Origin of the sequence: Streptomyces sp. Edi2, assembly GCF_040253635.1 — a bacterium.
GTDB lineage: Bacteria > Actinomycetota > Actinomycetes > Streptomycetales > Streptomycetaceae > Streptomyces.
On the sequence record NZ_JBEJGX010000003.1, the window covers coordinates 3,837,891 to 3,949,132 of the forward strand.

The window sequence follows — 111,242 nt, forward strand, 5'->3', positions numbered from 1 at the left end:
GGACTGCGAGAAGCCGGTCATCGCCGCCGTCAACGGCACCGCGGCCGGGCTCGGCGCCCATCTCGCGCTCGCCTGCGATCTGGTGCTGGCTGCCGAATCGGCGTCGTTCATCGAGGTGTTCGTACGCCGCGGCCTGGTCCCGGACGGCGGCGGCGCCTACCTCCTGCCCCGGCTGATCGGCCCGCAGCGCGCCAAGGAGCTGATGTTCTTCGGCGACGCCGTACCGGCCGCCGAGGCGGCCCGGCTGGGACTGGTCAACCGCGTGATCCCGGACAGCGAACTGGCGAAGACGGCCAAGGAGTGGGCCGAGCGGCTGGCGGCGGGCCCGACCCGGGCGCTGGCCCTGACCAAACAGCTGGTCAATGCCTCGCTCGACGCCGACCGGGCCACGGCCCTCGCCGCCGAGGCCACGGCCCAGGAGATCAATATGACGACGGCGGACGCACAGGAGGGGGTCACCTCCTTCGTACAGCGACGCACCCCGTCCTATCGGGGGCGGTGACGTCCTACAGGGGGCGGTGCCCCGGGCCGGACGCACCAGGACCCAAGCCCCCGAGCCCGACCCGCCGGCACCGAATCCCCGAGCCCGACCGCCGGGCCCGAACCCGAGCCGGACCCGCCAAGAGACCGGGCCCGACGCGCCAGGGCGGAATTCCCGAGCCCCCGCGCCAGGCCCCAAGCCCCGAGCCCGACGCGCCGGAAACACCCCCCTACCGCTGCCCCGCCTCACACTCCCGCACCTCACGGGTGTTCCGTGTCCGCACCCCCGGCAGCCACCCCCGCACCCCCTGCCCGCTGGTGACCAGATACCAGCGGGTGGAGGTGACGCCCGCTTCGTCGCGGACCATCCGGCCGTCGGTGACCACGCAGTGCGCGGCCAGGTCATCGCCGTGCCAGACCCGGCCGGCGGAGTTGCCGCGCGCGGCGTACTCGGCGCGCGGGTCCCTGGCCAGCCGCAAGGCGCACTCCAGGGAGCGGCCCGTACGGCAGGCCTGTTCGCTGTTGTAGACCGTGACCTTCACCGCCGGGGTCGGGCCGGCCGGCCGGAGCGTGACGGGCCCGGGACGCACCAGCCACCACACCCCCAGCGCCACCACGGCCACCGCCGCCGCCACCACGAGCGCGACCGCGTACGGCCGCCTCCGGGGCAGTGCGACCACGACGGGCGCCGGGGCGCCGGGGTCCCTGATGCGGTCCCACAGGCCGGGCGGTGTCTCGATCTGTTCGTCCGCGAGCCGGAGCCGTGCACGCAGCAGCGCCTCGGCGTCGTCCCCGGCGCCGCCGCCCCGGCCGCCGCCGAAGTCCCGGCCGCCGCCCGCCGATCCCGCACCGCCGTCGTACCGTGGTCCGACTCCCACCACGCCGCTCACCTCCCCGCCTGCCCGTGCTCCGAGGCAACGAGGTAGGCGCGCAGCCTGTCCAGCGCACGGGCGCGATGGCGGGCGGCGGTACCACGGTGCACCTTCATGATCTTCGCGGCCTGGTCGATGGTGTAGCCGTCGAGGTCGACGAGGATGACGATGCCGGCCTGCCGGTGCGACAGCTTCCCCAGCAGCCGCACCGCTTCGATCTCGGCCTGCCGCCGCTCCACCCCGCCGTCCCAGCCGCCGGGCACCCCGCCGGCCCCCGCACCCACACCACCGCCCACCCCGCCCGCACCGGATTCCTCGACCCCGTCCATCCCGTCGACCAGCACCTGGCGCCGGTCCTTGCGGTAGGCGTCCCGGGCGACGTTGAGTACGGCGGTGAAGGCGTAGGCGTACGGCTCCGGATGGGCGAGGAAGCGCTGTGGACGGGCGGCGAGTTTGAGATACGCCTCATGCACCACATCCTCCGCGGACTGTCTCGATCCGGCCAGCATCACCGCCCGTCGGTACAACCGGGGCAAGAGCCCGCAGAAGACCTCGTCGAAGGTGGGTGACGCGGCAGACGAAGCTGACGACTGTGTCGCATCGGCCATGTACCGGAACTCTCCCCCGTGTTCGGCTACGGACGCGGCCGAGGTGGACGCTACCCGTGCGAGCGACACGCAATCAGGATCCTGCTCCTCAATCTCCCGCGAATCCCCCGAGATCGCCCCCGAGCGCCCGGCAAACCACACGTGTGGGTGGCCGGCGCCCCCGTGACCGGTGTCCCGTGCGGCCGGCGCCCCGCGACCGACCCCGGACCGACGCCCCCGCAGCCCCGACACCCCGCGCCCGGCGTCCGACGCCCCGCGCCCCGCACACCTTCCCATCTGACGCCCCATCAGATTCAATGGAGACATGATGGGACACGCTGCAATGGCGGCCACGGCCGTGCGGTACCTGCGTTCCGTCGGCGCGCCCACCACGGCCGCCGCACCCGCCACCGCACCCGCCGGGCCACGCCCGCGCCCCGCCCTGCGGGCCGTACGCGACGACGAGCGTGCTCCGTTGGACCCGGCCGCATTCCGCTTCGTCCTGGGCCACTTCGCCAGCGGCGTCACGGTCGTCACCTCTCCCGGGGAGCCGGAACCGGCCGGTTTCGCCTGCCAGTCCTTCGCCTCGCTCTCCCTCGACCCGCCGCTGGTGGTGTTCATGGTGGCGCGTACGTCGACCACCTGGCCGCGGATCGCCCGTGCCGGGGTGTTCTGCGTCAACATCCTCGGCGCCGGACAGGGCGAGCTCTGCCGCGGGTTCGCGGTCAGCGGCGGCGACAAGTTCGCCGGGGTCCGCTACGGCGCCGCCCCCGCGACCGGCTCGCCCCGGCTGGCGGACGTTCCCGCCTGGATCGACTGCACGATCCAGGCCGTGCACACCGGCGGCGACCATCTGATCGTGGTCGGCCGGGTCGACGCCCTCGGCACGGATCCGGCCGCCGCCGAGGACGGCCCGCTCCTCTTCCACCGGGGCACCTTCGGGCAGCTCCGCGGGTGAGCGCGGGCGGCCCGATGGCGCACTGAAGCACCGGTGCGCGGCGGGTACGCGGGGTCCCCTGCTCCTCAACGGCTTGTGGAGATGCGACCGGCGGCGGCCCGTGCCCGAATGGTGCAGCCGGGGCGGACCACCGTCTGCCGGCAGTGAACACCGGCCCGACCGGGCCGGACGGTCACTACAGTCCGGCCTCATGACGACAATCACCACGCGTACGGTCGCCTACCCGGCCGACGCCCTCACGATGATCGGGCACCTCGCGCTCCCCACCGGTGCCGACCGCCGGCCCGCAGTCCTGATCGGGCCCGAGGGGACGGGGCTCAGCGACGTCGAGCGCCGCCGGGCCGATGCCCTGGCTGAGCTGGGATACGTGGCACTGGCCTTTGACCTCCACGGCGGGCGCTACTTCGGCGACCCCGAGGAGATGCTGGCCCATTGCATGCCGCTGCTCGCCGACCCCGGCCGGATGCGGGGCATCGGCCACGCGGCGCTCGACGTGCTGCGCGGCGAACCGCGGACCGACCCCGGCCGGATCGCCGCCATCGGCTATGGAACCGGGGGTGCCATAGCGCTGGAACTCGGGCGCGACGGCGTCGACCTGCGCGCGATCGGGACGGTCAACGCACTGACCACGGGCCGGCCTGGCGAGGCGGCACGCATACGCTGCCCGGTGTGGGCCGGGGTCGGGTCGGAGGACCCGATCATGCCGCCCGCACAGCGGGACGCGTTCACCGCCGAGATGCAGGCCGCCGGCGTCGACTGGCGCCTCGCGGTCTACGGCGGCGCCTTGCACGCCTTCCACCATCCACCGGTCGAGCATGCCGTGCGCCCCGGCGTCGGCTACCACCCACGGCACGCGCAGCGAGCCTGGCGCGACGTCGTCGACCTGCTCGCCGAGTGCCTGCCCGTGACGGAGTGATCCGGCCGGCTCCTGACGCTCATTCCTGCCCGCCCATGCCGTCCTCAGGGCCGGTCAGCGTCCCTCTCCGAAGGTCAGCACCGCCCGCGCCACCCGCCCGTGGTGGGCATCGTCCGCCGCCTTCGCGAAGTCCTCCACCGGATAGGTCTTCGTCACCAACTCGTCGAGCAGCAGCCGCCCTTCACGGTAGAGCCGGGCGTAGAGCGCGATGTCCCGCTGCGGGCGGGCCGACCCGTAGCGGCAGCCCAGGATCGACTTGTCCAGGTACATCGACGACACCCGGAACGAGGCCTCCGCGGTGGCCGGCGGCACCCCGAGCAGCACCGCCTGGCCGTGCCGGTCCAGCAGGTCGACGGCCTGCCGGATCAGCCGGGTGCTGCCCACGCACTCGAAGGCATGGTCGGCGCCGGTCGGCAGGATCTCCTTCACCGCCTTGACGCCGTCCGCCACCGCCGACGCGTCGATGAAGTGGGTCGCCCCGAACTGCCGCGCCACCGTCTCCTTCGCGGGGTTGGCGTCCACCGCCACGATCACCGACGCCCCGGCGATCCGCGCCCCCTGGAGCACGTTGAGGCCGATGCCGCCCGCTCCGATCACCACGACCGAGTCCCCGCGGTCCACCTTCGCCCGGTTGAGCACCGCCCCGACCCCGGTCAGCACCCCGCACCCGATCAGCGCGGCCGACGTCAGCGGAATGTCCTCGGCGATCTTCACCGCCTGCACCGCCTTGACGACCGTACGTTCCGCGAACGCCGAGTTCGACGCGAAGCTGAACAGCTCGGTGTCGCCCCGCCGGAACGGCTTCTGCGGCATCCCGATCGCCTTCCGGCACATCGTCGGCCGCCCCCGGTCGCACTCCGCGCACGCCCCGCAGTTGGCCAGCGTCGACAGCGCGACATGATCGCCGGGCTCCACATGGCCGACGCCCGCGCCCACGGCCTCGACCACCCCCGCCCCCTCGTGCCCCAGCACCACCGGCACCGGGAACGGAATGGTCCCGTCGACCACCGAAAGGTCGCTGTGGCACAACCCCGCGGCCCGGATACCGACCAGCACCTCGCCCGGGCCCGGGTCGCGCACCTCCAGATCGTCCACGACCCGGGGCTGTTCGCCGTCGAAGATGACGCCCCTCATATCCGCTCCACTCTGGGCAGGCCGAGCACCCGCTCGGCGATGATGTTGCGCTGGATCTCGTCCGAGCCGCCGTAGAGGGTGTCGGCCCGGGTGAACAGGAACAGCCGTTGCAGTGCGTCGAGTTCGTACGGCGCCTGCGCGGTCCAGTCGGCGGGGCCCAGCGCCGCGGCGGCCCCGCGCACCCGCATCGCCAGCTCCCCGAGCCGCTGGTGCCAGCCGCCCCACAGCAGCTTCGCCACACTCGGCGCACCGGCGTCCCCGGCCGCCCCCAGCGTGCGCAGCGCGTTCCACCGCATGACCTTCAACTCGGTCCACTGACAGACGAGTTGGTCACGCAGCACCGGGTCCCGCAGCGCACCGCAGCGGACCGCCTCCCCGACGACCTCGGCCAGCTCCGCCGCGAACCCGATCTGCTGGACGAGGGTGGACACCCCGCGCTCCCGCGCGAGCAGCCCCATGGCCACCCGCCAGCCCGCGCCCTCCCCGCCCACCACATGCGCGGCCACCGCACCGTCGAAGAACACCTCGTTGAACTCCGCCGTGCCCGACATCTGCCGGATCGGCCGCACCTCGATGAGCCCCGGCTGATCCATCGCCACCAGCAGGAACGAGAGCCCGCGATGGCGCCGCTCGGCCTGATCCGTCCGCGCCAGCACAAAGCACCAGTCGGCCTCCCCGGCCAGCGACGTCCAGATCTTCTGCCCGCTGACGCGATAGCCGGCACCGTCCCGGACCGCCACCGTCCGCAGCCCCGCCAGATCCGACCCCGCGTCCGGCTCGCTGTAGCCCTGGCACCACAGCTCCTCGCCCCGGGCGATGGCCGGCAGAAACCGCCGCCGCTGCGCCTCGTCCCCGTACGCGAGCAGCGTCGGCGCCAGCAGATTCTCCCCGATGTGCCCCACCCGCCCCGGCGCCCTGGCCCGCGCATACTCCTCGGCCCACACCACCTGCTGCGTCAGGCTCGCCGTGCGGTTCCCGTACACCCCCTCCCCACCGTCCCACCCGAGCCCGATCCACCCACCGGCCCCCAGCTCCCGCTCCCACGCCCGCCGCTCCTCGGCGCCCTCGTGCTCACTCCCCGGCCCCCCACGCCCCGCCAACGAGGCGTATCCACCCACAAGATGCCCCACAAGCCAGTCCCGAGCCTCCGCCCGAAACCCCTCGTCCCCACTCCCGAACCCAAAGTCCACAAAGCCCTCCCACGCCCGCCCCCACCCACGTTCACTCATCCACCACGGGAGGGGACGGGCCGGAGGGGCCGGTGTGTGGGACGTAAAGCGAAGCAGTCCCACACACCGGCCCCGCAGGCCCGTCACCGCACCCACAGCCCCGCGCAGCGGACCCGGCCCGCCGCCAGGCGCAACAAAGAGCAACCCCCACGGCGGGAAAGCCGAAAACGCGCGAACCCCCTACGCGTTGGGCCGCGCCTCCGCCCCCGCCGCCCTCGCCATCTCCGAAAGCTGCGCCAGCATCGGCATGGGGTCGGCCCCGACCGACCCCGGCAGCACCTCCGCCACCCGCTCCGGCGTCCACCCGCCCCCGTCGGCGTACACGGAGCGAAGCTCCCTCGGCTGGGCCCACACGGCGATCTTGGGCCCGGCAACCGTGTACACCTGCCCGGTGACCTCCCTGGCCCGGTCACTCAGCAGATAGACGACCAGCGCCGCCACATCCTCCGGCTCGCCGATCTCCGTGAGCTTCATCGGTACGTTCGCCGACATCCGCGTCCGCGCCACGGGCGCCACGGCGTTGGCCGTCACTCCGTACTTGTGCAGCCCCAGCGCGGCGCTCCGCACCAGCGAGATGATCCCGCCCTTCGCGGACGCGTAGTTGGCCTGGGACACCGAGCCCTGGTGGTTCCCGCTGGTGAAGCCCACCAGGGTGCCCGTACCTTGCCGGCGCATGACGGCCGACGCCGCCCGGAAGACCGTGAACGTCCCCTTGAGGTGGGTGGCGACCACCGGGTCCCACTCCTCCTCGGACATGTTGAAGAGCATCCGTTCCCGCAGGATCCCGGCCACGCACACCACACCGTCGATCCGGCCGTACTGCGCCAGCGCGGTGTCCACGATCCGCTGGCCGCCGGCCATGGTGGACACATCGTCGGCCACCGCGACGGCCAGGCCCCCGGCCGCCTCGATCTCCTTCACCACCGATTCGGCGACCTCGCTGCTGGGTCCGGCGCCGTCGACGGAGACCCCGTAGTCGTTGACGATCACCTTGGCGCCCTGATCCGCACAGGCGAGAGCCACCGCCCGCCCGATACCGCGGCCCGCCCCCGTTACGGCGATCACTTTGCCGGCCAAGAAGTTCCCCATGCCGTGACCCTTCCCGCAGTTTCTGACGGACCGTTAGATTTTTGAGCAGACACGGTACGAACACAAGACCCGGGGCGTACCGAACCCGGCCATCCCGAGGAGGGCCCATGCCCCTGCCGCAGGAGTTCCACGACATCGCCGAACGCGTGAACAACTGGGGGCGCTGGGGGGCGGACGACGAGATCGGCACCCTCAACCTGATCACCGACCAGGTCGTACGGGAGGCCGCAGGATGCATCCGCAGCGGCCGCCGCATCCCGCTCGCCCTCCCCCTCCGGCAGGACGGCGTACAGACCGGCGTGATCCCCGGCCGGGTCAACCCGCTGCACACCATGACCGCCATCAACCAGGAGATCTTCGGCCCCGGCACGGTCGCGACGACGGACGACGCAGTCACGATGGGCCTCCAGGCCGCCACCCACTGGGACGGCCTGGCCCATGTCTCCCACTCCGGGCGGCTCTACAACAACCGCCCCGCCGACTCGGTCACCGCCCACGACGGCGCCACCTGCCTCGGCGTGGAGAAGGCCACCCCGATCGTCTCCCGCGGGGTCCTCCTGGATGTGGCCCGCACCCACCCCACCGGGCAGCTGCCCGGCGGTTACGCCATCACGCCGGAAGACCTGGACGCCGCCGAGGAACGCGCCGGGACGGCGGTACGGGCCGGCGACATCGTCCTCGTACGGACCGGGCAGCTGCGGCACTACCTGGCCGGCGACCGGCAGGCCTACGCGTTCCCGTCACCCGGCCTGTCGCTGCGCACCCCGGAGTGGTTCCACGCACGCGATGTCGCGGCGGTCGCCAACGACACCCTGACCTTCGAGATCTTCCCGCCGGAGATCGAGAACCTGTGGATGCCGGTGCATGCGCTCGATCTCGTCGAGATGGGCATGCCGCAGGGCCAGAACTGGAATCTGGAGGAGCTGGCGACGGCCTGCGCGGAGGCGGGGCGCTGGACGTTCCTGCTGTCCGCGGTGGCCGAACCGTTCGTCGGAGGCTCCGGGGCGCCGGTCGCGCCCGTGGCGATCCTCTGACCGGGCCGGTGGCGATCCCCCGGCGGGGCCGCGGCAATCCTCGGTCCCCTGCCCGCGCCGGACCGCCGACTTTGACGGCCGGCGGCCCGACGGTGCCCGGCCGGCCAGGTGGCGATGCGCTCGTGCGCGCCCCGAGCACGGCACCGCGGAACGCCACCACCCCCGCTGCTGCCCACGGGGGCCCTGCCAGGCCGCGATCCGCACTCGCCAAGACCCGGGCCACATGACCGGCCCCCCACCACCTCGGCGTCCCCTCGCGGCGCATCGCTTCACCCAAGGGTGATCAACCGGCCACGCCACGTCAACGCCTGGTCCGGACTGATGCCGTGACCGCCCGGAGCGGATCAGGCCTGATGCGTCACGGCGCGCGGCGTCGCGCGAGAGGGTTCGTAAGCCCCCAGATCGGACCCTGACGCCAGCAGCAACGGCTGGCCGCGGTCCACCTCGCACCAGATCCGCTTGCCGCCGTCCTCCTGCTGCCACCCCCAGCGGTCGGCGAGGCCGTCGACCAGCTCCAGGCCGCGGCCGTTGGTGTCGTCACCGTCGGCGTGCCGCTGGCGTGGCGGGCGGGCGCTGGCGTCCGTCACTTCGACCCGGACCGTCCCGACCACGGCACCCGATCCGGAGAAACACATCCGCAGCTCGGCCGCCGCGCCGGTGTGCACCACGGCGTTGGTGACGAGCTCGGAGATCAAAAGGATCAGCGTCTCCGCAAGTGGTTCGTCGGCCCCTATTCCGGAACCCACGAGCCGCGACCTGGCCCATCGCCGGGCCCTCCCCACCTCCGCGGGGTCGGGCCGTACGTCCAACTGAACCTGAAGCACCTGCACCGCTCACACCATCCGAACCGGCGGAAACATCGCCTCGCGCCTCCACGGAGTCACGGTGCGTGACCCCGGTGGAGCACAGCATGGTTGACGTTGAGTCACCCCAACAAGCGCTTCGGGCATATTCCAGCGCAAGGGAGTATGCATCCTGCATACTGTGCGACGCACTTTGCGGGGAGTCGAACAAGGGGGGCGATCGGGCCCCGCCCAAGGGCGAGCGGCGCGCAGTCCGTACCCCGGAGCCGTCTTTCCGACGACACCGGGCCCGTTGCGCCACAGAACCACTCGCACCCCACGGAGGGTACCGGAGCGGAACGCCGACTCCCCCCTGTGACGAGTCACGCCTAGGACACAACCCGATATCGACCCTCCGTGACCATTTCCGTGCGGCGAGTCCGACATATCGCTTACAGGTTCCCGTGGCCTGACATCGCCGTCCCTCACGCACCGCCACTCACCCCCGTGCACCTCACGCACCACCAAGCACCACCACCACGGCCCTCGCACCGCCACCGTCAGTCGATCAAGCCCGCCGCCAGCAGTTCTTCCGCCTCGCGCGCCACTCCCCAGCGCTCGGCCCGCAGCCAGGCCCGCTTGAGATGCAGATGCACATCGGCTTCCCAGGTGAAGCCCATTCCGCCGTGGACCTGCAGACAGTCCCGTGCGTTACCCACCGCGGCTTCGTCGGCCAGCAGCTTCGCGGCCGCGACATCGAGGACACACTCCGTGACAGACGCCACATATACCGCACTTCGGGCGATTTCCGCCCGCACCAGCATCTGCGCGCACAGATGCTTGACCGCCTGGAACGAGCCGATGGGCACGCCGAACTGCTCGCGCTCGCGGGCGTGGCCCACCGCCATCTCGACCGTGCGGGCCGCACTTCCCAGTTGCTGGGCAGCGGTGAGCAGCGCGGCCTCGCGGCGGAGCCGGGGGGCGTCCAGGGCCAGGGGCGCGGCGCGCGGCAGGTCCATGACGCGGGCGAGCGGAGTGAGGGGATCGATGGAGGCAAACGGGGCGCAGACCACCCGGTCCTGCGCACTCCGGTAGGCGCCTCCCGTGCGCCCGTGTGCGCCCCTGAGTCCGCCCCCGGGCCCGGCTCCTCCGCGTCCCGCACCTTCCTCCACCAAGATCAACTCATCGCACTCCGCCGGGTGTTCCCACAGCACCGGATCCCGCTCCGCCTCGCACAGCCCGACGATCTTCTCGCCGGCCGCGACACCGTCCACCGCCCCGGCCAGCAGCTGGCACGCCACCAGCGGCCCCGGCAGCAGCGCCCGCCCGGCCTCCTCGAAGACCAGCACCGCCTCCGGCAGCCCGAGCCCCACTCCGCCGTCCGCCTCCGGCAGCCGCAGCGCAAAGAACCCGGCCGCGCCCAGCTCACGCCACAGCGCACGGTCCAGCGCCGGTTCTTCCACCGCGGCCCGCAGCCGCTCCCGGCCGAACCGTCCGGCCAGCAGCTCGCGGGTACCGTCCCGCAACGCCCGCTGGTCCGCGGTGAGTTGGAAGTCCACGCCCCGGTCACCGCCCCTTCGGCAGGCCGAGGATCCGCTCGGCGACGATGTTCCGCTGGATCTGCGAGGTACCGGCCGCGATGGTGTACGAGAGGGACGACAGCCGGTCCGCGATCCACTCGTGGTCCGCGTCCAGCGCACCGGCCCCCAGCACCTCCGCCGCCGTGTCGTACAGCTCCTGGCGGACGTGCGAATAGCGGAGCTTGAAGACCGAGCCGCCGGCTCCCGGCACACCACCGCCGTTCCCCCGCCGTCCGGCGCCCGGCGGGGCCCCCGTCGCCTCGCTGACATTCCACTGGATCAGCCGCCACAGCGCGGCGAGCTCCGCGTGCAGCCGGCCCAGCCTGCGGCGCAGCACGGCGTCGTCCCAGCGGCCGTTGGCGCGCGCGGCCCGGGCCAGCGCGCCGAGCACCCGGCGGCAGGCCACCACCTCGCCGACGAAGGCGGTGCCGCGCTCGAAGGACAGCGTCACCATCGTCACCCGCCAGCCGTCGTTCTCCGCGCCGACGCGATTGCCGACCGGCACCCGCACCTCGTCGAGGAACATCTCGGCGAACTCCGCCGAACCGGCCAGGGTGCGCAGCGGCCGGACCGTCACCCCCGGCGCGTCCATGGGCATCGCCAGCCAGCTGATGCCGCGGTGCCGGGGCGCGGCCGGGTCGGTGCGGACGAGGAGTTCGCACCAGTCGGCGACCTCGGCGTGCGAGGTCCAGATCTTGGAGCCGCTGACGACATAGCTGTCCCCGTCGCGTACGGCCCTGGTCCGCAGCGCGGCGAGGTCGGAGCCGGCGTCCGGTTCGCTGAAGCCCTGGCACCAGATCTCGTCGCCGCGCAGGATCGGCGGCAGCCAGCGGACGCGCTGAGCGGCGCTGCCCTCGACGGCGAGGGTCGGCCCGGCGTGCAGCAGCCCGACGAAGTTCGCGCCGACGTAGGGCGCCCCGGCGCGCTCGGTCTCCTCCAGGAAGATCAGGTGCTGGGTGGGGGTGGCACCCTGCCCGCCGGCGTCCCGCGGCCAGTGCAGGCCCGCATATCCGGCGTCGTACAGCATCCGCTGCCAGGCCGTGTCATACGCCCGCCGTCCCGGCCAGTCGGTCGCCGCGGGCTTCGCGGGGAGCCGCGGCAGCACCTCGCCGAGCCAGGCGCGCAGCCTGGCCCGGAAGTCTTCCTCTTCCGGTGTGTACGTGAGGTCCATGGGGGCTACCCGTGGAAGTGGAAGAGGCGGCAGAGGGGCCGCCGGACGGGCGGATCACCGCCGGCGAGAGCGCAGGAGGCGGCGGGCGGTCCGGGAACCGGCTCGCGCACCCCGCCCCGCAGCAGCTCCATCACGTTCCCCATCGTTGTCCCCTCACCGAGATCCTGATGGTTCGTCAGAAAAAGGCTAGCCCCGCCCTCACTGGACCGGCAAGGCGTCGACCTCCACTCCTCGCACCAAATCTGACGTGGCATCAGCTAAGACGAGGGAGAAGGGGCGTGACGGCCGACACCACGCCCCGCCACAGGAAGGGCGGATGACCGGCACCACGCCCTGGGGCCTGGCCGCCCGCCGCACCCCCGGCCGGCGCATGTCATGACCGCGCGAGGTGGCGGACGAGGATGACCAGGGCCTGACGCCGACTGTCCGGGGCGGCGTCGGTGCGGGCGGACAGGAGCATGTGGGTGAGCTGGGGCAGGGTGAACCAGGATGCCGCGAGGGCGATGACCGCGTGCACCAGCTGGCCCGCCTCGACGGCGCCGGTGAGCTTGCCGTCCTGCTGGGCGCGGGCGACTGCGGCGATCTTCTCTGCGTAGTGGTCCGTGCGCTCACCCTCGGCGGCGATCCGGCCGGAACACTGCAGGCCCTCCCAGGCCAGCAGGCGCACAAAATGCGGGTGTTGGCAGTGGTAGTCGAAGACCCGGCCCGCATAGTCGCCCAGGTCGCCGGCCTGGTCCGCGGTGAGGGGAACGGCCGCGGCGATCTTTTCCAGCTCTGACGCGAGGACCGCGGCGAACAGTTTCTCCTTATTGCCGAAGTACTGGTAGATCCGCTCCTTGTTGATGCCCGCCCGGGTGGCGATGCGGGCAATGCGGGCACCGTCGGCGCCGCACTCGGCGAACTCCTCGACGGCGGCATCCAGCAGGAGCTGTTTCGTGCGTGCGGTGTCCCAGGCCATACGGCAACCCTACCCCGATCCCCAACCAAATGGTTGGACTTCCGGGTGGGGGCGTGGCAGACTCCAACCGCCTGGTTGGAGATCAGGGATCCAACCACCTTGACCAGGAGTGATTCCATGGCCGCGAACACGCCCACCGCCCCGTCCGTCCACCGCCGTGCGCTGATCACCTGGCTGGCCGTCTACCCGACCATCACCGTCGCTCTGGGTCTGCTCGGCCCTGCCACCGCCCACCTGCCGCTGGCGCTGCGCACGCTGGTCCTCACCGCGATCGTCGTCCCCACCGCCGCCTACGCCCTCATCCCCGCACTGATGAAGGCGAACGCCGCCTTGTCCCGCCACCCCCGTTAGCACCCGTAACCCCGCCCCCTCTTCGGGTGCGCACGGCTCTTCGGGTGCGCACGGCTCTTCGGCGCCCGGCCGCCGTGGGCCCGGCCTCCGTGGGCCCGGCAATGCGGACACCCGCTGTCCTCCGCACCGCCTACGGTCACCCCATGAGTCACTCGCGACCCCGTATCGACACCGCCGCGCGCCGTGCCCGCCTCGGGCTGCGGCACCTGCTCGCGCCCGCGTACCGGGCGGACCGTACCGAGGAGGTGGCCGATGCGGTCGTGGGGCTGCATGCCACCGATCCGGCGACCGTGCATCTGGCGGCCTGCGCCCGGCTGGCCGCTCCGGACCCGGCGGATGTGGAGCGCGCGCTGTACGACGAGGGGTCGCTGGTCCGGCTGCTGTGCATGCGTCGCACGCTCTTCGCGGTCGGCGCCGCGCTCGCACCGGTCGTCGCCTCGTCCACCGCGCAGACGATCGCCGCCAGGGAGCGGGCGGGGATGGTCAAGTGGCTCATCGAGGGCGCCCCGGGGTGGGACGAACGGCGGCTGGCCGAGGTCGAGGCGAGGACGCTGGCCGCGCTGAGCGCACACGGCGAGGCGACCGCCGCCGAACTCGCCGCCGAGGTGCCCGACCTGCGCGACACCATCGTGAACTCCCCCGGAAAGCCGTACCAGGCCACGGTCGCCGTCTCCAGCCGGATCCTGCGGGTACTGGCCGCCGAGGGCCGTATCCGGCGCGGGCGGCCGCGCGGCGGCTGGACCAGCAGTTCCTACCGCTGGCGTCCGGGCACCGCGTTCGCCGAGCTGCCCGCGCCGTCGGCTCCCGAGGCGCGCGCCGCCCTCGCCGGACGCTGGCTCGCCTCGTACGGACCGGCGACCGTCGCCGATCTCAAGTGGTGGACGGGCTGGACGCTCACCGCCACCCGGCAGGCGCTGGCCGCCGCCGGCGCCGTGGAGGTGGATCTGGACGACGGCATCTCCGGCGTCGCGCTGCCCGGCGACCTCGCACCGGTCGCCGCACCCGACCCCTGGGCCGCCCTGCTGCCCGCCCTCGACCCCACCGCGATGGGCTGGAAGAACCGCGACTGGTACCTCGACCCGGCCCATGTGCCGCAGCTCTTCGACCGCAACGGGAACATCGGGCCGACGGTGTGGTGGAACGGCCGGATCATCGGCGGCTGGGCCCAGCGCGCGGACGGCGAGATCGTCTGGCGGCTGCTGACGGCGGGTGGGGGCGCCGCCCTGCCCGGGCGAAGCCGAGAACCCGGGGAAGGCAGCGAAGCCGCCGCGGCGGTGACGGCCGAGGCGGCCCGGATGGCGGCCTGGCTCGGAAACGTCCGGGTCACCCCGCGCATACGGACTCCGCTGGAGCGGGAGTTGAGCGCGTGACGGGAGTTGAGCGGGGGACGGCCCTGCCGCCGCCCGGCCGCCTCAGCCCACCCGGCCGCCTCAGCGCGGGCGGTAAGCGCTCGTCGCCTGCTCGTACAGCTCGTCCACCTCGTGCCGCCCACTGTCCGGGCCGATGACGAGGACGAGGTGGTAGCGGCCGTTGTGGATCATCGCGAGGTTACGCACATACACCTCGCGTCCGCTGCCGTCCCGCCAGGAGAAGGTGCCCTCGGCCATCGCCGTCTTCCCGACGTCGATCCGCTGCAGACCGGAGGCCGAGGCCCAGCCGGAGGAACGGTACGGCGCCAGCTCGGCTTCCTTGTTCTGCATATACGCCATCGGGTCGGTGCCGGAGTGCGCCGTCGTGTCGCGGCCGGGCACCACCACCAGCTCGTAGTCCCCGCCGACGTACCGCACCTGGCCCCGGTCGTTCGCCCCGCGCCGCTGCCAGCCCTTGCGGACCGCGACCTGGAAGCCCTCGGGGTCGGTACGCACCTCGAAGCCCTTGGCGACCCCCGCCGGGCTGGTGGCCCGCGGCGCGCCGGTGCCGGACGAACCGCCGTCGCCCTCGCCCCGGTCCTTGGACGGAGTGGGGGACGCGGGCGCCGCACCCGAGGTGCCCGCACGGTCCGCGCCTCCCCCGCCGGTCTTGGCGTCCTCGCCTGACTTGGGCAGGAACGCCATCGCATAGATGACCGCGCCGACGAGGAGAAGCAGGATCACGGTCAGCAGCAGCCGGCCGAGCGGGCGCGCCGAGCGCGCCCGTGGGCGCGCCCCGTCGCCCACCCCACCCTGGCCGACATGACCGACCTGGCCGACCTGGCCGACCTGGCCGACCTGGCCCAGCGTCTGCTGGTCGTACGGCTCCCCGTCCGCGGCCCCGCCGTATCCCCAGGGCTCAGCCGGCTCGGCACGCCGTTCCGCCCGGGCCTGCCTGGGCGGCCGGAGCGGCTTGGGCTGCTTCGGGGGACGGGGCGGACGGGGCGCGGCAGCGGGCGGGGCCGACTGCTCGGGGTCCGGCGCCGGTGGGACGGGCGGCGCGGCCGCGGCGGCCGGCGTACCCTCCGCCCCGGCGACGACCGATGCCGCCTGCGGCCGTGCCCGCCGGGACGCCCGGGTCTTCTTGTGGCGCCCCTTCCGGACGAGTTCACCGCGGCGCCGCACGATCGGCAGCCGCCGCGGATCGGCGCCCTGCGACGCCGGCATCGTCACCAGCCGGCTGCCGGCCTCCGGCTCCGGCGCCGTACGGATCAACGAGCGCAGCCAGCCGTTCAGCTCCTCGAAATCCGGGCGGTCGGCGGGGTCCTGACGCAGCAGGGACTCGACGACAGGACGCAGTGCCCCGCACTCCTCGGCGACCGCGGGTGGCTGCGAACAGACCAGCTGCGCCAGTTCGACGGCGCTGTCCTCCGGGAACGGCGGCTGCCCCTGCACGCTCCGGTAGAGGAGCGCACCGACCGCCCACAGGTCGGTGGCCGGGCCGACCGGCGGCGCCAACTGCCAGTTCTCGTGGACCGGTCCGGCCTGCTCCGGTGCCCAGCGCTCGGTGACCGGGCCGATGACGGTCAGCCGCGTCTGCCGGGCCCGCTCGGCGGCGAGCCCGGCGGTGGGCCGGCCGTATGCGGAGGTGGAAGTGGGAGAGGGGGTGGGAGTGGGAGAGGGAGTGGCGGCAGCACCGTCAGCCGCGGGCTTGGTCAGCGAGGTCGCGGCGGAGGCGGGCCGGTCGGCTCCGGACCTGTCGGAGGCAGCCCGGCCCGCCGCGGCCCCGTCGGAAGCGGGCCCGTCCCCTGTGTTCCCCTTGCCGGTCGGCCCGTCCGCCGCCGTCCCCTCGCCGGTCGGCTGGTCCGCCGCGGTCCCCTCGCCCTCCGACCGATCCGCCGCGGACGCACCGGAAGCGCTCCCGCCCACGCCGGACGCCTCGCCTCCGCACAGCGCCTCCTGCGCCGCGCCCATCGCCAGGCCGGTGAGGATGGCCCGGCCGTCTTCGCAGACCAGGACCGTGCGGGCGGTGATGTTGCGGTGGAGCCAGCCGTTCGTATGCAGTACCCGCAGCGCGGCGAGCAGGTCCGCGGCGATCTCCGCAGCGCGGTGCGGGGACAGCGGCCGGTCGGCGAGCAGCGCGGACAGCGGGCGGGCGGTGAGGAGTTCGGCGACGATCCAGAGGCTGCCGTCCTGCGCAAAGGCGTCGAAGACCTGCTCCAGCCGGGGGTGGTCGGCCAGCTGCGCGGCCGTGGTCGCGGCCTCCAGCGCGCGTCGTACGGCGGGATCGCGGGGACTGCGGTCGGCAACCCCGGCCGTACCCCCCGGCGTCCCCCGTACGGCCCCGAAGGCGCCGGACCTCGGCTCGCCGGGCCTCCGCTCGCCGGGTCCTGCCGTCGTCGCCCCGACGACCTCCGCCCCGACCACCTCCGCCCCGACCACCTCAGCTTCGACGACCTCCGGCAGCGGCACCTGACGGATCAGCACCTCCTGCCCGCTGAAGGTGTCGAACGCCCGGGTCTCGGTGAAGTCGTCGTCGCCGAGGGGCCGCAACGGCAGGCGGTAACGCTCGGCGAGCACCCTTCCCGCGTACTCGTCCACGACGCCTCCCCGCAGCGCGCACTGTGTCTACCGTCGCGCCGGAGCCGCCCGTCGGCGCTGGCGCCTCCGGTCACTTCCGGTCGTCATCCCGCGGATTGCGGATGCGTACGGTCTTCGCCGTCTCACGATACGTGCCCGCATCGGAGCTTGCGGCCCGCTCGGCGCAACGACGCGCAACCTCTCCGCGCGCAGCGTCTCCGTTTTCCGTCCGGCCCGTGCCAGGGTCCCCCGACCGGCTGCCGGCCCCCCGTCCCCCGGCTCAGAACCTTGAGCGCTCAGCCCGTCAGTCCTCAGACCTTCAGCACCCAGTGCCCTTCAGCACGTCAGTGCCCCTCAGCACTCAGTCCTTCAGCGCGAACGTCTTGAACGCAGTCTTGATCATCTGCTGGCACGGCTTGTCCGACCAGGCATCCGCCTTGCAGGTGATCATGATGGCGTAGCCGTGGTGGTCATCGGCCCGGAAGCCGCGGTCGAGGACCCGTACCTTCTCGCCGCTCTGCCGACGGGTGAACGACCAGTCGGCGACGGTCGGATAGTCCCGCCACTTCACCGACTTGATGGCGATGAGGTGGTACTCGTCGCTGGAGGAGCGCACGGCCGGCTCCAGGCTGCGCCAGGAGGCCGCCGCATCGGTGCCGGGCTCGGCGTTGTAGTCGATCTGGATGCGCGGGAAGCCACCCGAGGCGCTGTATATGGCGCCGGAGCCCTCCCCCGCGGTGTCGGTCTGGTGGAAGCCCTTGGGCATCGCCATACGGAAGTGGAACTTGTCGTTGGAGAGCTCGGTGAAGCCGCCCGGCACGGCCTTGCCGCCCTTGCCGCCGCTGTCGTCCTTGCCGCCGGTGTCCTCGGCCGGGGTGAGATTCGGCGGCTGTGCGTCGGCCGGATCCTGGTCCTTCGCCTGGCCCTTTGCCTGGTCCCCGCCCGCATCGGCCGCGTCCGTCGACGGCTTCGCCCGGCTCGCGGACGACGACGTGTCGGGCTTGCCGGACGCCTTGCCGCTGGTCTTCCCCGAGTCGTCACCCAGGGTGACGGCCAGCACCGTGCCCAGCACCGCCAGGACGACGACCACGGCCACGATGATCAGCGTGCGGCGCGGAACGACGTCGGTCACCGATGCGCGCGCCGGCGGACGGCTCCCGTCGCCGGATCTGGAGTCCGGACGGGCCGCCATCGCGGCGGCGGCGCTGCGGACGGACTGCAGGGCGCCGCGCACCTTCTCCTTGGCGGCCTCGGCGTCGAACCCGGGCCGGGTGCCCGCCGGACGGGCCGCGCCCGGACCGGCCGAACCCGCCGTACCGCCGGCATCCGCCGCGTCGGGACCGGTCGCCTTGCCGGCCGCCTCATCGGCCGTCGGCCCGGCCGCCTCGGACTGCGGACGCCCGGTCCGCGCCGACACGCCCGCCACGGCAGTCTCGCCGGCACCGGCACGCTTGCCGGCCTTGCTTCCGCCGGTCTTGCTTCCGCCGGCCGCGCTTCCACCGGCCTTGCTCTTGCCGGCCGCGGCAGCCGCGGACGTACCGGCACCCGCGGAGGTACGGGCATCCGCCTTGCCACCGCCGCCGGTGCTCGCGTTCCCGGCCGCCGGCTCCGCCACCGGCGCGGCGGCGGACTGCGTACCCCGCACCACCCGCGACTTCGGCGCGGCCTTCGACTTCGGCGTGTTCTTCGGCTTCGGCGCGGCCTTCGGCTTCGGCGCGGCCTTCGGCTCCGCCCGCTCCACGGGCACCGTCGGCAGCGCCATCGCCCGGGTCGCGTCCATCGGGGGCTCCGGCGTCTTCGCCTCGGGAGCGTGGATCACGTCCTCCAGCAGCACCCGCGCACCGGCGTCGTCCAGCCGGGCGGCCGGGTCCTTCACCAGCAGGCCGTAGATGACCTCTTCCAGTTCGCCGGCGCTCTTCGGCGGCTCGACCGGCTCGGTCATCACCGCGGTCAGCGTGGCGATCGCGGAACCCTTGTCGTACGGCGGAACGCCCTCGACACAGGCGTACAGCAGGCCGCCCAGCGACCACATGTCGGCGGGCGGGCCCGGCTTGTGGCCGCGGGCGCGCTCCGGGGAGATGTAGGAGGGGGCACCGACGAGCATGCCGGTCGAGGTCACGGAGGGGTCGCCCTCGACCTGGGCGATACCGAAGTCGGTCAGCACGACCCGGCCGTCATCGGAGATCAGGACGTTGGACGGCTTCACATCGCGGTGCAGGATGCCCTCGGCGTGCGCGGCGCGCAGCACATCGAGCACCACCAGCCCGACCTCGGCGGCGCGACGCGGGGTGAGCGGGCCGTCGTCGCGGACGACCTCGGCCAGCGAGCGGCCCTCGACCAGCTCCATCACGATCCACGGGCGGTCGTCCTCGTCGACCACGTCATAGACCGTCACCGCGCCGTTGTTCCGGATCCGGGCAATCGCCTTGGCCTCGCGCAGTGTGCGGGTGATCAGACGACGCTTCTCGTCCTCCTCGACCCCGCCCGGGAAGCGCAGCTCCTTGACCGCGACCGTGCGGCCCAGGACCTCGTCGCGCGCCCGCCACACGGTGCCCATGCCGCCCCGGCCGAGAACATCGGCGAGCCGGTACCGGCCGGCGAGCAGCCTGCCCCCTTTGCCGTCCATCTCGACCTCGTCGCCCACTGAATCCCCTCTGCAATCCAGCCGAGTTGGCAGCTTCGACGTCCCATCGATCACCAAACTGGCCCAACTCGGACAACCCACCCTGGCAGAGCCTTCATTCTCCCTCATCCGCGGCTATGCGGAAGGCCCGGGTCTATGCCGGACGACACCTCGTACCCGTCATGATGGCCCCGACGAACGGGAGTCCCGATGCCGAAGCGCTCGCCTCGCCCGGCCGCGACCGCCGCGTTTCCCTCCGCGCCGCCGGTCGCCGGCCGCCGCCGCGCGCTACTCCGTTCGGGTGCCCTCGCCGCCCTGACCGTACTCTCCCTGACGGCCTGCACCACTACGCCCCGCCCGGCCGGCCTCGCGCACGAGGCATCCACCCGGCCGCCCGCGACGACCCGGCATGCGCTGCACCGGCTGATCGACGACGGGGCCCCGGGCGCGGCCTCCCTCACCAGCCGCGCGGGGTACCCCGACGCGCGCTATGCCACGGACGGCGTGGCCGATCTGCGCAGCGGCCGCACGATGCGCCCGCGGGACCACTTCCGGGCCGGCAGCCTCACCAAAACCCTGGTCGCGACGGTCGTCCTGCAACTCGTCGCCGAGGGCCGGCTGTCCCTGCACGACAGCGCCGCCGCGCACCTCCCGCCCGGCGTGCCCGCCGCGGGAGACGGCAACCGCAGCTCACTACGCAGGGTGACGATCCGCCAGCTGCTGGACCACACGAGTGGATTGTTCAACTACACCCAGGACCCCGGGCTCTCGCAGCAGCTCTTCGGCAAGGGCTTCGGCGCCCACCGCTACGACAGCCACACCCCGGCCGAGCTGCTGCGGACCGCCCTCGGCCACCCGCCGACGGCCCCTCCGGGCACCCGCTACGCCTACTCCAACACCAACTACCTCGTGCTCGGCCTGGTCATCCAGGCGGTCACCAAAAACCCGTACGCCACGGAGATCCGCCGCCGCATCCTCGCCCCCGCCCACCTCGACCACACCTCCTTCCCCGGCACCGAACCGGTACTGCCCGAGCCGCACGGCCGTGCCTACTCCCGGGCCGGTGGCCGGCGGGTGGACGCCACCTCGCTGGACCCCAGCCGGGCGGGCGCGGCCGGCGAGATGGTCACCACCCTGGGCGATCTCAACCGCTTCTTCGCCGCGCTGCTCGGCGGCAGGCTCCTGGCGCCGCGCCAGATGGCCCAGATACGCAGCGAGAAGGGCACCGGCGGCGCATACGGCCTCGGCCTGTACGCGACCAGGCTGCCCTGCGGCGTCACGGTCTGGGGCCACAACGGCGACATCAACGGCTCCTACGTCCGGACCGCGGGCACCGCCGACGGCCGCCACATCGTCAGCTACCGCCTCAACACCGACACCCTGGCCCACCCGGCCCACGGCACCGCGGTACTGACCGCGGAGTTCTGCGCACCCCGGCACCCCTAGGGGTGCCCCACAGGCCTTAGGGGCCTTAGGGGCGGCCTTAAGGCCCCTAAGAGTCTCCACAGACCTCGGGCCTAAGGGAGAGCTCCGCAGACCTACAACGGCACGATGTCCGGAGCCCCCAGCCGCGCCGCATCCGCCGTCAGATCGTCCGGCTGCCGCTGGGATTCGCGCTCCGCCTCGACCCGCTTGCGGTAGTGCGTGATCTCCTTCTCGATCTGGTCGTCGTCCCAGCCCAGCGCGGGGGCGATCAGCTCGGCCACCTCGCGGGCGCTGCGCGTGCCCCGGTCGAAGGTCTCGATGGAGATGCGGGTGCGCCGGGTCAGTACGTCGTCGAGATGGCGGGCGCCCTCGTGCGTGCAGGCGTAGACCGCCTCGGCCCGCAGATAGTCGTCCGCGGCCGCCAGCGGTTCACCCAGCGAAGGATCGGCCACCACCAGCTCCAGCAGCTCCTCGGTCAGCGAGCCGTACCGGTTCAACAGATGCTCGATGCGCGCCACATGGAGTCCGGCGCGGGCCGCGATCCGGGCCCGCGCGTTCCACAGCGCCCGGTAGCCCTCGGCTCCGACCAGCGGAATGTCCTCGGTGACGCTCTCCGCGACCCGCTGGTCGAGGCCGTGCACCGCCTCGTCCACCGCGTCCTTCGCCATCACCCGGTACGTCGTGTACTTGCCGCCCGCGACCACCACCAGTCCCGGCACCGGATGGGCGACGGTGTGCTCCCGCGACAGCTTGCTGGTGGCATCCGACTCCCCGGCCAGCAGCGGACGCAAACCCGCGTACACCCCCTCCACGTCGTCCCTGGTCAGCGGAGTCGCCAGCACCGCATTCACATGCTCCAGCAGATAGTCGATATCCGCGCTGGAGGCCGCCGGGTGCGCCTTGTCCAGATTCCATTCCGTGTCGGTCGTCCCCACGATCCAGTGCCGCCCCCACGGGATGACGAACAGGACGCTCTTCTCCGTCCGCAGGATCAGCCCGGTCGTCGAATGGATCCGGTCCTTGGGGACGACCAGGTGGATCCCCTTCGACGCCCGGACATGGAACTGCCCGCGCTCCCCGATCAGCGCCTGGGTGTCATCCGTCCACACCCCGGTGGCATTGACGACCTGCTGGGCCCGGATCTCGTACTCGCCGCCGCCCTCGACGTCCTGCACCCGCGCGCCGACCACCCGCTCGCCCTCGCGCAGAAAGCCCACCACCCGCGCCCGGTTGGCGACCTGCGCGTCGTAGGCGGCCGCGGTCCGCACCATCGTCGCCACATAGCGGGCGTCGTCCATCTGCGCGTCGTAGTACTGCAGCGCGCCGACCAGCGCGTCCTTCTTCAGACAGGGCGCCACCTGCAGGGCCCGCTTGTGGGAGAGATGCCGGTGGTGGGGCAGTCCGCGGCCGTGGCCCGACGAGATGGACATCATGTCGTACAGCGCCACACCACTGCCCGCGTACCAGCGCTCCCAGCCCTTGTGCTGCAGCGGATACAGAAACGGCACCGGCTTGACCAGATGCGGCGCCAGCCGCTCCAGCAGCAGCCCCCGCTCCTTCAGCGCCTCCCGCACCAGCGCGAAGTCCAGCATTTCCAGATACCGCAGACCGCCGTGGATGAGCTTGCTCGACCGGCTGGAGGTGCCCGAGGCCCAGTCGCGCGACTCGACGAGTCCGGTGGACAGGCCGCGGGTCGCGGCGTCCAGAGCCGTCCCCGCGCCGACGACTCCGCCGCCGACCACCAGAACGTCCAGCTCCCGCTCCGCCATTCGAGCGAGCGCCTCGGCCCGCTGCGCCGGTCCCAGTATCGCTGTCTTCACCGCTGCCTCCCGCTGTGATCGGGGCCACACTCCCCCGTCCGTCGATTCTGTCCGCGCCGCGTCCCGGTATCCACCCTCCGCTCATGGCGACAACACCCCGCCGCCTTGATCCATCAATCCCTATTCTGGGTCAAATATCCGCTTAGTCTACTTATGCACAGTCGCCAGCCGCTTACGTCATGCGCCCACGTCATTCGCAGTCGCTCGGGAAGGACGGCCGCAGCATGCCCGCAGACCTCGCCGTCATCGGACTCGGTCACCTCGGCCTCCCCCTCGCCCAGGCCGCCACCACCGCCGGCATCAGCACCATCGGATACGACCCCGACCCGCACACCGCCGCCCTCTCCGGTGCCGACGGGCCGCTGTCCGCCACCGAACTCCGCCGCCTGCTCTCCGCCGGTTTCCGCACCACCACCGATCCCACCGCCTTGGGCCGGGTCCGTACCGCGGTCCTCTGCGCGCCCACTCCTCTCGGCGAGGACCGCGCGCTGGACCTCACCGCCCTCGCCGACGCCGCCCGTACCCTGGCCGCACAGCTGCGCCCGCACACCACGGTGATCCTCGAATCCACCGCCTACCCGGGCACCACGGAGGAATTCCTGCGCCCCCTCCTGGAGGAGGGCTCGGGCCTCACCGCCGGCCGCGACTTCCACCTCGCCTGCTCCCCCGGCCGCCACGACCCCGGCAACCGCACCCACCGGTACGCCAACACGCCCAAGGTCATCGGCGGCCTCACCCCCGCCTGCACGGAGGCCGCCGCCGCCTTCTACAGCCGCCTCACCGACAAGGTCGTCCGCGCCCGCGGCCCCCGCGAGGCCGAGACCGCCAAGCTCCTGGAAACCAACTACCGCCACATCAACATCGCCCTGATGAACGAGATGGCGGTCTTCTGCCACGACATCGGCGTCGACCTGTGGGACGTCATCCGCTGCGCGGAGACCAAGCCGTTCGGCTTCCAGGCCTTCCGCCCCGGCCCCGGAGTGGGCGGCCACGCCGCCCCCGTCGACCCCAACGGCCTCTCCCACAAGGGCCGTTCCCCGGGCCACCATCCGCTGCGCATGGTCGAACTCGCCCAGGAGGTGAACGGCCGGATGCCGCGCTACGTCATCCAGCGCTGCGCCACCCTCCTCAACGAACACGGCAAATCCGCCCGCGGCGCCCGCGTCCTGCTGCTCGGCGTCACCTACAAGCCGGACATCGCCGACCAGACCGGCGCACCGGCCCTCGAAATCGCCTCCCGCCTCACGGAACTCGGCGCGCACCTGACGTACCACGATCCGTACGTCCCCCAGTGGTCCGTACTGGGCCGGCCCGTGCCCAGGGCCGACTCCCTGTACGAAGCCGCAGCCGCCGCGGACCTGACGGTGCTGGTGCAGGCGCACCGCACGTATGACCTTCAGGGGCTGTCCGTGAAGGCGCAGTTGCTGCTGGATACTCGCGGGGCGACTCCGACGGGGGCCGCGCATCGTCTGTAGCCGCACGTTGCCGTCTGCGGGTCGCCTCCGGCGGTGGTGGGGTGGTGGTTGGGCGGGGGCCGCTTGTTGTTCGTGGTGGGTGCCGGTGGCGGGCCTCCGGGGCCTGTGTTGTGGACTGCTTCGCTTTACGTCCACAACACAGGCCCCTCCGGCCCACCACCTCCCGCCCGGGAACGCGACCCCCGCCCGGTGGGGGGAATCGTCAAAGACCAGTAGCTCGGCCCGCATCGTGGTGCGGGCCGAGCTACTGGTCTCTTGTCTTCTTCTGCTCCCCCACCGGGGTGGAGCCCCACAACGGACGGGAGGGGGCGGGGCCGGAGGGGTGGGTGTGTGGACGTAAAGCGAAGCAGTCCACACACCCACCCCGGAGGCCCCGTCACCGGCACCCACCACTCACCTCGGGGCCCCACCCCACACAACCAACCCCGCTCCCGCCGAAGGCGGGAAAGAACCACGGAAAGAAAAACGGCGGGTCACCCGGCAACGTGGGAAGTCACCGCCGAGGCGCGACCGTGACCTCCACCCGCTGGAATTCCTTCAGCTCCGAGTACCCGGTCGTCGCCATCGCCCTGCGCAACGCGCCGAAGAAGTTCATGGAGCCGTCGGGAACCGTGGACGGCCCCAACAGCACCTCCTCGGTGGTGCCGACCGCCCCGAGGTCCATCCGCTTGCCGCGCGGCACGTCCTCGTGGACCGCCTCCATGCCCCAGTGGTGGCCGCGGCCGGGCGCGTCCGTGGCGCGGGCCAGCGGGGAGCCCATCATCACGGCGTCGGCGCCGCAGGCAATCGCCTTGGGGAGGTCGCCGGACCAGCCCACACCGCCGTCGGCGATGACGTGGACGTAGCGGCCGCCGGACTCGTCCATGTAGTCACGGCGCGCGGCCGCGACATCGGCGACCGCGGTCGCCATCGGGACCTGGATGCCGAGGACGTTGCGCGTGGTGTGCGCGGCGCCGCCGCCGAAGCCGACCAGCACACCGGCCGCGCCGGTCCGCATCAGGTGCAGCGCGGCGGTGTACGTGGCGCAGCCGCCGACGATGACCGGGACGTCCAGCTCGTAGATGAACTGCTTGAGGTTCAGCGGCTCGGCCGCGGAGGAGACGTGCTCGGCGGAGACGGTGGTCCCGCGGATCACGAAGATGTCGACGCCGGCGTCCACGACAGCCTTGGAGAACTGTGCGGTGCGCTGCGGGGAGAGCGCGGCGGCGGTCACCACACCGGCGTCCCGCACCTCCTTGATGCGCTGGCCGATCAGCTCTTCCTTGATCGGCGCGGCGTAGATCTCCTGGAGCCGCTTGGTGGCGGTGGGGCCGTCCAGCTCCGCGATCTCGGCGAGCAGCGGCTCCGGGTCCTCGTACCGGGTCCAGAGGCCTTCCAGGTTGAGGACGCCCAGGCCGCCCAGCTCACCGATGCGGATCGCGGTCTGCGGGGAGACCACCGAGTCCATGGGAGCGGCCAGAAACGGCAGCTCGAAACGGTAGGCGTCGATCTGCCAGGCGATCGAGACCTCCTTCGGGTCGCGGGTGCGGCGACTGGGTACGACGGCGATGTCGTCGAATGCGTATGCCCGGCGGCCGCGCTTGCCGCGCCCGATCTCGATCTCAGTCACGTGTGTGGCCTTTCCCTCTACGTCTGCGGCTCCAGTATCCCCGACACACCGAAGCCCGCGGCCGGGGAGCGGCCGCGGGCTTCACGGTAGGGCCGTGCTAGCGACGTGTGTAGTGACGCGCCTCAGTAGTCATCCGGCCCCTCGATCCGGGGATCTCAGCGACGGGTGTAGTTCGGCGCCTCGGTGGTCATCTGGATGTCGTGCGGGTGGCTCTCCTTGAGGCCCGCGGAGGTGATGCGGACGAAGTGGCCCTTCTCCTTGAGCTCGGGGATGTCGGCGGAGCCGACGTAACCCATGGAGGCGCGCAGGCCGCCGACGAGCTGGTGGGCGACCGAGGAGAGCGGGCCGCGGTAGGGCACCTGGCCCTCGATGCCCTCGGGGACCAGCTTGTCCTCGGAGAGGACGTTGTCCTGGAAGTAGCGGTCCTTGGAGAAGGAGCGGGCCTGGCCGCGGGACTGCATCGCGCCGAGCGAGCCCATGCCGCGGTACGACTTGAACTGCTTGCCGTTGATGAAGACCATCTCGCCGGGCGACTCCTCGCAGCCGGCCAGCAGCGAGCCCAGCATGACGGTGTCCGCGCCGGCCGCGATGGCCTTGGCGATGTCGCCGGAGAACTGCAGGCCGCCGTCACCGATCAGCGGCACGCCGGCGGCGTTCGCGGCCTTCGCCGCTTCGTAGATCGCGGTGACCTGCGGCACGCCGACACCGGCGACGACGCGGGTGGTGCAGATGGAGCCGGGGCCGACGCCGACCTTGATGCCGTCCGCGCCCGCGTCGATCAGCGCCTGGGCGCCGTCACGGGTGGCGACGTTGCCGCCGACGACATCGACGTTGATGTTGGACTTGACCTTGGCGATCATGTCGAGGATGCCGCGGCTGTGGCCGTGCGCACTGTCGACGACGAGGAAGTCGGCACCGGCCTCGACCAGCGCCTGCGCCCGCTCGTACGCCTCGCCGCCGACGCCCACCGCCGCACCGACGACCAGCCGGCCCTCGGCGTCCTTGGCGGCGTTCGGGTACTTCTCGGCCTTGACGAAGTCCTTGACCGTGATCAGGCCCTTGAGCACGCCCGCGTCGTCGACCAGCGGCAGCTTCTCGATCTTGTGGCGGCGCAGCAGCTCGATGGCGTCCTCGCCGGAGATGCCGACCTTGCCGGTGACCAGCGGCATCGGCGTCATGACCTCGCGGACCTGACGGCTGCGGTCCATCTCGAAGGCCATGTCGCGGTTGGTCACGATGCCCAGCAGCTTGCCCGCGGCATCGGTGACCGGCACCCCGCTGATACGGAACTTGGCACACAGCGCGTCGGCGTCGGCGAGCGAGGCGTCCGGACGGACCGTGATCGGGTCGGTGACCATGCCGGACTCGGAGCGCTTGACCAGGTCGACCTGGTTGGCCTGGTCCTCGATGGACAGGTTGCGGTGCAGGACGCCCGCGCCACCCTGCCGGGCCATGGCGATGGCCATCCGGGCCTCGGTGACCTTGTCCATCGCCGCGGACAGCAGCGGGATGTTCACCGCGACATTGCGCGAGACCCGGGAAGCGGTGCTCACCGCGTTGGGCAGCACCTCCGACGCGCCGGGCAGCAGCAGCACGTCGTCGTATGTCAGCCCGAGCATGGCGAATTTGGCGGGCATACCGTCGACGTTGTCACTCATGACACCTTCCCCAATGCTCTTGCCTCAGCGCGGACTCCCATGCTAACGGCCTAAGGAAGTGTCCCAATCCACGAGCGGTGAGGGCCTTGTCACTTGTGTATTTCTACGGCGATATTCCGCCGTGGACAGCGGGGATCTGCTACTGCTCGGCGAGCGCCCGCAGCCTGCTCAGCGCCCGGTGCTGGGCGACCCGGACCGCGCCGGGCGACATCCCCAGCATCTGCCCGGTCTCCTCGGCCGTCAGCCCGACGGCGACCCGCAGCAGGACCAGCTCCCGCTGGTTCTCCGGAAGATTCGCCAGCAGCTTCTTGGCCCACTCGGCGTCGCTGCTCAGCAGCGCCCGCTCCTCGGGGCCGAGGGAGTCGTCCGGCTGCTCGGGCATCTCGTCGGACGGCACGGCCGTGCTGCCCGGATGCCGCATCGCGGCGCGCTGCAGATCGGCGACCTTGTGGCCGGCGATGGCGAAGACGAACGCCTCGAAGGGCTTGCCGGTGTCGCGGTAGCGCGGCAGCGCGCAGAGCACCGCGACACAGACCTCCTGCGCCAGATCCTCGACGAAGTGCCGTGCGTCACCCGGCAGCCTCGACAGCCGGGTGCGGCAGTAGCGCAGGGCGAGGGGGTGCACATGAGCCAGCAGATCGTGGGTGGCCCGCTGGTCCCCCTCGACGGCACGTGCGACGAGAGCGCCGATTTCCTGCTTCCCGTCATCACGCATCGGACCATGGTGCCTTGGCGCCGCACGATCCGCGGCATCAGGTCCGAACTTGTGCGCTGAAGCGTTATGCGCGGCAGGTGCGCCGGCTGTCATGTCCTGCGCCCTCCCCTCGTGCCCGACCGACCCGTCCCCGAGGAACTCCATACCTCAAGGATGCGGCACCGCGCGGGGAATCGGACCGCCACAGGACACGGCGGCCTGCGGGGCATCCCACGGCCCCGCCCGCCGCAGGGCGGGCGGGGATCTTCACTCCCCCGCATCGCTGCACGTCACAACGCCTTAGCGGACCAGTCCCCAGCGGAAGCCCAGCGCCACCGCATGCGCCCGGTCGGAGGCGCCGAGTTTCTTGAAAAGGCGCCGCGCGTGGGTCTTGACCGTGTCCTCCGACAAGAACAGCTCACGGCCGATCTCGGCGTTCGAACGGCCGTGGCTCATGCCCTCCAGCACCTGGATCTCGCGCGCGGTCAGCGTCGGCGCGGCACCCATCTCGGCGGACCGCAGCCGGCGCGGGGCGAGCCGCCACGTCGGGTCGGCGAGCGCCTGGGTCACCGTCGCCCGCAGCTCGGCGCGCGAGGCGTCCTTGTGCAGATAGCCGCGGGCACCGGCGGCGACCGCGAGCGCGACACCGTCCAGGTCCTCGGCCACCGTGAGCATGATGATCCGGGCGCCCGGGTCGGCGGACAGCAGCCGGCGCACGGTCTCGACACCGCCGAGACCGGGCATGCGTACGTCCATCAAAATCAGATCCGAGCGATCGGCACCCCAGCGGCGGAGGACTTCCTCGCCGTTGGCCGCGGTCGTCACACGCTCGACGCCGGGCACGGTTGCCACCGCCCGACGGAGCGCCTCTCGGGCAAGCGGGGAGTCGTCGCAGACGAGGACGGATGTCATGACCGCCCTCCGCAGCTGATGCGCGTCACCTTGAGCCTCCAGGCTGGTACGTATCGTCACCTGTGCGATTGGCGGCCTCGGACATCTGCCCGACGGCTACCTCTGCCAATCGCCTCCGCACTCTCAACGACGGTCACCCGAAAGAGTTACGGCTTCGGCGACCGAGTTCAGCACGCTCCGTAAGGAGCCGGATACGCAGACGACTCATCGGGCGACCGGCATCCGCGCGTGCACCCTATGCCCTATTTGGCTCTCTTTCTTCCATTTTCATGGTGACTGTGACTAGATTCGCAATGAGTCATATTTACATCTACTTCGACAGTAGATGTACCGTCGTGAGCACCGAGGCCGAATCAGCACCGCTTCGAGGGGACAAGCAATGGCAGATTTCTCCCGCCTCCCGGGCCCGAACGCAGACCTCTGGGACTGGCAGCTGCTCGCCGCCTGCCGCGGCGTGGACAGCTCGCTCTTCTTCCATCCCGAGGGTGAACGCGGAGCGGCCCGCAGCGCGCGTGAGACATCGGCGAAGGAGGTCTGCATGCGCTGCCCGGTACGGGCCGAGTGCGCGGCGCATGCGCTGGCCGTCCGCGAGCCCTACGGGGTGTGGGGCGGCCTGACGGAGGACGAACGCGAGGAGCTGATGGGCCGGGCCCGCCACCGGCTCGTCCCCGCGTCCTCCATGACCGGCCCCGCGGGCGTCTCCGGCGCCTGAGCTTCGGGAGCACATCGCTCCTGAAGAAACGTTTCTGCATGCCCGGCGACGGCCGGGCGGGGCGTGCTCCGTTCCCTCAGCGCCCCGCGGCATCCGCCAGCCGGTCGAGGGTCGCCCCGACGGCGGGGACGTTTGCCAGATCAGGCAGCGTGAGCGCGACGATCTCGCGGTGCACGGCGGGCTCCATCCGTATGGCCGTGGCCCCCTTGGGGCGTACCGACTCCAGGGTGAGTTCCGGCAGCGCGGCGACCCCCAGGCCCGCGCCGACCAGGCCGATCACCGCCGGATAGTCGTCCGTCGCGAAGTCGATGCGCGGGGTGAAGCCCGCGCTCTCACAGACCTCCACGAGATGCCTGCGGCAGCGCGGACAGCCCGCGATCCAGGCGTCGTCGGCCAGCTCGGCGAACCGCGCGGTGCCCGCCTTCGCCAGCCGGTGGCCGTCCGGCACCAGGCCGATCAGCCGGTCCGCCAGGATCGGCCGGACCACCAGGTCGTCCCACTCCGCCCCGGCCGCCGGGTCCGCGCCGCGCACCTCCGGATAGCGGAAGGCCAGCGCGATCTCGCAGTCGCCGTTGCGCAGCATCTCGATGGAGCGCGGCGGCTCGGCTTCGACCAGCGAGACCCGGGTACCCGGGTGGTCGGCCCGCATCGTCGCGAGGGCGGTCGGCACCAGCGTCGAGCTGCCGGAGGGGAAGGACACCAGCCGCACCCGTCCGGCGCGCAGGCCCGCGATGGCCGCGATCTCCTCCTCGGCGGCGGTGAGCCCGGCCAGGATGCCCACGGCGTGGCGTACGAGCGCCTCGCCCGCCTGGGTCAGCCTCATCTCGCGGCCTGCACGGACCAGCAGCGGGGTGCCGGCGGACTGCTCCAGGGCCTTCATCTGCTGGCTGACGGCCGGCTGGGTGCAGCCCAGCTCGCGCGCGGCGGCGGAGAAGGAGCCGGTGGTGGCGACGGCACGCAGCACGCGGAGATGACGGGCCTCGATCATGTTTCGAGCATAAGCGAGTCTTGGGTTGACCGGGGAAAAAAGAGTTCATGCTTTTGGACGGGAGGGCCGGCGCCGCCCCGTATCGAGGGCATGCGTGAGGAGGGGACGCGAGGGGACGCCCCCGACGGCCCTTCCCCTTTCCCTCCGCTTCCCTCCACCACGCCGATCGAGCAACGGAGCACCGCATGAAGCTGCTGACCGTCAATGTGGGACGGCCCGCCCCCTCCGAGCACACCGGTGCCGAGGGCGGCACGGGGATCGACAAGAGGCCCGTGGACGGCCCGGTGAGGGTCACCGCCCCCGGCCCCCAGGGCACCGGGGGCAGCGGGCTGGCCGGTGACGCGGTGGTCGACCTGCGTTTTCACGGCGGCGACGACCAGGCTGTCTACGCCTACGCGCGCGAGGACCTGGACGAGTGGGAGCGGGAACTGGGCCGCGATCTGGCCAACGGGTACTTCGGGGAGAACCTCACCACGTCGGGCGTCGACGTCACCGGCGCCCTCATCGGCGAACGCTGGCGGGTCGGCCCGCAGCTGCTGCTGGAGGTCAGTTCACCGCGGATCCCCTGCCGTACGTTCCACGGCTGGATGGGCGAGCACGGCTGGATCAAACGGTTCACCCAGGCCGCGGTGCCCGGCGCGTTTCTCCGGGTGATCGAGGAGGGCGAGATCTGCGCGGGGGACGCGGTGGAGGTGGTGCACCGCCCGGATCACGAGGTGACGATCCGGCTGGCGTTCCAGGCGCTGACCCTCCGTCGGGAGCTGCTGCCGCGGCTGCTCGAGGCGGGCGGGGCGCTCGGGGAGGACGCCCGGGAGAAGGCGCTGAAGTACGTCGAGCGGCAGGGCGGTTGAGCGTGGGGCGGGGCGGGGCGGGATGGGCGTGGGGGCGGGGTGGCCGTGGGGCCTGGCGCGGGAGGGGCGTGGGCCCAGGGCGGGGTGGCCTGGGGCCTGGCGCGGGATGGGCGTAGGGGGTGGACGGGATCCCGGGAGCAGGGAGCAGGGCCCCGGGGGCGGGGCGGCACTGTGGCCGGGCGGCCGCGGGAGTCGGGTGGGCCCCGGGAGCCGGGCGTCAGCGGGCCGTGCGGGCCGGGAGCGGCGGTCCCTTTGGCCCGGTTGCCGGAGGGCGGGTTGCTCGTCCGCGCGGGCGGCCGCGTCGCCGGGGGGAGGGGCCGGGGCGGCGGGCCCCGGGCGGATAGCGTGCCCGTATGACGACTGCATTGATCACGGGAGCGACGGCGGGCATCGGGGCGGCGTTCGCCCGGCGGCTCGCGAGTGACGGCCACAGCGTGGTGCTGGTCGCGCGCGACGAGAAGCGACTGCGCGAACAGGCCACCGAGTTGCACGACCGGCACGGCATCGAGGCCGGGGTGCTGAGCGCCGATCTGTCCACCGAGGAGGGCATCGCCGCCGTCGAGGCGCGGCTCTCGGACCCCAAGCACCCGGTGGACCTGCTGGTGAACAACGCCGGTTTCGGCAACAAGGGCGAATACCTCGAAGTCCCGATGGCCGACGAGCTCACGATGCTGAAGGTGCACTGCGAGGCGGTGCTGCGGCTGACCACGGCCGCGGTGCGCGGGATGCGGGACCGCCGGCGGGGCGCGGTGGTCAATGTGGCGTCGGTGGCGGCGTTCGTGCCGCGCGGCACCTACGGCGCGAGCAAGGCGTGGGTCGTGCAGTTCACCCAGGGCGCCGCGCGGGATCTGGCGGGCAGCGGCGTCCGGCTGATGGCGCTGTGCCCGGGGTTCGTACGGACCGAGTTTCACCAGCGGGCCGGGATGGGGACGGACAACATCCCCGGGTGGATGTGGCTGGACGCGGACAAGCTGGTCGACGCCGCGATGAAGGATCTGACGCGGGGTAAGTCCCTGTCCATTCCGGACCCGCGGTACAAGGCGCTCATGGGCGCCGTGAAGCTGGCGCCCCGTGGAGTGCTGGGCGGCCTGACGTCCCGTACCGGCCGGAAGTACGGGCCCCGCTGACGCGGTGTGACGTCCTCCGGGCCGGGGGCAGGGGGCCGGCGCCGGTCCCTTATCTCCCGCCCCCCGGTACCTCCCGCCCGTCCTCTCCCGTGGGCGGGCGGGGCAGGGCCAGGTGGGCGCGGGTGCCGTCGTGCCAGGTGACCTGGATGCCGTGGCCGGTGAGGTGGGTGGTCGCCAGGGTGTGTACGGGGGCGGGGTCAGGGTCCCCCGTCAGGGATGCCAGGGCTGCGAAGAGGGTGCCCCCGGGGTCCGCGGTGGTGCTGCCCTCCAGGACGGCGGTCCGGGTGCCGGGGCCGATGAGGGTGCTCCCCGTAGGGGTGAGGCGGGGCGGGGTGTCGTAGCCGTGCACGGGGTGGAGTTGTGCGGTGGGGCCGTCGGGCGTGGTGGCCCAGCCCGTCTGGCGTACGCGGGTGCCGGGGGCGGCTCCGGTGACCAGGTGGACGCGGAGTTCGGCACGGCCGTGGACGAGGGTGGCGGACAGGATCCGGATGCCCGGGAGGGCGCTGCCGTCGGCGTGCCGGGGTGTGTGGGTGGAGGAGGCCCGGTCGGGGCCGGTGGTGTGCGGGGTGGCGGGGCCGCGGGTGGTGAGGCGGCCGTCGAGGAGCAGACCGAAGTGGTTGTCGGGCAGGGGCTGGTCGTCGGGCGGGAGCCGGCCCTCGGGCGGGAGCTGGTGGTCAGGCGGGGTCCGGTCGACGGACAGAGGCTGGTCGCCACGCAGGGGCTGCTCGCCGCGTAAGGGCTGGCCGCGCAGAAACTGCTCGTCGCGCAGAGACTGGCCATCACCTAGGGGCCGGCCGCCGCGCAGAGACCGGCCGTCAGACATTCGCTGGTCGTCGTCGGCGGCATCCGGCGGGAGCCGGCCGTCGGCGGTCGGGCCGGTGCGGGTGGAGTAGGCGAAGCGGGCGTAGTAGGGGTCGGGGGCGGCGAGGGTGGAGTTGCTGCCGTGGTTGTGGAGGCGGACCAGGCCGTCGGAGGCGGTGGACTGCAGGAGCAGGCCGGTGGGACCGAGGGGCCGGGCGGTGTCCGCGGTTTCGGCGGGAAGAGGTGCCTCGGGGTCGGTCCAGGCGGGGTGGCCCGCGGGGAGCAGGAGGCCGAGGAAGCCCTTGGCCGCCCAGTAGGGGGAGGCCGGACCCGAGTAGTGCTGGAGCATCGGCACGTAGGGGCCGTACCAGCCGAGCGGTAGCAGGCCGTCCCGGGTGACGGCTCCCCGGTCGAGGAAGTGGCGCAGGGCCCCGGAGGCGAGGCGCCGGGTGGCACCGGGAGCGAGCGGGGTGTGGCCGGTGAGGACGCCCAGCCACGGGGCGGCGGTGGCGGCGAAGCGGTAGGTGAGGGAGCGGCCGAACGGCAGGGGTGCGCCGTTGGCGTCGAAGAGGCGGGTGTAGCCGTCCAGTTGGGCGTGCAGGCGGGCGCCGTGGGTGGCCAGCAGCGTCCGGTCGGCGCAGAGGTGGGCGTGCAGGACCGGGTAGAAGTGCATCGCCCAGGCGTTGTAGTGGTCGAATGCGCGGTTGTCGCCGTCCGAGTACCAGCCGTCGCCGCGGTACCAGTCCTCGATACGGGTCAGCGCGCCGTCGATGGCGGCCTGCGCGCGATCGGTCTCGATGCCCGCCGCGCGCAGGAAGCCGCCGACGGTGAGGCCGAAGAGCCACCAGTTGTTGTCCACCGGGGACGGGCCGAGGGCGGGCAGCAGCCAGTCGGCGACGCGGGCGCGGACACCGTCGTCGAGGGTGTCCCACAGCCAGGGGCGGGTCAGACGCAGTCCGAGGGCGAGCGAGGCGGCTTCGACACGGGCCTGGCGGACGGCGCCGATACGGGGCCAGGAGTCGGGGTCCGCGGACGTCAGCTGCCGTGCGTCGGTGGGACGCCGGGTGCCCGCGGCCAGGCCCTCGGCGTAACGGGAAAGGTGGGCGTGCGGGTCACGGCCGTTGTTGCCGGCGACCCGGAGGGCGGCGAGCAGGAACGTGCGGGCGAAGCCTTCGAGGCCGTCCGAGCGGGGTCCGGAGGAGCTGGGACGGGGTCCTGGCAGGGTGATCAGGCCGTGGTGCGGGGAGGCGTAGGGGGCGGTGGCGTGCAGCAGCCCGTCGGCGACCGCCTCCCAGTGGGCGCGGGTCCAGCCGGTGTACGCGCTGCGGCGGCGGTCCTCGGGCGGGAGGGGGAACCGATAGCGGTGGTGGTGGCGGCGGTCGGGGTGCTCGGACATGGCGTCCCCTGGGGCAGCGGATGACGACCGGCCGGGACGGAGGATGACGACCGGCCGCCGGGAATCCTTCAGGCGCGGCTGACCGCACGTCAAGAGAGCACCGCACATGCAAGACAGCGCCGCACATGCAACACAGCGCCGCACGTGCAAGAAGGCGCCGCGCCTCAAGGGAACGCCCCACGTGCAACACAGCCGAGCCGGGCGCCCGGCCAGGCCGCGCGTCAAGGAACTCCGCACGCCCCACGGAACACGGAGGAGGAGAGCGCATGACCCCACCGGAATACCACCATGACGGGCAGGCCGAAAACGAGGTGAGCACGCCCGGCGCAGCCAACCGGCGGCCCACGGTGCTCCTGGCGATGGGCCCCGGCATCGCCGAACGGCTCCTCGACGCCCGCCACCACACCCGTCTCGCGGCCCTCGCCCGTACCGACCCGCGCCTCGTCGCTCACGAACTGGCCGACCCCGCGCCCGCCGTTGCCGCCGCCCTCGCCGAGGCCGAGGTGCTGCTCACCTGCTGGGGCGCCCCGCGGCTCACCGGCCGGGTGCTGGACGCGGCCCCCCGGCTGCGCGCCGTCGTGCACGCCGCAGGATCGGTCAAACACCACCTCACCGACGCCTGCTGGGAACGCGGTATCGCCGTCGCCTCGGCCGCCGCCGCCAACGCCCTCCCGGTCGCCGAATACACCCTCGCCGCGATCCTCTTCGCCAACAAACGGGTGCTGCACGCCGCCCACCGCTACCGCGGCCTGCGCGCTGCCCACGACTGGCACCGGGAACTCGGCGCCGCCGGCAACTACCGCCGCACCGTCGGCGTCATCGGCGCCTCCCGCATCGGACGCCGCGTCATCGAGCTGCTGCGCCCGTTCGATCTGCACGTCCTGCTGCACGACCCCTACGTGACCGACGCCGACGTCACCCGGCTCGGCGTACGTCCTGTGCCCCTCGACGCCCTCTGCGCCGGCAGCGACATCGTCACCGTGCACGCTCCCCAGCTGCCCGCCACCCGTCATCTGCTCGGCGCCCGCGAACTGGCCCTGCTGCCCGACGGCGCGACGTTGATCAATACCGCCCGCGGCTCGCTGGTCGACGGGGCGGCCCTGCTCCCCGAGCTGGTCTCCGGCCGCCTGCACGCCGTCCTCGACGTCACCGAGCCCGAACTCCCGCCCGCCGGCTCCCCGTTGTACGAGCTGCCGAACGTCCTGCTCACCCCGCACGTGGCGGGGTCGCTGGGCACCGAACTCCACCGCTTGGCCGACCACGCCCTGGACGAGCTCGAACGCTATGCCCGGGGGCAACCGTTCACCGATCCCGTACGGCCGGAGCAGCTGCCCCACTCGGCCTGACCACCCGGCCCGAAGCGGCCCGACGACCACCGAGGCCACCGACGCCGCCGACGCCGCCGACGCCGAGAGGACGGCCCCCGGCCCGGAGGCCCCGCCCGCACAAACAACACGCCCCGCGCCCCGCTCAACCTCACGCCCCGCCCCCCCAAAAAACGGAAGACCCGGCCCCCGCACACGGCAGGGACCGGGTCTCGTACGTCAGGCAGCGAACTGCCCGGCGCGTTGCGTCAGTGCGCGTGCCCGTGGCCGTGACCGGCCTCGGCAGCGTCGTCCTCCGCGGGCTTCTCGACGACCAGGGTCTCGGTCGTCAGCAGCAGCGAGGCGATCGACGCGGCGTTCTCCAGGGCGGAGCGGGTGACCTTCACCGGGTCGATGACGCCGGCCTTGACCAGGTCGCCGTACTCGCCGGTGGCGGCGTTGAAGCCGTTGCCCTTCTCCTGCTCGGCAACCTTCGCGGTGATGACGTAGCCCTCGAGGCCCGCGTTCTCCGCGATCCAGCGCAGCGGCTCGACGACGGCGCGGCGGACGACGGCGACACCGGTGGCCTCGTCGCCCTCCTTGCCGAGGGAGCCCTCCAGCACCTTGGCGGCGTGGACCAGAGCGGAGCCACCACCGGAGACGATGCCCTCCTCGACCGCGGCGCGGGTCGCGGAGATGGCGTCCTCCAGACGGTGCTTCTTCTCCTTGAGCTCGACCTCGGTGGCCGCACCCACGCGGATGACGCACACGCCACCGGCGAGCTTGGCCAGGCGCTCCTGGAGCTTCTCGCGGTCCCAGTCCGAGTCGGTGGACTCGATCTCGGCCTTGATCTGCGCCACGCGACCGGTGACGTCCTCGGACTTGCCGCCACCGTCGACGATGATGGTGTCGTCCTTGGTGACGGTCACCCGGCGGGCGGTGCCGAGCACGTCCAGACCGGCCTGGTCGAGCTTGAGGCCGACCTCCTCGGCGATGACGGTCGCACCGGTGAGGGTGGCGATGTCGCCGAGCATGGCCTTGCGGCGGTCACCGAAGCCGGGGGCCTTGACGGCCACGGCGTTGAAGGTGCCACGGATCTTGTTGACGACCAGGGTCGACAGGGCCTCGCCCTCGACGTCCTCAGCGATGATCAGCAGCGGCTTGGAGGCGCCGGCCTGGATGACCTTCTCCAGCAGCGGCAGCAGGTCCTGGATCGAGCCGATCTTGCCCTGGTGGATCAGGATGTACGGGTCCTCGAGGACGGCCTCCATCCGCTCCTGGTCGGTGACCATGTACGGCGAGAGGTAGCCCTTGTCGAAGGCCATGCCCTCGGTGAAGTCGAGCTCCAGACCGAAGGTGTTGGACTCCTCGACGGTGATGACACCGTCCTTGCCGACCTTGTCCATCGCCTCGGCGATGAGCTCGCCGACCTGCTTGTCCTGCGCGGACAGACCGGCCACGGCGGCGATGTCGGTCTTGTCGTCGATCGGACGGGCGGTCGCCAGAAGCTCGTCGGAGACGGCCTTGACGGCGGCGTCGATGCCCTTCTTCAGGGCGGCCGGGGAGGCGCCGGCGGCGACGTTGCGCAGACCCTCGCGGACCAGCGCCTGGGCCAGCACAGTGGCGGTGGTGGTGCCGTCACCCGCGATGTCGTTGGTCTTGGTCGCCACCTCCTTGACGAGCTGGGCACCCAGGTTCTCGTACGGGTCGTCGACCTCGACCTCACGCGCGATGGTGACACCGTCGTTGGTGATCGTGGGCGCGCCGAACTTCTTGTCGATGACGACGTTGCGGCCCTTGGGGCCGATCGTCACCTTGACCGTGTCGGCAAGCTTGTTGACGCCGCGCTCAAGGGCGCGACGGGCGTCCTCGTCGAACTTCAGGATCTTCGCCATGGGTTGCTTCAAGTCCTCTCATTGCGATCCTCGGCCACGACGTGGGGACCGCTGTCGCTCAAACGAACTGCGCCCCTGCCCCGGGTTGATTAGACGCGGGAACCAGGGGCGCAGATCACGGCAAAACTGGGTGACTTACTTCTCGACGATCGCGAGCACGTCGCGAGCCGAGAGAACGAGGTAGTCCTCGTTGTTGTACTTCACCTCGGTGCCGCCGTACTTGCTGTAGAGCACGACGTCGCCGACGTTGACGTCGAGCTCGACGCGCTTGCCGTCCTCGACACGGCCCGGGCCCACGGCCAGGACGACGCCCTCCTGGGGCTTCTCCTTGGCAGTGTCCGGAATGACCAGGCCCGAGGCCGTGGTCTGCTCGGCGTCGAGCGGCTGGACCACAATGCGGTCCTCAAGCGGCTTGATGGCAACCTTGGAGCTGGTGGTCGTCACGATCCGACCTCCCCCTTCGGAGATCTCACGGGGTTAACTGTCTGAGGTGGCGACCAGGTCGATCCGTCGTCGCGGGTGCCGGACCTGCCCGTCGCTGTGTGTCTGGCACTCCCCACTGGAGAGTGCCAACGCTGAGACTATGACGCGGTTAGCACTCGGTCAAGCGGAGTGCCAGCGCGGCGGGGTGCGCTTGTCTCCGCTCGGGTTGACCGGCCGCCCCGGGCCGCGGCCGGCGCGGGCCGCAACCCGCCGGCCCGCACCTTCCACGGCGGGGCCAGGCCCCGATCAGCCCCCGGCCGGAACGGGGGGCGGGACGGGTCGGGACGGGCTGAGGGCGAGACCAGGACGGGGCCGGGACGAGACGGGGACGGGACAGAAGCCGGACGACGGGCGCCTTCCCATCAAATCGGACACACCTTCCCTTCCCTCGCAACCACGCCATGGGCTGCCTCGTCTACCTCCCCGACTGCCGGGCCGACGAACCGGGCACATCCCGGCCGGCCCGCGGCCTCGACGATCAGTGGCGGAGGAGACCCGTGCGTGGACAGACCAGCGTTCCCCGGGCGGCCCGGCAGCGGGAGAGCGACGCCGAGCGCACTATGACGTTCGCCGCGCTGGCCCAGGCACCGGACCGCCGGCGGACCGAGGCATGGCTGCTCGCCCTCGCCGTCCTGATCGCGGACTTCGGGTACGCCTCCACCGGCCTGTCGATGACCGGCCGGCTGCCCGGCGGGCTGGCCGGCTTCGCCATCAGCATGTTCTTCGTGGCGCTGGTCCCGCACCTGGTCCTGCGCCGCTTCGCGCCCCGCGCCGATCCGCTGATCCTGCCGCTGGCGACGCTGCTGACCGGGCTCGGCCTGGTGCTGCTGCACCGCCTGGACGTCACCTATGCGCAGACGCCCCGGCTGAAGATCGCCGAGGCGGCGAGCGGGCAGCTGGTGTGGACGGTGATCGGGGTGGCGGTCTGCATCGCGATCCTGCTGGTGCTGCGCGACCACCGCATCCTGCAGCGCTACATCTATCTGACGATGGTGGTCGCGCTGGTGCTGCTGATGGCCCCGGCCTTCTTCGGTGCCGACATGTACGGCGCCAAGCGCTGGATCCTGCTCGGGCCGCTGTCACTGCAGCCCGGCGAGTTCGTGAAGATCATGATCGCGGTGTTCTTCGCGGGCTACCTGACCGTCAACCGCGATGCCCTGGCACTGGCCGGACGCCGCGTCCTGGGCGTCCAACTGCCCCCGGGGCGGCAGCTCGCACCGATCTTCACCATCTGGGTGATCAGCCTGCTGGTGCTGGTCTTCGAACGGGACCTGGGCACGTCGCTGATCTTCTTCGGCGTCTTCGTGATCATGCTGTACATGGCGACCGAGCGCACCAGTTGGGTGCTCTGCGGCCTCGCCATGGCCGCGGTCGGCGCCACGGTCGTCGGCTCCACGGAACCGCACGTCAAGGGCCGGATCATGGCCTGGCTGCACCCGATGGACATCTTCCTGCCGGAGAAACAGCGACCGCCGGGGCTGATCTCCGACCAGGCCGCGCAGGCGCTGTTCAGCTTCGGCAGCGGCGGCATCTCGGGCAGCGGCCTCGGCCAGGGCCACCCGGAGCTGGTCGGCTTCGCCGGCAACAGCGACTTCATCCTCACCACCGTCGGCGAGGAGCTGGGGCTGGCCGGCGTGATGGTCGTGATCATGCTGTACGTGCTGCTGGCGCAGCGCGGCCTCCGTGTCGGGCTGACCGCCCGCGACCCGTTCGGCAAGCTGCTCGCGGTCGGCCTCTCCGGCGCCCTGCTCCTCCAGGTCTTCGTCGTCGCCGGCGGCGTCACCGGCCTGATCCCCCTCACCGGCAAGGCCCTCCCCTTCCTCGCCAAGGGCGGCTCGTCCCTCGTCGCGAACTGGGTGATGGTGGCCCTGCTCTTGCGGATCAGCGACCATGCGCAGCGCCGGCGTGAGCCGGCTTGATCTTTTCCCACGTTGTCGGCTTTCCCGCCGTGAAGGTTCTCGCCGTTTGTCGCCCGCTCCGCGGTGCGGGTCCGCTGCGCTTTGCCTCGCCCCTGATTTTGGCTTTCTCGCAGTTGCGCCTGGCGGCGGGCGGTGCCGCTGCGCGGAGCGGGGTCCGCTGCGCGGGGCTGTCGGGGTGCGGTGACGGGCCTCCGCGGGTGGGGTGCCGGACTGCTTCGCTTTACGTCCGGCACCCCACCCGCTCCGGCCCGTCCCCTCCCGTTGAGGGGTGGAAAGAAGGCCGGTGGGGGTGACTGTGACTGGTCCGGCGCGCGTCGTGGACGTAGGGAACGCCCGTAGGCACAGGGACGTAGCTATGGCACAGGGAATGGCCCTGGCACGGGGAATGGGCTGCGGCACGGGGAAATGTCTGTGATCGACGCCCGCCCCCGCCCACGTTCACTTCTTCACCCACGGGAGGGGACGGGCCGGAGGGGCCGGTGTGTGGGACGTAAAGCGAAGCAGTGCCACACACCGGCCCCGGAGGCCCGTCACCGCACCCACAGCCCCGCGCAGCGGACCGGCCCGCCGCCAGGCGCAACGGCGGCAAACCCCCACGGCGGGAAAGCCGAAAACGGGGCAAGGCAAAGCGCAGCGGACCCGGCCCGCCGCCAGGCGCAACAAGAGAAACCCCCACGGCGGGAAAGCCAAAAACGTGAGACGACAATGGCACCGTGAACGACCTAGACGCTTTCGCCGCCCTCCTCGCCCCGGAGGGGCAAACCCTGCTGGCCGAGCTGCGGGACCACACCCCGTCGGACGAGCTGGCGGCAGCCACCCGGCTACGGCGCACACACCCCGCCGCACTGGTCTCGGCCGCGCTGGGCCAAGCCCAGCTTCGGCAGCGGGCGGTGGCGAAGTTCGGGGCGGACGCGGGGCGGATGTACTTCACGCCCAACGGCGTGGAGCAGTCCACCCGGGCCACGGTCGCCGCGCACCGCGCGGCCCGGCTCGCCGCGCTGGGGGTCCGTACGCTGGCCGATCTGTGCTGCGGTATCGGCGGCGACGCGATCGCGTTGGCCCGGGCCGGGATCCGGGTGCTGGCCGTCGACCGTGACCCGTTGGCCTGCGCCGCGGCCCGGGCCAACGCCGAGGCGCTGGGGCTCGCGGAGCTGATCGAGGTGCGCTGTGCGGACGTGACGGACGTCGACACGGCGGAGTATGACGCGGTGTTCGTCGATCCGGCACGACGCAGCAAGGCCAGGGGCGGCCGCATCTTCGACCCCGAGGCGTACTCGCCGCCGCTGTCATGGGCTGTCGAGGCGGCCCGCAAGGCCCCCGTCGCGGCGCTGAAGATCGCGCCGGGGGTGCCGCACGAGGCGCTGCCCGAGGACGCCGAGACGGAGTGGATCTCGGACGGGGGCGACGTCAAGGAGGCCGTGGTGTGGTTCGGCGCGGCGCAGGACGGAGCAGGGCAGGACGGCGCGGGGCGCATCACGCCCGGCGGCCGCCGGGCCACGCTGCTTCCGGCCGGGGACTCGCTGCTCGGCGCCGGGCTGCCGGATCCCGAGCCGGGGCCGGTCGGGGACTGGCTGTACGAGCCGGACGGGGCGGTGATCCGCGCCCATCTCGTCGCGGACGTCGCCCGGCAGATCGACGGGCGGCTGATCGATCCGACGATCGCGTACCTCACCGCCGACCGGCTGACCGAGACGCCGTACGCGACCGCCTACGCGATCACCGATGTGCTGCCGTTCCACGTGAAACGGCTCAAGGCGCTGCTGCGGGAGCGCGAGGTCGGCATCGCGGTGATCAAGAAGCGCGGCTCGGCGGTGGAGCCGGAGGAGCTGCGCAAGAAGCTGAAGCTCAGTGGCGGACGCAACTCCTGCACGATCTTCCTGACCCGGGTCGCCGGCGCCCCCACGATGCTGCTGGGGCACCCGGCGGCGGACGCCGGCTGACGGGCGCCCACGCCAGGCCGGTGCCGGCGCCCACGCCAGGCCGCTACCGGCCTCACGCCAGGTCGGTCAGGTCCTCGGCGTAGATCTGGGAGAGCGGCTGCGGGCCGATGTACTGCTGGCAGGTGCACTGGCCCGCCTCGTACTGCACCGGCTTGTGGTCGGCGTCCCAGGCGACCGCAACCTCCACCAGCTCATGACACTTGCCCTTTTTGTCATGCTTGGCGAGGTGGTGGGTGCAGCCGCACACCGGTTGCGGCGGCTGGTGCGCGGCGGCCAGCTCCTGCCGCTCCGCACGGGCGGTCTCCAGCCGCTCCATCTTGCGTTCGTGCCGCGTACGCAGCGCCGTACGGGCGGTGTCGGCGACCTTCGCGAAGCCGCCCGCCATGAAGAAGATGAAGACCCACCAGAACCAGTCCACAGCCTGCCGCCTCCCCACGCGCGCGCCCGGTGCTGCCTGCCAGGGTAAGACCTCGGGCCGGACCTCGGGTCAGGGGAGGCGCGAGGACTCGCAGAACGACAAAACGAGCCCTCGCCCGGCCTCAGGAGTAGAGGTTCTGCTTGCTGGTCTCGTGGACGTGATCGTGGTCGTGGTGGTGGTGCGGGGCGGCGGACGGCTCCGCGCCGGTCTCCCCGGGCACGTGCGGTTCGGTGACCGGCAGGGACGAGTCGGCGGAGAGGTCCCAGGCGGAGGCGGACCGGCCCCGTGCCACCATCTCCGCGCCCAGGGCGGCGACCATCGCACCGTTGTCGGTGCACAGCTTGGGCCGCGGCACCCGCAGGGTGATCCCGGCGTCCTCGCAGCGGCGCTCGGCCATCGCCCGCAGCCGGGTGTTGGCCGCGACCCCGCCGCCGATCATCAGGTGGTCCACCCCGTTGTCCTTGCAGGCCCGGACAGCCTTTCGGGTCAGCACATCCACCACGGCCTCCTGGAACGACGCCGAGACGTCCGCCACCGGCACCTCCTCGCCGGCCGCCCGCTTGGCCTCGATCCAGCGGGCGACGGCGGTCTTCAGGCCGGAGAAGGAGAAGTCGTAGACCGGGTCGCGGGGGCCGGTCAGTCCGCGCGGGAAGCGGATCGCGTCGGGGTTGCCCTCGCGTGCGTAGCGGTCGATGACCGGGCCGCCGGGGAAGCCGAGGTGCAGCACTCGCGCGATCTTGTCGAAGGCCTCGCCCGCCGCGTCGTCGATCGTCGAGCCCAGCGGCCGTACGTCGGAGGTGATGTCCGGGGCCAGCAGGAGGGAGGAGTGGCCGCCGGACACCAGCAGGGCCATCGTGGGCTCGGGCAGCGGGCCGTGCTCCAGCTGGTCGACGCAGATGTGCGAGGCGAGGTGGTTGACGCCGTAGAGCGGCTTGCCCAGGGCGTAGGCGTACGCCTTGGCGGCCGAGACACCGACCAGCAGCGCACCGGCCAGGCCAGGTCCGGCGGTGACCGCGATCCCGTCCAGGTCGGAGGCCGCGACCCCGGCGTCCTTCAGCGCGCGCTGGATGGTGGGGACCATCGCCTCCAGGTGGGCGCGCGAGGCCACCTCCGGCACCACGCCGCCGTAGCGGGCGTGCTCGTCGACGCTGGAGGCGACCGCGTCGGCGAGGAGGGTGTGGCCGTGGACGATGCCGACACCGGTCTCGTCGCAGGAGGTCTCGATGCCGAGGACGAGCGGTCCGCCGCGTGAGTCAGCCATGAGTGTCAAGTTCCTTGTACGGAGGGTGCTTCGGAGGAGGTCTGGGTGGTGCGCCGCATGACCAGGGCGTCGACGTTGCCGGGCTGGTAGTAGCCGCGGCGGAAACCGATCGGCTCGAAGCCGAAGCGCTCGTAGAGGCGTTGGGCGCGCACGTTGTCGACCCGCACCTCCAGCAGCACCTCGTGGCATTCGAAGTCCGTCGCGGCACCGAGGAGTTCGGTCAGCAGCCGGGCGCCGAGGCCGGTGCCCCACATCTCGCGGGCGGTGGCGATGGTCTGGATGTCGCCGGTGCCGTCGACGGCGGCCAGCCCGCCGTAGCCGACCAGCCGGCCGTCCAGCTCCGCGACGAGGTAACGGCGGGTGGCGTACGGGCCGCGCGCATGGGCCAGCTCGGACCAGAACATGCCCGGCGACCAGGCGTCCTCGGGGAAGAGCTCCCGTTCCAGCTCCAGCACCGGCGCGATGTCCCACCAGCGCATCTCGCGCAGCACCGCGCCGGGCTCAGCGGCCCCGCCGGGCGGCGGGGGCGCCGCGGGGCGCCGGTCGGGCGACGGGCGGGTGGTCACCGGGGAGTGACCACCTTGTAATTGGCGGGCACCTGGGCGTCCGGGCGGCGCAGGTACATCGGCTGCGGCGGCGGCAGCTCCTCGCCCGCGGCCAGCTTGTCCGCTGCCAGCGCGGCCAGCGCCCCGGCGGACTGGTGCTCGGGGGCCTCGCGCCGCAGACCGGTGAAGACCGTGTCGTAGAGCACGGCGCCCGCGCCCACGGCGGGGACGCCGGCCACCTGGTCGGCGATGTCCGCGGGGCGGTCGACGGAGGGCTCGGTCAGGCGGGTACGGGCATCGCCGTAACGGGCCCAGTAGACCTCCTTGCGGCGGGCGTCGGTGGCCACGACGAAGGGTTCGGTGAGCCCGGAGGCGTAGGCGAGGCCGTCCAGGGTGCACAGGCCGTGGACGGGAACGCCCAGCGCCGCCCCGAAGGTCGCGGCGGTCACCAGGCCGACCCGCAGGCCGGTGTACGGGCCCGGTCCCACGCCGACCACGATGTCGCTGACGGCATCGAGCTTCAGGCCGGCCTCGGCCAGCACCCGGTCGACGGCGGGCAGCAGCAGCTCGCCGTGGCGGCGCGCATCCACCTGGCGGGACTCGGCGAGGACCCGGGTGCCGTCGTGGAGCGCGACGGTGACGGCGGGGGTGGCGGTGTCAAGAGCTAGCAGCAGCACGTCCTTAAGACTACGGCTCGGCCGGAGGTACCTGTCGCGGTGCTACCGTCGCCCCCGTAGTCCAGCAGCAAGCAGCCCGGCGTTCCCAGGCCCGGGGCTCCCCGCCACAGGGCAGGGAGAGGGAGGAAAGGTGGCACAGCGGTGCCCGCTAAGAGCAGCACGATCGTCACCGCGCTGACCACGGCTGCCGTGGTCGTGGTCGGTGTGCTCGGCTACCAGGCCGCGGCGTCCGCTCCGGACACCCTCACCCAGACCCGCAAGGACACCCGCCACAGCGTGCCCAAGAGCCCGCCGGAGCACGGCGGCAAGAAGGACAAGGCCCCCACCGCGGCCCCGGTCCCGCAGTCGTCCGGCACGGGCCGGCGGATCGTCTATTCGCTGGACGCCAAGCGGGTCTGGCTGGTCGGCGCGGACGGCAAGGCGGCGCGTACGTACGCGGTCACGCCGAGCACGGTCGGCCCGCCGCTGGGCGCGTACGCCGTCCGCTCGCGTTCGGTGAGCGTCACGGGCTCGGACGGCATCGCGATCGAGCATGTGGTGCGGTTCGCGAGCGTGGAAGGCGTCACCGTCGGCTTCAGCGCGGCCGTCGACGGCTCCATGCCCGACCCGGGCTCGTCGAAGCGGACCGGCGGGATCCGGGAGTCGCGGGCCGACGGCAAGGCGATGTGGGACTTCGCGCTGCACGGCACCAAGGTCGTCGTGGTCTCCTGACCCGCACGGCCCCGGCCGGTGGCGACTCCGGCCGGTGGCGACCCCCAGCGGTGGCGACCCCAGCGGTGGCGACTCCGGCCGGTTCCGCAGGCCTCCGTATTCGCCCCTACGGGCTACGCCGCGTCGCGGCCCGGGGTGGACGTGGGCGTGGACGCGGCTCCGGGCCCGTCCTGGTCCTCGTCCTCCGCTTCCGGCGCGCCGGCGGGCTTGCCCCGGCGGGCTTCCTCGGCGGCGTCGGGAGGCGTGGAGACGGCGCTGGCCGCGGCACCGGCCGCCAGCAGTTCATTCATGCTCGGCGTCTCGCGCGCGCCGCACGCGGCCGCCGCGACGGGGGTGCCCCCGCGCCCTTCAGGCGTGGTGGAGGGCTGGTGGGCCGACATGGACGCCTCCCGGGGCTCCTGGGACGAGCGACAGAAGCTAGGCTCGCTACTTAAGCTGGCTACTTAGGCTGACCTAACTGGGGTCTCCTCCCATGTCACCACGCCCGGCACCAGGTACGCAACATCTTACCGACGGCTTGTCGGAAACTACCGGGCGGTGTTGTCCGGATCGGTGTTGTCCGGATCGGCGCCCTCCGGTCCGCCCCCGGCGCCCCCGCCACCGCGGCCGGCAGGCCTCGGTACGGCCGCCGGCAGGCCCCGGACGGCTGTCAGCAGACTCGGACGGCCGTCAGCAGGTCTCCAGCGCGAGCAGCCCGGCGTCCGCCCAGCGTGCGCCGAGGCCGGTGACCGTCACCTCGCGCACATCGTCCACGTCGTCCTCGGGATGCCCGCCCGCGCCACCGGGCGCATCCGCACCCACGGCGCGCCCGATGACCACGTGCAGCCGGTCCTCGGACAACTCCTCGACCTTGCCGTCGCCCCACTCCACGACCACCACCGACTCCGGCAGCGAGACATCGAGGTCCAGGTCCTCCATCTCGTCCAGCCCGCCGCCGAGCCGGTACGCGTCGACGTGCACCAGCGCGGGGCCGCCGGTCAGCGAGGGGTGCACCCGGGCGATGACGAAGGTGGGCGAGGTCACGGCGCCGCGGACGCCCAGCGCCTCGCCCAGGCCACGGGTCAGCGTCGTCTTGCCGGCGCCCAGCTCACCGGTGAGCAGCACCAGGTCGCCGGGGCGCAGCAGCGGGGCCAGCCGGCGGCCCAACTCCTGCATCTGTGCGGGGGACTTGACGGTGACATGCGCAATGGCTCCGGTGGTGCTCATGCCGCAAATGGTACGTCCCGCCCGACGCCCCGCTGCCGCCGCTCGGACGACGCCCTGCCCGGCGGCAGCCCCGGCCGCCGCCCGGCAGGCCCCGGCAGGCCCCGGCCGCTCAGGCGCGGGCGTGCCGCGAGCTGCGGGCCGCCACGCTCGCCCGCTCCACCAGCGACACCAGATGCTCATTGACCAGCTCGGGCCGCTCCAGCATCACCAGATGCCCGGCGCCGGGCACACACACCAGGTCCGCGTGCGGCAGCACCTCGGCGATCGTCCGGCTGTGGTCGGCGGGAGTGATCAGGTCGCTCTCCCCGGCGAGCACCAGCGCGGGCACCGCGTCGTACGCCACCAGCGCCTCGGTCTTGTCGTGCACCGCGAACGCCGGGAAGAACTCGGCGACCACATCGATCGGGGTCGCCTCGATCAGCCGCTCGCCGAAGCGGGCGATCCCCGGGTCCACCTTCTCCGGCGTCCCGAACGAGTAGCGCTTGATCATCCCCGCGAAGAGATCGGCGGTGGCCCGCCGCCCGCGCTCGACGATCTCGCGCTGCCAGCCCAGCGCCTTGAGGACGCCCGGCGCGAGCCAGTGGAAGGCCTTGACGCCCATGGACGGCAGCCCGAAGCCGACCTCGCTGAGCCGGCCCGCGGAGGTGCCGATCAGGGCCACCCCGACCACCCGCTCCGCGACGTACTCGGGGAACTGGTCGGCCAGCGCCATCACCGTCATCCCGCCCATGGAGTGCCCGACCAGCACGATCGGCCCCTCGGGCACCGCGGCGTCCAGCACCGCCTTCAGGTCCCGGCCCAGCAGGTCGATGGTGACCGGTTCCGTGCCGTCGATCTGGCCGTGGCCGCGGGAGGAGCGGCCGTGGCTGCGCTGGTCCCAGTGGACGGTGCGCACCGTGCCGCGCAGCGCGGAGCGCTGGAAGTGCCAGGAGTCCTGGCTCAGGCAGTAGCCATGGCTGAAGACGACCGTGGGAGCCGCGGAGCGCCGCCCCAGCGCTGCCGTCAGCCGCTTGCGCAGGCCGCCGTGAGCCTCCTGCGCGGCGCGGGCCTCCTTGCCGCGGACCGGCTTGGCTGACCGGTCGCTCTTGCCGTGCTTGCCGTTCACCGCGCCCTTGGCCGCCGCGCCGTCCTTCTCCGGCGGGCCCGGCTCGTCGACCTCGTAATACAACTCGGTGCCGTCCTCGGCGACCGCGGCGCCCGGGGTGCCGCGCAGCGTGCCGTAGGGGCCCGCGGCGTCCAGCGCGAGCCGGGCGCGGCGCCGCATCCCGCGGCCGACCGTCAGTCGTTCTATCGCCACACCGGCCGCGGCACCCGCCGCGACCACGCCGATCGCGGCGCCGGCGACACCGGCGTGCCGGCCCGCCTTGGCCCAGTTGCCGGCCACCTCGGCCGCGGTCTCGACCGCCTGCACGGCGGCTTCCTGTCCCTCGGTCATGCCGTACCCCCCGTGAGCGCGCTGTCTCCTTCGGCTTCGCTCCCTGTGCCGCTGTCCACATAGACGCGTGGCACCCGGGATCCGATCCGGGTGACGATTTCATACCCGATGGTTCCGGCCACCCGGGCCCAGTCCTCGGCGGTCGGCTCACCGCGGTCCCCGGGGCCGAACAGCACGGCCGGATCGCCCGGCTCGGCGTGCTCGCCGCCCAGGTCGACCACGAACTGGTCCATCGCGATCCGCCCGGCGACCGTGCGCCACGCCCCGGCGACCAGCACGGGGCCGGCGCCGGAGGCATGCCGCGGGATGCCGTCGGCGTAGCCCAGCGGGACCAGCGCCAGGGTGGTCTCGCCGGACGTCGTGTAGTGGTGCCCGTACGACACGCCGTGGCCGCCCGGGACGCGCTTGACCGACGCGAGCGAGGCCTCCAGGGTCATCGCCGGCCGCAGCCCGAAGTCCTGGGAGGTGCCGACCTCGGGGCTGGGCGAGATGCCGTAGATGCCGATGCCGGTGCGGACCAGGTCGAAGTGCGCCTCGGGCAGCGTCAGCAGCGCCGGAGTGTTGGCGATGTGCCGCACCTCGGGGCGCAGCCCGGCCGTCTCGGCGGTCTTCAGCGCCGCGTGGAAGACGTCCAGCTGGGCGGCGATCGAGGGGTGTCCGGGCTCGTCGGCGCAGGCGAAGTGCGACCAGACGCCGGTGACGGTGAGCGTGCCCTCGGCCTCGGCGGCGCGGGCCGCGGCGGTCAGTTCCGGCCAGGCGGCGGGCGGGCAGCCGTTGCGGCCGAGACCGGTGTCGACCTTGAGCTGCACGCGGGCGGTGCGGCGGCACGCCCGCGCCGCCGCCCGCACCTCGTCGAGCGCCCACAGCCCGCTCACCGCGACGTCGATGTCCTGCTCGATCGCCCGCCGCCAGGGGCCGCCGGGCGTCCACAGCCAGCACAGCAGCCGCCCGGTGTCGCCGGCCGCCCGCAGCGCGAACGCCTCCTCGGGCAGTGCCGTGCCCAGCCAGCCCGCACCGGCCTCGCGGGCGGCGCGCCCGCAGCGCACCGCCCCGTGCCCGTAGCCATCGGACTTGACCACGGCCATCAGCTCTGCCCGGGGTGCACGGTCCCGCAGCGCACGGACATTCGACCGCACGGCGGCGACGTCAATGGCGGCACGGGCACGCTTCACTGTCTCGTTCATCCCCCTCAGTGTCGCAGGCGGCATTGCGCAGCCCCGGGGGACGGCCGGGGAAACCGCGCTCACACGCCGGGTTTCCGCCCCCAGACGTGGACGATGTCGCCCTTCTTGAGCACTTCCCAGGCCCTGCGCGCGTCCGTCATGGTGAGGTTGACGCAGCCGTGCGAGCCGGCCCCGGCGAAGATGTCCTCGTAGACGCCGTGCAGCGCCTCGCCGCGGTCGAAGAACTGGGCGTACGGCATGGAGGTGCCGTACAGGTTGGAAATGTGCCGCCGGTGCCGCAGATAGATCCGGTACGTACCGGTACGGGTCTCCATCGTCGGCGCACCGGAGCGGATCGCCACCGGGTCGAGGATCACCCGCCCGTCCTGCTGCACCCACATCAGCTGCCGGTTCAGATCGACGCACACCGTCCGCTCGGCCCGGTCGGGACAGTGACCGGCCCGGTTGGGGTCCTTCTTGGCCCGCATCACCCGCACGATCGCCCCGGTGACGGGCCCCGCGAAGCCGGACGCCGGCGCGATGCGGTGCGCCTGCTGGAACCGCCGGATCGCCCGGCAGTCCCCCGCACTCTGCCGCCCGTCGACCTCGCGCCCCAGATAGCGCTCCGCCTGCCGCTGGTAGGGCCCGGTGGCGGCACTGCAGCGCAGCGCCCGGGTGGCGGGGCGCTGCACCTCGGAGCGCGGCACGTACTCGATGTGCAGCTGCCGCCCCGGCTCCCCCGCCGTGCGCGGGATGCCGGGGACCAGGCCGGACGGTCCGTACGCGGCGGACGGCTGCGTCACGGCCACTTCGGACGGCTGCGTCACGGCCCGCACGGACGCCTGCCTCACGGCCACGGTGGGCGACGGTGCCACGGCCACCGCGGGCGGCCCGGCGACAACGAGCAACGAGGCGCAGACCAGCAGCGCCGGAAGAGTGCGTTTCATGCCCTCACGCATGCCGTGGCGGCGCGGCCGTTCGGCCCGCCGGGCGCCAGGTTCGCCCTGGTGCCCGCCCCATTCCCCCGCGGGGCGTAACGCCGCTCCGTTGCCTGCCGTCAGCCGGCCGGCCGCGGTCGGTCCCTCCTCCGCCGCCGGTCCGTCGCCGGTCCGCAGCCGGTCGTCATCTGCTGCCGGCCCTCTGCTGTCAGTCCGTCACATCCCGCCAGGCCGCCGCCAGATGGTCCGCGACCTCCGAGGCCAGGATCGGTGCGCCGGTCGGCCCGGCCGCCCGGCGGGCCGCCAGCCCGTGCAGATACGCACCGACCGATCCCGCGTCCCGCGCCGTGAGTCCCGCGGCGAGCAAGGCCCCCGTCACCCCCGACAGCACATCCCCGCTCCCGGCCGTCGCGAGCCAGCCGGTGCCCGTGGGGTTGACCCGCACCGGCCCGTTCGCCTCCGCCACCAGCGTCGTCGAGCCCTTGAGCAGCACCGTGGCGCCGTACCGCGCCGCCAGCTCCCGTACGGAGGCCAGCCGGGCCGCCTCGACCTCCTCGCGACCGCGCCCGAGCAACGCGGCGGCTTCCCCCGCATGCGGCGTCAGCAAGGTCGGGGCCGGGCGCTCGGCGACCCGGCGCGGCGTCAGGAACCGCAGCCCGTCCGCGTCCACCAGCACCGGAACCTCCGCCGCCAGCACGTCCTCCAGCGCGTCCGATTCCTCGCCGATGCCCGGACCGATCACCCACGACTGCACCCGGCCCGCCTTGTCCGGCGGCCCGGCATGCACCAGCGTCTCCGGGAAGTGCGCCAGCACCGCCTCGGCGGCCGGCCCGACATAGCGCACGGCCCCCGCGCCGCCCCGCAGCGCGCCCGCCACCGCGAGCACCGCCGCCCCCGGATAGCGCGCGGACCCGGCGACCACCCCGACCACGCCCCGCCGGTACTTGTCGCTCTCGGGCGCCGGGCGCGGCAGCAGTCCGGCCACGTCCGCGTGCTGCAGCGCCTCGGCGTCGGCCTCCCGCGGCAGGGTGAGCCCGATGTCCACCAGCCGCAGCGCGCCCGCCCGCTCGTGCGCCGGATCGATCAGCAGCCCCGGCTTGTACGCGCCGAACGTCACCGTGGCGTCGGCCCGTACGGCGTCCCCGGCGACCTCACCGCTGTCCGCGTCCACCCCGCTGGGCAGGTCCACCGCCACCACCGGCGCCGACTCCCATGCGGCTTGGGCGAGTTGGGCGGCCTCCGGGCGCAGCCCGCCCCGTCCGCCGATCCCGACGATCCCGTCCACGACCAGCGCGGCCCGTGCGATGTCCCGCCGCGCATCGGCCGAGACGCGCCCCCCGGCGGCCCGCAGCGCGGCCAGCCCGCCCTGGTGCACGCGGTCGGGCGAGAGCAGCACCGCCGCCACCCCGGCCCCCCGCCGCGCCAGCCGGGCACCGGCGTACAGCGCGTCCCCGCCGTTGTCACCGCTGCCCACCAGCAGCACCACCCGGGCTCCGTACACCCGCCCCAGCAAGTCCGCGCAGGCCACGGCCAGTCCGGCCGCCGCCCGCTGCATCAGGGCCCCTTCGGGCAACCGGGCCATGAGCTCTCGCTCGGCGGCCCGCACGGTCTCCACGCTGTAGGCAGTCCTCATGCCGACAAGTCTCGCCCCTCGCCCACGGGGTACGCGGCATTTCTCCCGCGGGCCCTCGCGGGGGATTTCCTCCCGCGAGGCAGCCCGGGCCCCTCACGCAAAGACGGCGCCCGCCCCCACCCGCGAACGGGAGGGGCGGGCGCCGCAGCGGTCCTCATCCCTCGGCGATCACCACGGCGGAGGCGACCCCCGCGTCATGGCTCAGCGACACATGCCACGACCTGACCCCGAGCTCCTTCGCCCGGGCCTCGACGGTGCCCCGTACCCGCAACCGCGGCCGGCCACTGTCCTCGACGTACACCTCGGCATCGCTCCAGTGCAGCCCGCCCGGTGCCCCGAGCGCCTTGGCCAGCGCCTCCTTGGCGGCGAACCGGGCCGCCAGCGAGGCGATGCCGCGGCGCTCACCGCTGGGCAGCATCAGCTCCTCCGCGATGAACAGCCGCTGCGCCAGCTCCGGCGTACGCTCCAGCGCCTCGCCGAAGCGCTCGATCTCGGCGACATCGATCCCGACCCCGATGATCACTCGACCGTCACCGACTTGGCGAGGTTGCGCGGCTGGTCGACCTCGTTGCCACGGGCGGTGGCCAGCTCGCAGGCGAACACCTGCAGCGGGATCGTGGAGACCAGCGGCTGCAGCAGCACCGGTGTCCGCGGAATGCGCACGAGGTGATCGGCGTAGGGCACCACCGTCTCGTCCCCCTCCTCCGCGATCACGATCGTCCGCGCCCCCCGGGCCCGGATCTCCTGGATATTCGACACGATCTTGTCGTGCAGCACCGACCGTCCCCGCGGCGACGGCACGACGACGACCACCGGCAGATCGTCCTCGATCAGCGCGATCGGCCCGTGCTTGAGCTCCCCGGCCGCAAAGCCCTCCGCGTGCATATACGCGAGTTCCTTGAGCTTGAGCGCACCCTCCAGCGCCACCGGATAGCCCACATGCCGGCCGAGGAAGAGCACCGTGTTCTTGTCGGCGAGCGAGCGCGCCAGCTCCCGCACCGGCTCCATCGTGCCGAGCACCTGCTCGACCTGGGTGCCGATGGCCGCCAGTTCGCGCACCACGTCCCGGATCTCGTCGCCCCACTTCGTGCCCCGCACCTGCGCGACGTACAGCGCCACCAGGTAACAGGCCACCAGCTGCGTCAGGAACGCCTTGGTCGACGCCACCGCGACCTCGGGCCCGGCGTGCGTGTACAGCACCGCGTCCGACTCCCGCGGAATGGTCGAGCCGTTCGTGTTGCAGATGGCGAGCACCTTCGCGCCCTGCTCGCGCGCATGGCGCAGCGCCATCAGGGTGTCCATGGTCTCGCCGGACTGACTGATCGCGATGACCAGCGTCCGCCGGTCCAGGATCGGGTCGCGGTAGCGGAATTCGCTCGCCAGCTCCGTCTCGCACGGAATCCGCGTCCAGTGCTCGATCGCGTACTTGGCGATCATCCCCGCGTGGTACGCCGTCCCGCAGGCCACGATGACGACCTTGTCGACCTCGCGCAGCTCGGCGGGCGGGATCCGCACCTCGTCCAGGGACAGCACCCCCGAGGCGTCGATCCGCCCCAGCAGCGTGTCGGCCACGGCCTTCGGCTGCTCCGCGATCTCCTTCAGCATGAAGTAGTCGTAGCCGCCCTTCTCGGCGGCCGAGGCGTCCCAGTCGATGTGGTACTCGCGCACCTCGGCGGGCGCCCCGTCGAAGCCGGTGACCGTCACCGCTTCCCGGCGCAGCTCCACCACCTGGTCCTGCCCCAGCTCGATCGCCTCACGGGTGTGCGCGATGAACGCCGCCACATCCGACGCGAGGAAGGCCTCACCGTCCCCGACCCCCACCACCAGCGGCGAGTTCCGACGCGCCCCGACCACCACGTCCGGCTCGTCGGCATGCACCGCGACCAGCGTGAACGCACCCTCCAGCTGCCGGCAGACCTGCCGCATCGCCTCGGCCAGCTCCCCGCAGGACGAGTAGGCCTCGGCCAGCAGATGCGCCACGACCTCGGTATCCGTCTCGGACGCCAACTCGTGTCCGCGGTCGGTGAGTTCCGCGCGCAGCCCGGCGAAGTTCTCGATGATGCCGTTGTGCACGACGGAGACCCGGCCGGCGTTGTCCATATGGGGATGGGCGTTGCCGTCGGTGGGCCCGCCGTGGGTGGCCCACCGGGTGTGCCCGATACCGGTCGAGCCGGCCGGCAACGGCCGGTCGGCCAGCTCCTTCTCCAGATTGGCGAGCTTGCCGGCCTTCTTGGCCGCTGCCAGCCCGCCATCGGCCAGCACGGCGATACCCGCCGAGTCATAGCCGCGGTACTCCAGCCGCTTCAAACCGGCCAGGACAACGTCAAGGGCGCTCTGCCCGCCCACATATCCCACGATTCCGCACATGGGGGCAGGGTACGCCGGGGCCCTGAACGACCACCGCCGGCATGTACCGGCGAGTCACCGATCGAAGGATCCGGCCTTCACAGCGCCAACGAATGCCGCCCATGCACCGGGCGCGTGAAACTGCGTCCCGCCCTCACGGTCCTTACTGTCCCGGACGGCCCGGCCGCCGTCGGCGGTGTGCGCTACCTCCACGCACTCCTGGTTGATCCCCTGCGAGGCTCTGGCCTTGACGAACTCGGTGACGATCTCACGGCTCTCTATCGAGGTCACTTCTCACCCTCCGGCATGTTCGCTATCGCTTTGTCGAGGAACGTGAGGCTCTGCTTACGGCTCAGCGCCGCAGACCGGAGCGCTTCAAAGATGCGGGCATGCTTGGCGACATCGTCCAGATCCTCAATGATCACCGTGCTGGTCGTACTGTCGAACGCAACAGCTTCCGGTGCGGGCTCCGGGCCGAACGAGAAGATGGAGAAGTGCGACGCCATATGCGCGGCACCCCATTCCGAGTACGGGAGAACCTGCAGCGTGACATTCTTCCGCTGGGCCAGCTCATGGATGTGTGTCAGCTGCTCCCGGTGCACTTCCCGTGACGGCATCGGGGCAGTCAACGCCGGCTCCCACACGACCGCGGCGAATTGCGCCCCGCCCTCTTCGATGACTCGCTTTCGCTCTCGCCGAACCGCCAGGGCCTTCTCGACGGTTTCCGCGGAATACGTCGTGTGGCTGCCGTCGACGAGCGCCTTGAGGTAGCCCGGCGTCTGCAACAGTCCGGGAATGAACAGCGGCTGCCATGTCCGGATGTACGAGGCGTCGACCTCCAGCGCAATCAGGTCGGCATGTTCCTCGCTCACCATTCCCGCATAGTCGAGCCACCAGCCACGCTTGTTGCTCACCCGGGCGAGGTGCTCCAACTGCGTTCTTGCATTCTCGTCTGACACCTCGTAGAGGTCCAACAGCACACGGACGTCCCCGACGCGCGACGCGCTGATGCCTCCTTCAACGCGGCTGATCTTGGCGATCGAGCAGCCCAGCACCTCGGCCGCATGCTCCTGGTCGAGCCGAGCGGCGAGCCGGTACCGCTTGAGTGCCGCACCGAGCCGCCGACTACGCACCGTGGGCTTCCCACCTACGGGCATGCCACCTCCCTGTCGTACACATCCAGGATGCACAGTAACCCCCCACGCACACCAGGTAATTGAGACTCCCAGTGGCTCGCAAATTTACAACTATTGGGGACTTGCAACTTGCGCCCGCGCGGCCCTAGCGTCAGGCACGTCACTCCTTGTCGCCATTCAAGGACGTTGAGTGATCATGGTTACGCCTGCCCACCACCCTTGGGGGACACATGTCCGGGCGCACACGCACCAAGAGGTTCCAGGTCCGGAAGGACTCCGTCGCCGCCGCTCGACGCCACGTCAGGACGACCCTGACCGACTGGAAACTCGGCGGCCTCATCGAGGACAGCGTCCTCATCACCAGCGAACTGACCACCAACGCCGTCAACCACGCCAAGGGCACGGGCGACTACTTCGAGCTGGCTTTACGCCGCCGCAACGGCATCCTGGTCCTAGAGGTCGCCGACTCCTACCAGTGGCACATGCCTGAGCTGGAGAAGGCCGCCCCGGACGATCCCTCCGGCCGCGGTCTGTTCATCGTGGACACCCTTTCCCAGCACTGGGGGGGTACGGCCGCGCAACCCCGGCAAGACGGTGTGGGCACACCTTGCAATCAACCGCCCGGAAGGGCCATGAGCTTTTCTTCGCGGACATCCCTAAAACCCCCGTTGACTCCCACCCCTCCGCACGCGGGGGCGCAGTGGGTACGCGACGCGGTCGCCCGGAAAGAGAGCGAGCCAGGCGACCGCCGAAGCTTTTAAGCCCCCTGTTCGGTGACCAGAAACGAACGGCTCAGTGTCACCCGAACGGGGTAGCAAATGCAGGTCGTACGGGGACCTCCCCCGCACGAGTTCAGCAGCTCCAAGAAGGAGAACACCATGGCTGCAACACCGGTTACCGGCACGGCCGGTAAGGGTGACGATCTGCTGGTCGCCAAGAAAAAGGTGACCGCCGCCCGCTCCCGAATGGAGACCCCGTCCGACACCACTGCCGGTAAGTCCGACGGCAACGACTGACGGGACTCAACATGACCGCTGATACGTCTGCGGTCGTCGCGCGCCTCGGCGGGGACTTATTCCTCGCCGAGGCGTTCGGCCGCACTTACCATTTGGTACGCGGCGACGCCGGCACGGTCTCGGACCTGCTGACGTGGGACGACCTCAATTGGATTCTCGGCCGGAATCGCATGGAGGTACCGCGCCTGCGGCTCTCCAAGGACGGGGAGATGGTCCCCCAGGACGCCTACACGCTCCCGTTCGTGACACGGCGCAGCACGGTGTGGCACCGCCTTCACCCCGCAGCATTCCACCAGCAGATCGACCAGGGCGCGACCTTGGTTATTGATGCGATCGACGAGCTACACCCTGGGGTACAGCGTTTGGCAGGCGACCTTGAACGCTGGCTTCGCACCCAGGTCCAAGTCAACCTGTACGCCTCGTGGAGCGGTCGCGAGGGCTTCGGGACACATTGGGATGATCACGATGTTGTGGTCGTCCAGCTCGACGGATCGAAGCGGTGGAAGCTCTACGGCCCGACACGCGTAGCGCCGATGCACCGCGATGTGCAGCTTCCGGACGAGCCTCCTGACGTGCCTACTGCCGAATTCGTCCTCAAGGCCGGGGACGTGCTCTACCTTCCGCGCGGCTGGTGGCACAACGTCGCGGCGTCCGAGGGTGAACGGTCCCTCCATCTGACATGTGGGCTAACCTCCATGACCGGCTCCGACCTGATCATCTGGCTCTCTGAGATCCTTCGTAGGGACGACGTTGTACGGAGAGATCTGCCGCGCTTCGGCACTGCGCAGGAGAAGCAGGATTTCGTGGACGCGCTCCGCGATCTGCTGACCAAAGAATTGGACAGCGGAAGCCTCGTTGACCGTTATGCCGGCCATCATGACGCCACAGAGCGCATTAGGTTCCGCACCTCTCTCCCTCACATCGCGGCCATACCCACCGAGCCTGAACAGCTTGTTCAGATGCTGACGACAAGGCACACGCTCGCGTCTGATGAGGAAGGGAACGTTGTGCTGACCGCAGGCGGTGAGAGCTGGACGTTCGCCAATGCTGCCCGCACGTTGCTGGAACGGCTCACTGATGGGCAGCCGCATACGCTTAATGGCCTTACCGATGGTACGGACCTCACCCTGCAACAGGCCGCCAGAGTGGTGGAAGAGTTGGTCAAGGGACAGGTTGCAGCGGTAGGGAGCGAACTGTGACCGCCACGCTGGCTCTGGGTACCTACCGATGCCGAGGAGTAGCAGAATCAGCGGAAGTCGCGGTGAAGGCGGACGTTGATTGGATCGACACCGCGCCGAACTACCAGCAGGGCCAAGCGGAACGGCAGCTCGCACCAGTTTTGGCGACCTATCCAGGGATGCGGGTCTCCACGAAGGCGGGGTTTTTCACGAAGGCTCGGGCATCCGAAGCTGTGGAGGCCGGCGTCCTGACTCAGGAACAGGCAGACCGAGGGCACAGCCTTAAGCCGGCCTTCCTGAGCTGGCAAACCGCCCGCAGTAAGGAGGATCTAGGCCGCGCGGCCGACATCGTGTTTCTCCACAACCCGGAAACCGGGCACCGTACTCCCAAAGAACTGGAGCAAAGCCTCCTTCCGGCATTCGAGGCCCTGGAGGAGTCCTGTGCTCGGGGGATTACAAGGGGGTACGGCATTGCAACCTGGTCCGGTCTGCACGACGACCTGATGACAGTCGATCGGCTGTTGGCCCTCGCCCACCGGGCCGGTGGTCCGCGCCACCATTTGCGAACCATCCAGCTCCCGCTATCCCTGGTGCAGCTCTCGCCGCTCGCGGAAGCGGTTCGTGGCCGGGGCGTACTCCTGGATGCGTACGAGGCGGGCCTTGAAGTGTTCGCCTCCGCTCCACTGCATGGAGGGGAGCTGATGAGCATCGTGACACCGGACGTGGCCAAACAGCTTGTGCCGGGCATGACGCCGTTGGAAGCGGTTCTCGGCACTCTGGCCTCATCCCCTGGCGTGACGAGGATTTTGCTCTCCGCGAGCACGCCGGAACACTGGGCCGATGCCGCCGCCGCTGTCTCGCGGCCCATCACGTCGCCTCAACTCCGGAGGATTGTCGATGCCTTCAGCTCCTGATGACGTCACTGCGGGACGCCTGCAACAGGCTCTGCGCCACGCTGCCTCTGTCCTCCATGTGACTCTCGCCGGTCCACCCATCTGGGGGTGGGAGGGAAAGGGCATCAGCGGTCCAGCCGACAAGGCTCTCTGGCTTCGACTGAGCTGTATTCCTGCCGACCGCACGCCCTCATGGGATGGCGCAGAGGCAGCGGAAAAAGCTGTTCCCGACGGCATCCCCCGCCCTAGGCTCCATGAGATCAGCGAGTGGAGGGCAGACGAGTTCGCCTACCGGGCGGAGCTGTACGACCGGGTAACCCGGCAGCCATTGAGCGACGGGGCGCTACTGTCCACTTCTCCGGACCTGCCTGATACGTGGTGGAAGGATCTGCGGACATCGCTGGACTCCCTGACCAAAGCGAAGACAGATCGCGTCGCCATCCGCCAGGAACGACTTCACTGGGCAATGCCGAAGTTCCTCGGGACGGAGCTGGACACTGAGGTACCGGAGTGGTCCACCGCGCACGCTGACATCCAGTGGAGCAACCTCATCAGCCCCGAACTGTGCATCCTCGACTGGGAGCGTTGGGGTAAGGCGCCTGCGGGGTACGACGCAGCGACCTTGTTCATCTCCAGCCTGACGGTCCCGGAGACCGCTGCTCGTGTCCGACAGGAGTTCGCAAGTGTCCTGGACACGCCGACTGGACGCTTCTCTGAGCTGGTGGTGGCGTCTGAGTTCCTACAAGGCATGCAGCGCGGCAACAACCTGGAGCTGGAGATGCCACTGAAGCAGCGGGTTGCCTATCTGCTCGGCTAGGGCTGATGAGAGGCGGATCACGTCATCGAGTGCGACCTGGCCGGCATCGAGGCGCCGATGCACTGCGACGTGCGCACGAAGACGATCACCGCGCTGCTCTACCTCGACGAGTAGCCCACGGCGCCCCGCCGTGCGCCACTGACCTGACGCGCTGTGCCCCGCTCCAAGGTATCGGAGCGGGGCTACAGCCCGCGGGGGCCAGTGCAGGTGGAACATGCCGTCACGGGCGCCGAGCGTCAACGCCTCCCGCTCAGCCGCGGTGTACCGAATCAGCGGTGCGCGCCGACCAGGAGCCCGACAGGGAGTGTGCTGGCCGGTCCGGCAGCACACGGAGCACGGAGACCCGGGCGATCGACCCGGGAGATCGGAGGACCACGTAAGAGAACAGGTCCACAGCGATCACGGAGGCCCGCAGCCGGACACCGGTTGACGGTGTCCAACTCGCCTCAAAACCCCCGCGCTATCCGCGCATGCGCCTCGCGCACCGTCTCCAGGAACTCCTCGTCCGCCTCTGCGTCCGCACCGAGTTCGCTGCCCGGCTCGTAGCGTTCCAGGAAGTCCTGTAAATCTTCCCCCAGGTCCTCTTCGGGCAGCTCCTCCGCCAGCTCGGCGTACACCCGCGCGGCGAAGCCGTCCGAGGCGGCATCCGCCGCCCGGCCCCCGGTCGCGCTTGTGGTCCTCCCCCACGGCCACTGTCCCAGCAGGCCGGCCCTACGCGCTCCCACACGCACCCCCTGAATCGTCCTCGGCCCGCAGCCGGGCCTCTCCCCGCTGCCGACCGTACCGGGCAAAAACCCTCGGGTACAGACACCCGGGCAGAGAAGCCCCCAAGCCCGCCCTGACGTCCACAAGACCGGCCTCCGCGGTACCCGGGCGAGCAGCCCGGGGTGCCCACCGTGACACCCCGAGATGAACGGCGGGTGGCGGCTGCGCACAATGGGCGCGTGCCCCTGACGACCGATCCGCAGCAACGACGCCGCGCCGACAGCTCCCCGTACGTCGATCTGACGCGCGCACAGTGGAGCGCCCTGCGGGAGAAGACCCCCCTGCCCCTGACGGCCGACGAGGTCGAACGGCTGCGGGGCCTGGGCGATGTCATCGACCTCGACGAGGTGCGCGATGTCTACCTCCCGCTGTCCCGGCTCCTCAACCTCTACGTCGGCGCCACCAGCAATCTGCGCGGCGCGCTGAACACCTTCCTCGGCGATGCGGGCGGCGGCCCCCAGCCCGGCACCCCGTTCGTCATCGGGGTCGCGGGCAGCGTGGCGGTCGGGAAGTCCACCACCGCCCGGCTGCTGCAGGCGCTGCTGGCCCGCTGGCCCGAGCATCCGCGCGTCGAGCTGGTCACCACCGACGGCTTCCTGTTCCCCAACGCCGAGCTGCACCGCCGCGGCCTGATGTCCCGTAAGGGTTTCCCCGAGTCCTACGACCGGCGGGCGCTGACCCGCTTCGTCGCGGATGTGAAGGCCGGCAAGGCGGAGGTCACCGCCCCCGTCTACTCCCACCTCATCTACGACATCGTGCCCGGCGAGCGGCTGACCGTGCACCGCCCGGACATCCTCATCGTCGAGGGCCTGAACGTCCTGCAGCCGGCGCTGCCGGGCAAGGACGGCCGCACCCGCCTCGGGCTCGCCGACTTCTTCGACTTCTCCGTCTACGTCGACGCCCGCACCGAGGACATCGAGAAGTGGTATCTCGGGCGCTTCCGCAAGCTGCGCGAGACGGCCTTCCAGAACCCGTTCTCGTACTTCCGCAAGTACACCCAGGTCTCCGAGGACGAAGCCCTCGACTACGCCCGGATGATCTGGCGCACCGTCAACAAGCCCAACCTGCAGCAGAACGTGGCCCCGACCCGCGGCCGCGCCAACCTGGTGCTGCGCAAGGGGCCGGACCACAAGGTGCAGCGGCTGTCGTTGCGCAAGCTCTAGGAAGGCGCACACCGTGCTGCATCTACGTCTGATCGCCCCCGACAGCCGCACGGACGACGTGCTCCGGCTGCTGGAGACGACCGTCGGAGTGACCCATCTGGTGGTGCTGAGCGGGGCGGCCCGCGACCCGCAGGGCGACGTGGTGATGTGCGACGTCGCACGGGAGGCCGCTGACGGTCTGCTGGCCGGGCTCCGGGCGATGGAGCTGGACAGGACCGGTTCCATCGCGCTGGAGAACATCGATCTGTCGCTGTCCCGGCGGGCCGACCGGGCGGCGGAGGACGCCCCCGGTGAGGGCTCCGACGCCGTGCTGTGGGAGTCGCTGACCGACGCCACCCATGAGGAGTCGACGCTCTCCGCGACCTATCTGGCGTTCCTGACGGTCGCCACGATGATCGCGGCCTGCGGTGTCGTCCTCGACAACGCGATCCTGATCGTCGGCGCGATGGCCGTGGGCCCGGAGTTCGGACCGCTGGCCGGTATCTGCACCGCGCTCGTCCGCCGGGCCCCACGGCTGGCCTGGCGCTCCCTGGTGGCGCTGCTCGTGGGGTTCGTGGTGGCGATGGCGGTCACCGTGGGCTTCAGCCTCTTCATGGACGCAGTGGGCCTCTTCCACATCGAGGACCTGGACGCCGCGCGCCCGAACACCCACTTCATCTACCGGCCCGACTGGTTCTCGTTCGTCGTCGCCGTGCTCGCCGGTATCGCCGGGGTGCTCTCGCTGACGTCGGCGAAGTCGGGCGCCCTGGTCGGTGTGGCGATCTCCGTGACCACCGTCCCGGCTGCCGCCAACGCCGCGGTGGCACTCGGCTACCAGGAGTACGGCCAAGCCTGGCTCTCCATGGAGCAGTTGCTGCTGAACCTGGCGGGCATCGTCCTGGCCGGCACCCTGACCCTGACCGCCCAGAAGCTGCTGTGGGCCCGGCAGAACACCGGGCAACGGGCCGGCTAAGGCCTGTCCCTGACTGTCCGGCCGCCCACGAAAAGGCCCCGCCCGATGCCGGGCGGGGCCTTCGTCATGCCGGGCCGGAAGGACGGGGCTAGCCCAACGCGGACTTGACCGCGTCGGCCAGCCGCTCGGCCACCGCCCGCGCCTGCTCGATGTCCGCGGCCTCCACCATCACCCGCACCAGCGGCTCGGTGCCGGACGGCCGCAGCAGCACCCGGCCGGTGGCGCCCAGCTCCCGCTCCGCCTCGGCGACCGCCGCGGTCAGCTCGGGGGAGGTGGTCACCCGCGACTTGTCGACGTCGGGGACGTTGATGAGGATCTGCGGCAGCCGCTCCATGACGTCCACCAGGTCGGCCAGCGGCCGGCCGGTCGCGGCCACCCGGGCGCCCAGCATCAGACCGGTCAGCGTGCCGTCGCCGGTGGTGGCGTGGTCCAGCACGATGACGTGCCCGGACTGCTCACCGCCCAGCGCGAAGCCGTGCGCCTTCATCTCCTCCAGGACGTAGCGGTCGCCGACCGCGGTCTGGACGAGGTCGATGCTCTCGCGCTCCATGGCCAGCTTGAAGCCCAGGTTGGACATCACGGTGGCGACGACGGTGTTCTTGCGCAGCATCCCCGCCTCGCGCATCCCGAGCGCCAGCACGGCCAGGATCTGGTCGCCGTCGACCTCGTTGCCCTCGCGGTCCACGGCCAGGCAGCGGTCCGCGTCGCCGTCGTGGGCGACACCCAGGTCGGCGCCGTGCTCGACGACGGCCGCACGCAGCAGCTGGAGGTGGGTGGAGCCACAGCCGTCGTTGATGTTCAGGCCGTCGGGGTCGGTGCCGATCGTGATGACATCGGCGCCGGCCCGCGCGAAGGCCTCGGGCGAGACCCGCGCCGCCGCACCGTGGGCACCGTCGATGACGATCTTCAGCCCGTCCAGGCGGTTGGGCAGCACGCCGACGAGGTGCGCGACGTAGTTGTCGAAGCCCTCGTCGTAGACGGTGACCCGGCCCACGCCCGCACCGGTCGGCCGCTCCCAGGGCTCACCGGCGCTGTGGGAGCGGTAGGTCTTCTCGATCCGGTCCTCCAGCTCGTCGGCGAGCTTGTGGCCGCCGCGGGCGAAGAACTTGATGCCGTTGTCGGGCATCGGGTTGTGACTGGCGGAGAGCATCACACCGAGGTCCGCACCGAGGGAACCGGTCAGATAGGCGACCGCCGGGGTCGGCAGCACCCCCACCCGCAGCACGTCCACGCCGGCACTGGCCAGGCCCGCGACGACCGCAGCCTCCAGGAACTCCCCGGACGCGCGTGGATCGCGTCCGACCACCGCCACCGGCCGGTGACCTTCGAAGGTGCCCGCTTCCGCGAGCACATGCGCCGCAGCGACCGACAGACCGAGCGCCAGCTCCGCCGTCAGATCCGCATTGGCGACGCCGCGCACACCGTCCGTGCCGAAGAGTCGTCCCACTGGTGTCCTCCGAGTAGATGAGCTTGGACCAGAGCATTAAGTCCAGGTATACGCCCCAGGTCCTGGATAGCCGAACGCCCCGGTGGCACGGATCCGTGCCACCGGGGCGTTCGCCAAGTGCTGCATGTCGCAGCGAGCGCGGATTAGCGCTTGCTGTACTGCGGCGCCTTACGGGCCTTCTTCAGACCGGCCTTCTTGCGCTCGACCGCACGGTCGTCACGCTTGAGGAACCCGGCCTTCTTCAGCGCGCCGCGGTTGTTGTCGACGTCCGCCTCGTTCAGCGCACGGGCCACGCCCAGGCGCAGCGCACCGGCCTGGCCGGAGATGCCGCCGCCGGAGATGCGGGCGACCACGTCGTAGCGGTTGTCGAGCTCGAGCACCTTGAAGGGCTCGTTGACTTCCTGCTGGTGCACCTTGTTGGGGAAGTAGCCCTCAAGGGTGCGACCGTTGATCTTCCACTGGCCGGTGCCCGGAACGATCCGGACGCGGGCAATGGCGTTCTTGCGACGGCCCAGGCCGGCAGCCGGCTGCGGGTCGCCGAAGCGGGAGGCGAGGGACTCGGAGGTGTACTCCGACTCCACGACCTCGGTCTCAGTGGTGTATTCCTCGACGGCGTCGTCGTTCTCGATGACGGTCTCGGGAGTGGTCTCGGCCACGATGCTCCTCAGAATTCTCTGTCGTCTTAGGGGGTGGCCGGAACTACTGCGCGACCTGGGTGATCTCGAACGGCACCGGCTGCTGCGCAGCGTGCGGGTGCTCGGCGCCCGCGTAGACCTTCAGCTTCGAGAGCATCTGACGGCCGAGGGTGTTCTTGGGGAGCATGCCCTTGATGGCCTTCTCGACGGCCTTCTCGGGGTTCTTGTCGAGCAGCTCGTCGTAGCGGACGGAGCGCAGACCACCCGGGAAGCCAGAGTGGCGGTAGGCCATCTTCTGGGTCCGCTTGTTGCCGGACAGGTGCACCTTGTCGGCGTTGACGATGATGACGAAGTCACCCATGTCAACGTGCGGCGCGTAAACGGGCTTGTGCTTACCCCGCAGGAGGGACGCGGCCTGGGTGGCCAGACGGCCCAGGACAACGTCCTGCGCGTCAATGATGTGCCACTGGCGCTGGACATCGCCGGGCTTGGGGCTGAACGTACGCACGGTTAGCCTTCGCTTCTTCAGAGGTGGGGTATCCCCGGGGCCTGAGGCCTCAGGGATGGGTCCTGTACTGGTCACCGCTACCGATCACACCAGCAGGAGCGGCACTACGGGTGACGCAACCCGATCGTCCGTCGCTGGTCATCGGCCCGGTGGACCGCGTAAGGGCCCCCTCACGTGAGATAGAGCAAGCCAATACGCATAACGAACAGGCAGAATACCGGCCCGGCCCCGGTGGGGTCAAAACGCCCCCCGAACCGGCGTGCGGTACCGGCCTCCGCCGCCTTGCCGGTCACCGTGCGTATCCACGGCCCCACGTCCCCACCGGAACCGGCACCCGTGTCCCCACCGGCACCGCCGCCCCACCGGCACCGGCACCGGCGCCACAGAGCCGCCGTCGGCCGCGGCCTACCGCTCGCGCACCACCCGCCGCTCGTCCCACACCGGCTCCGCCGTCTCCCGTACCAGCCCGTCCGAGCCGAAGACCAGGAACCGGTCGAAGGACCGCGCGAACCACCGGTCGTGGGTCACCGCCACCACCGTCCCCTCGTACGCCTCCAGCCCCTCCTGCAGCGCCTCCGCCGACTCCAGGTCCAGGTTGTCGGTCGGCTCGTCGAGCAGCAGCGCGGTCGTGCCGGACAGCTCCAGCAGCAGGATCTGGAAGCGGGCCTGCTGGCCGCCGGAGAGCCGTTCGAAGCGCTGCTCGGCCTGCTGCTCCAGCTCGTAGCGGCGCAGCGCCGACATGGCCTGCCCCTTGTTCTTGGCGTGCTCGGTCCACAGGATGTCGAGCAGGGTGCGGCCCAGCAGCTCGGGGTGGGCGTGGGTCTGCGCGAAGTGGCCCGGGACGACGCGGGCGCCGAGCTTCCATGCGCCGGTGTGCGGGACGGGGTTCTGCTCGTCCCCGGCCAGCAGCCGCAGGAAGTGGGACTTGCCCGACCCGTTCGAGCCGAGGACCGCGACCCGCTCGCCGTAGAAGACCTCCAGGGAGAAGGGCTTCATGAGGCCGGTCAGCTCCAGCCCCTCGCAGGTGATCGCCCGTACCCCGGTGCGCCCGCCGCGCAGCCGCATGGTGATGTCCTGCTCGCGCGGCGGCTCCGGCGGCGGCCCGGCCTCCTCGAACTTCTTCAGCCGGGTCTGCGCCGCCGCATAGCGCGAGGCCAGCTCGTGGCTGACCGAGGCCGCCTGGCGCAGCGAGACCACCAGCTTCTTGAGCTGCGCATGCTTCTCGTCCCAGCGCCGCCGCAGCTCCTCGAAGCGGGCGAAGCGCTCCTTGCGCGCCTCGTGATACGTGTCGAAGCCGCCGCCGTGCACCCAGACGTCGGAGCCCGCGGGGCCCGGCTCGACGCTGACGATCTTCTCCGCGGCCCGGGCCAGCAGCTCCCGGTCGTGCGAGACGAACAGCACCGTCTTACGGGTCTGCCGGAGCTGTTCCTCCAGCCAGCGCTTGCCGGGCACGTCCAGATAGTTGTCCGGCTCGTCCAGCAGCAGCACCTCGTCCGTGCCGCGCAGCAGCGACTCCAGCACCAGCCGCTTCTGCTCACCCCCGGACAGCGTGCGCACCTGCCGCCACTGCGCCTTCTCGTACGGCATCCCCAGGGCCGCCGTCGTGCAGATGTCCCAGGCCGTCTCGGCCTCGTAGCCGCGCGCCTCGGCCCAGTCGCTGAGCGCCTGGGCATAGGCCATCTGCGCGGCCTCGTCATCGCCCTCGGCGGTCATCATCGCCAGCTCGGCCGCGTCCACCGCGGCCGCCGCCGCCCTGATCCGCGGCTGCGCCACCGAGACCAGCAGGTCACGCACCGTGCGCTCGTCCCGTACCGAGCCCACGAACTGCGGCATCACGCCCAGCCCGCCGCTGACCGTCACCGCCCCGCCGTGCGGCTGGAGCTCCCCCGCGATCAGCCGCAGCAGCGTCGTCTTGCCGGCGCCGTTGGCTCCCACCAGCGCCACCGACGCGCCCTCCCCCACCCGGAAGGACACGTCTCCCAGCAGGACCCTCCCGTCCGGCAGGTAGTACTCCAGATGTCCGGCCTCAAGATGTCCCATGAGCGGGATTGTGACCGGCCTCCGGGCGTTCCACCAACCCCATTAGGATGCGCGGCATGAGCTTTGGGCAAGGGGGGCCGTTCGACGGCCCCGGGGGTTCTTCGTCGTCCACTCCGGACTGGGGTGCACTGGCCGAGGAGAGCGAGGCACAGACCCGCCGCAAACGCCGGCTGTGGATCGGCGGCGGAGCGCTGGCGGCGCTCGCGGTGGCCGGCATCGTCACCTTCGCCGTCATAGCCGGCGGCAGCGGCTCGCCGGGCGGCAAGCCGACGGCGTCGCCCACGGCGTCCGACCAGGCCGCGGCGCCGGACGACCAGCCGTCCTTCCCCGACGTCTCCGTGCCGCCCCCGCCCAACCCGCGGGACTACATCTCCGACCCCAAGAAGGACCGGGCACCGCTCACCCCGGCCACCCTCTTCGCGCAGAAGAGCATGGTCGTCGGCGCGCACACCTACCCGCGCACCAAGACCGCCACCACCAAGGACTGCACCGCCGCCGCCCAGGGGCCGCTGGTCTCCTCGCTGTCCCACAACGGCTGCAAGCAACTGCTGCGCGCCACCTACGCCAAGGGCGGCGTCGCGGTCACCGTCGGCGTCGCGGTCTTCGACTCGCCCGCCCTGGCCGCCAAGGTCATGAACGAGAACAAGGCGAACCTCATGCCGCTGCCCGGCGGCGGAGTCCCCTCGGACTTCTGCCAGGGCACGAAGTGCCGGATGGCGACCAATGCCACCGGCCGCTACGCCTACTTCACGATCGCCGGCTACCTCAACGGCAAGGACGTCACCGCCACGGAGACCAAGGCCCGCCAGATCGCCCGGGACGGCGGCGCCTATGCGTTCAGCCAGATCACCCAGCGCGGCAAGGACCAGGCCGCCAAGGCCGCCGAGCAGCAGCTGAGGGAAGCCCAGAAGAAGGCCGGCAAGTCCTGACCGCCTCCGGTGGCGCCGCCCTGTCCGGCGGCGCCCCGAAGGCTCCCGGGGCGACCGCTCAGCAGCAGCCGCCCCCGCCGCCGCCCCCGGGCAGCGTCCGCTTGTTGCGCGCCTCCTGGTTGCGCGCCATCAGCAGGTCATCGGCCGGGTAGCCGACCTCCTCCAGCGTCAGCCCGTGCGGCCGCACGACATGGACGGCGGAGTCCCGCACCCCGGCGGCGAGCACCTTCCCCGGCCACTCCACCGGCCGGTGCCCGTCGCCGACGAACAGCATCGCCCCCACCAGCGACCGCACCATGTTGTGGCAGAAGGCATCCGCCCGCACGGTCGCCGTGATGATCCCGTCCGCCCCGCGCGACCAGCTCAGCTCCTGCAGCGTCCGGATCGTCGTCGCGCCTTCCCGCCGCTTGCAGTACGCCGCGAAGTCGTGCTCCCCCAGCAGCGGCCGCGAGGCCTCGTTCATCACCTCGACGTCCAGCTCCCAGTCGTGCCACAGCACATGGCCGCGCAGCAGCGGATCCACGCCCCCGTGGTGGTCGGTCACCCGGTACGCATACCGCCGCCAGATCGCCGAGAACCGCGCATTGAACCCGTACGGCGCCTCGGCCAGCCGCCACACCCGCACATCCTTGGGCAGCCGCCCGGCCAGCCGCCGCAGCAGCTTGTCCTGATGCTCGGCCCACACCGCCGCGGGCAGGTCCACATGCGCCACCTGCCCCCGCGCATGCACCCCCGCATCCGTCCGCCCGGCCACGGTGAGCTCATACGCCTCCCCGGACCGCGTCACGGTCCGCAGCGCATCCTCGATCTCCCCCTGCACGGTCCGCCGGCCACCGGCCTGCTTCGCCCACCCGGAGAAGTCCTTTCCGTCGTAGGAAAGGTCCATCCGCACCCGGACGAACCCGGGCTCCACTTCGTCACTCACGACAGCAATCCTCCCTCACACCACGGGCGGCCGTTCCGCACGGGCGCCTCCCCCGTGCTCCTCCCCCGGGCACGGCGCCCCGGGCACCGCGGACCGGCCCCGCCACCGCCCGCCCGCGCATGCGAAAGCGGGCCCGCCCCGAAGGGCGGACCCGCTCACACGTCGGTCAGGACTCAGGCGTCCTTCGACTCCTCGGTCGCCTCGGCAGCCGGGGCCGCCTCCGCGTCCTTGGCCGCACGCTTCGTCGCGGCCTCGGCCTCACCGGTGGCCTGCTGGGCCACGGTCAGCGCCTCCACCAGCTCGATGACGGCCATGGGCGCGTTGTCGCCACGGCGGTTACCGATCTTGGTGATACGGGTGTAGCCACCCGGGCGGTTCTCGAACCGCGGGGCGATCTCCGTGAAGAGCGTGTGCACGACGCTCTTGTCCGAGATCAGCTGCATGACCTGACGGCGGTTGTGAAGGTCGCCCTTCTTCGCCTTGGTCACCAGACGCTCCGCGTACGGACGCAGACGACGGGCCTTGGCCTCGGTCGTCGTGATGCGGCCGTGCTCGAAGAGCGAGGTGGCCAGGTTGCGCAGCATGAGGCGCTCGTGCGCAGCGCTGCCGCCCAGACGGGCACCCTTGGCGGGCTTCGGCATTTTCTTTCTCCTTGGTATCTGCCCCGGCCGTATCAGGTACCGAGGTCAGGGCCCGGTGAGCGGTTGCTCACCGGCAACAACCTGCGCCCCGTAAGGGGCGCGGGGAACTGCGCGACCAGCCACAGCGGCCGCGCAGTCACAATCCGGCTGTCTCGCCCGAGCTCTTAGTACTGCTCGGTCTCGACGAAACCCGCATCCGCGTCGTCGTCCGCGCCAAACGCGTCGGCAGCGGCGGTCGGGTCGAATCCGGGCGGGCTGTCCTTGAGGGCCAGGCCCATGCCGGCCAGCTTCGCCTTGACCTCGTCGATCGACTTCGCACCGAAGTTGCGGATGTCGAGCAGGTCGGCCTCGGAGCGCGCCACGAGCTCACCCACGGAGTGGATGCCCTCACGCTTGAGGCAGTTGTACGAGCGGACCGTGAGCTCCAGCTCCTCGATCGGCAGCGCCAGGTCGGCGGCCAGGGCGGCGTCCGTGGGGGACGGGCCCATGTCGATGCCCTCGGCGTCGATGTTGAGCTCGCGCGCCAGACCGAACAGCTCGACCAGGGTCTTACCGGCGGACGCCATGGCGTCACGCGGGCGCATGGCCTGCTTGGTCTCGACGTCGACGATCAGCTTGTCGAAGTCGGTGCGCTGCTCGACACGGGTCGCCTCGACCTTGTACGTGACCTTGAGCACCGGCGAGTAGATGGAGTCGACCGGGATACGGCCGATCTCCTGGCCCACCTGCTTGTTCTGGACGGCGGAGACGTAGCCGCGACCGCGCTCGACGGTCAGCTCCATCTCCAGCTTGCCCTTGCCGTTGAGCGTGGCGAGGACCAGGTCCGGGTTGTGCACCTCGACACCGGCCGGCGGGGCGATGTCCGCGGCGGTGACCAGGCCGGGGCCCTGCTTGCGCAGGTACATCACGACCGGCTCGTCGTGCTCCGAGGAGACGACCAGCTGCTTGATGTTGAGGATGAGGTCGGTGACGTCCTCCTTGACGCCCGGCACGGTGGTGAACTCGTGCAGGACACCGTCGATGCGGATGGACGTGACCGCCGCACCCGGAATCGAGGACAGGAGGGTCCGACGGAGGGAGTTGCCGAGGGTGTAGCCGAAGCCCGGCTCCAGCGGCTCGATCACGAACCGGGAGCGGTATTCGTCGACGACCTCTTCGGTCAGCGAGGGACGCTGAGCAATCAGCATGGTGTTCGATCCTTCAGTCGTGGACGCCCGCTATTTGACGCCCGCTGTACTGACAAGGGTACGGGCGGCACGGCGCATACAGCTCCGTACCGCCCCCACCGGTCAGCTCTTACTTGGAGTAGAGCTCAACGATCAGCTGCTCCTGCACCTGGGTGTCGATCACCTGGCGCTCGGGCATGCTGTGCACGAGGATCCGCAGGTTCGAGGGAATCGCTTCCAGCCAGGCCGGAACGGTCCTCTCGCCGGCCTCGGCCTGCGCCACCGCGAACGGGGTCAGGTTCCGAGAGGCCTGGCGGACCTCGACGATGTCGCTCACGGCCACGCGAGCCGACGGAATGTCGGTCTTGCGGCCGTTCACCGTGATGTGTCCGTGACGGACCAGCTGACGGGCGTGGTCGCGGGACTTGGCAAAACCGGCCCGGTAAACCACGTTGTCGAGACGGGTCTCAAGGATGCGCAGAAGGTTCTCACCGGTCTTGCCGGTCTTCTGGTTCGCTTCCTTGTAGTAGTTCACGAACTGCTTCTCCAGGACACCGTAGATACGGCTGCACTTCTGCTTCTCACGAAGCTGGAGCAGGTACTCGCTGTCCTTGGTGCGCCCGCGACCGTGCTCACCCGGGGGGTAAGGACGGATCTCGATCGGGCACTTCGCGCTCTCGCACTTGCTCCCCTTGAGGAAGAGCTTTTGCTTCTCCCGACGGCAACGCTTGCAGTCGGCCCCGGTGTATCGCGCCATTTTCCAGTTGTCTCCGTTACCTCAGTGCGTCAGACGCGCCGGCGCTTGGGCGGGCGGCATCCGTTGTGCGGAGTGGGGGTGACGTCCTGGATCGAGCCGACCTCGAGGCCGGTGGCCTGGAGGGAGCGGATCGCGGTCTCACGGCCGGAGCCGGGACCCTTGACGAAGACGTCGACCTTGCGCATGCCGTGCTCCTGCGCGCGGCGGGCGGCCGACTCGGCGGCCATCTGCGCGGCGAAGGGGGTGGACTTGCGCGAGCCCTTGAAGCCGACGTGGCCGGCAGAGGCCCAAGAGATCACGTTGCCCGTGGGGTCCGTGATCGAAACGATCGTGTTGTTGAACGTGCTCTTGATGTGAGCGTGCCCGTGGGCAACGTTCTTCTTCTCCTTGCGGCGCACCTTCTTGGCGCCGGCCGTACGGCCCTTCGGAGGCATTCATTACTCCCGTGGAGGTGGTCGGTCCTACAGCGAAGACCGCTTGCAGGGGCCTGAGGGGTCTCCCCCAGGGCACACAGTGCGTCCTGCTGAGGACTACTTCTTGCCCGGCTTCTTCTTGCCGGCGATCGCGCGACGCGGACCCTTGCGGGTACGGGCGTTCGTGCTGGTGCGCTGACCGTGCACCGGCAGACCGCGACGGTGACGCAGACCCTGGTAGCAGCCGATCTCGACCTTGCGGCGGATGTCGGCCTGAATCTCGCGACGGAGGTCACCCTCGGTCTTGAGGTTGTTGTCCACGAACTCGCGGATCTTGATGAGGTCTTCCTCAGCAAGGTCGCGAACACGGGTGTTCGGGTCCACGCCGGTGGCGGCGAGGGTCTGCTGCGACAGCGTCCGCCCGATACCGAAGACGTAGGTGAGGGCGACCTCCACACGCTTTTCGCGCGGGAGATCAACGCCTGCGAGGCGTGCCATTGATGTGGCTCCTGATGGCTATTCGGAGGTCTTCCGCAGCACCGTTCCCGTAAGACTCTGCAGAATTACGAGCCGGGTCCCCGGCCTCCGAGCCGGGGGTGTCGTCCCCACGCGAGTGATGCGGGGGTCGGGTGACTGCGTATGTACGTATGTGCTTGCGTCGCGCGAAAACTGCGAAATGCAGGTGGTCGGCGTGCGTCAGCCCTGGCGCTGCTTGTGGCGCAGGTTGTCGCAGATGACCATGACCCGGCCGTGGCGGCGGATCACCTTGCACTTGTCGCAGATCTTCTTGACGCTCGGCTTGACCTTCATGGGATGTGAGGTTCTCCGGGTCAGTGCCGTCACCCCACGGGAGCGGGGCGGCGACAAGATCTACTTGTAGCGGTAGACGATCCGGCCACGCGTCAGGTCGTAGGGAGAGAGCTCCACGACGACCCGGTCATCCGGGAGGATACGGATGTAGTGCATCCGCATCTTTCCGCTGATGTGCGCGAGGACCTTGTGACCGTTCTGGAGCTCCACCTTGAACATGGCGTTCGGGAGGGACTCGATCACGGTGCCCTCGATCTCGATGGCACCTTGCTTCTTGGCCACGCTTCGCCCTTCGAATCGGCTACCTTGATCGACTATCCCGCACCACACCCTCGACCAAGAGGGCATACGGATGCACGAGAGCCGACGCGTTAGTCTACGTCAGCGCCCAGCAAAAGACGAATCCAGGATTATTGCCCACCCGGGGAGATCCTTACGCCCGGGGCCGGTCGACCGGGCGCGTCAGGCCGCCGGGTAAGCCGGGCCGACGGGAGCGTCAGGCCACCCGGGACGGGACAGGCGATGGGTCCTCCCCCGGCCTTCGGGACCTCGGGGAAAGGTCAGGCGAGGGGGTCGGGCGCCGCCGTGATCCCCAGCTCGGCGAGCTTGGCCTTACCGCCGTCCGGCGAGGTCAGCACCAGCGGGCCGTCCTCGGTCAGCGCGACCGAGTGCTCCCAGTGCGAGGACCAGCTGCCGTCGTTCGACTTGACCGTCCAGTCGTCGTCGAGGACGTGGGTCTTGGCCGTGCCGAGATTGACCATCGGCTCGATGGCGATGCAGAAGCCGGGCACCAGCTTGGGGCCGCGGCCGCGCTTGCGGTCGACGTAGTTCAGCAGGTGCGGGTCCATGTGCATCTGCGAGCCGATGCCGTGGCCGCCGTAGTCCTCGACGATGCCGTACTTCCCGCTCGCCGGCCGGGGCTGGCGGCGGATGTAGCCCTCGATCGCCTTGGAGATGTCGACCAGGCGGTTGCCCTTGGCGACCGCCGCGATACCGGCCCACATCGATTCCTCGGTGACCCGGCTCAGCTCGACCAGCTCGTCGGAGTGACCGGACCCGACGAAGGCGGTGTAGGCCGCGTCGCCGTGCCAGCCGTCGATGATCGCGCCGCAGTCGATGGAGATGATGTCGCCGTTCTGCAGCACCGTCTCGGTGTCGGGGATGCCGTGGACCACGACATCGTTGACCGAGGTGCAGATCGTCGCGGGGAAGCCGCCGTAACCGAGGAAGTTCGACTTCGCTCCGTGCTCGGCGAGCACCTTGCGTGCCGCGTCGTCCAGGTCCTTGGTCGTGGCGCCGGGCACCGCGGCCTGACGGGTCGCCGCGTGAATGGCGGCGACCACCAGCCCCGCCTCGCGCATCTTCGCGATCTGCTCGGGGGTCTTGATCTCCACCATGACGGCTGGCGCCTTCCTGAACCGACTGCAACGCATATCCGGCGGCCGTCACGACCGCCCCGTACACGATACGGCCGCGGCACCCTTGCGGGCACCGCGGCCGTATCGGAAGCCGTGTGCTGCTACGCGTCCCGCGACGGCAGGGCCGCCATGGAGCGCCGGGTGACCTCGTCGACCTTCCCCATGGCGGGGATGGTGACGACCAGGTCCTGGTCCTTGTAGTAATCGATGATCGGCTCGGTCTCCGTGTGGTAGACCTCCAGCCGCTTGCGGACGGTCTCCTCGCGGTCGTCGTCCCGCTGGTACAGCTCGCCGCCGCAGACGTCACAGACGCCCTCGGTCTTCGGCTTGTTGTACTCCGCGTGGAAGACGTGGCTGGAGTCGTTGCGGCAGATGCGCCGGCCGGCGATCCGCTTGACGACCTCGTCCTCGGGGACCTCCAGGTCCAGGACGGCATCCAGCTTGAGGTTCTTGTCCTTGAGGTACTCGTCCAGCGCCTTGGCCTGGCCAAGGTTGCGCGGGAAGCCGTCCAGGAGGAAACCGTTTGCCGCGTCGGGCTGCTCCATACGGTCCTCGGCCATCGCAATGGTGACCGAGTCGGGCACCAGGTTGCCGGCGTCCATGTACGACTTCGCCTCGCGGCCGAGGGGCGTGCCCTGGCTGATGTTGGCGCGGAACAGGTCCCCCGTGGAGATGTGCGGGATCTCGAGGTTCTTGGCAAGGTACGCAGCCTGCGTACCCTTGCCGGCCCCCGGGGGTCCGACGAGGACGATTCGCATCAGCGGAGGAACCCTTCGTAGTTGCGCTGCTGAAGCTGGCTCTCGATCTGCTTCACGGTCTCCAGACCCACACCCACGATGATCAGGATGCTCGTCCCGCCGAACGGGAAGTTCTGGTTCGCGTTGAAAAGCACCAACGCCACTGTTGGTACGAGCGCGATCAGCCCCAGGTACAGCGAGCCCGGCCACGTGATCCGGTTGAGCACGTAGCTGAGGTACTCGGCCGTCGGGCGACCAGCCCGGATACCCGGGATGAAGCCACCATACTTCTTCATGTTGTCGGCAACTTCTTCGGGGTTGAAGCTGATGGCGACGTAGAAGAAGGCGAAGAATACGATCAGCAGGAAGTACGTAACGATGTAAACCGGGTGATTTCCCTTGGTGAAGTTGGTGGCGATCCACTGCGCCCATGCCGCCTTCGACCCGCTGAACTGTGCGATGAGGGCTGGAATGTAGAGCAGCGATGACGCGAAGATGACGGGAATCACACCCGCCTGGTTCACCTTGAGCGGGATGTAAGTGGACGTTCCGCCATAGGACCGGCGGCCGATCATCCGCTTCGCGTACTGCACCGGGATGCGCCGCTGGGCCTGCTCGACGAAGACCACCAGGGCGACCATCGCCAGGCCGACCGCGATGACGGCGAAGAACTCGATCCAGCCGTCGGCCAGCTTGCCGGTGAGCTTGATCTGCCACAGCGCGCCCGGGAAGCCGGCGGCGATCGAGATGAACATCAGGATCGACATGCCGTTGCCGATACCGCGGTCGGTGACGAGCTCACCGAGCCACATGATCAGGCCGGTGCCGGCGGTCATCGTGATGACCATGGTGATCGTGGTGAAGATCGAGCTGCTGGGGACGATCTCGGTGGCGACGGGGCAGCTCTGGAAGAGCGCACCGCTGCGGGCGGTGGCCACCAGGCCGGTGCCCTGCAGGATGGCGAGCGCCACGGTCAGATAGCGGGTGTACTGGGTGATCTTCGCCTGCCCGGACTGGCCCTCTTTCTTGAGGGCTTCCAGCCGCGGGATCACCACGGTCAGCAGCTGGAGGATGATGCTCGCCGTGATGTACGGCATGATCCCCAGCGCGAAGATCGTGATCTGCAGCAGCGCACCACCGCTGAACATGTTCACCAGGGCGAACAACCCGCTGCTCCCGCCGGCCTGCTTCATGCAGGTCTCGACGTTCGCATAGTTGACCCCGGGGACCGGGACGTGTGCGCCGATCCGGTAGAGCACGATGATGCCCAGTGTGAACAGCAGCTTCTTGCGCAGGTCGGGCGTCTTGAACGCTCGGGCGAACGCGGTGAGCACGGTGCCTCCTGCGCCTCCCGCCTTGAATGCGAGAGGTGACGGTCTTGAGGATCGACGAATACGTAGCGGGCAAAACCGCGCGGACACGGCCCACGCGGCGGGGGTCCGGGACGAAGCCCGGAAAACAACAGTCCATCCCACCTTACCGGCGACCATACCCCCGTGGAACGACCAACCGGGGATGCCCCAAACGATGGGCATCCCCGGTCAGTTGAGCCAGCGAACTCAGATGAGTTCGGTGACGGCGCCGCCGGCAGCGGCGATCTTCTCCTTGGCGGAGCCGGAAACGGCGTCAACCGTCACCTGCAGCGCCACGGAGATCTCGCCGGTGCCGAGCACCTTGACGAGCTCGTTCTTGCGCACCGCGCCCTTGGCGACCAGGTCGGTCACCGTGACCTCGCCACCCTGCGGGTAGAGCGCGGCCAGCTTGTCCAGGTTCACGACCTGGAACTGCTTGTGGGCGGGGTTCTTGAAGCCCTTCAGCTTCGGGAGGCGCATGTGGAGGGGCATCTGCCCGCCCTCGAAGCGCTCCGGAACCTGGTAACGGGCCTTCGTGCCCTTGGTACCACGACCAGCGGTCTTACCCTTGGACGCCTCACCACGACCGACACGGGTCTTGGCAGTCTTGGCGCCCGGGGCGGGCCGGAGGTTGTGGACCTTCAGCGGGTTGTTCTCCGCCATGTCAGTCGACCTCCTCAACCGTCACGAGGTGGCGGACGGTGTGCACCATGCCGCGGAACTCGGGACGGTCCTCCTTGACAACCACGTCGTTGAGCCGCTTGAGGCCCAGCGAACGGAGGGTGTCGCGGTGGTTCTGCTTGCTACCGATGAAGGACTTCGTCTGCGTGATCTTGAGGTGCGCCATTACGCGGTCACCCCGGCACGCGCCCGCAGCAGAGCGGCGGGAGCAACGTCCTCCAGCGGCAGGCCACGACGGGCCGCGATCTCCTCGGGGCGCTGAAGGCCCTGAAGCGCGGTCACCGTGGCGTGCACGATGTTGATCGGGTTCGACGAACCGAGCGACTTGCTCAGCACGTCGTGGATGCCCGCGCACTCCAGAACGGCACGCACGGGGCCACCGGCGATCACACCGGTACCGGGGGAAGCCGGCTTGAGCAGGACAACGCCCGCAGCCTTCTCGCCCTGGATGGGGTGAGGGATGGTGCCCTGGATACGGGGGACCTTGAAGAAGTTCTTCTTGGCCTCTTCCACGCCCTTGGCGATGGCAGCCGGAACTTCCTTGGCCTTGCCGTAACCGACACCTACGGTGCCGTCACCATCGCCCACCACGACCAGCGCGGTGAAGCTGAAGCGACGGCCACCCTTGACAACCTTGGCGACACGGTTGATCGCGACAACGCGCTCAACGTATGCGGTCTTCTCGGCGGCAGCGCCACCGTCGCGACCCTTCCGGTCCCGCCGCTCGCCGCCACCGGCACCGCTCCCGCGGCGCTGGGGTCCAGCCATTGGATTTACCTCTCTCTGTTACGTCCGCTAGCTCCGGAACCGGGGCTTAGAACTTCAGCCCGGCTTCGCGGGCGGCGTCGGCCAGAGCGGCAATCCGCCCGGCGTACTGCTTGCCACCACGGTCGAACACGACGGCCTCGACACCGGCGGCCTTGGCACGCTCGGCGACCAGGGAACCGACCTGCTTGGCCTGAGCGCTCTTGTCGCCCTCGCCACCACGGATCGACGCGTCCAGGCTCGACGCGGAGGCCAGCGTGTGGCCCGCGATGTCGTCGATGACCTGAGCGGTGATGCCACGGTTGGACCGCGTCACCACCAGACGCGGACGGTCCGGGGTACCCGAAATCCGCTTACGGATCCGGATGTGGCGCCGCTTGGCGGCGGCCCGCTTGTAAGCGTCGCCCTTGGCGATCTTCACACCGTATGCCATGGCTTACTTACCAGCCTTTCCGACCTTGCGGCGGATGACCTCGCCGGCGTACTTGACGCCCTTGGCCTTGTACGGGTCAGGCTTGCGCAGCTTGCGGATGTTCGCCGCAACCTCGCCGACCTTCTGCTTGTCGATGCCCTCGACGCTGAGCTTGGTCGGGGACTCGACCTTGAAGGAGATGCCCTCGGGGGCCTCGATCAGGATCGGGTGGCTGTAGCCCAGGGAGAACTCCAGGTTGGAGCCCTTCGCCTGGACGCGGTAACCGACACCGCTGATCTCGAGCGCCTTGCTGAAGCCCTGGGTCACGCCGGTGATCATGTTCGCCACCAGCGTGCGGGACAGGCCGTGCAGGGCCTTGTTCTGACGCTCGTCGTTCGGGCGGGTGACGGCGATGACGCCGTCCTCACCCTTGGCGACCTCGATGGGCGCCGCGACGGTGTGCGAGAGAGAACCCTTGGGGCCCTTCACCGCGACCGTACGGCCATCGATGGTGACGTCCACACCAGCGGGAACCTGGATGGGCAGCTTGCCAATACGCGACATTAGCTATTCCTCCGTTCCCTGGTTACCAGACGTAGGCGAGGACTTCCCCACCCACGCCCTTCTTGCTGGCCTGCTGACCGGTCAGGAGACCGTGGGACGTGGAGATGATCGCCACGCCCAGGCCGCCGAGGACCTTCGGCAGGTTGGTGGACTTTGCGTAGACCCGCAGGCCCGGCTTCGAAATCCGCTTGATGCCGGCGATCGAGCGCTCGCGGTTCGGGCCGAACTTCAGCTCGAGGGTGAGGTTCTTGCCAACCTCGGCGTCCTCGACCTTCCAGCCGGTGATGTAGCCCTCCTGCTGGAGGATCTCCGCGATGTGCGACTTGATCTTGCTGTGCGGCATCACGACGGTGTCGTGGTACGCCGAGTTCGCGTTACGCAGACGGGTCAGCATGTCTGCGATGGGATCAGTCATGGTCATGAATTGGCCTTCGGCCTCTCTCGCCGGGGTTTCCTATGTGCGCCATCCCTCTCCCCGATCAGAGTCGGGACGGGTGCGGCGCGGGGACCTACGGCGTAGTAAGCGACTTTATGCGGGCTCGGCCCGCGGTCGGTCTCGGGCGGCGGTGCGCCCAAACCCCTCTACCCTACGGGAAAAGAGGGATGGGCGCCCGCCGGCCGAATGCTTACCGAGAGCCCTGGTCGTCCCAATGAAGGGATTACCAGGAGCTCTTGGTCACGCCCGGCAGCTCGCCACGGTGAGCCATCTCACGAAGGCACACGCGGCACAGGCCGAACTTGCGGTAGACGGAGTGCGGACGGCCGCAGCGCTGGCAACGCGTGTACGCGCGGACAGCAAACTTCGGCTTACGAGCCGCCTTAGCGATCAGAGCCTTCTTCGCCACGGTCAGTTCTCCTTGAACGGGAAGCCGAGGTGACGAAGCAGGGCGCGGCCCTCATCGTCGTTGGACGCCGTGGTGACCACGGTGATGTCCATGCCCCGCGTCCGGTCGATCTTGTCCTGGTCGATCTCGTGGAACATGACCTGCTCCGTGAGACCGAAGGTGTAGTTGCCCCGACCGTCGAACTGCTTCGGGGACAGACCACGGAAGTCGCGGATGCGCGGCAGCGCCAGCGACAGCAGGCGGTCCAGGAACTCCCACATGCGGTCACCGCGGAGGGTGACGTGGGCACCGATCGGCTGGCCCTCACGCAGCTTGAACTGCGCGATGGACTTACGGGCCTTCGTGACGGCCGGCTTCTGTCCGGTGATCGTGGTGAGGTCGCGGATGGCGCCCTCGATCAGCTTGGAGTCGCGGGCGGCGTCGCCCACACCCATGTTGACCACGATCTTGGTCAGACCGGGGATCTGCATGACGTTCTCGAGCGAGAACTCGTCCTTCAGCTTCCCGGCGATCTCTTCGCGGTAGCGCGTCTTGAGACGCGGCGCGTTGGTGGTGGCAGTCATCAGATGTCCTCACCGGTCCGCTTGGCAACGCGGATCTTGTTGCCCTCGTCATCGAAGCGGTACCCGACGCGGGTGACGACCTTGTTGCCGTCCTTCTCCACCACGAGCTGAACGTTGCTCACGTGGACAGGGGCTTCGGTCGTCACGATGCCGCCGGTCTTCGAACCACGAGCGGTCTGTCCGGCCTTGGTGTGCTTCTTGACCCGGTTGACACCCTCGACCAGGACACGGTCCTCGCGGGGGAAGGCCTGGATGACCTTGCCCTGCTTGCCCTTGTCCTTACCGGTGATGACCTGGACCAGGTCGCCCTTCTTGATCTTCATCGGTTACAGCACCTCCGGCGCGAGCGAGATGATCTTCATGAACTTCTTCTCGCGCAGCTCCCGGCCCACGGGGCCGAAGATGCGGGTGCCGCGGGGGTCGCCATCGTTCTTGAGGATGACGGCCGCGTTCTCGTCGAAGCGGATGTACGAGCCGTCCGGACGGCGGCGCTCCTTGACGGTGCGAACGATGACCGCCTTGATGACGTCACCCTTCTTCACGTTGCCACCGGGGATCGCATCCTTCACGGTGGCGACGATGACGTCACCGATGCCCGCGTAGCGGCGACCGGAACCACCGAGAACACGGATGCAAAGGATTTCCTTCGCACCAGTGTTGTCGGCGACCCGAAGTCGCGACTCCTGCTGGATCACGTCTATCTCCTGTGTGTCTGCCGGTTCCCGGCAGGGGCTTTCCTCTGACGAGTGGGCCCCTGCCGAGCCTGGCGGAACTGTTCCTAGGGGGTCCCCCTAGGAGGGATTACTTGGCCTTCTCGAGGATCTCGACGATGCGCCAGCGCTTGGTGGCGGACAGCGGCCGGGTCTCCATCAGGAGGACGCGGTCGCCGACGCCGGCAGCGTTCTGCTCGTCGTGCGCCTTGAGCTTGTTCGTACGGCGGATGACCTTGCCGTACAGCGCGTGCTTGACACGGTCCTCGACAGCGACGACGACGGTCTTGTCCATCTTGTCGCTGACGACGAGACCCTCACGGGTCTTGCGGAAACCGCGCTCGTTCGTCTCAGTCACATTCTTCTCGCTCATCAGGCGCTCTCCACCGTCTCGATGCCCAGCTCGCGCTCACGCATCAGGGTGTAGATCCGGGCGATGTCCTTACGGACGGACTTGAGCCGACCGTGGTTCTCGAGCTGTCCGGTCGCCGCCTGGAAGCGGAGGTTGAACAGCTCCTCCTTGGCCTCACGAAGCTTGCCGACGAGGTCCTCGTCATTCAGCTCGCGCAGCTCGGTCGCCTTGATACCGGCCGCCATCACGACTCACCTGCCTCGCGCCGCACAATGCGGCACTTCATCGGAAGCTTGTGGGCGGCGCGGGTCAGCGCCTCCTTGGCAACCTTTTCGTTCGGGAAGGACAGCTCGAACATCACCCGACCGGGCTTGACGTTCGCGACCCACCACTCCGGAGAACCCTTACCGGAACCCATGCGGGTTTCGGCCGGCTTCTTCGTGAGCGGGCGGTCCGGGTAAATGTTGATCCAGACCTTGCCGCCACGCTTGATGTGACGGGTCATCGCGATACGAGCGGACTCGATCTGACGGTTCGTCACGTAAGCCGGGGTGACGGCCTGGATGCCGTACTCACCGAAGGCCAGCTCGGTGCCACCCTTGGCCATACCGCTGCGCTTCGGGTGGTGCTGCTTGCGGTGCTTGACCCTGCGAGGGATCAGCATGTCGGTCAGGCCTCCGTTCCGGGGGTCTCCGCCGGAGCAGCGGCAGCGGCCTCGGCCTTGGGGGCCTCGGCAGCGCCGGTCTGCTGCTGCGGCTTGCGGCCACCGCGGCCGCCGCGCTCGCCGCCACCGCCACCGCGACGGGGACGGTCGTTGCCGCCACCACGGGCCGGGCGGTTACCCGCACGGGCCGCGGCGTTCTCGGCACGCACCTCGGCGATGTTCTTGACGTCGCCCTTGTAGATCCAGACCTTCACGCCGATGCGGCCGAAGGTGGTCTTGGCCTCGAAGAAGCCGTAGTCGACGTTCGCACGGAGCGTGTGCAGGGGCACACGGCCCTCGCGGTAGAACTCCGAGCGGGACATCTCGGCGCCGCCGAGACGGCCACCGCACTGGATCTTGATGCCCTTGGCGCCGGCCTTCATCGTCGACTGCATGCTCTTACGCATGGCGCGACGGAAGGAGACGCGGGAGGACAGCTGCTCGGCGACGGCCTGGGCCACCAGCTGAGCGTCGGTCTCGGGGTTCTTGACCTCGAGGATGTTCAGCTGGACCTGCTTGCCGGTCAGCTTCTCCAGCTCGCCGCGGATGCGGTCGGCCTCGGCGCCGCGGCGGCCGATGACGATGCCCGGACGAGCGGTGTGGATGTCAACGCGGACGCGCTCACGGGTGCGCTCGATCTCCACCTTGGAGATACCGGCGCGCTCCATGCCCTTCGTCATCATGCGACGAATGGCGACGTCTTCCTTGACGTAGTCCTTGTACAGCTTGTCGGCGTACCAACGCGACTTGAAGTCGGTGGTGATGCCGAGCCGGAACCCGTGCGGGTTAACCTTCTGGCCCATTACCGGGTTCCTTCCTTGCTGCTGACGACCACGGTGATGTGGCTGGTCCGCTTGCGGATCCGGTAGGCACGGCCCTGGGCACGCGGACGGAACCGCTTCAGGGTCGGGCCCTCGTCGACATACGCCTCGGAAATGACGAGGTTGCCGGCGTCGGTGTGGTCGTAGTTGTGCGCGGCGTTGGCAATGGCGCTGTCCAGCACCTTGCCCACCGGCACGCTCGCGGCCTGCGGGGCGAAACGCAGGACCGCCTGAGCCTCCGTGGCATTCATGCCACGGATAAGGTCCACCACGCGGCGGGCCTTCATGGGCGTGACGCGGATGTACCGCGCCTGGGCCCTGGCTTCCATGGTTGTCCCTTCGGTGTCAGTCATAGTCTTCGCACTCCGCCGATCAACGACGCCGCGACTTGCGGTCGTCCTTCTCGTGGCCGCGGAAGGTGCGGGTCGGCGCAAACTCGCCGAGCTTGTGGCCGACCATCGACTCGGTGACGAACACCGGGACGTGCTTGCGGCCGTCGTGCACCGCGATCGTGTGGCCGAGCATGGCCGGGACGATCATGGAGCGGCGGGACCAGGTCTTGATGACGTTCTTGGAGCCGGCATCGTTCTGAACATCCACCTTCTTGGAAAGGTGGTCGTCGACGAAGGGCCCCTTCTTGAGACTGCGCGGCATCTAAACCCGCTCCTAGCGCTTCTTGTTCGTCTTGCGGCGGCGGACGATGTACTTGTTGCTCGCCTTCTTCGGCGAACGAGTACGACCCTCCTTCTGACCCCACGGCGAGACCGGGTGGCGACCACCGGAGGTCTTGCCCTCACCACCACCGTGCGGGTGGTCGACGGGGTTCATCACGACACCACGCACGGTCGGGCGGACGCCCTTCCAGCGCATGCGGCCGGCCTTACCCCAGTTGATGTTCGACTGCTCGGCGTTGCCGACCTCGCCGACGGTGGCGCGGCAGCGCACGTCGACCAGGCGGATCTCACCGGACGGCATACGAAGGTGAGCCATGCGGCCCTCCTTCGCCAGCAGCTGCACGGAGGCACCGGCCGAGCGGGCGAACTTCGCACCGCCGCCCGGACGCAGCTCGATCGCGTGGATCGTCGTACCCACGGGGATGTGACGCAGCGGCAGGTTGTTGCCCGGCTTGATGTCGGCGCCAGCGCCGTTCTCAATCCGAGCACCCTGGACCAGGCCACGGGGCGCGATGATGTAGCGCTTCTCGCCGTCTGCGTAGTGCAGGAGCGCGATGCGCGCGGTGCGGTTCGGGTCGTACTCGATGTGCGCGACCTTGGCCGGCACGCCGTCCTTGTCGTGACGACGGAAGTCGATCACGCGGTAGGCGCGCTTGTGGCCACCACCCTGGTGGCGAACGGTCACACGACCGGCGTTGTTACGGCCGCCCTTGCTGTGCAGCGGGCGGACCAGCGACTTCTCCGGCGTGGACCGCGTGACCTCGACAAAGTCGGCGACGCTGGAGCCACGACGGCCCGGGGTCGTCGGCTTGTACTTGCGGATACCCATTTCTCAGTCCTCGTCCGATTCCGGACGACTCGGACTCCGTTAGGAGACCGGGCCGCCGAAGATGTCGATACGGTCGCCCTCGGCGAGGGTCACGATGGCGCGCTTGGTGTTCGCACGCTTGCCGTAACCGGTGCGGGTGCGCTTGCGCTTGCCCTGCCGGTTGATCGTGTTGACCCCGGTGACCTTGACCGAGAAGACCGCCTCGACGGCCTGCTTGATCTGGGTCTTGTTCGAGCCCGGCGCGACGATGAACGTGTACTTGTTCTCGTCCAGCAGGGCGTAGCTCTTCTCCGAGACAACCGGCTTGACGAGCACGTCACGCGGGTCCGAGAAGGTCTTGCTGGTGACGACGGCCTCAGTCATCAGGCGTCGCTCCCTTCGGTCTCAGCGGCCTTGGGGCCAGACACGAAGGACTCGAAGGCGGCCTTGGTGAAGACCACGTCGTCGGAGACGAGCACGTCGTACGTGTTCAGCTGGCCCGGCTCCAGGATGTGAACCTGGGGCAGGTTGCGGGCGGACAGCCACGCGGCCTCGTCGCTGCGCTCGGCGACCAGGAGCACGTTCTTGCGCTCGCTGACCTTGCCGAGAAGAGCCTTGGCGGCCTTGGTGGAGGTCGCACCCTCGACCACGCCGGAAACGACGTGGATGCGCGAGTTGCGGGCCCGGTCGGTGAGGGCACCGCGCAGGGCGGCAACCTTCATCTTCTTCGGGGTCCGCTGGCTGTAGTCACGCGGCACGGGGCCGTGGACGATGCCACCGCCGGCGAACTGCGGCGCACGGGTCGAACCCTGGCGCGCGCGGCCGGTGCCCTTCTGGCGGTACGGCTTCTTGCCACCGCCGCGGACCTCGCCGCGAGTCTTGGTCTTGTGCGTGCCCTGGCGGGCCGCGGCCAGCTGCGCGACAACGACCTGGTGGATCAGCGGAACGCTGACCTTGGCGTCGAAGATCTCCGTGGGGAGCTCGACGCTACCGGCCTTGTCGCCTGCCGGCGAAAGGATGTCAATGGTGCTCATCGGTTACCTCAGGCCCCCTTGGCCGCGGTACGGACCAGGACGAGGCCGCCGTTCGGACCAGGAACTGCGCCCTTGATGAGCAGCAGGCCCTTCTCCGCGTCAACGGCATGGACGGTCAGGTTCTGGGTGGTGACCCGCTCATTGCCCATACGGCCGGCCATCCGCATGCCCTTGAACACGCGGCCCGGGGTGGCGCAGCCACCGATGGAGCCAGGCTTACGGTGCACGCGGTGGGCACCGTGGGAGGCCTTGCCGCCATGGAAGCCGTGACGCTTCATGACACCGGCGAAGCCCTTGCCCTTGCTCTTGCCGGTCACGTCCACCTTGACGCCGGACTCGAAGGTCTCAGCGGTCAGCTCCTGGCCGAGGGTGTACTCACCGGCGTCGGTGGTACGGACCTCGACGAGGTGACGACGGGGGGTGACGTCGGCCTTCGCGAAGTGGCCCTTGAGGGGCTTGTTCACCTTGCGCGGGTCGATCTCGCCGAAGGCGATCTGGACGGAGTCGTAGCCGTCCTGGTCATTGGTGCGCACCTGGGTAACGACACAGGGGCCGGCCTTGACCACAGTGACCGGGACGACACGGTTGTTCTCGTCCCAGACCTGGGTCATGCCGAGCTTCTCGCCCAGGATGCCCTTGATCTGCTTAGCCATCTCTTCCGCGCCTCTCAGAGCTTGATCTCGATGTCAACGCCGGCCGGAAGGTCCAGGCGCATCAGCGAGTCAACGGTCTTGGGCGTCGGGTCGAGGATGTCGATCAGGCGCTTGTGCGTGCGCATCTCGAAGTGCTCGCGCGCGTCCTTGTACTTGTGCGGCGACTTGATGACGCAGTACACGTTCTTCTCAGTGGGCAGCGGCACCGGGCCCGCGACCGACGCACCAGTACGGGTCACCGTCTCGACGATCTTCTTCGCCGAAGAGTCGATGACCTCGTGGTCGTAGGCCTTGAGCCGGATGCGGATCTTCTGTCCCGCCATGGCTACTTCGTAGTCCTGTCTCTCGTAAACGCTCTGGGACCCGGCGTGCTGTGCTCCGTGAGAAGCACCGCCCTACCTCCGACCCCCGCGGTCGGGCGTGTCGCGCGCCTTCCGGTAAATCCCCACAAGGGAGATCCTTCTAGAAGGAATGCGTGGGGGTAGGACACCCACCGGGTGCCTGGCCGAGGCACCCCGCTGAGCTTCCCGGAAGATTCCCGTATTTCCGGCCCTGAGAAGGGACGACGAATACCTGGGACTCGCTTCCGGTCCTCCCGGCGGGAGGCGCGCAGCATCGGCACTCAACCGAGCAACCTGGACAGTGTGCCATACAGGGCACGGCACTGGCCAACTGAAGCGGGAGACACTACCCGACCGCCGCACAGAACGCCGCCCCCGCGCCGCAACGCGCGCCGCAAAATCACCGGCCCCGCCATCCCCGCTCACGAGATCCCCCCGGGCAACCTGCCCTGATCCAGTCGGCGATGGCACGTGCGCCCCTACGCTTCGCCCATGCCGAAGAGCGCAGAACGCCCGCGCCGCAGCAAGGGGGCGGGCGATCCGGTGGACCACCCCATGGGAGACACCACCCACCGGGCACCCGCCGGCCACCACCGAAGCCGCGGGGAAGCCGTGGGGGCGCCGTCAGCGCCACTGCGCTGGCGGTGGCGAACCTCGCCCCCCTTTACGTCCTCTTTCTCGCCGCGGGCTCCGTCTCCCCGGACGGTTCATGGGACGTGCGGCAGTCAGCCGACGACGCCCCCTTGCTGTCCGCGGTCGCCGGCGCACTCGCCATGGCAGTAGCAGCCCTGACCGTCTTCACCACGGCGGCCCATTGGCTGCGCAGCAGATAGTGGCTCCTCGCACCGGCAGTAATGCTGCTGACCTCCACGGCCCGATGGCTCTTCCCGTCGTAACGGGACAGTCCGGGCCGGTCACCGATACCGGCGAAACGGAATATGAGCACGCCGAAGACACCTCCCTGCCGGGCCTGCGGACCATTACTCTCCAGGCCGGACGTGACGCCGCACAGGCATCACGGATCTGCGGGAATGAAGGGGCTTGAATATGGCGATCGCGCCGACACGGGCAGAGATAGATCAGCTCTTCACCAACGCGGGATGGCATCCCGATCGCGACGTCTCCGAAAGAGTCAGGGAATTGGCGGAGTTCGTCATCGCCGACCTGGCAGCACATGGTTGCCAGGTCAGGCTCTTCCCGGAAGCGGAGGCCTTCTTGTGCTCGTACGGGTTCCTGGACGTGCCCTTCTTCCCCGCCGCCGGACACGCAGACCGCTTCAACACCTGCGCAAGATTCTGCAGCGATATGGCCGAGCAGATCTCCGAGATCATGGATGATACGCAACAGCCGGTATTTCCCATCGGGTGGGAAAGAATCGAGAACGGGCTCGTGGTAATGGATCCCAATAATCGGATGTATTACCTGCACCATACCGGTGCCTACTACGCCGGAACAGGAATGCACGAAGCATTTTCCAACCTGTATACGGTGCGCCTTCAGCCCATCGAGGAATACCTCTACTGACCCGCCGAAGGCGCCCGCCCGAACGTCAAGGAGCCCCGCCCACCTGACGGTGAGCGGGGCTCCTTGTGAGCTCCGGGGAGCTACGACCGGATCAACCGGATCAACGGAATTACTTGTTGATCTTGGTGACCTGGCCGGCGCCGACGGTCCGGCCACCCTCACGGATGGCGAACTTCAGGCCCTCCTCCATGGCGACCGGCTGGATCAGCTCGACCGACATCTCGGTGTTGTCGCCCGGCATGACCATCTCGGTGCCCTCGGGGAGGGTCACGACGCCGGTCACGTCCGTGGTACGGAAGTAGAACTGCGGGCGGTAGTTGTTGAAGAAGGGGGTGTGACGGCCACCCTCGTCCTTCGACAGGATGTACGCCTGGGCCTCGAACGAGGTGTGCGGCGTGACCGAACCCGGCTTGATGATGACCTGGCCGCGCTCGACGTCCTCGCGCTTGATACCGCGAAGCAGCAGACCGACGTTCTCACCGGCCTGGCCCTCGTCGAGGAGCTTCCGGAACATCTCGATACCGGTGACCGTGGTGGTGGTCTTCTCGGTCTTGATGCCGATGATGTCGACGGTCTCGTTGACCTTGAGGACACCACGCTCGATACGACCGGTGACAACGGTGCCACGGCCGGTGATCGTGAAGACGTCCTCGATCGGCATCAGGAACGGCTTGTCGACGTCACGCTCGGGCTGCGGGATCGACTCGTCGACCGCGGCCATGAGCTTGAGGACGGAGTCGCCCCACTCCTTGTCGCCCTCGAGCGCCTTGAGCGCCGAGACCTTGACGACCGGAACGTCGTCGCCGGGGAACTCGTACTCGGAGAGGAGCTCACGGACCTCGAGCTCGACGAGCTCCAGGATCTCCTCGTCGTCCACCATGTCGGCCTTGTTCAGGGCGACAACGATGTACGGAACGCCGACCTGGCGGGCCAGGAGCACGTGCTCCTTGGTCTGCGGCATCGGGCCGTCGGTGGCGGCGACCACGAGGATGGCGCCGTCCATCTGCGCCGCGCCCGTGATCATGTTCTTGATGTAGTCCGCGTGACCGGGGCAGTCGACGTGCGCGTAGTGACGGTTCTCCGTCTGGTACTCGACGTGCGCGATCGAAATCGTGATACCGCGCTGGCGCTCCTCAGGAGCCTTGTCGATCTGGTCGAAGGCCGAGGCCTCGTTCAGCTCCGGGTACGCGTCGTGCAGCACCTTGGTAATGGCGGCCGTGAGGGTCGTCTTACCGTGGTCAATGTGACCGATGGTGCCGATGTTGACGTGCGGCTTAGTCCGCTCGAACTTCGCCTTCGCCACTGGTTCCTCCTGAAGTGGTTCTGTACGCCTTACTCATCGGCGCCAGGTGATCTTTGCTGGGATGCCGGCTGACGGGGCAATCCTCACGGATGCGGGGATTACCCCATCAGACGGTGTCAAGCCTAAAGCGTGTTCCGACTCAGCGGAGACGGGACTACTCGCCCTTGGCCTTCGCGATGATCTCCTCGGCGACGTTCCGGGGAACCTCGGCGTAGGAGTCGAACTGCATCGAGTAGCTCGCGCGACCCGACGTCTTGCTGCGGAGGTCTCCGACGTAGCCGAACATCTCCGAGAGGGGGACCAGGCCCGTGACGAGCTTGGCGCCGCTGCGCTCCTCCATGGACTGAATCTGTCCACGGCGGGAGTTGATGTCGCCGATCACGTCGCCCATGTAGTCCTCGGGCGTGGTGACCTCAACCTTCATCATCGGCTCGAGCAGGGCCGGGGAGGCCTTGCGCGCGGCCTCCTTGAAGGCCATCGAACCGGCGATCTTGAAGGCCATTTCCGACGAGTCGACCTCGTGGAAGGCACCGTCGAGGAGGGTGACCTTGACACCGGTCAGCGGGTAGCCGGCGAGAACACCGAACTCCATGGCCTCCTGGCAGCCCGCGTCCACGGACGGGATGTACTCCCGCGGGATACGGCCACCGGTGACCTTGTTCTCGAACTCGTAGCCGTCGCCCTCGAGCGGTGCGATCGCGATCTGCACCTTCGCGAACTGGCCGGAGCCACCGGTCTGCTTCTTGTGCGTGTAGTCAAGACGCTCGACCGGCTTGCGCAGGGTCTCGCGGTACGCGACCTGCGGCTTGCCGACGTTGGCCTCGACCCGGAACTCACGCTTCATACGGTCGACCAGCACGTCGAGGTGCAGCTCGCCCATACCCGCGATGATGGTCTGGCCGGTCTCCTCGTCGGTGTGCACCTGGAACGAGGGGTCCTCTTCGGCGAGGCGCTGGATGGCGACACCCAGCTTCTCCTGGTCGCCCTTGGACTTGGGCTCGATGGCGACCTGGATGACCGGGGCCGGGAACTCCATCGATTCCAGGATGACCGGATTGGCGGAGTCGCAGAGGGTCTCACCGGTGGTGGTCTGCTTCAGACCCATGACGGCGACGATGTCACCGGCACCCACCGACTCGATCTCCTCACGCTTGTTCGCGTGCATCCGGTAGATCTTGCCGATGCGCTCCTTCTTGCCCTTCACCGAGTTCTGCACCTGCGAGCCGGCCTCAAGGCGGCCCGAGTAGATGCGGATGAAGGTGAGCTTGCCCAGGTGGGGGTCGCTCGCAATCTTGAACGCCAGAGCGGCCAGTGGCTCGCTCTCGGACGGCTGGCGCTTGATGACCTCTTCCGAGTCCTTGACGGAGTGGCCTTCGATGGCCTCGACGTCCAGGGGGGAGGGGAGGTAGCGCACGACCGCGTCGAGCAGGGGCTGGACGCCCTTGTTCTTGAACGCGGTACCGCAGAACACCGGGGTGACGGTGGTGTTCTCGGCCTTGCCCGAAGCGATGGTGATCCGGCGGATCGCCGCGTAGAGCTGCTCCACGGTGGGCTCCTGGCCCTCCAGGTACAGCTCCATGACCTCTTCATCGTTCTCGGCAACGGCCTCGAGCAGCTTGCCGCGCCACTCGTCGGCAGCCTCGATGTGCGTGTCCGGGATGTCGACGGTGTCGTACATCTCGCCCTTGGCAGCCTCAGCCGACCAGACCAGGGCCTTCATGGTGACGAGGTCGACGACGCCCTTGAAGTCCGCCTCGGTGCCGATCGGCAGCTGCATCACGATCGGGGTCGCGCCCAGGCGGTCCACGATCATGTCGACGCAGCGGTGGAACTCGGCGCCCGTACGGTCGAGCTTGTTGACGAAGCAGATACGCGGAACGCCGTAGCGGTCCGCCTGACGCCAGACGGTCTCGGACTGGGGCTCGACACCGGCAACGCCGTCGAACACCGTCACCGCACCGTCCAGGACGCGCAGCGAGCGCTCCACCTCGACCGTGAAGTCGACGTGGCCCGGGGTGTCGATGATGTTGATGGTGTTGTCGACGTTTTCCAGCGGCCAGTGGCAGGTCGTCGCGGCAGACGTGATGGTGATGCCGCGCTCCTGCTCCTGCTCCATCCAGTCCATCGTGGCAGCGCCGTCGTGGACCTCACCGATCTTGTACGAAACACCGGTGTAGAACAGGATCCGCTCGGTGGTGGTCGTCTTGCCCGCGTCGATGTGGGCCATGATCCCGATATTGCGGACCTTGGCCAGGTCAAGCGAAGTGGTGGCCATAGTGGCTCAATCTTCTCTCGGTCTCGATGTGGGTTGCGACTACCAGCGGTAGTGCGCGAAGGCCTTGTTGGACTCGGCCATCTTGTGCGTGTCCTCACGCTTCTTGACCGAAGCGCCGAGGCCGTTGGAGGCGTCCAGCAGTTCGTTCATGAGGCGCTCGGTCATGGTCTTCTCGCGGCGGGCGCGGGAGTAGCCCACGAGCCAGCGCAGCGAGAGGGTGCCGGCACGGCCGGGCTTGACCTCGACCGGGACCTGGTAGGTCGCGCCACCGACACGGCGGGACTTGACCTCGAGGGTCGGCTTGATGTTCTCGAGCGCGCGCTTGAGCGTGATGACCGGGTCGTTACCGGTCTTCTCGCGCAGACCCTCCATGGCGCCGTAAACGATGCGCTCGGCGGTGGAGCGCTTTCCGTTCAGCAGCACCTTGTTGATGAGGGAGGTCACCAGAGGAGAACCGTAGACCGGGTCGATGATGACCGGGCGCTTCGGGGCGGGGCCCTTACGAGGCATTCTTACTTCTCCTTCTTGGCGCCGTAGCGGCTGCGAGCCTGCTTGCGGTTCTTGACGCCCTGCGTGTCGAGGGAGCCTCGGATGATCTTGTACCGAACACCCGGCAGGTCCTTCACACGACCACCACGCACGAGCACGATCGAGTGCTCCTGCAGGTTGTGGCCCTCACCCGGAATGTAAGCGGTGACCTCGATCCCGCTGGTCAGACGCACACGCGCGACCTTACGCAGGGCCGAGTTCGGCTTCTTCGGGGTGGTCGTGAAAACACGCGTGCAGACGCCACGGCGCTGGGGGGAACCCTCGAGCGCGGGCGTCTTGTTCTTCTCGACCTTGTCCTGCCGGCCCTTGCGGACCAGCTGCTGGATCGTAGGCACCGTTTCTCCGGTTTCTGTGTGCCAGTCTCGGTAAAGCTAACCTGGAACATTCCCCGACCCACGCGGTCGGGTGTGTCGAATACTGCAGTCCGGTCCCTCGCTGGAACGAGTGAGGCGGCAGATTGCGGTGTCAAAACCCGGCTTCCGTGCTGTGACCCTCCAGGCCAGAGGCTGTGGAGAATTGCGCGCACGGCAGCCCAGGGACACCCCAGGCACAAGGTCAGAGCGTACCTACCGCATGGGCTGCGGTCAAAACAAATGCACACGCGAAGGACACGCCGGACTCCTCACGGCGCTGCGGCCACCGTAGTGTGATCGGCGACCGTACGGAAGAAGGCACCATACCGCTGCCTGCCATCCACGGCTGACGACCCGCCGCGGCCGTCCGCCACCGGCCGGTCCCCCGGCCCCCGGGCCCGCGGACCGGTCAGAGGTTGACCGCCGCCGCCAGCACGAAGATCAGCAGAAACAGCGCCCAGCCGCCGATCGCCATCCAGCCCAGCACCAGCCCCGCGGTGGCCTGGCCGTCCCCGCGCTCCCCCGAGCGGCGGATCTCGGCACGCGCCTTGTGCCCCAGGATGACGGCCGGAATCGCGGTCAGCCCCCATGTCGGCAGCGTCATGAGCCCGCACACCAGCGAGCCGGTAGCCGAGCCGTTCGTCGTCACCGGCGCCGGCATCTGCATCGGCATGAATGTCGCCGGCACCATCGGCCGCTGCGGCTGGAACTGAGCCTGCGGTACCGGCCCCTGTGGAAGATCCGCGACCAGCATCTGCAGCTCGGCGTGGGTCTGCGCCTTGTAGGCCCGCCCTATCCGCTGCTCGTACTCCGGCTGCTGCAGCCGCCCCTCGGCGAAACCCGCCTTGAGCACATCGATCGCCCGCTCACGATCAGCGTGCGAGGCGCGCATCGCAGGCGCCTGATGCGACGGCTGAGCCGGCTGCCCGCCCTGCCACGGTTGGAATGCCACTTCGCGAACCTCCCCCGCTCGACAGTTCTCCCCATCTTCTCATCACAGACGCAGCAATGGGACGACAAGTTCCCCCGTGCGGCCCCCAACCCTGTGGAACGTCCGGACAACGCCGCAGGGCGGCCACCCCGCGAGGGATGGCCGCCCTGTTGCTGTCGCGTACGGGCCAGGATTACTGGTTGTACGGACCGTAGTCGTAGTCCTCCAGCGGGACCGCCTGGCCGGAGCCGGTGCCGAAGGGCGAGTAGTCGATGTCGTCGTAACCGACGGCCGAGTACATCGCGGCCTTCGCCTCCTCGGTGGGCTCGACCCGGATGTTGCGGTAGCGGGACAGGCCCGTACCGGCCGGGATGAGCTTACCGATGATGACGTTCTCCTTGAGGCCGATCAGGGAGTCCGACTTGGCGTTGATCGCCGCGTCGGTCAGGACCCTGGTCGTCTCCTGGAAGGACGCCGCCGACAGCCACGACTCGGTGGCCAGCGACGCCTTGGTGATACCCATCAGCTGCGGACGGCCGGAGGCCGGGTGGCCGCCTTCCGCCACGACGCGACGGTTCTCGCCCTCGAACTTCGTGCGCTCCACCAGCTCGCCCGGCAGCAGCTCCGCGTCGCCGGACTCGATGATCGTCACACGGCGCAGCATCTGCCGGATGATGATCTCGATGTGCTTGTCGTGGATCGCCACGCCCTGGCTGTTGTAGACCTTCTGGACCTCGCCGACCAGGTGGACCTGGACGGCACGCTGGCCGAGGATCCGCAGCACGTCGTGCGGGTTGACGGCACCCACGGTCATCGGCTGGCCGACCGTGACGTGGTCGCCCTCGCCCACCAGGAGACGGGCACGCTTGGAGACGCCGTAGGCCATCTCGTCGCTGCCGTCGTCCGGGGTGACGACGACCTTCTTGGTCTTCTCGGTCTCCTCGATCCGGACGCGGCCGGCCGCCTCCGAGATCGGGGCGACGCCCTTGGGCGTACGGGCCTCGAAGAGCTCGACGACACGCGGCAGACCCAGGGTGATGTCGTCACCGGCCACACCACCGGTGTGGAAGGTACGCATCGTCAGCTGGGTGCCGGGCTCACCGATGGACTGGGCGGCGATGATGCCGACCGCCTCACCGATGTCGACCAGCTTGCCGGTGGCCAGCGAGCGGCCGTAGCAGAAGGCACAGGTGCCGACCGCGGACTCACAGGTCAGGACCGAGCGGGTCTTGACCTCCTCGACGCCCGCGTTGACCAGCGCGTCGATGAGCACGTCACCGAGGTCGACGTTGGCCGGCGCGACGACCTTGCCGTCGACGACGACGTCCTCGGCCAGCATCCGTGCGTAGACGCTGGACTCGACGTCGTCCGCCTTGCGCAGGACACCCGCGGCGTCCTTCGAGGCGATCCGCAGCTTGAGGCCGCGCTCGGTGCCGCAGTCCTCCTCGCGGATGATGACGTCCTGGGAGACGTCGACCAGACGACGGGTGAGGTAACCGGAGTCGGCGGTACGCAGGGCGGTGTCCGCCAGACCCTTACGGGCACCGTGCGTGGAGATGAAGTACTCCAGCACGGACAGACCCTCGCGGAACGACGCCTTGATCGGACGCGGGATGGTCTCGTTCTTGGCGTTCGACACCAGACCACGCATACCGGCGATCTGCCGCATCTGCATCATGTTTCCTCGGGCACCCGAGTCAACCATCATGAAGATGGGGTTCGTCTTGGGGAAGTTCTCATTCATCGCCTCGGAGACCTCGTTGGTCGCCTTGGTCCAGATGTTGATGAGTTCCTGCGTGCGCTCGTCCTTGGTGATCAGACCGCGCTCGTACTGCTTCTGGACCTTCTCGTCCTGGGCCTCGTAGCCCGCGACGATGGCCTTCTTGGCCTCCGGCACGACGATGTCCGAGACGGCGACGGTGACGCCGGAACGGGTCGCCCAGTGGAAGCCGGCCGCCTTCAGGTTGTCGAGCGTCGCCGCCACGATGACCTTGGGGTAGCGCTCGGCCAGGTCGTTGACGATCGCGGAGAGCTGCTTCTTGCCCACCGAGTAGTCGACGAACGGGTAGTCCTCGGGCAGCAGCTCGTTGAAGAGCGCGCGGCCCAGGGTCGTCCGCAGCCGGAAGCTGTCACCCTGCTGCCACTCGGGCTCGCCCTCCTCCGGAACCGGCGGGGTCCAGCCGCGGGGCGGGACGGTGCCGATCGGGAAGCGGATGTCGACCTTCGCCTGGAGCGAGAGCTCCTTGGCGTCGAACGCCATGATCGCCTCGGCTGCCGAGCCGAACGCCCGGCCCTCACCGATGACCTTGCGCTCCTCTTCATCCGTGGTGAGGAAGAAGAGGCCGAGCACCATGTCCTGGGTCGGCATGGTGACCGGACGGCCGTCGGCCGGCTTGAGGATGTTGTTCGAGGACAGCATCAGGATGCGGGCCTCGGCCTGGGCCTCCGCGGACAGCGGGAGGTGGACGGCCATCTGGTCACCGTCGAAGTCCGCGTTGAACGCGGTGCAGACGAGCGGGTGAATCTGAATGGCCTTGCCCTCGACCAGCTGCGGCTCGAAGGCCTGGATGCCCAGACGGTGCAGGGTGGGTGCACGGTTCAGCAGCACCGGGTGCTCGGCGATGACCTCTTCGAGCACGTCGTAGACGACCGTGCGGCCGCGCTCGACCATGCGCTTGGCGCTCTTGATGTTCTGCGCGTGGTTGAGGTCCACCAGGCGCTTCATCACGAACGGCTTGAAGAGCTCCAGCGCCATGGCCTTGGGCAGACCGCACTGGTGCAGCTTGAGCTGCGGGCCGACGACGATGACGGAACGCGCCGAGTAGTCGACTCGCTTACCGAGCAGGTTCTGACGGAAACGACCCTGCTTGCCCTTGAGCATGTCGCTCAGGGACTTCAGCGGGCGGTTACCGGGACCGGTGACCGGGCGACCACGACGACCGTTGTCGAAGAGGGCGTCCACGGCCTCCTGGAGCATGCGCTTCTCGTTGTTCACGATGATCTCGGGCGCGCCGAGGTCGAGAAGCCGCTTCAGGCGGTTGTTGCGGTTGATCACACGGCGGTACAGGTCGTTCAGGTCGGAGGTCGCGAAGCGGCCACCGTCCAGCTGCACCATCGGACGCAGGTCCGGCGGGATCACCGGGATGCAGTCCAGCACCATGCCCTTGGGGCTGTTGCGGGTCTGCAGGAAGGCGGAGACGACCTTGAGGCGCTTGAGCGCACGGGTCTTCTTCTGGCCCTTGCCGGTACGGATGATCTCGCGGAGGCGCTCGGCCTCCTCGTCGAGGTCGAAGGTCTCCAGGCGCTTCTGCAGGGCAGCGGCACCCATGGAGCCGTCGAAGTACGTGCCGAAGCGGTCACGCAGCTCGCGGTAGAGCAGCTCGTCGCCCTCGAGGTCCTGGACCTTGAGGTTCTTGAAGCGGCTCCAGACCTCGTCGAGACGGTCGATCTCGCGCTGCGCACGGTCGCGCAGCTGCTTCATCTCACGCTCGGCACCCTCGCGCACCTTGCGGCGCACGTCGGCCTTGGCGCCCTCGGCCTCCAGCTCGGCCAGGTCGGTCTCGAGCTTCTTGGCGCGGGCCTCCAGGTCGGAGTCGCGGCGCTGCTCGATCTGCTGGCGCTCGACGGAGACGTGCGCCTCCAGCGAGGGCAGGTCGCGCGTACGGCGCTCCTCGTCCACCCACGTGATCATGTAGGCGGCGAAGTAGATGACCTTCTCGAGGTCCTTGGGCGCGAGGTCCAGCAGGTAGCCCAGCCGGCTCGGCACGCCCTTGAAGTACCAGATGTGGGTCACGGGAGCGGCCAGCTCGATGTGGCCCATCCGCTCACGGCGCACCTTGGCGCGAGTGACCTCGACGCCGCAGCGCTCGCAGATGATGCCCTTGAAGCGGACGCGCTTGTACTTACCGCAGTAGCACTCCCAGTCCCGGGTCGGACCGAAGATCTTCTCGCAGAAGAGTCCGTCCTTTTCGGGCTTGAGGGTGCGGTAGTTGATGGTCTCGGGCTTCTTGACCTCGCCGTGGCTCCACTGACGGATGTCGTCAGCGGTCGCCAGACCGATCCGGAGCTCATCGAAGAAGTTGACGTCGAGCACTATGCGTCAATCCCTCTCAGGGTTGTAAGTCTTGGGGTCTGAAACGGGGGTCCTGGGGCCGGCCGGGGGAGCCATCGCTGACTCCCCGGCCGGACTCCCGTCAGACCTCTTCGACGCTGCTCGGCTCGCGCCGGGACAGGTCGATGCCGAGCTCCTCCGCTGCGCGGAAGACGTCCTCGTCGGTGTCGCGCATCTCGATGGACATGCCGTCCGAGGACAGCACCTCCACGTTGAGGCACAGGGACTGCATTTCCTTGATGAGCACCTTGAAGGACTCGGGAATGCCGGGCTCGGGGATGTTCTCGCCCTTGACGATGGCCTCGTAGACCTTCACGCGGCCGGTCACGTCGTCGGACTTGATCGTCAGCAGCTCCTGGAGGGCGTAGGCGGCGCCGTAAGCCTCCAGCGCCCACACCTCCATCTCACCGAAGCGCTGGCCACCGAACTGAGCCTTACCACCCAGCGGCTGCTGGGTGATCATCGAGTACGGACCGGTCGAACGCGCGTGCAGCTTGTCGTCGACCAGGTGGTGCAGCTTGAGGATGTACATGTACCCGATCGAGATCGGGTCCGGGAACGGCTCACCGGAGCGGCCGTCGAACATCCGCGCCTTGCCGGAGCCCTTGACCATCCGCTCGCCGTCACGGTTGGGGATCGTCGACTCGAAGAGGCCGGAGATCTCGTCCTCGCGCGCACCGTCGAACACCGGAGTGGCGACGTTGGAGCCGGCGGCGACCTCGTCGGCGGAGATCGAGTGGAGACGCTTCTTCCACTCCTCCTCGACACCCTCGACCTTCCAGCCCTGGCTGGCGAGCCAGCCGAGGTGGATCTCCAGGACCTGTCCCGGGTTCATTCGGGACGGGACACCCAGCGGGTTGAGGATGATGTCGACCGGGGTGCCGTCCTCCAGGAACGGCATGTCCTCGACCGGCAGGATCTTCGAGATGACGCCCTTGTTGCCGTGACGGCCGGCGAGCTTGTCACCGTCGGTGATCTTGCGCTTCTGGGCGACGTAGACGCGGACCAGCTGGTTCACACCCGGGGGCAGCTCGTCGCCCTCTTCGCGGTCGAAGACGCGGACGCCGATGACCTTGCCGATCTCACCGTGCGGCACCTTCAGCGAGGTGTCGCGCACCTCGCGCGCCTTCTCACCGAAGATCGCGCGGAGCAGGCGCTCCTCGGGGGTCAGCTCGGTCTCGCCCTTGGGCGTGACCTTGCCGACGAGGATGTCGCCGGCCACGACCTCGGCACCGATACGGATGATGCCGCGCTCGTCGAGGTCGGAGAGGACCTCCTCGGAGACGTTCGGGATGTCCCGGGTGATCTCCTCGGGGCCCAGCTTGGTGTCACGGGCGTCGACCTCGTGCTCCTCGATGTGGATCGAGGAGAGGACGTCGTCCTGCACGAGGCGCTGCGACAGGATGATCGCGTCCTCGTAGTTGTGGCCCTCCCACGGCATGAACGCCACGAGCAGGTTCTTGCCGAGCGCCATCTCGCCTTCGTCCGTGGACGGACCGTCGGCGAGGACCTGGCCCTCGATGACCCGCGCGCCCTCGTCCACGACGACCTTCTGGTTGAAGGAGGTGCCCTGGTTGGAGCGGGTGAACTTGGCGACGCGGTACGTGGTGTACGTGCCGTCGTCGTTGGCGACGGTGATGTAGTCCGCGGAGACCTCCTGGACCACACCGTCCTTCTCCGCCTTGATGACGTCACCGGCGTCGACCGCACAGCGGTACTCCATGCCGGTGCCGACCAGCGGCGCCTCCGCCTTGATCAGCGGAACGGCCTGGCGCATCATGTTCGAGCCCATGAGCGCACGGTTGGCGTCGTCGTGCTCGAGGAACGGGATCATGGCGGTCGCGGCCGACACCATCTGGCGCGGCGAGACGTCCATGAAGTCGACCTCGTCGGCGGGGACCAGGTCGACCTCGCCGCCACGACGGCGGACCAGGACACGCTGCTCGGAGAACCGCATGTCCTCGGAGAGCTTCGCGTTGGCCTGGGCGATCAGGAAGCGGTCCTCCTCATCAGCGGTGAGGTAGTCCACCTCCTCCGTGACCTGGCCGTCGACGACCTTGCGGTAGGGCGTCTCGATGAAGCCGAAGACGTTGACCCGGCCGTAAGAGGCCAGCGAGCCGATGAGACCAATGTTGGGACCTTCAGGGGTCTCAATCGGGCACATACGGCCGTAGTGCGAGGGGTGCACGTCACGGACGTCCAGGCCGGCCCGCTCACGGGAGAGGCCACCCGGGCCCAGCGCCGACAGACGGCGCTTGTGGGTCAGACCCGACAGCGGGTTGGTCTGGTCCATGAACTGGGACAGCTGGCTGGTGCCGAAGAACTCCTTGATGGAGGCGACGACCGGCCGGATGTTGATCAGGGTCTGCGGCGTGATCGCCTCGACGTCCTGGGTGGTCATGCGCTCGCGCACGACGCGCTCCATACGGGCGAGACCCGTACGGACCTGGTTCTGGATGAGCTCGCCGACGTTGCGCAGACGACGGTTGCCGAAGTGGTCGATGTCGTCGGTCTCGACGACGATCTCCGTGCCGTTCTCGCCGATCGTCTCGGTCTCGCCGGCGTGCAGCTTGACCAGGTACTTGATCGTGGCGATGACGTCATCGGTGGTCAGCACACCGGCGTCCAGCGGCTCGTCGCCGCCGAGCTTCTTGTTGACCTTGTAGCGGCCGACCTTCGCGAGGTCGTAGCGCTTGGGGTTGAAGTAAAGGTTCTCGAGCAGCGTCTGCGCGGCCTCGCGGGTCGGCGGCTCGCCCGGACGCAGCTTGCGGTAGATGTCGAGCAGCGCGTCGTCCTGGCCCTGGGTGTGGTCCTTCTCCAGGGTGGCGCGCATGGACTCGTACTCGCCGAACTCCTCGAGGATCTGCTCGGTCGTCCAACCGAGAGCCTTGAGCAGAACGGTCACGGACTGCTTGCGCTTGCGGTCGATGCGCACACCGACCATGTCGCGCTTGTCGATCTCCATCTCCAGCCAGGCACCCCGGGACGGGATGATCTTGGCGGAGAAGATGTCCTTGTCGGACGTCTTGTCGATGGAGCTGTCGAAGTACACGCCCGGCGAGCGCACCAGCTGCGAGACGACGACACGCTCGGTGCCGTTGATGCAGAAGGTGCCCTTGTTCGTCATGAGCGGGAAGTCGCCCATGAAGACCGTCTGGGACTTGATCTCGCCGGTCTCGTTGTTCGTGAACTCAGCGGTGACGAAGAGCGGAGCCGCGTACGTGAAGTCGCGCTCCTTGCACTCGTCGATGGAGTTCTTCGGGGGCTCGAAGCGGTGGTCGCGGAACGTCAGCGACATCGACCCGGAGAAGTCCTCGATCGGGGAGATCTCTTCGAAGATCTCTTCCAGACCGGACTTGGTGGGGACTTCCTGCCCACTCTCCAGCGCAGCCTCGACGCGACCCTTCCATGCGGCATTGCCGAGCAGCCAGTCGAAGCTTTCGGTCTGCAGCGCAAGGAGGTTCGGAACCCCGAGGGGCTCCTTGATCTTCGCAAAAGAGATGCGCAGCGGGGCGGTGCTGTCGCCGTTGTTCGTATTGGCAGTCGAGGCGTTGCGCGAGGCGGCCAAGAGGGGGTCCTTCCGAGGGCTCGGACTCACTACGCGCGTACCGGTCCCGAACCGAACAGACTGAGGGAAAGCCCAGGTCAGGGCAGATCATTCAGCTTTGCTCGGGCTCGGGTATGCCCCTGGTGACGGGCAGGGAGCAGCTAACAGGCAGCGCAAAGGGTCAGTGTAGCCACTTGGCACACTGATGTCCAGAGCGAGTTTCCGGAGACCGGTTCAACGCCGTGATACCGATCTTCTCCCTCCGGGAGGTCATGCCCTCCGTACCGGAGGAACTCCTCGTTGTTCTTCTCTACGCCCATTGCCCTGCGCCTGCCGAAAGCCCTGCGCCAGTGGCGCACACCGATGCTTCCCTCTTCGTCGGCGATCCATGCCTCGAACCCTGGATCGCTTCTGCGTCGCGTCCCGAGAATTGCGCGCCGCGTCCGGTTCGTCAAGGCCCCCCACCTCAGGGAGATCGTCACATGGGGGCACGTCCGGGCAACGATGATCACCATACTCGCACGCAGGCGCGAGAGATGGCAGCCGTGACGAGCACGCCGAAGGGCGACCACCCGCATGGGTGATCGCCCTTGGCTGGTGTCCGCGGCGCCTGTGGCGCCCTGGACGTGAGTCAGAGACTCAGTGGGGTCACTTGACCTCGACGGAGGCGCCGGCGCCCTTGAGGGACTCGGCGGCCTTCTCGGCGGCGTCCTTGGCGACCTTCTCGAGGACGGGCTTCGGGGTGCCGTCGACGAGGTCCTTGGCCTCCTTCAGACCCAGGGAGGTCAGCTCACGCACGACCTTGATGACCTGGATCTTCTTGTCGCCCGCACCGGTGAGGATGACGTCGAACTCGTCCTGCTCCTCGACCTCGGCGGCCGGGGCACCCGGGACGCCGGCGGCGGCAACGGCGACCGGGGCGGCAGCCTCGACGTCGAACTTCTCCTCGAAGAGCTTCACGAACTCGGAGAGCTCGATGAGGGTCATCTCTTCGAACTGCGCGAGCAGGTCTTCCTGGCTGAGCTTCGCCATGGTGGCGGTCCTTCCACTAATTCGGCTGGTGCCGGATGTACATGAATGGCGGGCGTACGGGCCCGCTGGGCCTACGAGTGCCACGCCCCGGCAGGGGCATGAGTGTGGCTATTCGGCAGCCTCGGCGGGAGCCGGCGTACCGGCACCGCCCTGCTCGACCTTGCTGCGAAGCGCGTCCGCGGTGCGGGCGAACTTCGTGAGCGGGGCCTGGAAGGTCGCCGCGGCCTTGGCCATGGACGCCTTCATGCCACCCGCCAGCTTGGCGAGCAGAACCTCGCGGGACTCGAGGTCCGCAAGCTTCTTGATCTCGTCGGCGGTCAGCGCCTTACCGTCAAGGACACCGCCCTTGATGACGAGAGCGGGGTTTTCCTTGGCGAAGTCACGAAGACCCTTCGCCGCCGTGACCGGGTCACCGGTCACGAAGGCGACAGCGGTCGAGCCCTTGAGGTGCTCGTCCAGCTGAATCCCGGCCTCCTTGGCCGCGATCTTGGTCAGCGTGTTCTTCACCACACGGTACTGAGCGTTCTCGCCGAGAGAACGACGCAACTCCTTGAGCTGCGCCACACTCAGTCCGGTGTAAGAAGTCACAACAGCTGCGTGGGAGTCACGGAGCTTCCCCGTGATCTCCGCAACAGCTGCGTTCTTGTCAGACGTCGCCATGAGCCTCGGCCTCCTTCCGGGTGATGAGGACCGCGCAGAAGGGGCTGGGCAAAACAAACGCCCCGGCGCAGGCGCACGGGGCGTACTCGACCGGAGCGGATCGGAATCCGTCCGGGAGTTCATCCATACACACCTGCGCAGGCCGTCCGCAGCTAGCGGATCCTTCGGCCACCACACGCCCGGGAATGGACGCGCAGAGACAACCAGCGGTCTTTGGCTTCTGGGAAAAGATACGGGAGCGGGATGCGCTCAGGCAAATCGGCGTGGACGGGGACATCGCAGGGTCCCCCGTCCACGCCGTCAGACGTGCGCGGTACCGGTCAGGCGCCGGGCGCGGTCGACGTCTGGTCCGCCGGCGGCGGGGCCACGTCCACCTTGGTGCCGTAGCCCGTGTAGAGCACGGTGGAGTCGCTGGGCTGCTTGCCGCCGAGCTTCTCCCGCTTCTTGACCAGCAGGTTGTCCGAGTCGATCCAGACGTCGAGCTGCTCGCTCTTCGCGCCGCCCTTCGCGAGCTGCTTTTGCATCATGTCGCGGAGGTCCTTGCCGAGCTTGCCGCTCAGCTGGCCCAGCTCGAGGGTGCCGGTGTAGTGCGTCGCCTGGACGCCGTTGACGTCCTCCTTGCCGACGGCCTTGGCCGAGCCGGAGGCGGCCAGCAGCTCGATCGCCTGGCTCGGGTCGGCCTTCTGCAGCGCTTCCTGGAGCAGGGTGCCGGAGCCGCCCAGCTTCTTCGACAGGACGCTGTAGGGGTACTTCGTCCAGGGCTTGCCGCCGCCACCGGGCAGGGCGGCGCCCATGTTGATGTACACGGCGTCCTCGGCGTAGATCGCCTTCATCGGCTTGAGCGGCTTACCGGAGCTCCCGCCGATCTCCATGGTGTTGGCCACGTTCATCCGCATGCCCTGCGACCAGTCCAGATCGCCCTTGGTGGACTGCTTCATCTGCTTGCCGAGCAGGGTCGAGGTCGTGGAGCCGTCGATCTTCGCGGTCTTCTTGGCCTTGGTCGCCTGCTGGGCGGCCTTCAGCGCGTCCGACGGGTTCTGCGCCGGGTCCTGCTTGCCGCCCGCTTCACTGCCGCCGGTGCTGCTGCTCCCGCCCGCGGACGCCTTGCCGCCGTCCTTGTCGTTGCAGGCGCTCAGACCGCCCACCAGAATCACGGCACCCGCCACGGCGGCGGCTATACGCGTGCTACGCATGTGAGGCTCCCCCTTGGATCATCTTTGTCGACCTCGGGGCGACTGTAGTGCAGGCCACCGACCGCACATGCGTCAGGCCCCGCCTCTCCAAAGGGAGGGACGGGGCCTGACGCGTGCATCACGCGCTACGAGGCGTCGATCACGGAGATCAGACGGCCTCGTCCTCGACGAGGAGGTTACGGGTGCGGTTGGCGTCCAGCGGGATGCCGGGGCCCATCGTGGTGGTGACGGTCGCCTTCTTGATGTAGCGGCCCTTGGCTGCGGACGGCTTGAGGCGGTTGATCTCCTCGAGCGCCGCGGCGTAGTTCTCCACCAGCTTGGTCTCGTCGAAGGAGACCTTGCCGATGATGAAGTGGAGGTTCGCGTGCTTGTCCACGCGGAACTCGATCTTGCCGCCCTTGATGTCGGTGACAGCCTTGGCGACATCCGGGGTGACGGTGCCGGTCTTCGGGTTCGGCATCAGACCACGCGGACCGAGCACGCGGCCGAGGCGGCCGACCTTGCCCATGAGGTCCGGGGTGGCGACGACGGCGTCGAAGTCCAGACGGCCCTTGGAGACCTCGTCGATCAGTTCGTCCGAGCCGACGATGTCGGCGCCGGCGGCTTCCGCGGCCGCAGCACGGTCACCGGTCGCGAAGACCAGGACCCGGGCGGTCTTACCGGTGCCGTGCGGGAGGTTCACGGTGCCACGGACCATCTGGTCGGCCTTGCGCGGGTCGACACCCAGGCGCATGGCGACCTCGACGGTCGCGTCGAACTTGACGGAGGTGGTCTCCTTGGCGAGACGGACGGCCTCGAGGGGGGCGTACACACGCTCCCGGTCGATCTTCGCGTCCGCGGTGCGAAGAGTCTTGCTGCGCTTCACTTCTGCTCCTGGTGCAGTGGGGTGGAGTCGTGGTGCGGACCAGCGCCTGGCCCTGCCACGGGTGGTGCCTGAGGGGCTGGGATCAGCCCTCGACCGTGATGCCCATGGAACGGGCGGTGCCGGCGATGATCTTCTCGGCGGCGTCCAGGTCGTTGGCGTTCAGGTCGGGCATCTTGGTGGTGGCGATGTCACGGACCTGGTCGCGCGTGATCTTGGCGACCTTGGTCTTGTGCGGCTCGCCGGAGCCCTTCTCCACGCCCGCGGCCTTCAGGATGAGCTTCGCGGCCGGCGGGGTCTTGGTGATGAAGGTGAAGGAACGGTCTTCGTAGACCGTGATCTCCACCGGCACGACCATGCCACGCTGCGACTCGGTCGCGGCGTTGTAGGCCTTGCAGAACTCCATGATGTTGACGCCGTGCTGGCCCAGCGCGGGGCCGACCGGCGGGGCCGGGTTTGCGGCGCCGGCGCTGATCTGGAGCTTGATAAGCCCCGTGACCTTCTTCTTCTTGGGAGGCATGCTCTCTCCGGGTCCTAGTGAGAGGTTTTCGCCGTTCCATCCGGTCATCCGGATGGAGGCATACCGCACAACGATAACGGGTATAGTCGTGCGGCCAAAAACCGAGCAGGTCAGACCGGCTATGAGCCCGTCTGACCTGGTCGGTTTGGCTGGTGTTCCGGAAGAACCTAGTTCTTCTGGATCTGGTCGAAGCTCAGCTCGACCGGGGTCTCGCGGCCGAAGATCTCGACGAGGCCCTTGACCTTCTTCGAGTCGGCGTTGATCTCGTTGATCGTCGCCTGCAGCGTCGCGAACGGGCCGTCGGTGACGGTGACGGAGTCGCCCACCTCGAAGTCGAGCACCTGGACCTCGACCTTGCGGGACGGCGCCGGCTTGCCCTCGGCCGCGGCGGCCTCCTTGGCGGCCTTCTCCTCGGCCTCCGGGGCGAGCATCTTGACGATCTCGTCCAGCGTCAGCGGGTAGGGGTCGTAGGCGTTGCCGACGAAGCCGGTGACGCCCGGGGTGTTGCGGACGACGCCCCAGGACTCGTTCGTCAGGTCCATGCGCACGAGCACGTAGCCAGGGAGCTTGTTCTGGCGGATGGTCTTGCGCTCGCCGTTCTTGATCTGCGCGACCTCTTCCTGCGGCACCTCGGCCTGGAAGATGAAGTCCTCGACGTTCAGCGAGACGGCACGCTGTTCGAGGTTGGTCTTCACGCGGTTCTCGTAGCCGGCGTAGGTGTGGATGACATACCACTCACCGGGCAGGCCACGGAGCTCGTCGCGGAGGGCGGCCACCGGGTCCACCGGCTCCTGCTCCTCGTCCTCGGCGACCTCGGCAAGGGCCTCGGCGTCCTCTTCGACGTGCACCGCAGCCTCTTCGGCGGGCTCGCCGGCGGCGGCATCCTCGGAGTCGAGCTCGTCGACCTCGTCGGCGGCCTCGACGATCTCAAGCGCGGTGTCGTCGCCCTCGACCTCGGCCGAGGCAGCCGCGTCAACGTCGGCCGCTGCCGGCTCTGCGGAGTCGGCGGCGTCGTTCAGGTTCGGGTCAGACACGGTGGCTGCTTCTTCCTGGCTTCAAGGGGTTGAACATGCGAAAGGGGCGCCCGCTGAGGCGCCCTCCGCGGGATCAGCCGAAGACGTACCCGACGACTCGGTTGATTCCCAAGTCAATCACGGTTACGAGACCGATGATGATGACAACGAAGACGATCACCACACTGGTGTACGTCGACAGCTGGTTACGCGTGGGCCAGACGACCTTGCGGAGTTCCGCCACAACCTGGCGGTAAAAGAGCGCGAGCCGCGCGAAGGGGCCCTTCTTGCCGCGCTTGCCGCCACGGCGGGGCTTCTTCTGGGATTCCGCGGTGTCGTCCTCGGAGCGACCGCGCTCAGGCATGTCGATGGAGCCCAGGGCGTCCGTCACTCGTCCTCACCTGAATCCGGGTCGTGGCCGTGCCGCGCCCGGTTGAGCCGCACGGCGGTGCATTTCATACGTACGCGTGCACGCACTGCGGTGGAGAGTGCGTGTAGCAGGGCCGGAGGGACTTGAACCCCCAACCGCTGGTTTTGGAGACCAGTGCTCTACCAATTGAGCTACGACCCTTTGTGGTTCCCCCAACCTACCGCATGCGGTCGACTGCACTAAGTGCGTGCGCCGCGGCGGCCTGTTCGGAGCCAACGGTCAGCGAGTGTACGTGGTTCGGAGCCAGGCGTCGAACACGATCCTTCCGGGTCCTCCCGGGTGGTGCCCGCAAACCCGTGTGCCGGGCTCCTCAGAGGTCTGCAACGATGCATATATGAGCGCTGCAACCCCTTCCGCATCGTCCCCCACCGACCGCCGGGTCTCGGCCCGCGTCGGTTCGATCTCCGAGTCCGCCACCCTCGCCGTCGACGCCAAGGCGAAGGCCCTCAAGGCGGCCGGACGCCCGGTGATCGGCTTCGGCGCCGGTGAGCCCGACTTCCCCACGCCCGACTACATCGTCGAGGCGGCGATCGAGGCCTGCCGCAACCCGAAGTACCACCGCTACACCCCGGCCGGCGGCCTCCCCGAGCTCAAGACCGCGATCGCCGCGAAGACGCTGCGCGACTCCGGATACGAGATCGAGGCCGCGAACGTCCTGGTGACGAACGGCGGCAAGCAGGCCATCTACGAGGCGTTCGCGGCGATCCTCGACCCGGGCGACGAGGTCATCGTCCCGGCCCCGTACTGGACCACCTACCCCGAGTCGATCCGGCTCGCGGGCGGTGTCCCGGTCGATGTGGTCGCCGACGAGACCACCGGCTACCGCGTGACCGTCGAGCAGCTGGAGGCGGCCCGTACGGAGCGCACCAAGGTGCTGCTCTTCGTGTCGCCGTCGAACCCGACCGGCGCGGTCTACACCCGCGAGCAGGTCGAGGCGGTCGGCCGCTGGGCCGCCGAGCACGGCCTGTGGGTGCTGACCGACGAGATCTACGAGCACCTGGTCTACGGCGACGCCGAGTTCTCGTCGCTGCCGGTGGTCGTGCCGGAGCTGCGCGACAAGTGCATCATCGTCAACGGCGTGGCGAAGACGTACGCGATGACCGGCTGGCGGGTGGGCTGGGCGATCGGCCCCAAGGACGTCATCAAGGCCGCCGCGAACCTCCAGTCGCACGCCACGTCCAACGTCTCCAACGTCGCCCAGGTGGCGGCCATCGCGGCGGTCTCCGGCGATCTGACGGCCGTCGAGGAGATGAAGGTCGCCTTCGACCGCCGCCGTCGCACGATCGTGCGGATGCTCAACGAGATCGACGGCGTGCTGTGCCCGGAGCCGGAGGGCGCGTTCTACGCGTACCCGTCGGTCAAGGAGCTGCTGGGCAAGGAGATCCGCGGCAAGCGCCCGCAGACCAGCGTCGAGCTGGCCGGGCTGATCCTGGAGGAGGCGGAGGTCGCCGTCGTCCCGGGTGAGGCCTTCGGCACCCCCGGCTACCTGCGGCTCTCCTACGCGCTGGGCGACGAGGACCTGGTCGAGGGCGTGTCGCGGCTGCAGAAGCTGCTGGCCGAGGCCAAGTGATCACAACTCACATACGGATCTCCGTAGGTGAGTGACGCAGCGGGCGTCCGGAGTCTTCCGGGCGCCCGTTCGCGCGTTCCCTGGGACACCCCTTCGGGAAAGGCCCTACCGGCGCACCGCCCCCGTACGGCAAGATCTTGGGATGGAGAGCGTTCGTGCCCGCGGCGGAGCCGCACCTCGAGACCTGCGCCGACTGCCGAAGGCCCATCTGCACCTGCACTTCACCGGTTCGATGCGGTCCGCGACCCTGCTGGAGCTCGCCGACAAGTACGGCGTCCATCTGCCCGAGGCGTTGCGGGGCGGTGAGCCGCCCCGGCTGAGGGCCACGGACGAGCGCGGCTGGTTCCGCTTCCAGCGGCTCTACGACATCGCGCGGTCGTGCCTGCGGGAACCCGACGACATCCGGCGGCTGGTCCGCGAGGCAGCCGAGGAGGATGTCCGCGACGGGTCGCGCTGGCTGGAGATCCAGGTCGACCCGACCTCGTACGCACCGCGGCTGGGCGGGCTGATCCCGGCCCTGGAGATCATCCTGGACGCGGTGCACGGTGCCTCCCGTGACACCGGGCTCGGCATCCGCGTCGTGGTCGCCGCGAACCGCATGAAGCACCCGCTGGACGCCCGCACGCTGGCGCGTCTCGCGGTGCGCTACGCCGACCGGGGGGTGATCGGCTTCGGGCTGTCCAACGACGAACGCCGCGGTTTCGCCCGGGACTTCGACCGTGCCTTCGCCATCGCCAGGGAAGGCGGGCTGCTGGCGGCACCGCACGGCGGCGAGCTGTCGGGGCCGTCGAGCGTCCGGGACTGCCTGGACGATCTGCACGCCGGCCGGGTGGGGCACGGCGTACGGGCCGCGGAGGACCCCGTGCTGCTGCGCCGGCTGGCCTCGCGCGGGGTGACCTGCGAGGTGTGCCCGGCGTCGAACGTGGCGCTGGGGGTCTACGAGAAGCCCGAGGACGTGCCGCTGCGGACGCTCTTCGAGGCCGGCGTGCCGATGGCGCTGGGCGCGGACGATCCGCTGCTGTTCGGCGCGCGGCTGGCCGCGCAGTACGAGATCGCCCGCACCGCACACGGCTTCACGGACGCCGAACTGGCCGAACTCGCCCGGCAGTCGGTCCGCGGCTCGTGCGCCCCGCAGGACGAGCAGCAGCGGCTGCTGACGGAGATCGACGGCTGGCTGGGCGGGTAGCGGCCGCCGAGCCCGTCCTGCTTCTTGCCCGGCTGTCTCTTCTAGAGGCTGACGCCGACCGTGACCGGTTCGTTGACGAGCGTGACGCCGAAGGCGGCATGGACACCGTCGCGGACCTCGCGGGCCAGGGCGAGCAGGTCCTCCGTGGTGGCCCTGCCGCGGTTGGTGAGCGCGAGGGTGTGCTTGGTGGAGATACGGGCCGGGCCGCTGCCGTAGCCCTTGGTGAAGCCGGCCCGGTCGATGAGCCAGGCGGCGGAGGTCTTCACCAGGCCCTCGCCGGCCGGGAAGGCGGGCGGGGCGACGTCGGGGCCGAGGCGGTCCCGGGCCCGCTGGAGGAAGGCGGTGTGCTCGGCCTCGGTGAGGATCGGGTTGGTGAAGAAGGAGCCGGCCGACCAGGTGTCGTGGTCGTCGGCGTCCAGCACCATGCCCTTGCCGGCGCGCAGCGCCAGGACGGTCTGACGGGCGACGGCGGCCGGGACCCGGTCTCCGGCCTCGACGCCGAGGGCGCGGGCCGTCTCGGGGTACTTCAGGGGCGCGGAGAGGCCTCCGGCGTCCTCCAGGGCGAAGCGCACCCGCAGCACCACGAACCGATCGGGGTGCTCCTTGAAGCGGCTGTGGCGGTACGAGAAGCCGCACTCCTCGTTCGGGAGGGTGACCGTCTCGCCGGCCCGGCGGTCGTAGGCGACGACCTCGGTGATCGTGGCGGAGACCTCCTGGCCGTACGCGCCCACGTTCTGGATCGGGGTGGCGCCCGCCGAGCCGGGGATGCCGGCCAGGCACTCGACACCGGCCAGTCCGGCTTCGACCGTACGGGCGACCGCGTCGGACCAGTTCTCGCCGGCGGCGAGGGTGAGGTCCGTGCCGTCGAGCGCGAAGCCGCGGGTGGCGATGCGCAGGGCCGTGCCGTCGAAGCCCTTGTCGCCGATCACGAGGTTGCTGCCGCCGCCGATGATCAGCAGCGGGGTCCCGGCTTCGTCGGCCGCGCGGACGGCCGCGATCACCTCGTCGTCGGTGGTGGCCGTGACGAGGCGGGTGGCCGGTCCGCCGAGGCGGAAGGTGGTCAGCGGGGCGAGGGGCGCGTCGTGGAGTTCCTGCACGCGCCCAAGGGTACGGGGGCGGTCCGGCGATGCCCGGCCGGCCGCCCCCGCACGGCTCCGCTCAGGCGAGACGGACCACGGCGCGGGACATGCCCAGCACCTTCTGGCCCGCGCTCATCGCGGTGAGGTCGACCCGGACCGTACGGTCGTCGTCGTCCAGCTTGGCGGCGACCTTGGCGGTGACCTCGATCAGGGCACCGGTCTCGTCGTTGGGGACGACGACGGGCTTGGTGAAGCGCACGCCGTACTCGGCGACCGCGCCCGGGTCACCAACCCAGTCGGTCACCACCCGGATCGCCTCGGCCATGGTGAACATGCCGTGGGCGATGACGTCCGGCAGTCCGACCTCCTTGGCGAACTTCTCGTTCCAGTGGATCGGGTTGAAGTCGCCGGAGGCGCCCGCGTACCGGACGAGCGTGGCGCGGCT

At 69.9% G+C, this 111,242-nt stretch carries 115 protein-coding genes and 1 tRNA gene (2 of these 116 cut by a window edge); 27 read left to right on the plus strand and 89 right to left on the minus strand.

The genetic code is table 11. The annotated features are described in order from the left end of the window. Positions 1 to 502, plus strand: partial view of an enoyl-CoA hydratase/isomerase family protein gene (locus ABR737_RS20115; protein WP_350251552.1) — the 3' portion only. Its footprint begins 353 nt before the window's first position; 502 of the gene's 855 nt are visible here — the last part of the coding sequence; its start codon lies off the left edge, out of view; it ends in the stop codon at positions 500 to 502. Positions 503 to 710: 208 nt separating this feature from the next. Here the strand turns inward: ABR737_RS20115 and ABR737_RS20120 are convergent, their stop codons facing one another. Next, positions 711 to 1,361 carry a hypothetical protein gene (locus ABR737_RS20120; RefSeq protein WP_350251553.1) on the minus strand — a complete coding sequence of 217 codons (651 nt, stop codon included), beginning with the start codon at positions 1,359 to 1,361 and terminating at the stop codon, positions 711 to 713. Between the two features lie 5 nt (positions 1,362 to 1,366). Beyond that, positions 1,367 to 1,960 carry an RNA polymerase sigma factor gene (locus ABR737_RS20125; protein WP_350251554.1) on the minus strand — a complete coding sequence of 198 codons (594 nt, stop codon included), beginning with the start codon at positions 1,958 to 1,960 and terminating at the stop codon, positions 1,367 to 1,369. Between the two features lie 322 nt (positions 1,961 to 2,282). Here ABR737_RS20125 and ABR737_RS20130 point away from each other — a divergent pair, with 322 nt between their 5' ends. Next, positions 2,283 to 2,897, plus strand: coding sequence for a flavin reductase family protein (locus ABR737_RS20130; RefSeq protein WP_350256858.1), 615 nt, complete (start codon positions 2,283 to 2,285; stop codon positions 2,895 to 2,897). Between the two features lie 190 nt (positions 2,898 to 3,087). Beyond that, a complete protein-coding gene (locus tag ABR737_RS20135) occupies positions 3,088 to 3,813 on the plus strand; it encodes a dienelactone hydrolase family protein (RefSeq protein ID WP_350251555.1) in 726 nt (241 codons plus the stop codon). Positions 3,814 to 3,867: 54 nt separating this feature from the next. Here the strand turns inward: ABR737_RS20135 and ABR737_RS20140 are convergent, their stop codons facing one another. From ABR737_RS20140 to ABR737_RS20150, 3 genes are all read right to left on the minus strand, one after another. Further along, positions 3,868 to 4,947, minus strand: coding sequence for a Zn-dependent alcohol dehydrogenase (locus ABR737_RS20140; RefSeq protein WP_350251556.1), 1,080 nt, complete (start codon positions 4,945 to 4,947; stop codon positions 3,868 to 3,870). Then, complete coding sequence (locus ABR737_RS20145) at positions 4,944 to 6,176, minus strand: acyl-CoA dehydrogenase family protein (RefSeq protein ID WP_350251557.1); 1,233 nt, start codon at positions 6,174 to 6,176, stop codon at positions 4,944 to 4,946. The genes ABR737_RS20140 and ABR737_RS20145 overlap by 4 nt, the downstream gene beginning before the upstream one ends. A 180-nt stretch (positions 6,177 to 6,356) precedes the next feature. Continuing rightward, positions 6,357 to 7,265, minus strand: coding sequence for an SDR family oxidoreductase (locus tag ABR737_RS20150; protein ID WP_350251558.1), 909 nt, complete (start codon positions 7,263 to 7,265; stop codon positions 6,357 to 6,359). Between the two features lie 107 nt (positions 7,266 to 7,372). Here ABR737_RS20150 and ABR737_RS20155 point away from each other — a divergent pair, with 107 nt between their 5' ends. After that, positions 7,373 to 8,299 carry a cyclase family protein gene (locus ABR737_RS20155; RefSeq protein WP_350251559.1) on the plus strand — a complete coding sequence of 309 codons (927 nt, stop codon included), beginning with the start codon at positions 7,373 to 7,375 and terminating at the stop codon, positions 8,297 to 8,299. 344 nt (positions 8,300 to 8,643) lie between these two features. Here ABR737_RS20155 and ABR737_RS20160 read toward each other — a convergent pair whose 3' ends face one another. The 5 genes from ABR737_RS20160 to ABR737_RS20180 all read right to left on the minus strand — a co-directional run bounded on the left by ABR737_RS20160 (position 8,644) and on the right by ABR737_RS20180 (position 12,790). Next, positions 8,644 to 9,129 (minus strand): ATP-binding protein, encoded by a 486-nt coding sequence (locus tag ABR737_RS20160; protein ID WP_350251560.1) that lies wholly within the window; start codon positions 9,127 to 9,129, stop codon positions 8,644 to 8,646. Between the two features lie 512 nt (positions 9,130 to 9,641). Continuing rightward, positions 9,642 to 10,640 carry an acyl-CoA dehydrogenase family protein gene (locus tag ABR737_RS20165; protein WP_350251561.1) on the minus strand — a complete coding sequence of 333 codons (999 nt, stop codon included), beginning with the start codon at positions 10,638 to 10,640 and terminating at the stop codon, positions 9,642 to 9,644. Between the two features lie 7 nt (positions 10,641 to 10,647). Further along, positions 10,648 to 11,832 (minus strand): acyl-CoA dehydrogenase family protein, encoded by a 1,185-nt coding sequence (locus ABR737_RS20170; protein ID WP_350251562.1) that lies wholly within the window; start codon positions 11,830 to 11,832, stop codon positions 10,648 to 10,650. A gap of 5 nt (positions 11,833 to 11,837) precedes the next feature. Continuing rightward, on the minus strand, positions 11,838 to 11,975 hold the full coding sequence (locus tag ABR737_RS20175) for a hypothetical protein (RefSeq protein ID WP_350251563.1): 138 nt from the start codon (positions 11,973 to 11,975) through the stop codon (positions 11,838 to 11,840). Positions 11,976 to 12,205: 230 nt separating this feature from the next. Next, positions 12,206 to 12,790, minus strand: a complete 585-nt coding sequence (locus tag ABR737_RS20180) for a TetR family transcriptional regulator (RefSeq protein WP_350251564.1) — start codon at positions 12,788 to 12,790, stop codon at positions 12,206 to 12,208. Positions 12,791 to 12,907: 117 nt separating this feature from the next. Here ABR737_RS20180 and ABR737_RS20185 point away from each other — a divergent pair, with 117 nt between their 5' ends. Together ABR737_RS20185 and ABR737_RS20190 are read left to right on the plus strand one after the other, a co-directional pair. Then, positions 12,908 to 13,141 (plus strand): putative antibiotic biosynthesis monooxygenase, encoded by a 234-nt coding sequence (locus ABR737_RS20185; protein ID WP_350251565.1) that lies wholly within the window; start codon positions 12,908 to 12,910, stop codon positions 13,139 to 13,141. Positions 13,142 to 13,284: 143 nt separating this feature from the next. After that, the gene (locus ABR737_RS20190; RefSeq protein WP_350251566.1) at positions 13,285 to 14,511 is read left to right on the plus strand and encodes a winged helix DNA-binding domain-containing protein; all 1,227 of its coding nucleotides are present in this window, start codon (positions 13,285 to 13,287) and stop codon (positions 14,509 to 14,511) included. A 60-nt stretch (positions 14,512 to 14,571) separates the two neighbouring features. On the opposite strand, the gene ABR737_RS20195 is transcribed toward ABR737_RS20190, so the two are convergent. Together ABR737_RS20195 and ABR737_RS20200 are read right to left on the minus strand one after the other, a co-directional pair. Then, positions 14,572 to 17,091: a serine/threonine kinase C-terminal domain-containing protein gene (locus ABR737_RS20195; RefSeq protein ID WP_350251567.1), complete on the minus strand. Its 2,520-nt coding sequence runs from the start codon at positions 17,089 to 17,091 to the stop codon at positions 14,572 to 14,574. Positions 17,092 to 17,431: 340 nt separating this feature from the next. After that, a complete protein-coding gene (locus tag ABR737_RS20200; protein ID WP_502964491.1) occupies positions 17,432 to 19,696 on the minus strand; it encodes a serine/threonine-protein kinase in 2,265 nt (754 codons plus the stop codon). A gap of 207 nt (positions 19,697 to 19,903) precedes the next feature. Here ABR737_RS20200 and ABR737_RS20205 point away from each other — a divergent pair, with 207 nt between their 5' ends. After that, positions 19,904 to 21,139 carry a serine hydrolase domain-containing protein gene (locus ABR737_RS20205; protein WP_350251569.1) on the plus strand — a complete coding sequence of 412 codons (1,236 nt, stop codon included), beginning with the start codon at positions 19,904 to 19,906 and terminating at the stop codon, positions 21,137 to 21,139. 92 nt (positions 21,140 to 21,231) lie between these two features. Here the strand turns inward: ABR737_RS20205 and ABR737_RS20210 are convergent, their stop codons facing one another. Continuing rightward, entirely contained in the window at positions 21,232 to 22,938 is a 1,707-nt protein-coding gene (locus ABR737_RS20210) for a glycerol-3-phosphate dehydrogenase/oxidase (RefSeq protein WP_350251570.1), read from the minus strand. A 224-nt stretch (positions 22,939 to 23,162) separates the two neighbouring features. Between ABR737_RS20210 and ABR737_RS20215 the strand changes: the two genes are divergently transcribed. Next, positions 23,163 to 24,413 carry a nucleotide sugar dehydrogenase gene (locus tag ABR737_RS20215; RefSeq protein ID WP_350251571.1) on the plus strand — a complete coding sequence of 417 codons (1,251 nt, stop codon included), beginning with the start codon at positions 23,163 to 23,165 and terminating at the stop codon, positions 24,411 to 24,413. Between the two features lie 493 nt (positions 24,414 to 24,906). On the opposite strand, the gene ABR737_RS20220 is transcribed toward ABR737_RS20215, so the two are convergent. The 4 genes from ABR737_RS20220 to ABR737_RS20235 form a co-directional block, all read right to left on the minus strand. Next, the gene (locus tag ABR737_RS20220) at positions 24,907 to 26,022 is read right to left on the minus strand and encodes a GuaB3 family IMP dehydrogenase-related protein (protein ID WP_088798368.1); all 1,116 of its coding nucleotides are present in this window, start codon (positions 26,020 to 26,022) and stop codon (positions 24,907 to 24,909) included. Positions 26,023 to 26,177: 155 nt separating this feature from the next. Beyond that, complete coding sequence (gene guaB / locus ABR737_RS20225; protein ID WP_350251572.1) at positions 26,178 to 27,680, minus strand: IMP dehydrogenase; 1,503 nt, start codon at positions 27,678 to 27,680, stop codon at positions 26,178 to 26,180. A 139-nt stretch (positions 27,681 to 27,819) separates the two neighbouring features. Continuing rightward, entirely contained in the window at positions 27,820 to 28,395 is a 576-nt protein-coding gene (locus ABR737_RS20230; RefSeq protein ID WP_043264857.1) for a sigma-70 family RNA polymerase sigma factor, read from the minus strand. Between the two features lie 279 nt (positions 28,396 to 28,674). Further along, positions 28,675 to 29,286, minus strand: coding sequence for a response regulator transcription factor (locus tag ABR737_RS20235; RefSeq protein WP_003948568.1), 612 nt, complete (start codon positions 29,284 to 29,286; stop codon positions 28,675 to 28,677). Between the two features lie 379 nt (positions 29,287 to 29,665). Here ABR737_RS20235 and ABR737_RS20240 point away from each other — a divergent pair, with 379 nt between their 5' ends. Beyond that, positions 29,666 to 29,998 carry a WhiB family transcriptional regulator gene (locus tag ABR737_RS20240; protein WP_088798371.1) on the plus strand — a complete coding sequence of 111 codons (333 nt, stop codon included), beginning with the start codon at positions 29,666 to 29,668 and terminating at the stop codon, positions 29,996 to 29,998. 76 nt (positions 29,999 to 30,074) lie between these two features. Here ABR737_RS20240 and ABR737_RS20245 read toward each other — a convergent pair whose 3' ends face one another. Next, entirely contained in the window at positions 30,075 to 30,986 is a 912-nt protein-coding gene (locus ABR737_RS20245; protein ID WP_350251573.1) for a LysR family transcriptional regulator, read from the minus strand. Between the two features lie 185 nt (positions 30,987 to 31,171). Between ABR737_RS20245 and ABR737_RS20250 the strand changes: the two genes are divergently transcribed. Beyond that, entirely contained in the window at positions 31,172 to 31,837 is a 666-nt protein-coding gene (locus tag ABR737_RS20250) for an MOSC domain-containing protein (protein ID WP_350251574.1), read from the plus strand. 353 nt (positions 31,838 to 32,190) lie between these two features. After that, a complete protein-coding gene (locus ABR737_RS20255) occupies positions 32,191 to 32,964 on the plus strand; it encodes an SDR family NAD(P)-dependent oxidoreductase (protein WP_350251575.1) in 774 nt (257 codons plus the stop codon). Positions 32,965 to 33,013: 49 nt separating this feature from the next. Here the strand turns inward: ABR737_RS20255 and ABR737_RS20260 are convergent, their stop codons facing one another. Continuing rightward, a complete protein-coding gene (locus tag ABR737_RS20260; protein WP_350251576.1) occupies positions 33,014 to 35,161 on the minus strand; it encodes a DUF2264 domain-containing protein in 2,148 nt (715 codons plus the stop codon). Between the two features lie 359 nt (positions 35,162 to 35,520). Here ABR737_RS20260 and ABR737_RS20265 point away from each other — a divergent pair, with 359 nt between their 5' ends. Further along, positions 35,521 to 36,507: a hydroxyacid dehydrogenase gene (locus ABR737_RS20265; protein ID WP_350256859.1), complete on the plus strand. Its 987-nt coding sequence runs from the start codon at positions 35,521 to 35,523 to the stop codon at positions 36,505 to 36,507. A 227-nt stretch (positions 36,508 to 36,734) separates the two neighbouring features. On the opposite strand, the gene groL is transcribed toward ABR737_RS20265, so the two are convergent. Together groL and groES are read right to left on the minus strand one after the other, a co-directional pair. Continuing rightward, on the minus strand, positions 36,735 to 38,360 hold the full coding sequence (gene groL, locus ABR737_RS20270) for a chaperonin GroEL (RefSeq protein WP_350256860.1): 1,626 nt from the start codon (positions 38,358 to 38,360) through the stop codon (positions 36,735 to 36,737). A 135-nt stretch (positions 38,361 to 38,495) separates the two neighbouring features. Next, on the minus strand, positions 38,496 to 38,804 hold the full coding sequence (gene groES / locus ABR737_RS20275) for a co-chaperone GroES (RefSeq protein ID WP_030089482.1): 309 nt from the start codon (positions 38,802 to 38,804) through the stop codon (positions 38,496 to 38,498). A 599-nt stretch (positions 38,805 to 39,403) separates the two neighbouring features. On the opposite strand from groES, the gene ABR737_RS20280 reads away from it, so the two are divergent. Next, positions 39,404 to 40,762: an FtsW/RodA/SpoVE family cell cycle protein gene (locus ABR737_RS20280; RefSeq protein ID WP_350256861.1), complete on the plus strand. Its 1,359-nt coding sequence runs from the start codon at positions 39,404 to 39,406 to the stop codon at positions 40,760 to 40,762. A gap of 713 nt (positions 40,763 to 41,475) precedes the next feature. Then, positions 41,476 to 42,702, plus strand: coding sequence for a class I SAM-dependent methyltransferase (locus tag ABR737_RS20285; protein ID WP_350251577.1), 1,227 nt, complete (start codon positions 41,476 to 41,478; stop codon positions 42,700 to 42,702). Between the two features lie 52 nt (positions 42,703 to 42,754). On the opposite strand, the gene ABR737_RS20290 is transcribed toward ABR737_RS20285, so the two are convergent. The 4 genes from ABR737_RS20290 to tsaB all read right to left on the minus strand — a co-directional run bounded on the left by ABR737_RS20290 (position 42,755) and on the right by tsaB (position 45,603). Next, entirely contained in the window at positions 42,755 to 43,120 is a 366-nt protein-coding gene (locus ABR737_RS20290; protein WP_350251578.1) for a hypothetical protein, read from the minus strand. Between the two features lie 121 nt (positions 43,121 to 43,241). Then, entirely contained in the window at positions 43,242 to 44,381 is a 1,140-nt protein-coding gene (gene tsaD / locus ABR737_RS20295; protein ID WP_350251579.1) for a tRNA (adenosine(37)-N6)-threonylcarbamoyltransferase complex transferase subunit TsaD, read from the minus strand. A 5-nt stretch (positions 44,382 to 44,386) separates the two neighbouring features. Then, positions 44,387 to 44,947 carry a ribosomal protein S18-alanine N-acetyltransferase gene (gene rimI / locus ABR737_RS20300; RefSeq protein ID WP_502964347.1) on the minus strand — a complete coding sequence of 187 codons (561 nt, stop codon included), beginning with the start codon at positions 44,945 to 44,947 and terminating at the stop codon, positions 44,387 to 44,389. Continuing rightward, complete coding sequence (gene tsaB / locus ABR737_RS20305; protein ID WP_350251580.1) at positions 44,944 to 45,603, minus strand: tRNA (adenosine(37)-N6)-threonylcarbamoyltransferase complex dimerization subunit type 1 TsaB; 660 nt, start codon at positions 45,601 to 45,603, stop codon at positions 44,944 to 44,946. The genes rimI and tsaB overlap by 4 nt, the downstream gene beginning before the upstream one ends. Before the next feature lie 141 nt (positions 45,604 to 45,744). Here tsaB and ABR737_RS20310 point away from each other — a divergent pair, with 141 nt between their 5' ends. After that, the gene (locus ABR737_RS20310; RefSeq protein WP_350251581.1) at positions 45,745 to 46,314 is read left to right on the plus strand and encodes a hypothetical protein; all 570 of its coding nucleotides are present in this window, start codon (positions 45,745 to 45,747) and stop codon (positions 46,312 to 46,314) included. A gap of 113 nt (positions 46,315 to 46,427) precedes the next feature. Here the strand turns inward: ABR737_RS20310 and ABR737_RS20315 are convergent, their stop codons facing one another. The 10 genes from ABR737_RS20315 to ABR737_RS20360 all read right to left on the minus strand — a co-directional run bounded on the left by ABR737_RS20315 (position 46,428) and on the right by ABR737_RS20360 (position 56,192). After that, positions 46,428 to 46,694 carry a hypothetical protein gene (locus tag ABR737_RS20315; protein WP_350251582.1) on the minus strand — a complete coding sequence of 89 codons (267 nt, stop codon included), beginning with the start codon at positions 46,692 to 46,694 and terminating at the stop codon, positions 46,428 to 46,430. Between the two features lie 289 nt (positions 46,695 to 46,983). After that, on the minus strand, positions 46,984 to 47,520 hold the full coding sequence (gene tsaE / locus ABR737_RS20320; RefSeq protein ID WP_350251583.1) for a tRNA (adenosine(37)-N6)-threonylcarbamoyltransferase complex ATPase subunit type 1 TsaE: 537 nt from the start codon (positions 47,518 to 47,520) through the stop codon (positions 46,984 to 46,986). A 109-nt stretch (positions 47,521 to 47,629) separates the two neighbouring features. Continuing rightward, positions 47,630 to 48,955: an alpha/beta fold hydrolase gene (locus ABR737_RS20325; protein ID WP_350251585.1), complete on the minus strand. Its 1,326-nt coding sequence runs from the start codon at positions 48,953 to 48,955 to the stop codon at positions 47,630 to 47,632. Further along, positions 48,952 to 50,139, minus strand: a complete 1,188-nt coding sequence (alr, locus tag ABR737_RS20330) for an alanine racemase (RefSeq protein ID WP_350251586.1) — start codon at positions 50,137 to 50,139, stop codon at positions 48,952 to 48,954. Before alr ends, ABR737_RS20325 begins: the two co-directional genes overlap by 4 nt. Before the next feature lie 59 nt (positions 50,140 to 50,198). Continuing rightward, positions 50,199 to 51,065 (minus strand): L,D-transpeptidase, encoded by an 867-nt coding sequence (locus ABR737_RS20335; RefSeq protein ID WP_350251587.1) that lies wholly within the window; start codon positions 51,063 to 51,065, stop codon positions 50,199 to 50,201. A 199-nt stretch (positions 51,066 to 51,264) separates the two neighbouring features. After that, positions 51,265 to 52,689: an NAD(P)H-hydrate dehydratase gene (locus ABR737_RS20340; RefSeq protein ID WP_350251588.1), complete on the minus strand. Its 1,425-nt coding sequence runs from the start codon at positions 52,687 to 52,689 to the stop codon at positions 51,265 to 51,267. A gap of 154 nt (positions 52,690 to 52,843) precedes the next feature. Further along, the gene (locus tag ABR737_RS20345) at positions 52,844 to 53,212 is read right to left on the minus strand and encodes a holo-ACP synthase (RefSeq protein WP_350251589.1); all 369 of its coding nucleotides are present in this window, start codon (positions 53,210 to 53,212) and stop codon (positions 52,844 to 52,846) included. Further along, positions 53,209 to 55,056 carry a glutamine--fructose-6-phosphate transaminase (isomerizing) gene (gene glmS, locus ABR737_RS20350; protein ID WP_350251590.1) on the minus strand — a complete coding sequence of 616 codons (1,848 nt, stop codon included), beginning with the start codon at positions 55,054 to 55,056 and terminating at the stop codon, positions 53,209 to 53,211. The genes ABR737_RS20345 and glmS overlap by 4 nt, the downstream gene beginning before the upstream one ends. Positions 55,057 to 55,110: 54 nt before the next feature. Next, positions 55,111 to 55,326: a DUF397 domain-containing protein gene (locus ABR737_RS20355; protein WP_502964348.1), complete on the minus strand. Its 216-nt coding sequence runs from the start codon at positions 55,324 to 55,326 to the stop codon at positions 55,111 to 55,113. After that, positions 55,323 to 56,192 (minus strand): helix-turn-helix domain-containing protein, encoded by an 870-nt coding sequence (locus ABR737_RS20360; protein WP_350251591.1) that lies wholly within the window; start codon positions 56,190 to 56,192, stop codon positions 55,323 to 55,325. Before ABR737_RS20360 ends, ABR737_RS20355 begins: the two co-directional genes overlap by 4 nt. 209 nt (positions 56,193 to 56,401) lie before the next feature. Between ABR737_RS20360 and ABR737_RS20365 the strand changes: the two genes are divergently transcribed. The 5 genes from ABR737_RS20365 to ABR737_RS20385 all read left to right on the plus strand — a co-directional run bounded on the left by ABR737_RS20365 (position 56,402) and on the right by ABR737_RS20385 (position 60,075). Beyond that, positions 56,402 to 56,932 carry an ATP-binding protein gene (locus ABR737_RS20365; protein ID WP_350251592.1) on the plus strand — a complete coding sequence of 177 codons (531 nt, stop codon included), beginning with the start codon at positions 56,402 to 56,404 and terminating at the stop codon, positions 56,930 to 56,932. 117 nt (positions 56,933 to 57,049) lie between these two features. Beyond that, entirely contained in the window at positions 57,050 to 57,187 is a 138-nt protein-coding gene (locus tag ABR737_RS20370) for a hypothetical protein (RefSeq protein ID WP_350251593.1), read from the plus strand. 11 nt (positions 57,188 to 57,198) lie between these two features. Then, on the plus strand, positions 57,199 to 58,386 hold the full coding sequence (locus ABR737_RS20375; RefSeq protein WP_350251594.1) for a cupin domain-containing protein: 1,188 nt from the start codon (positions 57,199 to 57,201) through the stop codon (positions 58,384 to 58,386). After that, complete coding sequence (locus tag ABR737_RS20380) at positions 58,383 to 59,279, plus strand: aldo/keto reductase (RefSeq protein ID WP_350251595.1); 897 nt, start codon at positions 58,383 to 58,385, stop codon at positions 59,277 to 59,279. The genes ABR737_RS20375 and ABR737_RS20380 overlap by 4 nt, the downstream gene beginning before the upstream one ends. After that, positions 59,263 to 60,075, plus strand: a complete 813-nt coding sequence (locus ABR737_RS20385) for a hypothetical protein (protein WP_350251596.1) — start codon at positions 59,263 to 59,265, stop codon at positions 60,073 to 60,075. The genes ABR737_RS20380 and ABR737_RS20385 overlap by 17 nt, the downstream gene beginning before the upstream one ends. Before the next feature lie 446 nt (positions 60,076 to 60,521). Here the strand turns inward: ABR737_RS20385 and ABR737_RS20390 are convergent, their stop codons facing one another. Continuing rightward, positions 60,522 to 60,800, minus strand: coding sequence for a hypothetical protein (locus ABR737_RS20390; RefSeq protein WP_350251597.1), 279 nt, complete (start codon positions 60,798 to 60,800; stop codon positions 60,522 to 60,524). Positions 60,801 to 61,019: 219 nt separating this feature from the next. Here ABR737_RS20390 and coaA point away from each other — a divergent pair, with 219 nt between their 5' ends. Both coaA and ABR737_RS20400 read left to right on the plus strand, forming a co-directional pair. Beyond that, positions 61,020 to 62,003 carry a type I pantothenate kinase gene (coaA, locus tag ABR737_RS20395; RefSeq protein WP_350251598.1) on the plus strand — a complete coding sequence of 328 codons (984 nt, stop codon included), beginning with the start codon at positions 61,020 to 61,022 and terminating at the stop codon, positions 62,001 to 62,003. Between the two features lie 13 nt (positions 62,004 to 62,016). Continuing rightward, entirely contained in the window at positions 62,017 to 62,955 is a 939-nt protein-coding gene (locus ABR737_RS20400) for a DUF389 domain-containing protein (RefSeq protein WP_350251599.1), read from the plus strand. Between the two features lie 88 nt (positions 62,956 to 63,043). On the opposite strand, the gene glmM is transcribed toward ABR737_RS20400, so the two are convergent. The 4 genes from glmM to ABR737_RS20420 form a co-directional block, all read right to left on the minus strand. After that, complete coding sequence (gene glmM, locus ABR737_RS20405) at positions 63,044 to 64,402, minus strand: phosphoglucosamine mutase (RefSeq protein WP_350251600.1); 1,359 nt, start codon at positions 64,400 to 64,402, stop codon at positions 63,044 to 63,046. Positions 64,403 to 64,545: 143 nt separating this feature from the next. After that, positions 64,546 to 65,058, minus strand: a complete 513-nt coding sequence (gene rpsI / locus ABR737_RS20410; protein ID WP_018090882.1) for a 30S ribosomal protein S9 — start codon at positions 65,056 to 65,058, stop codon at positions 64,546 to 64,548. 43 nt (positions 65,059 to 65,101) lie between these two features. Continuing rightward, positions 65,102 to 65,545: a 50S ribosomal protein L13 gene (rplM, locus tag ABR737_RS20415; protein ID WP_006604900.1), complete on the minus strand. Its 444-nt coding sequence runs from the start codon at positions 65,543 to 65,545 to the stop codon at positions 65,102 to 65,104. Positions 65,546 to 65,950: 405 nt separating this feature from the next. Continuing rightward, positions 65,951 to 67,585 (minus strand): ABC-F family ATP-binding cassette domain-containing protein, encoded by a 1,635-nt coding sequence (locus tag ABR737_RS20420; protein ID WP_350251601.1) that lies wholly within the window; start codon positions 67,583 to 67,585, stop codon positions 65,951 to 65,953. Between the two features lie 56 nt (positions 67,586 to 67,641). On the opposite strand from ABR737_RS20420, the gene ABR737_RS20425 reads away from it, so the two are divergent. Further along, on the plus strand, positions 67,642 to 68,514 hold the full coding sequence (locus tag ABR737_RS20425) for a hypothetical protein (protein WP_350251602.1): 873 nt from the start codon (positions 67,642 to 67,644) through the stop codon (positions 68,512 to 68,514). Between the two features lie 58 nt (positions 68,515 to 68,572). On the opposite strand, the gene truA is transcribed toward ABR737_RS20425, so the two are convergent. The 32 genes from truA to rpsJ all read right to left on the minus strand — a co-directional run bounded on the left by truA (position 68,573) and on the right by rpsJ (position 86,641). After that, positions 68,573 to 69,439 (minus strand): tRNA pseudouridine(38-40) synthase TruA, encoded by an 867-nt coding sequence (truA, locus tag ABR737_RS20430; protein ID WP_350251603.1) that lies wholly within the window; start codon positions 69,437 to 69,439, stop codon positions 68,573 to 68,575. 173 nt (positions 69,440 to 69,612) lie between these two features. After that, positions 69,613 to 70,080 carry a 50S ribosomal protein L17 gene (gene rplQ, locus ABR737_RS20435; RefSeq protein WP_088798397.1) on the minus strand — a complete coding sequence of 156 codons (468 nt, stop codon included), beginning with the start codon at positions 70,078 to 70,080 and terminating at the stop codon, positions 69,613 to 69,615. 164 nt (positions 70,081 to 70,244) lie between these two features. Then, positions 70,245 to 71,267, minus strand: a complete 1,023-nt coding sequence (locus tag ABR737_RS20440; protein WP_003956430.1) for a DNA-directed RNA polymerase subunit alpha — start codon at positions 71,265 to 71,267, stop codon at positions 70,245 to 70,247. Between the two features lie 109 nt (positions 71,268 to 71,376). Next, a complete protein-coding gene (gene rpsD / locus ABR737_RS20445) occupies positions 71,377 to 72,003 on the minus strand; it encodes a 30S ribosomal protein S4 (RefSeq protein WP_350251604.1) in 627 nt (208 codons plus the stop codon). Between the two features lie 29 nt (positions 72,004 to 72,032). Then, positions 72,033 to 72,437: a 30S ribosomal protein S11 gene (gene rpsK, locus ABR737_RS20450; RefSeq protein WP_004571845.1), complete on the minus strand. Its 405-nt coding sequence runs from the start codon at positions 72,435 to 72,437 to the stop codon at positions 72,033 to 72,035. Between the two features lie 96 nt (positions 72,438 to 72,533). Then, a complete protein-coding gene (gene rpsM, locus ABR737_RS20455; RefSeq protein ID WP_129295752.1) occupies positions 72,534 to 72,914 on the minus strand; it encodes a 30S ribosomal protein S13 in 381 nt (126 codons plus the stop codon). A 198-nt stretch (positions 72,915 to 73,112) separates the two neighbouring features. After that, a complete protein-coding gene (gene rpmJ / locus ABR737_RS20460) occupies positions 73,113 to 73,226 on the minus strand; it encodes a 50S ribosomal protein L36 (RefSeq protein ID WP_003956441.1) in 114 nt (37 codons plus the stop codon). Between the two features lie 60 nt (positions 73,227 to 73,286). Next, positions 73,287 to 73,508 carry a translation initiation factor IF-1 gene (infA, locus tag ABR737_RS20465; protein WP_003956442.1) on the minus strand — a complete coding sequence of 74 codons (222 nt, stop codon included), beginning with the start codon at positions 73,506 to 73,508 and terminating at the stop codon, positions 73,287 to 73,289. Positions 73,509 to 73,786: 278 nt separating this feature from the next. Next, positions 73,787 to 74,623 carry a type I methionyl aminopeptidase gene (gene map, locus ABR737_RS20470; protein ID WP_350251605.1) on the minus strand — a complete coding sequence of 279 codons (837 nt, stop codon included), beginning with the start codon at positions 74,621 to 74,623 and terminating at the stop codon, positions 73,787 to 73,789. 122 nt (positions 74,624 to 74,745) lie between these two features. Further along, positions 74,746 to 75,402 (minus strand): adenylate kinase, encoded by a 657-nt coding sequence (locus ABR737_RS20475; RefSeq protein WP_350251606.1) that lies wholly within the window; start codon positions 75,400 to 75,402, stop codon positions 74,746 to 74,748. Next, on the minus strand, positions 75,402 to 76,715 hold the full coding sequence (gene secY, locus ABR737_RS20480) for a preprotein translocase subunit SecY (RefSeq protein ID WP_350251607.1): 1,314 nt from the start codon (positions 76,713 to 76,715) through the stop codon (positions 75,402 to 75,404). The genes ABR737_RS20475 and secY overlap by 1 nt, the downstream gene beginning before the upstream one ends. Before the next feature lie 225 nt (positions 76,716 to 76,940). Further along, positions 76,941 to 77,396: a 50S ribosomal protein L15 gene (rplO, locus tag ABR737_RS20485; protein ID WP_350251608.1), complete on the minus strand. Its 456-nt coding sequence runs from the start codon at positions 77,394 to 77,396 to the stop codon at positions 76,941 to 76,943. A 1-nt stretch (position 77,397) separates the two neighbouring features. Beyond that, entirely contained in the window at positions 77,398 to 77,580 is a 183-nt protein-coding gene (gene rpmD / locus ABR737_RS20490; protein ID WP_030074796.1) for a 50S ribosomal protein L30, read from the minus strand. Beyond that, entirely contained in the window at positions 77,580 to 78,182 is a 603-nt protein-coding gene (gene rpsE, locus ABR737_RS20495) for a 30S ribosomal protein S5 (protein WP_006604888.1), read from the minus strand. Before rpsE ends, rpmD begins: the two co-directional genes overlap by 1 nt. A gap of 46 nt (positions 78,183 to 78,228) precedes the next feature. Then, a complete protein-coding gene (gene rplR, locus ABR737_RS20500) occupies positions 78,229 to 78,612 on the minus strand; it encodes a 50S ribosomal protein L18 (RefSeq protein WP_327156251.1) in 384 nt (127 codons plus the stop codon). Between the two features lie 3 nt (positions 78,613 to 78,615). Further along, complete coding sequence (gene rplF, locus ABR737_RS20505) at positions 78,616 to 79,155, minus strand: 50S ribosomal protein L6 (protein WP_350251609.1); 540 nt, start codon at positions 79,153 to 79,155, stop codon at positions 78,616 to 78,618. Positions 79,156 to 79,177: 22 nt separating this feature from the next. Next, a complete protein-coding gene (gene rpsH / locus ABR737_RS20510) occupies positions 79,178 to 79,576 on the minus strand; it encodes a 30S ribosomal protein S8 (RefSeq protein ID WP_227046489.1) in 399 nt (132 codons plus the stop codon). Between the two features lie 238 nt (positions 79,577 to 79,814). Further along, positions 79,815 to 80,000, minus strand: coding sequence for a type Z 30S ribosomal protein S14 (locus tag ABR737_RS20515; protein ID WP_004571834.1), 186 nt, complete (start codon positions 79,998 to 80,000; stop codon positions 79,815 to 79,817). Positions 80,001 to 80,002: 2 nt separating this feature from the next. After that, on the minus strand, positions 80,003 to 80,563 hold the full coding sequence (gene rplE, locus ABR737_RS20520; protein ID WP_086717611.1) for a 50S ribosomal protein L5: 561 nt from the start codon (positions 80,561 to 80,563) through the stop codon (positions 80,003 to 80,005). Next, a complete protein-coding gene (rplX, locus tag ABR737_RS20525) occupies positions 80,563 to 80,886 on the minus strand; it encodes a 50S ribosomal protein L24 (RefSeq protein ID WP_006604883.1) in 324 nt (107 codons plus the stop codon). Before rplX ends, rplE begins: the two co-directional genes overlap by 1 nt. Before the next feature lie 3 nt (positions 80,887 to 80,889). Then, the gene (gene rplN, locus ABR737_RS20530) at positions 80,890 to 81,258 is read right to left on the minus strand and encodes a 50S ribosomal protein L14 (RefSeq protein ID WP_003992364.1); all 369 of its coding nucleotides are present in this window, start codon (positions 81,256 to 81,258) and stop codon (positions 80,890 to 80,892) included. Between the two features lie 106 nt (positions 81,259 to 81,364). After that, the gene (gene rpsQ / locus ABR737_RS20535; protein WP_006604882.1) at positions 81,365 to 81,646 is read right to left on the minus strand and encodes a 30S ribosomal protein S17; all 282 of its coding nucleotides are present in this window, start codon (positions 81,644 to 81,646) and stop codon (positions 81,365 to 81,367) included. Continuing rightward, on the minus strand, positions 81,646 to 81,870 hold the full coding sequence (rpmC, locus tag ABR737_RS20540; RefSeq protein WP_030074787.1) for a 50S ribosomal protein L29: 225 nt from the start codon (positions 81,868 to 81,870) through the stop codon (positions 81,646 to 81,648). Before rpmC ends, rpsQ begins: the two co-directional genes overlap by 1 nt. Continuing rightward, entirely contained in the window at positions 81,870 to 82,289 is a 420-nt protein-coding gene (gene rplP, locus ABR737_RS20545; protein WP_006604880.1) for a 50S ribosomal protein L16, read from the minus strand. The genes rpmC and rplP overlap by 1 nt, the downstream gene beginning before the upstream one ends. 5 nt (positions 82,290 to 82,294) lie before the next feature. Further along, positions 82,295 to 83,131, minus strand: a complete 837-nt coding sequence (gene rpsC, locus ABR737_RS20550) for a 30S ribosomal protein S3 (protein WP_350251610.1) — start codon at positions 83,129 to 83,131, stop codon at positions 82,295 to 82,297. Next, entirely contained in the window at positions 83,131 to 83,478 is a 348-nt protein-coding gene (gene rplV / locus ABR737_RS20555; protein ID WP_350256864.1) for a 50S ribosomal protein L22, read from the minus strand. Before rplV ends, rpsC begins: the two co-directional genes overlap by 1 nt. Positions 83,479 to 83,521: 43 nt before the next feature. After that, a complete protein-coding gene (gene rpsS / locus ABR737_RS20560) occupies positions 83,522 to 83,803 on the minus strand; it encodes a 30S ribosomal protein S19 (RefSeq protein ID WP_030986146.1) in 282 nt (93 codons plus the stop codon). A 12-nt stretch (positions 83,804 to 83,815) separates the two neighbouring features. Continuing rightward, positions 83,816 to 84,652: a 50S ribosomal protein L2 gene (gene rplB, locus ABR737_RS20565; RefSeq protein ID WP_350251611.1), complete on the minus strand. Its 837-nt coding sequence runs from the start codon at positions 84,650 to 84,652 to the stop codon at positions 83,816 to 83,818. A gap of 39 nt (positions 84,653 to 84,691) precedes the next feature. Beyond that, positions 84,692 to 85,015, minus strand: a complete 324-nt coding sequence (gene rplW / locus ABR737_RS20570; RefSeq protein WP_006604875.1) for a 50S ribosomal protein L23 — start codon at positions 85,013 to 85,015, stop codon at positions 84,692 to 84,694. Next, positions 85,015 to 85,665, minus strand: a complete 651-nt coding sequence (rplD, locus tag ABR737_RS20575) for a 50S ribosomal protein L4 (protein ID WP_350251612.1) — start codon at positions 85,663 to 85,665, stop codon at positions 85,015 to 85,017. The genes rplW and rplD overlap by 1 nt, the downstream gene beginning before the upstream one ends. 8 nt (positions 85,666 to 85,673) lie before the next feature. Next, complete coding sequence (rplC, locus tag ABR737_RS20580; RefSeq protein ID WP_018090903.1) at positions 85,674 to 86,318, minus strand: 50S ribosomal protein L3; 645 nt, start codon at positions 86,316 to 86,318, stop codon at positions 85,674 to 85,676. A gap of 14 nt (positions 86,319 to 86,332) precedes the next feature. Beyond that, positions 86,333 to 86,641, minus strand: coding sequence for a 30S ribosomal protein S10 (rpsJ, locus tag ABR737_RS20585; protein ID WP_014054162.1), 309 nt, complete (start codon positions 86,639 to 86,641; stop codon positions 86,333 to 86,335). Positions 86,642 to 87,303: 662 nt separating this feature from the next. Here rpsJ and ABR737_RS20590 point away from each other — a divergent pair. Continuing rightward, a complete protein-coding gene (locus tag ABR737_RS20590) occupies positions 87,304 to 87,492 on the plus strand; it encodes a hypothetical protein (RefSeq protein WP_350251613.1) in 189 nt (62 codons plus the stop codon). Between the two features lie 214 nt (positions 87,493 to 87,706). Continuing rightward, complete coding sequence (locus ABR737_RS20595) at positions 87,707 to 88,183, plus strand: SUKH-3 domain-containing protein (protein WP_350251614.1); 477 nt, start codon at positions 87,707 to 87,709, stop codon at positions 88,181 to 88,183. Between the two features lie 109 nt (positions 88,184 to 88,292). On the opposite strand, the gene tuf is transcribed toward ABR737_RS20595, so the two are convergent. From tuf to ABR737_RS20670, 15 genes are all read right to left on the minus strand, one after another. Then, positions 88,293 to 89,486, minus strand: a complete 1,194-nt coding sequence (gene tuf, locus ABR737_RS20600) for an elongation factor Tu (protein WP_129295742.1) — start codon at positions 89,484 to 89,486, stop codon at positions 88,293 to 88,295. A gap of 154 nt (positions 89,487 to 89,640) precedes the next feature. Continuing rightward, positions 89,641 to 91,761: an elongation factor G gene (gene fusA, locus ABR737_RS20605; RefSeq protein ID WP_350251615.1), complete on the minus strand. Its 2,121-nt coding sequence runs from the start codon at positions 91,759 to 91,761 to the stop codon at positions 89,641 to 89,643. A 39-nt stretch (positions 91,762 to 91,800) separates the two neighbouring features. Further along, positions 91,801 to 92,271 carry a 30S ribosomal protein S7 gene (gene rpsG, locus ABR737_RS20610; RefSeq protein WP_085925683.1) on the minus strand — a complete coding sequence of 157 codons (471 nt, stop codon included), beginning with the start codon at positions 92,269 to 92,271 and terminating at the stop codon, positions 91,801 to 91,803. A 2-nt stretch (positions 92,272 to 92,273) separates the two neighbouring features. After that, positions 92,274 to 92,645 carry a 30S ribosomal protein S12 gene (rpsL, locus tag ABR737_RS20615; RefSeq protein ID WP_003948652.1) on the minus strand — a complete coding sequence of 124 codons (372 nt, stop codon included), beginning with the start codon at positions 92,643 to 92,645 and terminating at the stop codon, positions 92,274 to 92,276. A gap of 427 nt (positions 92,646 to 93,072) precedes the next feature. Then, entirely contained in the window at positions 93,073 to 93,555 is a 483-nt protein-coding gene (locus ABR737_RS20620; RefSeq protein ID WP_350251616.1) for a DUF1707 and DUF4190 domain-containing protein, read from the minus strand. 232 nt (positions 93,556 to 93,787) lie between these two features. After that, a complete protein-coding gene (locus ABR737_RS20625; RefSeq protein WP_350251617.1) occupies positions 93,788 to 97,687 on the minus strand; it encodes a DNA-directed RNA polymerase subunit beta' in 3,900 nt (1,299 codons plus the stop codon). Between the two features lie 100 nt (positions 97,688 to 97,787). Beyond that, positions 97,788 to 101,273: a DNA-directed RNA polymerase subunit beta gene (gene rpoB, locus ABR737_RS20630; protein WP_350251618.1), complete on the minus strand. Its 3,486-nt coding sequence runs from the start codon at positions 101,271 to 101,273 to the stop codon at positions 97,788 to 97,790. A 627-nt stretch (positions 101,274 to 101,900) separates the two neighbouring features. Next, on the minus strand, positions 101,901 to 102,284 hold the full coding sequence (gene rplL / locus ABR737_RS20635) for a 50S ribosomal protein L7/L12 (RefSeq protein ID WP_168479950.1): 384 nt from the start codon (positions 102,282 to 102,284) through the stop codon (positions 101,901 to 101,903). A gap of 108 nt (positions 102,285 to 102,392) precedes the next feature. After that, positions 102,393 to 102,944, minus strand: a complete 552-nt coding sequence (rplJ, locus tag ABR737_RS20640; protein WP_350251619.1) for a 50S ribosomal protein L10 — start codon at positions 102,942 to 102,944, stop codon at positions 102,393 to 102,395. 320 nt (positions 102,945 to 103,264) lie between these two features. Then, entirely contained in the window at positions 103,265 to 104,137 is an 873-nt protein-coding gene (locus ABR737_RS20645) for an SCO4651 family lipoprotein (RefSeq protein WP_350251620.1), read from the minus strand. Positions 104,138 to 104,285: 148 nt separating this feature from the next. Beyond that, complete coding sequence (rplA, locus tag ABR737_RS20650) at positions 104,286 to 105,002, minus strand: 50S ribosomal protein L1 (RefSeq protein WP_249637709.1); 717 nt, start codon at positions 105,000 to 105,002, stop codon at positions 104,286 to 104,288. 82 nt (positions 105,003 to 105,084) lie between these two features. After that, a complete protein-coding gene (gene rplK / locus ABR737_RS20655) occupies positions 105,085 to 105,519 on the minus strand; it encodes a 50S ribosomal protein L11 (protein WP_030074757.1) in 435 nt (144 codons plus the stop codon). Positions 105,520 to 105,686: 167 nt separating this feature from the next. Then, the gene (gene nusG, locus ABR737_RS20660) at positions 105,687 to 106,553 is read right to left on the minus strand and encodes a transcription termination/antitermination protein NusG (RefSeq protein WP_350251621.1); all 867 of its coding nucleotides are present in this window, start codon (positions 106,551 to 106,553) and stop codon (positions 105,687 to 105,689) included. Positions 106,554 to 106,626: 73 nt separating this feature from the next. Then, positions 106,627 to 106,923, minus strand: a complete 297-nt coding sequence (secE, locus tag ABR737_RS20665; RefSeq protein ID WP_350251622.1) for a preprotein translocase subunit SecE — start codon at positions 106,921 to 106,923, stop codon at positions 106,627 to 106,629. 107 nt (positions 106,924 to 107,030) lie between these two features. Further along, positions 107,031 to 107,103, minus strand: a tRNA-Trp gene (locus ABR737_RS20670). Positions 107,104 to 107,296: 193 nt separating this feature from the next. Between ABR737_RS20670 and ABR737_RS20675 the strand changes: the two genes are divergently transcribed. Both ABR737_RS20675 and ABR737_RS20680 read left to right on the plus strand, forming a co-directional pair. After that, positions 107,297 to 108,532, plus strand: a complete 1,236-nt coding sequence (locus ABR737_RS20675) for a pyridoxal phosphate-dependent aminotransferase (RefSeq protein WP_350251623.1) — start codon at positions 107,297 to 107,299, stop codon at positions 108,530 to 108,532. A gap of 142 nt (positions 108,533 to 108,674) precedes the next feature. Next, positions 108,675 to 109,718, plus strand: a complete 1,044-nt coding sequence (locus tag ABR737_RS20680; RefSeq protein WP_350251624.1) for an adenosine deaminase — start codon at positions 108,675 to 108,677, stop codon at positions 109,716 to 109,718. A gap of 41 nt (positions 109,719 to 109,759) precedes the next feature. On the opposite strand, the gene ABR737_RS20685 is transcribed toward ABR737_RS20680, so the two are convergent. After that, a complete protein-coding gene (locus ABR737_RS20685; protein ID WP_350251625.1) occupies positions 109,760 to 110,815 on the minus strand; it encodes a UDP-N-acetylmuramate dehydrogenase in 1,056 nt (351 codons plus the stop codon). 61 nt (positions 110,816 to 110,876) lie between these two features. After that, positions 110,877 to 111,242 carry the 3' portion of a MaoC family dehydratase gene (locus tag ABR737_RS20690; RefSeq protein WP_350251626.1) on the minus strand. 69 nt of this gene lie beyond the right edge of the window, so 366 of the gene's 435 nt are visible here — the last part of the coding sequence; its start codon lies off the right edge, out of view; the stop codon is at positions 110,877 to 110,879.

Bases quoted from the DNA above. Each gene is read 5' to 3' on its own strand.
- ABR737_RS20125 (WP_350251554.1), bottom strand. From the start codon at position 1,960: ATGGCCGATGCGACACAGTCGTCAGCTTCGTCTGCCGCGTCACCCACC.
- ABR737_RS20130 (WP_350256858.1), top strand. From the start codon at position 2,283: ATGGCGGCCACGGCCGTGCGGTACCTGCGTTCCGTCGGCGCGCCCACC.
- ABR737_RS20135 (WP_350251555.1), top strand. From the start codon at position 3,088: ATGACGACAATCACCACGCGTACGGTCGCCTACCCGGCCGACGCCCTC.
- ABR737_RS20140 (WP_350251556.1), bottom strand. From the start codon at position 4,947: ATGAGGGGCGTCATCTTCGACGGCGAACAGCCCCGGGTCGTGGACGAT.
- ABR737_RS20145 (WP_350251557.1), bottom strand. From the start codon at position 6,176: ATGAGTGAACGTGGGTGGGGGCGGGCGTGGGAGGGCTTTGTGGACTTT.
- ABR737_RS20150 (WP_350251558.1), bottom strand. From the start codon at position 7,265: ATGGGGAACTTCTTGGCCGGCAAAGTGATCGCCGTAACGGGGGCGGGC.
- ABR737_RS20155 (WP_350251559.1), top strand. From the start codon at position 7,373: ATGCCCCTGCCGCAGGAGTTCCACGACATCGCCGAACGCGTGAACAAC.
- ABR737_RS20170 (WP_350251562.1), bottom strand. From the start codon at position 11,832: ATGGACCTCACGTACACACCGGAAGAGGAAGACTTCCGGGCCAGGCTG.
- ABR737_RS20175 (WP_350251563.1), bottom strand. From the start codon at position 11,975: ATGGGGAACGTGATGGAGCTGCTGCGGGGCGGGGTGCGCGAGCCGGTT.
- ABR737_RS20180 (WP_350251564.1), bottom strand. From the start codon at position 12,790: ATGGCCTGGGACACCGCACGCACGAAACAGCTCCTGCTGGATGCCGCC.
- ABR737_RS20185 (WP_350251565.1), top strand. From the start codon at position 12,908: ATGGCCGCGAACACGCCCACCGCCCCGTCCGTCCACCGCCGTGCGCTG.
- ABR737_RS20190 (WP_350251566.1), top strand. From the start codon at position 13,285: ATGAGTCACTCGCGACCCCGTATCGACACCGCCGCGCGCCGTGCCCGC.
- ABR737_RS20200 (WP_502964491.1), bottom strand. From the start codon at position 19,696: ATGGACGGCAAAGGGGGCAGGCTGCTCGCCGGCCGGTACCGGCTCGCC.
- ABR737_RS20205 (WP_350251569.1), top strand. From the start codon at position 19,904: ATGCCGAAGCGCTCGCCTCGCCCGGCCGCGACCGCCGCGTTTCCCTCC.
- ABR737_RS20215 (WP_350251571.1), top strand. From the start codon at position 23,163: ATGCCCGCAGACCTCGCCGTCATCGGACTCGGTCACCTCGGCCTCCCC.
- guaB (WP_350251572.1), bottom strand. From the start codon at position 27,680: ATGAGTGACAACGTCGACGGTATGCCCGCCAAATTCGCCATGCTCGGG.
- ABR737_RS20230 (WP_043264857.1), bottom strand. From the start codon at position 28,395: ATGCGTGATGACGGGAAGCAGGAAATCGGCGCTCTCGTCGCACGTGCC.
- ABR737_RS20235 (WP_003948568.1), bottom strand. From the start codon at position 29,286: ATGACATCCGTCCTCGTCTGCGACGACTCCCCGCTTGCCCGAGAGGCG.
- ABR737_RS20240 (WP_088798371.1), top strand. From the start codon at position 29,666: ATGGCAGATTTCTCCCGCCTCCCGGGCCCGAACGCAGACCTCTGGGAC.
- ABR737_RS20245 (WP_350251573.1), bottom strand. From the start codon at position 30,986: ATGATCGAGGCCCGTCATCTCCGCGTGCTGCGTGCCGTCGCCACCACC.
- ABR737_RS20250 (WP_350251574.1), top strand. From the start codon at position 31,172: ATGAAGCTGCTGACCGTCAATGTGGGACGGCCCGCCCCCTCCGAGCAC.
- ABR737_RS20255 (WP_350251575.1), top strand. From the start codon at position 32,191: ATGACGACTGCATTGATCACGGGAGCGACGGCGGGCATCGGGGCGGCG.
- ABR737_RS20260 (WP_350251576.1), bottom strand. From the start codon at position 35,161: ATGTCCGAGCACCCCGACCGCCGCCACCACCACCGCTATCGGTTCCCC.
- ABR737_RS20265 (WP_350256859.1), top strand. From the start codon at position 35,521: ATGGGCCCCGGCATCGCCGAACGGCTCCTCGACGCCCGCCACCACACC.
- groL (WP_350256860.1), bottom strand. From the start codon at position 38,360: ATGGCGAAGATCCTGAAGTTCGACGAGGACGCCCGTCGCGCCCTTGAG.
- ABR737_RS20280 (WP_350256861.1), top strand. From the start codon at position 39,404: ATGACGTTCGCCGCGCTGGCCCAGGCACCGGACCGCCGGCGGACCGAG.
- tsaD (WP_350251579.1), bottom strand. From the start codon at position 44,381: ATGGCTGACTCACGCGGCGGACCGCTCGTCCTCGGCATCGAGACCTCC.
- ABR737_RS20315 (WP_350251582.1), bottom strand. From the start codon at position 46,694: ATGTCGGCCCACCAGCCCTCCACCACGCCTGAAGGGCGCGGGGGCACC.
- tsaE (WP_350251583.1), bottom strand. From the start codon at position 47,520: ATGAGCACCACCGGAGCCATTGCGCATGTCACCGTCAAGTCCCCCGCA.
- ABR737_RS20325 (WP_350251585.1), bottom strand. From the start codon at position 48,955: ATGACCGAGGGACAGGAAGCCGCCGTGCAGGCGGTCGAGACCGCGGCC.
- alr (WP_350251586.1), bottom strand. From the start codon at position 50,139: ATGAACGAGACAGTGAAGCGTGCCCGTGCCGCCATTGACGTCGCCGCC.
- ABR737_RS20335 (WP_350251587.1), bottom strand. From the start codon at position 51,065: ATGAAACGCACTCTTCCGGCGCTGCTGGTCTGCGCCTCGTTGCTCGTT.
- ABR737_RS20340 (WP_350251588.1), bottom strand. From the start codon at position 52,689: ATGAGGACTGCCTACAGCGTGGAGACCGTGCGGGCCGCCGAGCGAGAG.
- glmS (WP_350251590.1), bottom strand. From the start codon at position 55,056: ATGTGCGGAATCGTGGGATATGTGGGCGGGCAGAGCGCCCTTGACGTT.
- ABR737_RS20360 (WP_350251591.1), bottom strand. From the start codon at position 56,192: ATGCCCGTAGGTGGGAAGCCCACGGTGCGTAGTCGGCGGCTCGGTGCG.
- ABR737_RS20365 (WP_350251592.1), top strand. From the start codon at position 56,402: ATGTCCGGGCGCACACGCACCAAGAGGTTCCAGGTCCGGAAGGACTCC.
- ABR737_RS20370 (WP_350251593.1), top strand. From the start codon at position 57,050: ATGGCTGCAACACCGGTTACCGGCACGGCCGGTAAGGGTGACGATCTG.
- ABR737_RS20375 (WP_350251594.1), top strand. From the start codon at position 57,199: ATGACCGCTGATACGTCTGCGGTCGTCGCGCGCCTCGGCGGGGACTTA.
- ABR737_RS20385 (WP_350251596.1), top strand. From the start codon at position 59,263: ATGCCTTCAGCTCCTGATGACGTCACTGCGGGACGCCTGCAACAGGCT.
- ABR737_RS20420 (WP_350251601.1), bottom strand. From the start codon at position 67,585: ATGGGACATCTTGAGGCCGGACATCTGGAGTACTACCTGCCGGACGGG.
- ABR737_RS20425 (WP_350251602.1), top strand. From the start codon at position 67,642: ATGAGCTTTGGGCAAGGGGGGCCGTTCGACGGCCCCGGGGGTTCTTCG.
- rplQ (WP_088798397.1), bottom strand. From the start codon at position 70,080: ATGCCGAAGCCCGCCAAGGGTGCCCGTCTGGGCGGCAGCGCTGCGCAC.
- ABR737_RS20440 (WP_003956430.1), bottom strand. From the start codon at position 71,267: ATGCTGATTGCTCAGCGTCCCTCGCTGACCGAAGAGGTCGTCGACGAA.
- rpsD (WP_350251604.1), bottom strand. From the start codon at position 72,003: ATGGCGCGATACACCGGGGCCGACTGCAAGCGTTGCCGTCGGGAGAAG.
- rpsK (WP_004571845.1), bottom strand. From the start codon at position 72,437: ATGCCTCCGAAGGGCCGTACGGCCGGCGCCAAGAAGGTGCGCCGCAAG.
- rpsM (WP_129295752.1), bottom strand. From the start codon at position 72,914: ATGGCACGCCTCGCAGGCGTTGATCTCCCGCGCGAAAAGCGTGTGGAG.
- rpmJ (WP_003956441.1), bottom strand. From the start codon at position 73,226: ATGAAGGTCAAGCCGAGCGTCAAGAAGATCTGCGACAAGTGCAAGGTG.
- map (WP_350251605.1), bottom strand. From the start codon at position 74,623: ATGGTGGAGATCAAGACCCCCGAGCAGATCGCGAAGATGCGCGAGGCG.
- ABR737_RS20475 (WP_350251606.1), bottom strand. From the start codon at position 75,402: ATGCGAATCGTCCTCGTCGGACCCCCGGGGGCCGGCAAGGGTACGCAG.
- rplO (WP_350251608.1), bottom strand. From the start codon at position 77,396: ATGGCGGAGAACAACCCGCTGAAGGTCCACAACCTCCGGCCCGCCCCG.
- rpmD (WP_030074796.1), bottom strand. From the start codon at position 77,580: ATGGCGCACCTCAAGATCACGCAGACGAAGTCCTTCATCGGTAGCAAG.
- rpsE (WP_006604888.1), bottom strand. From the start codon at position 78,182: ATGGCTGGACCCCAGCGCCGCGGGAGCGGTGCCGGTGGCGGCGAGCGG.
- rplR (WP_327156251.1), bottom strand. From the start codon at position 78,612: ATGGCATACGGTGTGAAGATCGCCAAGGGCGACGCTTACAAGCGGGCC.
- rplF (WP_350251609.1), bottom strand. From the start codon at position 79,155: ATGTCGCGTATTGGCAAGCTGCCCATCCAGGTTCCCGCTGGTGTGGAC.
- rpsH (WP_227046489.1), bottom strand. From the start codon at position 79,576: ATGACCATGACTGATCCCATCGCAGACATGCTGACCCGTCTGCGTAAC.
- rplE (WP_086717611.1), bottom strand. From the start codon at position 80,563: ATGACTGCCACCACCAACGCGCCGCGTCTCAAGACGCGCTACCGCGAA.
- rplX (WP_006604883.1), bottom strand. From the start codon at position 80,886: ATGAAGATCAAGAAGGGCGACCTGGTCCAGGTCATCACCGGTAAGGAC.
- rpsQ (WP_006604882.1), bottom strand. From the start codon at position 81,646: ATGAGCGAGAAGAATGTGACTGAGACGAACGAGCGCGGTTTCCGCAAG.
- rpmC (WP_030074787.1), bottom strand. From the start codon at position 81,870: ATGGCGGCCGGTATCAAGGCGACCGAGCTGCGCGAGCTGAATGACGAG.
- rplP (WP_006604880.1), bottom strand. From the start codon at position 82,289: ATGCTGATCCCTCGCAGGGTCAAGCACCGCAAGCAGCACCACCCGAAG.
- rpsC (WP_350251610.1), bottom strand. From the start codon at position 83,131: ATGGGCCAGAAGGTTAACCCGCACGGGTTCCGGCTCGGCATCACCACC.
- rplV (WP_350256864.1), bottom strand. From the start codon at position 83,478: ATGGAAGCCAGGGCCCAGGCGCGGTACATCCGCGTCACGCCCATGAAG.
- rpsS (WP_030986146.1), bottom strand. From the start codon at position 83,803: ATGCCGCGCAGTCTCAAGAAGGGGCCCTTCGTCGACGACCACCTTTCC.
- rplB (WP_350251611.1), bottom strand. From the start codon at position 84,652: ATGGGTATCCGCAAGTACAAGCCGACGACCCCGGGCCGTCGTGGCTCC.
- rplW (WP_006604875.1), bottom strand. From the start codon at position 85,015: ATGACTGAGGCCGTCGTCACCAGCAAGACCTTCTCGGACCCGCGTGAC.
- rplD (WP_350251612.1), bottom strand. From the start codon at position 85,665: ATGAGCACCATTGACATCCTTTCGCCGGCAGGCGACAAGGCCGGTAGC.
- rplC (WP_018090903.1), bottom strand. From the start codon at position 86,318: ATGGCTAAGCAGATCAAGGGCATCCTGGGCGAGAAGCTCGGCATGACC.
- rpsJ (WP_014054162.1), bottom strand. From the start codon at position 86,641: ATGGCGGGACAGAAGATCCGCATCCGGCTCAAGGCCTACGACCACGAG.
- ABR737_RS20595 (WP_350251614.1), top strand. From the start codon at position 87,707: ATGGCGATCGCGCCGACACGGGCAGAGATAGATCAGCTCTTCACCAAC.
- fusA (WP_350251615.1), bottom strand. From the start codon at position 91,761: ATGGCCACCACTTCGCTTGACCTGGCCAAGGTCCGCAATATCGGGATC.
- rpsG (WP_085925683.1), bottom strand. From the start codon at position 92,271: ATGCCTCGTAAGGGCCCCGCCCCGAAGCGCCCGGTCATCATCGACCCG.
- ABR737_RS20620 (WP_350251616.1), bottom strand. From the start codon at position 93,555: ATGCGCGCCTCGCACGCTGATCGTGAGCGGGCGATCGATGTGCTCAAG.
- rplL (WP_168479950.1), bottom strand. From the start codon at position 102,284: ATGGCGAAGCTCAGCCAGGAAGACCTGCTCGCGCAGTTCGAAGAGATG.
- rplJ (WP_350251619.1), bottom strand. From the start codon at position 102,944: ATGGCGACGTCTGACAAGAACGCAGCTGTTGCGGAGATCACGGGGAAG.
- ABR737_RS20645 (WP_350251620.1), bottom strand. From the start codon at position 104,137: ATGCGTAGCACGCGTATAGCCGCCGCCGTGGCGGGTGCCGTGATTCTG.
- rplK (WP_030074757.1), bottom strand. From the start codon at position 105,519: ATGCCTCCCAAGAAGAAGAAGGTCACGGGGCTTATCAAGCTCCAGATC.
- ABR737_RS20675 (WP_350251623.1), top strand. From the start codon at position 107,297: ATGAGCGCTGCAACCCCTTCCGCATCGTCCCCCACCGACCGCCGGGTC.
- ABR737_RS20680 (WP_350251624.1), top strand. From the start codon at position 108,675: ATGGAGAGCGTTCGTGCCCGCGGCGGAGCCGCACCTCGAGACCTGCGC.